The sequence below is a fragment of the Nodosilinea sp. LEGE 06152 genome, from assembly GCF_015207525.1.
Lineage (GTDB): Bacteria > Cyanobacteriota > Cyanobacteriia > Phormidesmidales > Phormidesmidaceae > Nodosilinea.
In genome coordinates this window covers 455,099-544,348 of the sequence record NZ_JADEWR010000003.1, presented here as the reverse complement: position 1 = coordinate 544,348, position 89,250 = coordinate 455,099, and the positions used below count along the sequence as shown (strand labels likewise).

Sequence of the window (89,250 nt, the reverse complement as noted above, 5' to 3'; positions counted from 1 at the left end):
GACCGCAGGCTACACAGATGTGGTTTTGTTTACCTTTCCGCTTGCCATTCTTACGGATGTGAGTGGCTCCACATTCTGGACATTGCATCGCAGATCACCCTAACTCATCTCTCAATTATGCAACGCCCCTTTTTTGAGGGTGGGTAAGGAATCCCAAAAACTTAGCCGCCCCAGACTTGTGCAGTTCGGGGCGGCCTGGGCAATAATAGCCCTAGCCTCCGAGACAGCCGTTTCTGTCGAGGGGGTCAGCCGCTGGTTGGTGGTACCAACACCTTCCAGTGGCGTCTGACTAAATTTTTGGGAAGCACAGCTGCACGCACACAGCCATCCAGCAAAAATACCCCATTCTTTAGCCGAGCGCAAGTTAAAAATGCTACAGGTTATGGCAAGCACACAATCGCGAACCCAACAGATTATCGACGTCTCTCAAAAGCCTGGAATTGCGAAGACTTTCCAAATGGACAACCCCAGACTTGAAAGCTAGGACATACTAATGGGCGTAGCTTCTGGTCTGCTCAACTAATGACCAACCGCCCCGGTCTTGCCGTCAAAAAGCCAATCTCGGTATGGAACAAGCCCCTCAAGGCAAACTTCAAAGACTTCTTCAAATCACTGGGTAAGGCAGGGGTCGATGCTGCTACAGGGCAGTGGATCGGTGTAGGCAAGGACGCTATCGATGCCCTCTCGGCTATTGGCCTGGAGAGCAACGAACCTGAGGAATTAGCCTGGGCACTAATCTATAACGCTTTGACCAAAGCCGTTGCCAGCATCATCAGTGACAGTCAGTTTTTAATTCAAGACATCCCCAATAGCGTGGAGGGGTTAAGTGACAGCCTTGATCTGTCGCTGGAATCGAGTGAGCTAGAAATTTCTAATCGTTTTTTCGAGCATCCTGAGCAGTTAGCGATTGTAAAAGCAATTCAAACTCCTCTGCGGCAGTGGCTAGAGGGGTTTGGCATTGAGCCATTTCAAGCGGAGGTGTTGAGCAATCGCCTGCCCGCTTATTTTGTGTTTGCGCTGAACCAGGAGTGGCGACAGCGATCGCAAACCTATGCCCGCATCACTGAAACGGTTCAAACGCCCTTTACCCAGGCGACTGAACGAGAGCATGGATGGCGACTCTATAACTCCTGGCTGCAAAAGCAAATTCAAGAGCCAATGCTGTTTGAAGCCTTTGGTCTGGAAGATATCTATGTACCGCTGCGAGCCTATTACCGTCGCAAAGTCGAAGGGCACAGAGATGACGGCGATGATCTTGACGTTAGACCTGCCCACGGAGATAAGGGGAACGTTGAACGGGTAGTAGTTGATCTAAGCGACTGTCTGCAAGCGTGGCTAAAAACGGCTGATAAAAATGATGCTATTCGCATCGTCAGCGGTGGCCCTGGCTCGGGTAAGTCGTCCTTTGCGAAGATCTTTGCTGCCCGCCAGGCAAAAACGGGGGCCTTTCCGGTGCTGTTTGTGCCGCTGCACCAGTTTGACCCCGCTGGCGACCTGATCAAATCCGTGGGCGAGTTTGTTCGCTACGACGAGTACCTCAAAGACAACCCACTCAACCCCGATGACGACAGTTTAAGGCTGCTGGTTGTTTTCGATGGTCTCGATGAGCTAGCGCTACAGGGCAAGCTGGCCAAAGAAGTTGCCCAAGAATTTGTGCGCGAAGTACAGGCTAAAGTCAGCCAGTTTAACCGTCGCAAGACTCGCGTGCAAGTACTCATCACCGGACGAGAAGTAGCGGTGCAAGAGTCATTCAAAGAGCCACAACAGGTGTTGCACGCTCTGCCTTACGTTGTTCCCGAAGAAGAGCGCAAGAAAGAACGGTACGAACCTTACTTGGATACTGCGAATCTGCTGACTAACGATCAGCGCAACGACTGGTGGCAAAAATATGGGGCTGCTACCCAAAAGCCCTACTCTGCCATGCCGGAGGAGCTAAACCGGGGCAACCTGACCGAGATTACAGCTCAACCCTTGTTGAACTACTTGGTAGCCCTCAGCTACATGCAGGGCAAGCTCACCCTCAACGAACAAACAAACCTCAATACGGTCTATGCTGACCTGTTGAACGCGGTCTATGACCGCAGCTACGAAGACAACCGTCGCCACGCCGCCATTGGCGACATGACCCGAGAGCAATTTATTCGAGTATTAGAAGAAATTGCCCTGGCCGCATGGCATGGGGATGGTCGTACAACAACGGTTGAAGAAATTGAGCGCCACTGTAGCAACAGCGGACTGCAAAGACTTTTAGAAATATTTGAAGAAGGTGCAAAGGCTGGGGTAACGCGCCTGTTAGCCGCCTTTTATTTTCGGCAAAGCGGTGTGCGGGGCAATGAGCGTACCTTTGAGTTTACCCATAAGAGTTTTGGCGAATATTTGACCGCTTGCCGTATTGTGCGAGCCATGGAGCGCATTCAAAAACAGCTAGACCGACGCCGTGAGGATATGGAAGAAGGCTGGGACGAACGCGATGCCTTGCTTCATTGGGCAGAAGTGTGCGGCCCCACCCGTATGGATACCTATTTGTTCAGTTTTTTACGGCACGAAGTTGCACTCAAACCTGTTGATCAGATCAACCAGTGGCAGCAAACCTTTGCTTACCTGATTGGCGTAATGTTGCGACAGGGGATGCCAATAGAAAAAATTGATCCTCCTCTAAAGTTTCAGCAGGCTAACCGGTGGGCCATTAATGCCGAAGAGGCGCTGTTAGCGGCCTTGAATAGCTGCTCTAGAGTGACACAAGATTTATCAAATGTAGATTGGCCAAGTAAAGAAGCTTTTGGCACTTGGGTAGGGCGACTACAAGGGCAGAGACTCGGTCCAGAAAACGTGGTAGCCCTGCAAAGCTTAAGTAATTTGAACTTAGACAACGCAATACTTTTTTGCAGAGATTTCTATGGAACCTTCCTAGAGGGGGCGAGTCTGAAGGGAGCAATCCTTAATCTGGCGCGCCTTGATCAAGCGAGTTTCAAGTGGGCGAGACTTGAGGGAGCGCGTTTCTTTGATGCAAGTCTTAAGAGGGCGAATTTTTGGGGGGCAAGACTTGAGAGGGCGAGTTTTGAGGGGGCAAGACTTGAGGGGGCGAGTTTTATTGATGCGAGCCTGGAGGGGGCACTTTTTGGATGGGCAAGTTTTGTGGATGTGAGTTTTGAGAATGCAAGTCTTGTGGATGTAAATTTTGAGAATGCAAGTCTTGTGAGAACGGATTTTACTACAGCTGATCTTCAAGCCATTAGCTGGAATGAAGATACCAATTGGGAGGACGTCATCGGTCTTGAGACAGCGATGAATATACCAGAAGCGCTGAAGCAGCAGTTGGGCCTGATGCAGCTTGGAGAAGCCAATGAGACATAACAGCAATTAAGCGTAGGAGGGGCAAAGCATCGCAACCTTCTGCTGACAACCTAAAAGCTGCGATCGCACCATCAAAATCCTCCACGCTCTTGGCTACGCCGACCCCACAAGCCAGACCTCCGAGGTTTTCAAAACCTCGGAGGTCTAGAGGCTAGAGGCTACTCATCAAACATGAGGGCTTTCAGGTTCGTCGCAAAATCTCTGCTCAGGGCCGGTAGATGCTGATCATCAGGCTTCAGAAACGTCTGATACGCGGCTTCAGACCTCAATTGCTGCCGTACAACATCCAGCTTCGGTAAGGTGCCCGATCGCAGCCCCGCATAGTCCAGATAACTGGAAAACTCCCAATCCTGGGGATGAGCCACTAGCCCAGCTTTCACCGGGTTTAGGTGGATGTACCGGGTCAGATGGTACAGATACTCGTCACTATCCACCGCGATCGCTTGAAACTGGCCCTGAAACAAAACCCCTACCCGGTTGTAGCGTCGATTCATCGCTTTGGTGTAGGCCACAGATAGCCGCATCATCGCTCCAGACACGGCACGGGTTTTACACTGCACCAGCAAATGATAGTGATTCGGCATCAGGCAATAGGCCACCACATCTAGAGCCTGCTCTGGTTGGAACGGGAGAGCTCGACGCGGCATGGAGAAGAACTAGATGCAACATTCTCTTAACGTTCCCAGAGACCTCCGAGTCCAGACCTCCGAGGTTTTGAAAACCTCGGAGGTCTCGCGAGAACCTTAAACCTTTCCTGGGCTAAACCTTCTCATAACCTAGCTCCCTTAAAGTAGCTGAAACCAGAAATCGCAAATTAAGCCATCTCTACGTTCTGCCCCTGTTCAGGAGTCCCCTATGGCCATTCCCCCCAACTGCCCCACGGTCGATATTGAGGACGACCGCACTGGCCTCAGCGTAGATACCCTGCGTCGGGCGCTGGCCGATAATTTGTTCTACATTCAGGGCAAGTGGCCTCAGGTAGCTAGCCGCAACGACTTTTACCTGGCGCTGGCCTATACCGTGCGCGATCGCATGATGCAGCGCTGGCTCAACTCCACCCGCACTTATCTCAAGCCTGAGGTGCGGGTGGTCACCTACCTATCGGCCGAGTTTTTGCTGGGGCCACACCTGGGCCGCAATTTGCTCAACCTGGGCATTACCGAGCCAGTCAAGCAGGCGATCGCAGAGTCGGGCCTCAATTTTGACGAGCTGATAGCTCAGGAAGAAGAACCGGGCTTGGGCAACGGCGGTCTGGGCCGTCTCGCCGCCTGCTATATGGAATCGCTGGCCAGCCTGCAAATTCCGGCTATTGGCTACGGCATTCGCTACGAGTTCGGCATTTTTGATCAAGATATTCGCGACGGCTGGCAGGTCGAAAGCACCGACAAGTGGCTCCAGTACGGCAACCCCTGGGAAATTCCTCACCCCGAATCGGCGGTAACGGTGGGCTTTGGTGGTCGCACCGAGGGCTACACCGACTCCGATGGCCGCTACCGCAAGCGCTGGCTTCCCGGCAAGCAGGTGAAGGGCATCCCCTACGACACGCCGATTCCGGGCTACAAGGTCAACACCATCAACACCCTGCGCCTGTGGAAGGCCGAGGCGGTAGAATCGTTTAACTTTCAGTCGTTCAACGTGGGCGACTACTACGGTGCCGTCAACAGCAAAGTCACCTCCGAGAATATCTCCAAGGTGCTCTACCCCAACGACGAGCAGATCGAAGGCAAGCAGCTGCGGCTAGAGCAGCAGTTTTTCTTTGTCTCCTGCGCCCTGCAGGATATGATTCGCATTCACCTGGCCTCGGGGCGGCGGTTAGAAGACTTTCACGAAAAGTTTGCCGCCCAGCTCAACGACACGCACCCCGCCGTCGGCGTCGCCGAACTGATGCGCCTGCTGCTCGACGAGCACGGCATCGAGTGGGATAAGGCCTGGCACATCACCCAGCACACCTTTGCCTTTACCAACCACACCCTGCTGCCCGAAGCGCTAGAGAAGTGGCCAATTTCGCTGTTTGGCGGCCTGCTGCCCCGCCACCTGGAAATCATCTTTGAAATCAACCAGCGGTTTATGGATCAGGTGCGGGTGCAGTACCTGAACGACCCCGCCAAGCTGGCCAGCCTGTCGCTAATTGACGAATCTGGCGATCGCTACGTGCGCATGGCCAACCTGGCCAGTCTGGGCAGCTACGCCATCAACGGGGTGGCCGCCCTGCACAGCGAGCTGGTCAAGCAGACCATTCTTAAAGACTTTCACGAGCTGTTCCCGAGCAAAATTCGCAACGTTACCAATGGCGTTACCCCCCGTCGCTGGCTGGCCCTCAGCAACCCTCGCCTGGCGGCGCTCTACACCGAAAAGCTGGGCGACGGCTGGCTGCAAAATATGGATCAGCTGCGGCAGCTAGAAGGCTACGCCGATGAGCCCGGCTTTCGGCAGTACTGGCGGCAGATCAAGCGCGACGTTAAGCAAGATTTGGCCAGCTACATCCACAGCCGCACCGGCATTGCCGTCAGCCCCGACTCGCTGTTTGACATTCAGGTCAAGCGCATTCACGAGTACAAGCGCCAGCACCTCAACGTGCTGCACATCATTACTCTCTACGAGCGGCTAAAGCAAAACCCCAGTTTGGATATCACCCCCCGCACCTTTATCTTTGGCGGTAAGGCGGCCCCCGGCTACCACATGGCCAAGCTGATGATTAAGTTCATCACCGCCGTCGGCGATGTGGTGAACAATGACAGCGCCATCGGCGATCGCCTCAAGGTAGTCTTTTTGCCCGACTACAACGTCACCTTTGGCCAGCGGGTGTACCCGGCCGCCGATCTGTCCGAGCAAATTTCGACCGCTGGTAAAGAGGCCTCCGGTACCGGCAACATGAAATTTTCGATGAACGGTGCCCTCACCATCGGCACCCTCGACGGCGCTAACGTCGAAATTCGTGAGCAGGTAGGTGACGAAAACTTCTTTCTCTTTGGCCTCACCACCAACGAGGTAATGGCCCTCAAAGCCAAGGGCTACAACCCCTGGGACTACTACAGCAGCAACCCCCAGCTCAAAGAGGTAATCGATCTGGTTAACTGCGGCTTTTTTGCTAAAGGCAACCCAGAGCTGTTTAAGCCCCTTACCGACAACCTGCTCTACAGCGACCCCTACCTACTGCTGGCCGACTACCAGGCCTACATTGACGCCCAAGACCAGGTCGGCATCGCCTACCAAAATCAGGAAAACTGGTCACGCATGTCAATTCTCAACGCCCTGCGCATGGGCAAGTTTTCGAGCGATCGCTCCATCCGCGACTACTGCAACGACATCTGGAACGTGTCGCCCGTGCCGGTAGAGTTGTTGGAGTACGACCAGGCGCAGGCGGGGTTGAATGTGTAGGCGGGTAGGTGGGTAGGCGGGTGGATGGGTGGATGGGTAAATGGGTAGATGGGTAGATGGGTTAGTCCAAACCCAAACTCGCCTGCCCTCCATACCCCTCACTTACCCCCCACCTACCCTCCCACCCATCCACTCTCCCACCCACCTACTCTCCCACCCACCTACTCTCCCACCCATCCACTCTCCCACCCATCCACTCCCCCACCCATCCACTCTCCCACCCATCCACCCTTCCCCCCCTATGTCCCTCCACCTCTACTTCCTCCGCCACGGCGAAACTGAATCGAGCCAGACCGGCACCTACTGCGGCTTTACTGACGTAGACCTGACCGAATCTGGTGCGGCTATGGCCCAGGCCTTTGCCGACAAGTACCAGCGCCTCGACTGGCAGGCGGTCTACGCCAGCCCGCTGAAGCGCACCGTGGCCACGGCAACGCCCCTCTGCGAAGCCACGGGCCAGACGATGCAGCTGCGCGACGGGCTAAAGGAAATGTACTTTGGCGAGTGGGAAGAAAAAACCCACGAGTACGTGCACGAACACTACAACGAAGACTACATTCGCTGGCTGACAGAACCGGCCTGGAACCCGCCTACTGGAGGCGAAACGGGGGTGCAGGTAGCCAGCCGCGCCTCTCTGGTGGTGGCTGAAATTGAAGCCAACCACACCGAAGGCAACGTGCTAATCGTGTCTCACAAGACCACGATTCGGCTGATTCTCTGCAATCTGTTGGGCATTGATAGCGGTCGGTACCGCGATCGCATTGCCCTCCCCGTCGCCTCAGTTAGCCTGGTGTGCTTTGACAAGCATGGCCCGATGCTGGTCAAACACGGCGATCGCTCCCATTTGCCCGAGGAGCTGGATTCGAGACCGGGAACCTAGTGCCGCTGCGCGGAGTTCAAAATGCAAAATTAAAAATGAAAAATTCTCGGGTGTCAGCTCAAGCTTTCTGAATAGCCAGCTTACTTCTGCCTTGCTGCCCCAGGAAATAGGGGGAATTCTTGAATTTTGAATTTTGAACTTTAAACCTTGAGTTGAAGACAGGGAAGAGGGGATGAAAATCTTCGTGCTCAATGCCGGGTCGAGCAGCCATAAAAGCTGCCTGTTTGATCTGGATAAGGATAATTCTGAAGTTCCGAATCCCCTGTGGCGGGCCGCCCTCGACTGGACCCATCAGCAGGGTCAGGTAGAACTCTCCGCCAGCGGTGCAGGAGAATCGATTCAGCAGGTGCTGCCCATTACCGACAAAGCCGAGGGCCTAGAGGCGATGGTAAATACTCTGGTCGACGGCCCTACCCAGGTGCTCGATAGTCTCTCAGATATCGACGCTGTGGGTCATCGGGTGGTGCACGGCGGGCGCGACTACATCGACAGCGTGCCCATTGACGAGGCGGTTAAAGCCGCCATTCAACGGCTGATTCCTTTGGCCCCGGCCCACAACCCGGCCAACCTGCAGGGCATTGAGGCGTTAGAGGGCATTTTGGGTGACGTGCCCCAGGTGGCGGTGTTCGACACCGCCTTCCATGCCCGCATGCCCGAGGCCGCTGCCACCTACCCTGGCCCCCACGCTTGGGTCGAGCAGGGCATTCGCCGCTACGGCTTCCACGGCATTAGCCACCAGTACGTCGCCCAGCGGGCTGCCGACATGATGGGGCGCGATCTGGCCGACCTCAAGATTCTTACCTGCCACCTGGGCAACGGCTGCTCGCTGGCAGCGGTCAAGGACGGCCTCAGCATTGACACCACCATGGGTTTTACGCCCCTAGACGGGCTGATGATGGGCAGTCGCTCGGGCAGCGTTGACCCCGGCATTCTGATTTACCTGATGCGCCAGGAGGGCTATACGGCTGATCAGCTCGACCAACTGCTGAATAAGGAGTCTGGACTGAAAGGGCTGTCTGGCATTGGCAACGACCTGCGATCGGTGGTGGAGGCGATGGAGGGGGGCAACGCCCAGGCCCAGCTGGCCTTTGATACTTTTATTCACCGTCTGCGCCGCAAAATGGGTGGCATGATCGCCAGCCTGGGCGGGCTGGATGCGGTGGTGTTTACCGCGGGTATTGGCGAAAATAGCCCGCTGGTGTGGCAGCAGGCCTGCGAGGGCTTTGAGTTTTTGGGGCTGCGGCTGAAGGCAGACCTGAGCCGGGCCGAGGAGGATCAAGATATTGCCAGGGAGGAGTCTAGGGTGCGATCGCTGGTCATTCACACCCAGGAAGAATGGGCGATCGCCCAGGCCTGCCTTGCTCTCCTCAATGACAGAGGCTGCTAACCACACAAAGCTCGAAAATGCTAGCTCTGCGGTAGGGGACAAGGATTGAAGGACTGCGGCTAGCTCAAAAACTGGCGAATCTCGTCTGCCATCTGGGTGCTGGCCTCATCTGCTGTCACCAGATCGATCTGGTCGGGGCGGGTGGCACCTAGGCCCAGGTCGGCGGCGCGGCGAATCTGGGCCTGCTGCCAAATTGACCCCCCAGACACATCAGGGGTGGTGCCCAGCTTTCGCAGCAGGGCAATGCCGATCGCATCAATGGCAATGCGATCGGTGCTGGCCAGCACAACGCCTGCCTGTACTCTTTGCCCCTGCTCGGGGCCGCCGCCCACAAAGGCGTCTACCCCGTCGATCACCACCAGGGCGGGGCGATAGGCGCGGTTGACTTCGGCAATCATTAGTCGCTGGTTGGCTGAGCGGTGCAGCTCGCGCATGTAGTCATGCCCGTCGCCCGGCACCCGGCGAGCTACCATGCCGATAGAATTTTTCAGCGACAGGGTAAAGTGGCCGCCAAAGCGGTGGGTCTTGAGGCAGCAGACGTTGACGATCGCATCGGCATTGAGCACCGGGCGGGCGATCGCAAACCCCTGCGACCAGTTGGTGCCCGCCGCCTCAAAGTACTGCCAGTCGTCGCGGCCCAAGTCGTCAAAGACCAGGGGCGTAAAGCCGTGGCGCTCGGCCAGGGCAAACACCCGCTGCTGGGTCATGGCGGCACGGGTGGCGGCCATCCCCGAGCGATCGCCCACCGTAATTGAGGTCGCACCAGCGCCCTGAATCTCCTGCACCAGGGTCTCTAGCACCACCGGGTCGGTGGAAGCCGGGGCCGGGTCGCCCGTGTTGTAGTTGGGTTTGATAAACACGCTTTTGCCGCTAAAGCTGGGGGGCTGCAGCAGGGCGATCGCCTGCCGTACACCCGCCGCGCGATCGGTCGTTTTGACCAGCGCCACCCGGTGAGGGCTGAGGCTAGTCGCCGCCAGGGGTGTAGCCTCAGCTATATCGACAGGCAGCGCCGACAGACCTGGCCCCAAGCGATTCGAAAAGCCCAGCTGGGCACCAACGGCCCGCAGTGAGGCAGGCAGCGCCGCACCCCCCGCCAGCAAACCAACATACTTGAGCACGTTGCGGCGCGACTCTGGCTTGGGTCGTTGGTCTGACATGGCAGCCCCTGGGGCAGAACGGCATGGGTTAATTATAGAAATCTCCCACGGGGGCCGTGGGCACAGCGGCAAGCCCATAGGTAGCGCTGGGCCTAAAGGGCGTAGCATGGTTGTGCCCCTACTTCTGCACCCGCGCCCCTGGCCGCGCCACACCCATGAGCAGCTATTTGATCTTTTGGCTGGTTGGATTTGCCACCCTCTGGACAGGGCTAAGGCTATTTGACGACGAGGTGCTGCTGATTGCGGCGCTAATTGTGGGCTCTGGGCTGGTGTTTATCGGTCTGCTCTCGGCCCCAACCGGGCTACAGATTGCGATTGAGGTGGCGCTGGTGGCGTCGTTGTTTCATCTCTGTATGGAGTGCATCAAGCGGGGCGATCGCGCTTAGATGCACCTGGCATGCCATAGAAGCTGTCAGGGCCTTCACCACGTATCCCCCCAGGAGCAGCGGTAGAGCGTCGATCGACCATCGCGGCCGGTGCCGTGGGGGCAGTACCCCTGCCCTGGAACGAACTCCTGCAAATCACGAACTCCATCAATGGTAGAGAGCAGCTGCAACAGCAAAGCCAGTCGAGGAGCCGCTTGGACGGGGTGCCTACAGACAGGGGGTGAGCTGTGGCGCTAAAGCTGGGCCAAGTTGTGAAAGCAAGCATTTGAGATAGATCTAGGCGATCGCCTCCTTCACAACACGTTACTAAACAGCGTAGGCACTTTACTAAACGGTTTAGTAAAGTATTGATAGATCAGCTCACCCTTTCCAGAAGGTAATCGCTATGACACCAGACTCATCAAGTATTCTCCACACAGACTGCTGCATTGTGGGCGGTGGCCCTGCGGGTGCCGTTCTGGCGCTGTTGCTAGCCAGGCAGGGCATCTCGGTCACACTACTAGAAGCCCACAAAGACTTCGATCGCGACTTTCGGGGAGACACGCTTCAGCCCTCGGTGCTGACCCTGATGGAAGAGTTGGGTTTAAGCGAGCAACTGCTGCAAATCCCCCACAGTCAGGCTCATCAACCGCACATGCACACTGAGCAGGGTGATTTCACGTTCATTGATTACAGTCGTCTCAAGACCCATTTTCCGTTTCTGACCGTCATGTCCCAGGTGCGTTTTCTAGAATTCATCATTGAGCAGGCTAAACAGTACCCAAACTTTCAGCTGCTCATGGGTGCAAATGTTCAAGAACTGGTTGAATCAGCAGGAACTATTCAGGGGGTGCGCTACCGAGGCCAGGGCGAATGGCATGAAGTTCGCGCAACATTAACGATCGGCGCAGACGGGCGACACTCTCGCGTTCGACAGATGGCCGGGTTGGCATTCCCTACATCCAATGCCTCCCCTCTAGATGTTTTGTGGTTCCGCTTACCCCGCCACCCTGATGAACCAGACGAACTTACGGCTTTGGTTGGGCACGGTCAGTTTATTGCGCTGCTGAACCGCGATACCGAGTGGCAAGTGGGCTGTGTGATCGCCAAAGGAGCCTATCAAACGTTGCGAAAACAAGGACTGGAGGCTTTTCGACAATCGGTTGTCAAGGCAGTGCCTCAGTTTAGCGATCGCATCGAACAGCTACAGAACTGGTCTCAAATTGCTTATCTCTCGGTAGAAACAGGCTGTCTCAAACGCTGGTATCGACCTGGACTGCTGCTGATTGGTGACGCGGCCCACGTCATGGCTCCCTTTGGCGGGGTTGGCATCAACTACGCGATCGCTGATGCCGTCGTTGCGGCCAACATTCTGACTGCACCCCTGAGAGCTAAACAAGTCACCCTTCAAGATCTGCTGAGGGTACAGCGGCGTCGAGCTCTGCCGACCCGACTCATCCAAACGTTTCAGTCCATCATTCAGCGGCAGCTATTTTTGCCGGGTTTAGATTCTACGCAGCCTTTTCAACCCCCTGCGCTGATGCGTCTGCCCTTTGTGCCGAGGCTACTAGCAAGATTTCTTGGCTTTGAACTCATCCCTGTTCACGTTGCGCCAGCAGCTCAACAACCTGCTTGCCCAACGTCCTAACAGTTCGAAGGGTTTGGCAACCTGTTCCCTAAGCCATCTGGCCCCCTTAAGTTATTAAATTATCTAGCGTTAAAGCCTTCGGCGTAAGATCGACAGTGCCGCTAACTTGGGGTGTTAACAGGAATGGTGTTGATGTCTCGCGGTTGCGATCGCGGGCATCAACACCATTCCTCCTACACTTAAGCCACCCAACTACCTGCGGCTACTGCTCTTGCATTAGGCGCAGGTAGTTTTGCTTCAGCTGCATGTGGCTCTCGCTGAGGCGATCGGACAGGTTCTTTTCAACCTCAGAGAGCTGCTCCCAAAACAACGAGGAGCGCTTCGAGCTGATGTACTCCTGCCACAGCTGCGCCAGGAGCACAGCGGCTTCAGGGCTTTGGGTTTCGAGTTCTTCCAGCACGTTTTGAAATGCCTCGTGGGCTTTGGGGTGCTGCTGAACGCTTTGAGCCAGGCTAATCGCGGTTTGCAAACGGCTCGACAGATCGGTGGCGTCGGTGGAAGGATTCATAGGGTTTAGTGAATACTGACGATTGCTACCCATAACGCTAAACAATTAAACCAATCCCGGCAAGGAAAGTCTGACCGTTGGTTCATTTCTGGCTACTGCGGCGGGCAGAGATTAGGGTAGATTCGTAAGGGGCTGCACCACCCGCTGGCGCTGCGCCAACCCCACCCTTTCCCTAGCCGCACCTTTTCTTGACCTATGGCCAAACAGCGCATTCTTTCAGGCATTCAGCCGACCGGCAACCTGCACCTGGGCAACTACCTGGGGGCGATTCGCAACTGGGTTGACCTGCAAGAAGAGTACGACGCCTTTCTGTTTATGGCCGACCTGCACGCCATTACGGTGCCCCACGACCCGACTCGGCTGGCCGAAGACACCTACAAGGTGGCGGCCACCTACATCGCCTGCGGCATTGACCCCGAAAAAGCCACCATTTTTGTGCAGTCGCACCTGTCGGCCCACTCGGAGCTGGCCTGGTTGTTTAACTGCATTACGCCGCTCAACTGGCTAGAGCGCATGATTCAGTTTAAAGAGAAAGCCATCAAGCAGGGGGAAAACGTCAGCATTGGCCTGCTCGACTACCCGGTGCTGCAGGCCGCCGATATTTTGCTCTACGAGCCTGACCTGGTGCCCGTGGGCGAAGACCAGAAGCAGCATTTAGAGCTGACCCGCGACATTGCCGCCCGGCTCAATTTTCAGTTTGGCAGTGAAGACAGCCCGGTGCTCAAGGTGCCCGAACCGATGATTCGCAAAGAGGGGGCGAGGGTGATGAGCCTGACCGACGGCAGCAAAAAAATGTCGAAGTCAGACCCCTCTGACCAGAGCCGCATTGACCTCACCGACCCACCGGAGGTAATGGTCAAAAAGTTTAAGCGGGCCAAAACCGACCCGGAGCGGGGGCTGTGGTTCGACGACCCAGCTCGGCCCGAGTGCCACAACCTACTGACCCTCTACATGCTGCTGTCGGGGCAAACGAAGGAAGCGGTGGCCGCCGAGTGCCGCGAGATGGGCTGGGGGCAGTTTAAGCCCCTGCTGGCGGAGACGGCGGTGGAAGCCTTGGCCCCGATTCAGAGTCGGTTTAATGAGCTGATGGGCGATCGCGCCTACCTAGAGAGCATTCTCAAAACCGGTGATGAAAAGGCCCGCGCCCTGGCCAATCAAACCCTGGATCGAGTAAAAACAGCCCTGGGCTACTCTAAGCCGCTGTAGCCATCGGGATATACTGATCAACTATTCCTGTCATATCACCCCGTATTATCACACCGAGTCCAATGCACGGATTCCTGAGGAGGACTTTTTGACTTCTGCACCGTTGGGTTATCGGCTGCGCACGGCGGCCCAGGCTGGCCAGTTTTTGGTGACAGCGGAGGTAATGCCGCCCAAGGGAGGCAACCCAGAGCACATGCTGGCGATGGGGCAGGTGCTCAAGGGCCGAGTGCACGCTGTCAACATTACCGACGGCAGCCGAGCGGTAATGCGCATGTCGTCGTGGGCGGCGGCGCTGCTGCTGCAACAGCAGGGGGTCGAAGCGGTGTGCCAGGTCGCCTGCCGCGATCGCAACCGCATTGCCCTGCAGGCCGACCTGATGGGGGCCTACGCCCTAGGGGTGCGCAACATTTTGGCCCTCACGGGCGACCCAATCAAGGCGGGCGACCACCCCGAGGCGCGGGGGGTGTTTGATCTAGAGTCGGTGCGGCTGCTAAAGCTGCTCGACAAACTCAACTGCGGGGTAGACAGCAACGACAAGCCCCTCACCGACGGGGCGCTCGACTTATTTGCCGGGGCCGCGATCGACCCTCAATTGAGCAGCTGGTCAGGCCTTCAGCGGCGGTTTGAGGCCAAGGTCAAGGCGGGGGCGCAGTTTTTTCAGAGCCAGCTAATTACCGATTTCGATCGCCTGGGCAAGTTTATGGATCAGGTGGCCTCGGGCTACGATCGCCCCGTAATGGCCGGGATATTTTTGCTCAAGTCGGCTAAAAACGCCAATTTCATCAACCGCAACGTGCCGGGGGTCACCATTCCCCAAACGATTGTCGATCGCCTGGCCGCCGCCGCCGATCCGCTGCAGGAGGGGGTGCAGATCGCCGCCGAACAGGTGCAGGCGGCCCGGCAGGTGTGCCAGGGCGTACACCTGATGGCGGTGCGTCGCGAAGATTTGATTCCCCAAATTTTAGACCAGGGGGGCGTTGCCCCGGTGGATGCGGCCCTAGCTCAGGGGTAGGGCCTGGACCTGGGGCACCCGCTGGCCGACCGGCACCAGCTTCAGGCTGCCCGGCGGGGCCAGGGTGAGCCCGCGCCGCACGGGGCGCAGCGGACGGCGATCGCGCGGGGCCAGCTCTAAATGCCAACGGCGCAGCACGGTGGCCAGCACCAGCTTCATTTCCATCAGCGCAAAGGCCATGCCAATGCAGCTGCGGTGACCACCCCCAAAGGGCAAAAATTCGGCGGGCGAGTACTGCCGCTCCAAAAATCGCTCTGGCCTGAAGCGATCGGGCTCGGGGTAGAGATCCTCCCGGTGGTGCACCAGGTAAATGTTGAGGAACAGCACGGCCCCGGCGGGGAACTCGTAGCCCGCCACCGTCAGCGGTCGACTGAGAATGCGAATGCCCGTGGTGGGTGCCACAGGGTAAATGCGCAGGGTTTCCTGGCAGAGGGCGGTGAGGTAGGGCAAATTGGCATAGGCTAGGGGATCGGAGCTTGGTCCCACCGCCGCTAGCTCCTGGGTCAAGCGCTTCGCAATGCGATCCGACTCGGAATCGCCCACCTCCGGCAGCCAGTGCACCCAGTACAGCGCCCAGGTCAGCGCTGAAGCGGTGGTTTCGTGGCCCGCTACCAGCAGCGTCATCAGCTCGTCGTGCAGCTCGCCGTCGCTGAGGGGCTGGCCCTGGTCATCGCGGGCGCTCATCATCAGCGACAAAATATCGGTGCGCTCAGGCTGCGGCTGCCGCTGCCGATCCTCAATTTCGGCGTAGATCAGGGCGTCAATCTCGGCCTTGATGCGCACAAACCGCCCCCAGGGGCTCAGCGGCCCCAGATCTTTTTGCAGACCGGGGAAGAAAATGAAAAAAGCGCTAAAGGGTGTGCCCAACCCCTCTAGCAGCGTGCTAAGCAGCTGGCGCAGGCGATCGTAGCGATCGCCATCGTCCAGCCCAAATACTGCCTTGAGAATTACCCTCAGGGTGATGTCCTGCATAGTGGCCCGCACGTTAAAGGCGGTGCCCGACTGCCAGTCGGCCATCGCTTGCTCGGTCAGAGCGCAGATCACGTCGCCGTAGGCCCGCATGCGATCGCCGTGAAAGGGCGGCATCAGCAGCCGACGGTGGCGGCGGTGGCGCTCGCCATCCAGCAGCAGCAGGGAGCGATCGCCCAGCAGAAACGTCAGGCCGCTGCCCGCGCTCTGAGGCGGCACGTGAAACTGGGCCGCATCGGCCTGAAAAATGCCTTGAATCACCGCCGGATCGGCCACGTAAATTGAAGGCGGTGGCCCTTTCCCCATCTGAAACACCGGGCCGTAGCGGCGATAGTTATCTTCAAAGTAATCAAGCGGGCGCAGAATTAGCCTGGGGGCGCGCTGCCAAAAGGGCGCTTTAGAGCCGGGAAGCGTAGATGTGCCTGTAGACATAGGGTAGACAAGTCCGAGCTACTGCCTAAATCCCTTCTATGCTAGACCACCCAAGGTTAGAACTACCGAAGCTAACCTGCCCCAGCTTAGCAGCGCCCATTCAGCTCTACCCTCAGTTACGACCCTCAGCTAAGCGTTGACAGGACTGGACTAGCCTTGAGCTGTTGCTGCTGATAAGAGCACTGCCCTAAGCTATGGCGAAACAAAAACTGACGGCTTTCTGGCGTATCGGTTATCCACTGCCCAATCAGGTTGTGCCACTTGACCGGCAGCTGTAGCCTAGTCCAAGCGTCCGCAGAGTTTAGGGACAATGTGCCGTAGATCTCCGCATCAGTCAGCAGGGTTTTAATGCAGCGAGCTAGGGCGACGGCGTCTTTCTCTGGAAACATCAGCACGTCTTTTCCCAGCTCAAATTTCTGCAAAAACATCGGGTGATCCGACAAGATCAGAGGCGTTCTGACGGTTAGAGCTTCGTATATAGTCAGGGGCAAGCCCTCTGGGTAGACATGGCGGCTAGGAACCACCACCACATCAGCCCAGCGCATCTTCTCTAAAACCTGATCGTTGGGCAATCCCCCCGTTAGAACCACCTGCTTATCTAACCCCAAGCGGTTAACTTCGGCCCGAAAAAGATCCAGTTCCCCTTTCCCAATTAAAGTTAGGTTTGGAGTTACACCAGCGTCTCTCAGTATGACCAGAGCGTTTAGGATGTCGCTGACCCCTTTAACCTCATGAATAGCACCCACATAAACAATATTTCGCTCATTAATACCTGTATTTCCCAAGCTTTTGGGAACAAAATCATTAGGCGTAGTTTCGTAAGGATAATCCCAGGGAATGATTTTGTCCGACTTGACGCCAATATCCTCTAGAGAATGGCACGAACTCAAGCCGTGATTGGCAATTAAATCAACCGCTTTATCATTCAGCAGACGTGATAGCCGCGCGTGGCGGAGTTTAGTAATAAGTCCACCCCCCTGAAATGAGTCGGCGAACAAACCCATCGCCTTGACCCGGTTGCGCTTAGCCCACTTAAATGCAGAGAACAGCGGAAAATGAACGATTAAATGGGTAGGCTTTTGCTGATCGAGCAGCTTGAACAGGGACTTAGTATCTTTATAAGGGTCAAGATTGCCGCCCACGGCACGCAGCCCAGGCTCTAAAACTTCGTCGTATTTAGAGCTTGTTCTGCAACAAACGAAGATGACCTCGTCGACTTGCTGGCGGATCGCAATGGTGCTTTCCAAAATATATTTATGGCCAAAGTACTGTTGCTTTCCAGATTGAGAGAGCAGTTGATAAGTCTCTCTCATATCACCGGCATACTGAAGGATCACCAGACGGATCCCAGCTTGATTAGACATAGTGATTAAATTTAGTGGATAACAGCTATAGCTTATAGTCTAAAGAAATTAACTGCCTAAGACAATGCCCAGACAATGCCCTATTAACGATAAAAAGTATCAAAGACTACCTGTTGATTGAAAATAACAGTCTGGATGTTATACACATATCTCCATTGCTCCCGATTCTACTACTTCCATTCTATGCGCAGGGAACAGACCTAGCGGTTAGGGGAATAGAATTGGGCCGTTGACTTTTAAGTAAGTAGGGCATCTTAATTACTCTCGTAGAATGGCTCATCGCCACGCCCCCTACACCGAAACTCATTCGGCACGTTCTATAGCATTGTTGGGCTTTCCAGCAAAAACGTTCCCTTGGTATGAAGGAACAGGGTTGAAAGCGTTGTAGTGCCGCCCCACCTCACTTTAGGCAAGTCACCGCTGATGGCGTCTTGGTGCTCTGCTGACGTGCGGCGAGAGCCCTGCTGCTGTGTTGATCGGTAGCCTAACACCACGTTCGAGTTCAAAGACTCTAGATCAAAACATCCCGCAGGGGCAAACGACTGTTTGCCTTTAACTAACCGAGGGTAGGCCACCAGGAGTTGCCTTGAACATAGCTGTTCCACCGGCTTCGCTTCAGGAAGCGGCTATGGCTGTTGGTCCTGCTGGGGGTGCCACGCCAGCAGCATGGGCGATTGGTGTAAGACCGCAGCACAACAATCCGAATCGGGAGAGGCGGGTGGGACGGGCAGCTTACCTGTGCAGGCGATAGGTTTGCCCTGCGGATTCTGGCGATTGACGCCGGACACGCAAGAACGGAATACCCGTGCTCATAGCTACCCAGCAGGGCTAAGGCAGCTGCCCCGAGGATGACAGCTCTAGCTCCTCTTTGAGCAAGTTGTCGTAGATGCGGGGCAGTCGGGTCGTCATGCTGTTGGACTCGATACCGTAGCCTAGGCTGGTCCAGGTGCCAGAGAGGCGGCGTAAAACTTCGTCTAGTCGACCGTCACGGAGGGCGGTGGGAATGTCGAAACTCCAGGCTGAGGAGTCTTTGAGCCAGTGATAGACGACTAAGTCTTGGGATTCGGCGTCAAAGCTGTAGTCGCCCCAGGTACCGAACCAGCTAGACGATTTGGGGTGGTACTGACGGGCTTTTTCTTGCCAAGTGCTAGTCAAAAACTGGTAGCGTCCGGCGGCGGTGGTGCAGTGCCCCTGGTTAGGCCCAGCTACGATCTCCACGCAAATATTGGGATGACGGTTGAGCTGGGGAACTAACTGCCCCCCGTAGAGCACGTTGTAGGGCTTGCTGATATTTGACTCGGCTGCCGAGATGGTTCGCATGAGCGCCCTGATGTAGGGGTCGCCCCCCGTCATGGCTAGCGGTTCGGGGTGGCTGACCCACACTGTTTTTTGAATTTGCCGCAGCGAGGTGCGGGGCAGCGATCGCACGCTCAGTACCCCCACCCCTAACAGCAGCAAAATAGCAATGGTCACGGCTCGCCGCCGTTTTGCCTGCTGGATACGGCGCTGTCGAGCAAGATGACGAGACGGACTTGAGGGCAGTGAGGTCACAGGCGAGGAAATGATCAGGAACAGGGCTCAGCAGCGGCGGCTAGCCTAGGCAAGCGACAGCCGCTTCACCTATTTCCCTAGGCAGAGCAGCCATCGCTATAGTAATTCATCAGCTCAAGAACCTGCGCTGGGGTGCGACCCCATTTAGCGGTCCACAGAGCCCATGATGATGTCGATGCTGCCTAAAATAGCCATGATGTCAGCCACTTTGACCCCCTTTAGCAGGTGGGGCAAAATTTGCAGGTTGTTGAAGTCGGCGGCGCGCACCTTAAAGCGCCAGGGAAAGATGGTGTCGTTGCCCATGATGAAGACGCCTAGCTCGCCTTTGCCGCTTTCTAGCCGCACGTAGTGCTCTCCAGCGGGAATCTTAAAGGTGGGGGCGATCTTTTTGCCAATGAACTGGTAGTCAAAGCTGTTCCACTCCGACTTTGGGCCTTCGGCCATGCGCTTGGCCTCCAGGTTTTCGAAGGGGCCGCCGGGTAAATTTTTACAGGCCTGCCGAATAATTTTTACGGACTCGCGCATTTCACGAATGCGCACCTGGTAGCGGGCCATACAGTCACCAGCGGTTTCGTACTGCACCTCCCAGTCAAAGTCGTCGTAGCACTCATAGTGGTCGACCTTGCGCAGGTCCCACTTGACGCCTGAGCCACGCAGCATGGGCCCAGACAGCCCCCAGGCGATCGCCTCATCGCGGGAGACCGTACCTATCCCTTCGATGCGGCGGCGAAAGATGGGGTTGTTGGTAATCAGCTTTTCGTACTCATCGACTTTGGGCAAGAAGTAGTCACAGAAGTCGAGGCACTTGTCGAGCCAGCCGTAGGGCAGGTCAGCGGCGACGCCGCCAATGCGGAAGTAGTTGTTGTTGACCATGCGATAGCCGGTCGCGGCTTCCCACAGGTCATAGATCATTTCCCGCTCACGGAAAATGTAGAAGAAGGGAGTTTGGGCACCGACATCGGCCAGGAAGGGGCCAAGCCACAGCAGGTGGTTGGCAATGCGGTTCAGCTCCAGCATGATGACGCGAATGTAGCTGGCCCGCTTGGGTACCTCAATGTTGGCCAGCTTTTCGGGGGCGTTGACCGTGATGGCCTCGTTGAACATGCCCGCCGCGTAGTCCCAACGGCTGACGTAGGGCACAAACATGAGGTTGGTGCGGCTTTCGGCAATTTTTTCCATACCCCGGTGCAGATAGCCAATCACCGGCTCGCAGTCGACAACGTCTTCGCCGTCGAGGGTGACGATGAGTCTCAGCACCCCGTGCATCGAGGGGTGGTGAGGCCCCATGTTGAGCACCATGGGTTCGGTCTTAGTTTCAATGATTGACATAGGGGCTACCCAATGGCCAAAGTACTGTTCTGCTATATCTTTGAGTATCTTAATGGGTATCGCCTCAGTTTGCGATACAGAGCAAGGATTGGGATTGCTGATGGCCGAGCCAGAGTTTCATCATGTGCCGGTGCTGCCTGATGCAGTGACGGAGGGGCTTAGCATTCAGCCCGGTGGCCGGTACTTAGATGCTACCGCCGGCGGGGGAGGCCACAGCCGACTGATTTTAGAGGCTGACCCTACGGTGAGCCTGGTCGCGGTAGACCAAGACGCAGCGGCGATCGCAGCTACCCAGGCCAATTTGGCCGAGTTTGCCGGTCGCGTGTCCTACTGGCACGGCAACTTTGCCGAGTTCAAGCCCTCGGGTGCGCCCTTTAGCGGCATTCTGGCCGACCTGGGGGTGAGTTCGGTGCAGCTCGATGTGGGCGATCGCGGCTTTAGCTTTCGCCAAAGCGCGCCCCTCGACATGCGTATGGATCTGCGCCAAGACCTCACCGCCGCCGACATCGTCAACCACTGGGATGAAACCGAGCTGGCCAATCTGATCTACACCTACGGCGAAGAGCGGCTGTCGCGCCGCATTGCCCGCAAAATTGTAGACCAGCGCCCCTGGCAGACCACGACTGATCTGGCCGAGGCCATTTCTTACTCTGTGCCCCGCAGCTACCGCTATGGCCGCATTCACCCGGCGACCCGCACCTTTCAGGCCCTGCGCATTGCGGTCAATCGAGAGCTGGAGGTGCTAGAAACCCTGCTTAAGGTCGCCCCAACCTGGCTGGCCCCTGGCGGACGACTGGTAATCATCAGTTTTCACAGCCTAGAAGATCGCCTGGTTAAGCACACGCTCAAAGACTCTCCCGACCTCAAAGTCATTACCAAAAAGCCGGTAATTGCGACCGAGGCCGAACTCAGCCAGAACCCGCGCTCGCGCTCAGCCAAGCTGCGTGTAGCTGAGCGTATTGTCGCGCTGTAGCCAATCGCTCAAAGCCGCAATTGTTATGTTTATTGATGAAGGAATGGCCGTAAACGTATTTGAAATAACAATTGCGAAACCTAAGGTAAAGATTAAAATTAATTCGCAAGAAATAGTTTTACCTCACAGTTCCTTCATATAAGATTGAGGAGCAGGGAAAATTTCCTGTCCCATCGAATTCCTTATTACAAACCACCATGAATACTCAAGACAACGGTAGCTACCGCTTTTCTGTGCTGCCTGGCACCCGAGATCACCGCGGCTTTTTTGTCCAAGAAACAACCTATGAACTGGTGGATGTCAGCGATGCTGGCTGGGCTCGAATCTGTTTAGACAGCGCCGCCTGCTACTACGTAGACCCCGCCAATATTAAGACCCTTTGATAGTTTGATAGGCCTCAAGCGATGGCCTTTAGTCTGCCCTCGATAGAGTATTTACCAGTAGCATCTGGGCTCCGTCCTGGGTTTGACCCTGCGTGTGAGGAATCGTTACTACAGTCAAATAGTTCTTAGCCAAGGTCGCGAAACCGATGAACGCTGCAACTCGAATCTTCTCTGTCTACGTGTCTGATTTAGTTGTTGAACTCCGCGATGACGGCAGTCGTTACTCGGGCGATGGACGTCTAGTGTGCAGCCAGCGTAATTACGACAGTCTGTTTAGATTTGCCAAAAACCTGGCTCTAAACCGCGCTATTCCCCTGCGGGACTACACGCGATCGGACGCTCAATATCAGTACTAAGCCAGCCGTAGACGAAGCGTTGCGGCAGTGCGGCATCGTCCGCTTTGGTCTCTTTAATCGACAAGCCCTCAGCCTAAGATCCTTCACAATGTGGGAGGGTTTAAGGTTGGGGGTTTGCTTGCTTCAGTTCTCTGGGGGGCTGTTCCGCCACAAATTCTCCAGCTATCTATAACTTTTAGAAGGTTTGGCCACTCCACGCAATGCTCTACATTGTTGGGTAGTGGTGGGGTAAGGCGCGACGGAGACGTTGCTGATGCCTGGGCTGCCAATCCCCAAGCCATTCAGCCTTTTGTACGATTGGGTATAACTCGCGTGACGACATTTTTAGACGTTATTGGTACTGGCAAAAGCAGCACGGCTGAAGCCCTAGAGATTTTCGACCGGCTCGACACGGTTGAGGTTAGCGAGCTGATTGGCTCATGGCGGGGGGAGAGCTTTTTCACTGGGCATCCCCTGGACGGCGCGCTTGAGGCTTACTACTGGCACGGCAAGCGGTTTGAGCATGCCGAGCATGTCCACCCGCTCGTTTTTGAAACAATGGGAGGCGGCACCGCGAGCGTTAATCCCCTCTGGGCACTGCCAATTGTTCAGTGGCTCGATCGGTTGCCAATTCCAAAGTCAAAGGCTGCGGGGCGTGTTTTTCAACTGGGTATTGGTTTAGTGTCTACTACCCAGTCCTGTGCGCGGCTGCGCTTGACCCACTATCGGGGCAAAGTGTCTGCAACTATGATCTACGACACCCTGCCGATTAGCGATATCTTTCGCAAGATAAATGACAATACAATGCTTGGTCTGATGGATCTCAAGGGAACAGAACAACCGTTCTTTTTTGTATTGCGCCGTGAGCAGCCACAGCCTGTAGAGTAATCGTAAAAGGCCCGCAAGCATTTTCTGTACGGATCTACAAATACTGATCAAAAAGGCCGAGTTGATGTTGCTAATTGGTTGGCATTAGGTTTGAGATGTCGGTAATTGTTACGGTCGAAAACTTGGGTGGTGAGCTGGTGTATGGCCATCGCTTCAGAAACTTTGGTGTGTTCTAATCACAATGGCGATCGCTGGATGTGGCTAGCGAGGGTTGCTTGCCCTAGCCACCTGGGGCCAAACAAGACCGTTCTGCCGGAGGGCCAACGTTACCCTTCGAGCTGCTACTGGTGGTGGTATTGCTGAAGATTTCTTGCGCCGATTGTGATAGCAATCCGGCGTGATTGTGTTGGCACAACTGTGTATATGTCACTATTTTTTCTCCCTCCTCGATCGCGGTAGCAGAGGGGCGGCAACCTAAACTCCACGAGAAATACCCTTACTGGGCAGGAATAATAAACACTACAATCGCTTACTAAAGACTGAGTGAGTTCCTGCGGTATGTCGTACGATTCTGCGCTGGTGGGCCAGGGGGAAAGGCCAAAAGAAATTTTAGTAGTGGATGATACTCCCAACAATCTACGGCTTCTGCTGCAAGCGCTGTCTTCGGAGGGCTACCTGGTGTGCTGCGCCAAAAGTGCTGCCCTGGCGCTGTCGCGGGTAGAAAGGGCGCTGCCCGACATGGTTCTGCTGGATATTCGCATGCCCCAGATGAACGGGTACGAACTGTGTCAATGGCTGAAGGCTAACGCCAGAACGCGCGAGATTCCGGTAATTTTTCTCAGTATTCTAGATGACGTTGAGGATAAGGTGAGAGCCTTTGGGCTGGGGGCCGTTGACTACATTGCCAAACCCTTTCAAATTGAGGAGGTGCTGGCGCGGGTGGAGTATCACTTTCAGACCCAACAGTTCCAGAGCCAGCTTCAGGATGAAAACCGTCGCCTGCACCAGGAAAATGCGGAGCAGCAGCGATCGCTGGCTCAGATGGGGCAGTCCTACAGCCTGCTGAGTCAGGTCTTAAACTCGCTGGCCGATGGCATTGCTGCTTTTAAGGCCGTTCGAAACCAGCAGGGAGAAATTGAGGATTTTCAGTGGCTGCTGGGCAATGCGGCCTGGGCCAGTCAGGTGGGGCGATCGCCCGCTGAGCTGGTCGGAGCCCCTCTGGCCGAGGCTTTGATAGACTGTCCTGGTGACGATCTGCTCAACCTGTTCATTCAGGTGGTGGAGCGGCATGAGTCGCTGCAGTACGAGCTGCTCTGCGAACCCAATGGCGAGATTCCGCTGTGGTTTGAGCTGATGGCCAGTCGTTTGGGCGATGGCCTGGTGGCCCGGCTCAAAGACATTACCCAGTACAAGCAGGTGGTGACCCAGATGCAAACCGCCATTGCTGAGCTGCAGATTTTAACCACCCAGGATGGGCTGACCCAGATCGCTAACCGCCGCGCCTTTGACCAGTATTTGCAGGCGGAATGGCTGCGATTGGCCCGTATGCAGGAGCCAATTTCGCTAATTATGGGCGATATTGACCGATTTAAGCGGTTCAACGACCTGTGCGGCCATACCACCGGAGACGAATGCCTGCGGCGGGTTGCCGAGGCGATTGCCTCGGTGGTCAAGCGCCCCGCCGATATGGTCGCCCGCTACGGCGGCGAGGAATTTGCCATTTTGCTGCCCCACACCGACATGCAGGGAGCCGCCCAGGTCGCTGAGCAAGTGCTGAGCGCCATTACTTGTCTGCGGCTAGAGGTACCGAGAGTGGATTGTGAGCGAGTCAGCCTCAGTCTGGGGGTCGCTAGCCAGGTTCCTAATCTGACGAGAACGGTAGAAACTTTGCTGACAGAGGCTGATATGGCGCTCTACTCCGCCAAGAGGCAGGGTGGCAATCGGGTTTGCCTAGCGGTCTCAGAAGGGGGCTTCGGCGAGGCCCCAGGCGGTGGGGCCGGGGCAGAGGCATTTGATATGACTGTTTACGATGAAGAAGACTAGCCTATCTGGGGGGCAGCACCCTATGGGGCGTATTCTGTTCCAAAGTTATGATTTTAGGATAGGCCCAGGGCTAGGGTGGGTAAGTATAAGTATTTATCTCTAGGGCATGGGCATAATGGCAGAGAGCCATTTTTGAGGGGTGCGATCGGCTCTGTACTGCTAAGTCTGTTTTGTCGGTCTTGTAATACAACCGTTTCAGTTCTCGGCACCCCTGCCCATGGCTACTCTTCTCTGTGTTGACGACAACCCGCTGACGCTACAGTTTGTCCAGGCTCAGCTAGTAGAGGCAGAACTAGACTACCGCATCGCTCTGGCTGCTACTGCCCTGGAGGCGATCGCTCAGATTCAAGCAATCGGCGGCGCTGATCTCGATCTACCCCTGGTGATTGCCGCTCAGGCTTTGATCTCCCCCGATTGGATCCAGCTTCTCTACAACCAGTTTCCACGGGCGCTGGTGGTAGTGGTGGACGTGGAGGACATGGGGGCGATCGCGGCGCTGCTGCCCCAGGGACAGCTCTACCGCTATATGACCAGGCCGTGGCATCCGATTGACCTGCGGCTGGCGATTACCGAGGCGCTGCGGCGCTACCGCTACGAGCAGGAACTGGTGCAGCTGCGGGCTGAGTTGGCGGCAGCCCAGCAGCACATTGCCAACCTGAGCGACCTCAACCGACAGCTAGCTACCCCTGAACTGGTTGACCATCCCGAGACGGCCAGGGCGCTGCGGGCTAGCGAGGCCCAGCGGCGGGCTATTCTTTTGGCGGTGCCCGACGTGATGGCGGTGCTGACGGAGCAGGGGCAGTACGTCGATTTTTCGTACAACCAGTTCGACGGCGAGCTAATTTTTGTTGAGGCGTCGCGAATTATTGGCTCCTACCTGAGCGATATTTTTCCAGCAGAACTGGCTCAGCAGTGGCTAGCGGCCATTCAGCGCACCCTAGCCACCGGCACTCCGGAGCGGTTTGAGCAGCAGCTGTGCTTTGGCGATCGCATTCAGTATGAGGAGGTGCGCATTGTTCCTTACCAGAACAACTGGGTACTGGCCATGGTGCGCAATGTCAGCGAGCGCAAAATGGCCGAGTTGGCCCAGCAGGAGAGCGAAATTTACTTTCGACAGCTGGCCGAGACGTTGCCTGGGGTGGTGTACCGCTACCTGCGCCGTGCCGATGGCACCGATGCGTTCACGTATATGAGCCAGGGGTGTCAAGCCCTTTACGGCATTACCGCCGCTGCCGCCGTGGCCAACTCCGGCAGCGTATGGGAGCTGGTTTACCCCGAGGATGTGCCTCTGCTGATCGCCCGTATGGAGGACTCAATTCACTATCCCGAGCGGGGTTTTCAGGTTGAGCACCGCATTCTTACCCCCAGCGGCGAGCTGAAGTGGTTGCAGGCAGAGGCCCTACACCCCTGGCGGCGGGAGAATGGCGACCTGGAGTGGAATGGCTTTGTGCGCGACATTACCGATCGCAAACAGGCTGAGCTAGACCTGCGCCGCAACCGCGAGCTGAGGGAGGCCATTTTTAACGAATCTGCCGATGCTCTGTTTGTTGTCGATCCTCAAACTGAGTTGATTATCGACTGCAACGACCGAGCGGTGGCGCTGTTTGAGGCCGAGACTAAGGCGGGGCTCATTGGCCTGGTCGGCAATACGCTGCAGTGTCAACCCTTTACCGAGGTAGAACTGGTTGAGATTCACCAAACTTTGGCTGAGCGAGGGTTTTGGGGGACTGAGGTGGAGTACACCAGCCTGAAGGGCCAGCGGTTTTGGGGTAACTTGGCCGCCAACCCGATTACCGTTGCCGATATGGCCCTATTTCTGGTACGACTTACCGACATCACCGAGCGCAAGGGAGCCGAACTGGCGCTGGCCCAGGCCGAAGACCGCTACCGTCAGGCTACCCAGGCCGCCAAAGCTGGCGTTTGGGAAATCAATTTGAAGACCAACAGCGGCTATATCGACCCCAGCAAAAAAGCCCTGGCTGGCTATAGCGACGCCGAAATTAGCAATGACATTGACCAGTGGAATCAGCTTGTTTACCCCGAAGACCGCGATCGCGTAGATGCCACTATTCAAGCCTATCTCAGTGGTAAAACTCCAGACTTTGTGGTCGAGTATCGAATTTGGCACAAGGACGGCTCCCTGCGCTGGATGCTGGGACGGGGGCAGCTGCGCCGCGACCACCAGGGCCAGCCCACCGTATTCTTTGGCACCACCACCGACATCACCGACCTAAAACAGGCCGAACTGGCCCTGCAGCAGCTCAACGGCGAACTCGAACAGCGGGTGCAGCAGCGCACTCAGGACATTCAAAAGCTGGCGGCTATCGTCGAAAACAGCACCGACCTGATTGGTATGACCAGCCTCAGCGGTGAGTTGCTCTACCTAAATCAGGCCGGGCAACAGCTGTTGAGCCTATCCCTTGAGGCAGGTGTTGCCCAACCCTGGACCGCTTTTCTCAGCCCAGCGGCGGTATCTCAGTTTGAGCAAGAGACCTTACCCGTTGTGATGAATCAGGGCTACTGGTGCGGCGAATCGACCTTTCTCCACAGCCAAACGGGGGAGGAGATTATGACCGAGCAGACGCTGTTTTTGGTGCGCGACCCCGGTACCCACGGTCCCCTCTGCATCGCCATGATTTGTCGAGATATTCGCGAGCGGGCGCGGCTGGATGCCGAACGCAAACAGGTCGAGCAGGCGCTGCAAGAATCGCGCAACATGATGCAGCTGGTGCTGGATACTATTCCCCAGCGGGTGTTTTGGAAGGATCGCGACTTCCGTTTTTTGGGCTGCAACCCGGCTTTTGCCAACGATTACCTGCTCACCCCCGACCAGGTAATTGGTAAAACCGATTCTGAATTGCCCTGGGCCGCCCATGCTGAGGAGTATCGGGCTGCCGATACCAGAATTATGGCTAGTCAAATACCCGAGTTGGGTTTTGAGGAACTCACCACCAGCATAACCGGCGAGCAAATTTGGATTCGGACCAGCAAGGTGCCGCTTACCGCTGCAGACGGCGTTGTGATCGGGGTGCTGGGCTGCTACGAAGACATCAGCGATCGCAAGCAGGCCGAAGACCATCTCAAAACCATGAACCAGGAGCTAGAGCAGCGGGTGCAAGACCGCACCATGGCCCTACAGCAGGCCATGGAAACCGCTCAGCTGGCGAGTCAGGCTAAAAGTACGTTTCTGGCCAATATGAGCCACGAGCTGCGCACACCCCTCAACGCGATTTTGGGATTTTCTCAGCTGATGGCCCGCGACTTTGCCCTCGGCAGCAGCACCCGCCAATCGCTGGAGATTATCAACCGCAGCGGTGAGCACCTGCTCGATTTAATCAACGACATTCTTGAAATGGCCAAAATTGAGTCTGGGCAGGTCAGCCTCAACCCTCTGTGTTTTGATCTAGACACTCTGCTGGGCACGCTGGGAGACATGTTTCACCTGCGTGCCAGGGGCAAAGGGCTGGAGTTTAGGATCGATCGCCATCCGGCTTTGCCCTGCTACCTGTGCAGCGATGAACCTAAGCTGCGCCAGGTGCTGATTAACTTGATTAGCAACGCCATCAAATTTACGTCCCGTGGGCAGGTTTGCCTGAAGGTGACTCCGGTTTGGGCTGCCTGTGATCGCCCCGCTGTCGGTGGTACCCTACCGATTGCCTTTGCCGTCAGCGACACCGGCATTGGCATTGCTGCCGAAAACCTCGATCGCCTGCTGGAGCCCTTTGTGCAGGTCAACCAGGGGGCTGGCGTGTATGAGGGAACGGGGCTGGGGCTGTCGATTAGCCGTCAGTTTGTGCAGCTGCTGGGCGGTACTCTCACCGTTGAGAGCCAGCTCGGCCTGGGGTCTACCTTTGCCTTCACCATCCCTGTGCAGGTGGTCGATGCCGTGGATGTTGCCGAGTCGGTGTCGCTGCCCGCCCAGATTACCGAGCTGGCGGCTGACCAACCCCGCTACCGCATTTTGGTCAGCGATGACGACGACATTCACCGGCAGCTTTTGACCCAGCTGTTGCAGACTACCGGGTTTGACGTCTGCGAAGCCAGGGACGGGCGGGAGGCGATCGCCCTCTGGGAGCGCTGGCGACCCCAGCTGATCTGGCTCGATATGCGCATGCCCGTCATGAGCGGCTACGAGGTCGCCCATTACATTCGCAGGCAGGAACAGGCCGCTGACCCACCCTCCACCAAAATTGTTGCCCTCACCGCCAACGCCTTTGAGGAAGACCGCGCCCTGGCGATCGCCTGCGGCTGCGATGACTTTGTGCGCAAACCCTTTCAGCTCAACTATGTGTTGGCCAAGCTGGCCGAGCACCTGGGGGTACAGTATGCCTACAGCCTGGAGCCGATGGCAGCGCCCGCCGACCCCATGACCGACGCCGACGCGATCGCTGCCCTGCGCGCCCTGGCCCCAGACCTCTTCGCTCAGCTCTACGAAGCCACCCTCAGCCTCGACAGCGAACTGCTCACCCAGCTGATTGCCCAACTCACCCCCAACCACCGCCCCCTGGCCGATCTGCTCGCGGTGCACCGCGACGACTTCGCCTTCGACCTCATCCACGATCTGCTTCAGCAGGCCACCGATTGCTGAGGACTGAGTTTTGCCAGTCAGGCAGAAAGCCTGGCTGTAGATAGCCGAGACGGCCATTTCACACCCAACCCAGAGAGCCGGCCCAGGGGCCGTAACCGCTAAATTTTGGGGCTATCGGCCGCGAATGGATGACACGCTAGGTGTGCCATATATTTTTCTTATGGTTACTGTATACATTGGTAAGACTGGGTTAAATCTTCTGGTTAACCAGCTGATTTAAAGTTATTCCGACCCTGAATGCATGGATTTTGATGCTCCCGTCTGTCAGGGCGACATTTTGCTCGTCGATGACCTGGCAGATAATATTCGCATTTTGGTCGATACCCTTTCTGGTCAGGGTTATCGAATTAGAGCGGTAAGAAACGGAGCGATGGCCTTAATTGGGGCAAAAGCTGCGCCGCCCGATGTCATTCTGCTCGACATTCGCATGCCGCTCATGGATGGGTTTGAGGTGTGTCGGCAGCTCAAGGCCGACGCCACAACTCGGCATATTCCCGTTATTTTTCTCAGCGCCCTCGACGAGGCCAGCGACAGAATTCGAGCGTTTGACGCGGGAGGGGCTGATTACATTAGCAAGCCTTTTCTGGCTGTGGAAGTGCGGGCTCGCGTGCAGCACCATCTCACGATTCGCCAACTGCGGCGGCAGGTGATGGCCCAGCAGGAAAGGCTAGCGAGTGTGGCCCAGCAAACCGCCGAACAAGCCACAGCTCAGGCCAGTGGTTCTGACCCCTCCTTGAGTACGGCTACCCGTGCCGCCTACGCCATACTGGCCTACGCCGATCGCCTCGCTCAAACCCCCGACCTTACCCCAGAGCGTGCCCTTCACCTGCAAAACCTGCGGCGGCAGGGGCAGGCCATCCTGCGTATTTTTGCCGCCCTGGGCGAGTAGGCGGTTTGCTGGCGCGTCGCCCGGCTAGCGTTTGGTCTGCAATCGTTTGGCTGAGCCTTTAAAGTGATCACAGGCTGATTTCATCTGGGGCTAAGGCTATGACCTCGTCAAACCAAAAGCCGGTCGCGATCGTGACTGGTGGCGCACAGGGCATTGGTTTAGGCATCACCAAACACCTGCTGCAGCAAGGGTGGCAGGTTGCCATCGCCGACAACAACGAAGCGTCGGGGGCTGCGGCCCAGGCTGCCCTGGCCCAGTTTCAAGACTCTTTTTGCTTTGTTCCCTGTGATGTGTCTAGCGAGGGCGATGTAGAGCATTTTGTTCAGGTCGTCATCAACCGATTTGGCGCTCTCAATGGTTTGGTCAACAACGCTGGCATTGCCAACCCCCACAGCGGCCCCGTTGAAACTTTGGCCCTGGCCGACTGGAACCAGTGGATTGGCACCAACCTGACCGGCTGCTTTCTTCTGGCTAAGCACACCGTCCCTCACCTGCGGCAGACCCAGGGCGCGATCGTCAACATTGCCTCTAGCCGTGCCTTTCAGTCGGAGCCCCACTCTGAGGCCTACGCCGTCTCTAAGGGAGGCATTGTGGCCCTGACCCATGCGCTGGCGATTAGCCTGGGGCCAGAGGTGCGGGCCAACTGCATTAGCCCCGGCTGGATTGATGTGACCGCCTGGCAGCACCCCCCGCAAGACGCTAACCTCCGCCCAATCGATCGGGCTCAGCACCCGGTTGGGCGAGTTGGTCAACCGGAGGATGTGGCCGAAATGACTCTGTTTTTGCTGTCCCAGGCTGCAGGCTTTATTACTGGGCAAACCATTGTCATCGACGGCGGCATGGCCCGAAAAATGATTTACGAAGAGTAAGCCGCCAGCACAGGATATTGGATAAGGCCACAAAAAAGCGGGACCGTAGATCCCGCCTGATGCTGTGTTAGTGAGAGTCGAGGAAAGGAGCGCGTTAGGCAAGCTAAAGCCTAGACGTCATAGGATCGGCATTCAGGAGCGTCAGGGTTAGCCGCACAGTAGAGAGCAAAGGATGAGGGTGCGGCGGTTTGTCGGCATCTTTGGACATTGCGCAGTTCTTCAACGGTTTCCCAGGCGATCGCAACGTCGACACTTCCGGCTTCGTGCATGGCCGTTAGCCGACGGGCGTGCTCGAAGGCGGCCTGCAGTTGGTTCGTCAGGGAAGGCCGACTGGTTTTGGCGGTGGGATACGTGGGATCGAAAGCAACTGTGGTTTGGCTCATGGGTGGTATATCTCCTTAGGCTGTGCTTGGGCTGTAACTGACTTAACCTCAGTTTATTGATAAGCTAAGCGAATAGCAATAGGTTTTGCATATAAGCTTTTTCTATGCCTAATCAGGTTTGCTTAACCTGGTGAGTCAGCCGTGCCGGGGCGGCCAGCACCTCAGTCAGGGCTAGAAACAGCCCTAATCGATCTGCAGAGGGGCGGTCAGGTCAGATGATGGCTGGCTGTAGGCCGGAGGTATACCCGACGACGGCAGATTGTAGGCCACGATCGCTACGGCTAGACCCAGTGCGGCACCGGCCGCAAAAGCCCAGCCGTGGGAGGGCTCAAGGGTACAGAGCAGACGGCGATCGCAGTTATAGACGTGAACGGACCAGCCTTCTTGGTTTGTGTGGTGAAGTTTGTACATGGGAATTAAGAGCGTGGGGCAGAAGGGATAGCTACGTTAATACAGGCCAGACTGGCGGTGACTGATCGCGGGGATGCCGCTGGGAGTCAGCAGGTCGCCGCGAGCAACGGTGGCGTAGATCAGGGTATGGTCACCAGTCGGCAGCGTTTCGACGACGATGCACTCGACGTAGGCCAGAGCGTCGGACAAGATGGCGCATTGGTTGGCCGCGAGCGTAAAGGGGAGGTGGTCGAAGGCGGTAGTCGTGCCCTGGCGGGTGGAGAAATGGCGACGCACCGATCGCCCCTCTTTGAGAATGTTGAGCCCAAAGCTGCTGCCCGGCGAGATTTGGGCCAGGTCGCCAGCCTCGTTGGGCAGGGCGATGATCAGGCCAGGGGGGCTAAAGCTGGCCTGGCTTACCCAGGCGGTCAAAATGCCCGAGTGAACGCCGTTTTGCTGGCGAGTCAAGACGCAGAGCGAGCCGACAATACGCCCCAGGGCCTGCCCGGTGCGATCGCTCTGAACCGCTGCGATCGCCGGTCGAGCCACCTGCTGCTTTTGCCGTTTGCGCAACTGCTGGGCAAACTCAGTGGCGGCGGCAACACAGGCCTCTAGCACCGCATTGTTGGGGCTAAAGCGCACCCGCAGGGGGGCAAAGCCGAAGGGATAGTTGGCATCCTTTAGCTTTTGCTCCAGCACATCGATCGCTTCGCCGCTCCAGCCGTAGGAGCCAAACACCCCAACCAGCTTAGTCTTGGGCACATTCGCCAAAATTAACCCCAGGGCGGTTTGAATTTGCACGGGGGCATGGCCGCCCAGGGTAGGAGAACCGATAATAATGCCGTCGCAGGTCCGCAGGGTATCGATTAGGGCCTGGGGGCTGGTCAATTCGCAGTTGATGGTCTCAACGGCAATGTGGTTGGCGGCGAGGGCTTGCGCGATCGCGTCGGCAAGCCGGGCGGTGCTGCCGTAGGCCGAGGCATAGATCAGCGCCACCCGCAGCGATTGCTGCTGCTGCTGACACCACTGGCGATAGTCGTGGGTCAACCGGCTAAGGCTGTAGCGCACCAGGGGGCCGTGGCCAGGGGCCAGGGTTTTAAGCGCTAGCGGGTCTAGGCGATCGAGCGCTGTTTCTACCTGCCTGGCCTGGGAGCTATGCAGGCAGTCGAAATAGTAGCGGCGATCGTCCTCTAGCTGTCGCCACTGCTCATCCCAAAGCGCATCGCCGCAGTAGTGCGCGCCAAACAGCTTATCGCTGTAAAGAATTTGGCTGGCCGAGTCGTAGGTGCACAGCCCGTCGGGCCACCGGGGCGTGGGCACCCCCACAAAATCGAGGATATGGCCCTGGCCCAGATCTAAGGTGTCCCCCGACCGCACCGGACGTAGGCGATCGCGGCGATCGCCCAGGGCCAGTTTGAGGGTGTTGGCCGCTGCCCTCGAACAGACAATCTGAGCCTGAGGGGCCAGCTCCAGCAGCCGGGTCAGGGTCGCCAGGCGATTGGCGTTGACGTGGCTGGTAATGATGTAGTCAAGCTGCGCCAGATGTACGTGGCGCTGTAGTTCCGTCAAAAAGAGGTCGGTAAACGATTCGCCTGGGGGGTCAATCAGCGCAACCCTGTCGGCCTGAATCAAGTAGGCATTGGCCGTGGTGCCCCGCTGGCGGCTGTATTCAACCTCGAACTTGAGGCGATCCCAGGTGCGCGATCGCAGCACCTGCGACTGAGGCCCAAGGGTCGCAACCTGCACATCGCGGGGCCGAAACGTGGTCGGCAGAGAGGCAGAGGGGGTAGTTAAGATCATAGGAAAAGCCTGGGTTAGGGGTTGTTGTACCAATGAATGGGAAGGAATTGGCCAGGGAGACGCTCACTCAATCGGCGGCTTGACCGCGCCCATTTCGGCAATGTCGTGGGCAAAACGAAGGCGGTGGCGGCGTGACACCTCCTGTTCTGGGTCAATGCCATCGAAGGTGGGCGGAATCCAGGCCCGCACCACTAGCAGCCCCCCCAGCACCACCAAGAACGAGCAGCTGGCGAGCACCTGAGTCCAGGGAGTATCGAGCACGCCGCGCACAATGATTTCCCGCAGCACCGACACGATCGACACCTCGACCGCCACCCCAATCGAAACCCGATGCTCTTGTAGGTAGATAATTAGCAGCCGAAACAGCTCCACCAAAATCAGCAAAAACAGAATGTCGGAGGTTACTTCGGGAAAATTGAGCGGCGGCAGCAGCGATAGAAACATCCCCCGCAGCTGCATCACCATGAAGCTAAACAGCCCAATGCAGAGCGAAATCACGATCAGGTCTTGAACCAACTCAAGCACGCGAACAACGTAGTTGCCATTGAGCCAGGTGACCCAGCGGGAGGAAGCGGGGAGGTTTTGCATAGGAATTACCGTTGGTGAGCGAGGAGGTGAGGAGTGAGGAGTCAAGGAGGGGGGAGATGAGGGCGAAAGGGGATGAGGGGAGAGACAGGCCGTAAAGTGCATTAGGCCGCAGATCTCTCCGCGAGGGTCGTTACCTTTGGCTAATGCACCATCTAGAGATTTCGCCAGTCCAAAATCCAAAATCAGTAGTGGTTACTCGCCTTCCGGTGGTGCACCGCCGTCAGCCCATCGGGCTTCGCCACCCGCCCGACCCTGGCAGTGGCGTAAATGACCCAGTGATCGCCTGCTTCCAGGCGGTGGGTGGCGGTGCATTCTAAATAGGCCAACGCTTCGGCCAAAATAGGAGAGCCGTTTTCGGCGGCGTAGGTAGCAATGCCCTCAAAGCGATCGCCGCCGGGTGGAAACCGCTTTAGAAAATGCTTCATGAGGTGCTGGTAGTGGCCTTCTTCTAGCACGTTGAGCACGAAGGTATCGCCCCCGTGCAGCAGCGACTCAATGGCGCGATCTTTAGAGACGGCTACGGCAATACCGGGGGGCTGCGCACTGGCCTGAATCACCCAGGACGCCAGCATAGCGCTGCTGACGGCTCCCTTTTTGGCGGTAACAATATAGAGTCCGGTGCTAAGGCGACCCAGCGCCTGGTCGAGACCGACGTTGAGCGCTGAGTTGGGCTTTTGGCTGCGATGGCTTAGAGGGCCATCGCGGTTGACCCACTGGCCCAGATCGGTGCCCGCTTCTTCGCAGAGCTTGTCGGTGGCCTCGGTGGGGGCAGACTTAATCAAAATGGGCTCAAAGGCAGTTTTGAGGCCCAGGTCTTGAAAGCGGTTGCGCAGGGGAAAGATGGGTTCATCTTGACCGCCGCCGGTTTCAAACAGGCCAATCGACTGCTTCGGGTGAGCCGCTGCGAGTATGGTGCTCAAAATGGGCTCTAGATCGGGGGCGGTTTGGGGCGGCATTCCCAGCACTAGCCCGGCAGCGGTCATGGTCAGTTCGCGCACGGCGTGCACATCAGTATTGAGCAAATCGACCAGCTCTACGGCGGTGCCGGTTTTGAGCAAGCCCTGCCCCAGGCTGTGAACAATGCGATCGCTGTGGCCATACTCCCCCACGTAAAACAAGGCGACGAAGGGTTCGGCCTGGGCCTGGGCCTGGCTCCAGCTTCGGTAGTGCTCTCGCCACTGAGTCAGGTGATGCCGCAGCAGAGGGCCGTGGCCGGTCGCAATCTGGTCTACCGTCAGTGGCTCAATGCGCTTGAGGGCCGCCAGCACCGAGCGGGCGTTTGGCCCCATCAGACAGTCGTAGTAGAGTCGAAAATCGGCCTCTAGTAACGACGGCGTTTCGTCGTAGAGGGTATCGTCGCAGTAGTGCAGGCCAAAGACATCGCAGGTGTAGAGCACCTGAGTACCGCTGTCGTAGGTAAGCATGGTGTCGGGCCAGTGCAGGTTGGGAGCCGAGACAAACTCCAAATCGTGACCGCCGCCTAAATCGAGGCGATCGCCGCTTTTTACCGTCCGGGTCGCGAAGGGACGATGGATCTGATTCTGCAAAAACTGAATAGCGACTTTAGACCCCACAACGGTTATTTGGGGAGCCAGGTCTAGCAAATCGCTAATCAGGCCGCTGTGGTCGGGTTCGGTGTGGTTAACGATTAGGTAATCAATCTGCGCCAGGTCTACCAGCGATCGCAGCTCTTCTAGATACAAAGTTCTAAATTTGCTGTGGCTGGTGTCGATAAGCGCTGTTTTTTCGCCGCGAATCAAAAACGAGTTGTAGGTCGTACCGTTTTGCAGCTCAAACTCAATGTCAAAGCGATCGCGGTCCCAGTCGAGGCAGCGAATCACTGTTGAATCGGGCGCGATCGCTGCCGTTTGTAGGGTCAGCCGCCCAGTGCATGGCGGCTCTTGACGCAAATCCGTAAGGACAACCATAGGGAATCTCTATCCTCATTGAGACTTGGCTAGACATGTCTCAATGATTAGTCACCCGGCAGGTTTTGTAAAATGTCAATCCTAAAACAGAGTTATAATTAATTTGTATAACTTTATGAATATTGCATTTGTCCTGCAAATGCATTGATTTGGGTCAGGGGTAATAATGCTGCTCTGTGGCGTGTGGCAGCAAATACTGCGATCGCCCCAATTCTTGCCTGTGGCGGCTCGACCGCAACCCTCCATTAAAAACCCGCCCCCTGGTATGCGCATACCGGGGGGCGGGGTGACTCAACTTTAGCTTTGCCAAGGAAGACTACACCCTAGGCGGCAGCCGTTCCGTAAAGAACATTTCTCTATTTTGGGCCTATGTTTTGGCCTAGAGTCTAGGCTCTGAACGAGGTCAGAGCTTGGTTCAGAACAGAAGCGGTATTCGGCTAGAGAGCATTGCCCTCGGAGAACTAGGCTTCGTTAGCTTTGTTGAGGTTTTCCTCGCGCAGCTGGTCGAAGTTGACGGCGTCTTTGTCGAGGTTGTCGTCACGCAGCTGGTCGAAGTCAACTTTGCTGAGGTTTTCCTCGCGCAGCCGGTCGAAGTTGACGGCGTCTTTGTCGAGGTTTTCGTCGCGTAGCTGGTCGAAGTCGACTTTGTTGAGGTTTTCCTCGCGTAGCCGGTCGAAGTTGACGGCGTCTTTGTCGAGGTTGTCGTCACGCAGCTGGTCGAAGTCGACTTTGTTGAGGTTTTCCTCGCGTAGCCGGTCGAAGTTGACGGCGTCTTTGTCGAGGTTGTCGTCACGCAGCTGGTCGAAGTCAACTTTGTTGAGGTTTTCCTCGCGCAGCTCGCGGAAGTTGGCGGCAAAGGCGGGAGAGACGGTGGCTGTAGCGATCGCAGCGGTCAGAATGAAGAGGACGGTGCGTTTCATGAGTTCAGCTCCTTTGAGAACGAAGGGGTGTGTTGAATGAATCAACTTGAGTTCTATAGTGCTGGGGGCACCTGAGCGGGAGCTGACCCCCATCTGAGTCAAGCTTAAGCGTTGCCTGAGAAACCTGAGTGCCGCTTGATGGCACCCTGAGAACGCGCCGCCAAAAAGCCAGCCTTAGGGCGTCAGCTGCGCCAACAGTGGCACCATCACCACCAGGTAGAGCGGTATCGCCACCGAAATAAAGCTGATTGCAAAGCGTGTATCGAGGCCATTTTCTTGGGTAAAAAACAGCGTCAGCAGGCTGGGTGGTAACGTTGCCCCCACCAGCACCGCCGCCCGTTCGACCCCCTCTAGCCCAAAGACCGTAACGGCTACCCAGCCAAACCCCAGGCCGCCGCCAATCTTTGCGATCGCCACCAGCAGGTACACCCAGCCGCCTGCCATCTGCACCTCAAACTCCATACCCACAACCAGCAGCACCAGCAGCAAAAAGCTGTTGGCCACAATATCCAGCAGGCTCAGCACAACCCCGTGATTAATACCCAGGGCGTTCATGATCAGCCCCAGCAGAATGGCCCAAAAGAACGGCGTCTGCGCTAGCTTGGTCGCCACCGCCCGCGCCGTTACCCCCGCCTGGCCAAACCAAGCTGAGAGGCAGTACACCACCGTCAGCAAATAGACGGCATGGGCCAGGTCAAACAGCACAAGGCGGCTCAGTCCCACCTCTCCAAAGGCCAGCAGCATCAGCGGGTAGCCCACCGCACCACCCTCCAAGCTAGGAAACGTGGTGATCAGCGCCCCAGCCTTGGCCCGCTCCCAGCCCAGCCAGCGCAGGCTAGCCAGGCCCATGAGCGTCAGGCCCAGCACCACCAGCAGGGCCGACAGGGGCAAGTAGATCAGCTCAGGGGACAGGGTCGCCGTCGCCAGGGCCTTGAGAATAACCGCAGGCAGCACCAAGTGGGTCAGCAATAGACCTATGGTTTTGGCGTCGCCCGGCCCCAGCACCCCCGCCCGCTTCAGCCCATAGCCAAGGCAGCAGACCAGGACCATCGGCAAAAGTTGAACCAGCATAATGATTTCTCAAACCGCCCTGGGGCGTGTCACCAATTGTGGCTAAAAGTCTGATACATCTAAGCCCTGCCACGCCCGACCCCAAAAACAGGCTAGGGGCTGTAAACCTTAGTTTTGGGCGTTTAGTAGCTAATTGATGACGGCTCCTAGGGCAGCCTTTGCATGTCTTGCTGAAGCTGCTCGGCTTGCTGCTCGATCGCTTCAGCGGCTTCGCTCTGCTGTTGCTCCATAATGGCAGCGGCATCGTTAGCTTTTTCGATCGCCTCCGTAGGGAGCGCCTGCTCGGCCTCTGGCGACGGCTTGAGTTGGTTAAAGACCAGCGCCCCGACCACCCCCAGCCCCACCAGTAGCCCGACCAAAGAGAGTCCGCGCATGGTTTCTACCTGTTTTTAATCGACAACTGCGATCGCATGTTCGCAGGCTTAAGATACCCCCATCAGTGGGTTTGTAGCCATTGCCAGTATGGCTAAGACGTTCCTTGAAACATTCTACAGAGGGTTATGCAACGGCAAGGGTCAATACGGTTTTGACGAGCAGTTCTACTTCAAAAGGCTTGCTCAGATGCCGCTGATAGCCGCTCGCCAACGCCTGCTGCTGGTCGGCCTCACGGGTGTAGGCCGTCAGGGCGATCGCAGGAACCTGCCCACCTCGTTCGGGCGGTAGGGCGCGAATCTGCTTGATTAACGTATAGCCATCCATATCGGGCATGCCAATGTCGCTGACGAGCACGCTGGGTTGAGCGGTTTCTAGGGTGGCTAAGGCTTCCGCCGCCGAGGCTGTCGACATCACCTCTGCCCCATACTGCGACAGCATGAAGGCCACTAGTTCGCGGGCATCGGGGTCGTCATCTACGACAAGCACGCGCACCCCGCCGAGGTCGAGCCGGGAGGGTACGGGCCGCTCGGCGGGCTTGGTTGGGGATGTAGTTTTTGCCGTCGGCAGCTGTACGGCAAAGGTTGCCCCAAGTCCCTCACCGGGGCTGCTGGCGCTGATCGTGCCGCCGTGGGCCTCAACCAGGTGGCGCACAATAGCGAGCCCCAGCCCCAGCCCGCCGTACTGGCGAGTAATCGAGACATCCTCCTGGCGGAACGACTGAAAGAGATGGGGCAGAAAGTCGGGATGAATGCCTTTGCCGGTGTCGGTTACGGTAATTTGGGCCTGGTCTTCGATCTGCTCTAGCCGCACCTCAACGCGCCCCCCCTGGGGCGTGAACTTGATGGCGTTAGACAACAGGTTCCAAACAACCTGCTGCAGCCGGGCCGCATCGCCGTAGACCTTGCCAACATCGACCAGAACCGGGTTCAGCACAATTGCCTTGGCTAGAGCGGCGGTCTTGACCGTCTCAAGGGCGGCATCGATTACCAGGGTGAGATCGATGGGGGAATGGTCTAGGTGCAGCTTGCCGCGCAGGATTTTGGCGATATCCAGCAGGTCGTCGATCAGCTGAGTCTGGAGCTTGGCATTGCGCTCAATGGTGCTCAGCGCTTCCTTGGTCTTGGTTTCGCTGAGTGTGTGGGTCTGCAACAGCTGAGACCAGCCCAAAATTGGGTTGAGTGGCGACCTGAGCTCGTGGGAGAGAATCGCCAAAAACTCGTCTTTGACGCGGTTGGCCCGTTCTGCTTCGGTGCGGGCCTGGCGCTCGGCTTCGTAGAGCTGGGCGCGCAAAATCGCCTGGGCGCACTGGCGGCTGACCGCCAAAATAAAGTCTTGATCGGTCTGGCTGAGCGGCCTTAGCAGCCTAAAGCTGAGGGATATGCCCCCCACCGCGCGGCCCTCGGCCTTCAGAGGCAGCGACAGCCAGCCGCTAAAGTCGTAGCGGTTGTAGTACTCGGCCAGGTGTGGGTAGCGCTCGGCCCGTTCGCTGGGGCTGCCCAACCACACCGGCTGCCCTGTGCGAACTGCTTCGGCTAGGGGTACTGGGGCATCGATCGCAAACTGCTGCCAGGCCGCCACCAGGTCTGCTCCCAGGTCATAGCCCTCGGCCTTGACGATCGCTAAGTGCTTCTGGTCGGGGGTGACCAGGGCCACCATCGCGGCATCGGCATCGAGCGCCGCCATGCTCTGTTCAACAATCACATCGGCCAGCTGCTGCGGGCTCAGCACCTCTGAGAGGGCAGCCGTCACGGTTTGGAGCCGGGCGGTGCGATCGGCGGCGGCCTCGGCCAGCTGCCGAGACTGCTGAGCCGCCTGGTACAGACCAGCATTGTCGATGGCGATGGCCACCCGCTGCGCCAGGTCGTGGGCTAAGGGCAAGTCTGCGGCGCTGTAGCGACGGTCGGACTCGGTAAACACAAACGAAATGCTGCCTAGCACGCGATCGCGGGCCTGCAGAGGCATAATGATGCAAGACCTGAGGCTAAACTGGCGCAGGGTCGCCAGGTAGTCAGGGTCTTTGACCGTCATGGTCAACATTTCATCGGTAATCTCAGCCACCAGCTGTGGCTGACCCGTCTGGATCACTCGAGAAATGCCAAAGTCTTGCTCCAGGCTGCGAGGGAACCGACGAGTTACCTCCCAAGCCCGCTCTACCTGGATTGGGTCGCAGTGGGCCACAGCCATTCGGCTAATGCTGTTGTCTGGGTTCAGCAGGTCAATGCTGCACCAGTCGGCAAAGTAGGGCACTGCCAGCTCAGCGGCTCGCTGCAGCGTCTGTTCATACTCCAGCGAAGACGACAGGGCCGCACTGACATCGGCTAAAAAGCTGGCCTGCTCTTGCTTAGCCTCCGCCACCGCGTGGGCCGACTGCGCCTGGAGCCGCTGCCGGTATTCTTCTTCAGCCTGCTTACGATCGGTAATTTCAAAAAAAGTAACCACTACCAAACCCGGCTGAGGCCCAGGGTGCTCAAACAGGGGTCGAGTATTGATTGAGATCCAGGTCAGGGTGTCATCGGGCTTGTAAATCCCCATGATCACGTTGCTCAGGGGCTGTCCGGTGCGCAGGGTAACCGTCGCCGGGTACTGCTCGGGCGGAAACGGCGTTCCGTCTTCTTGAATGGCTCGCCAGGTTGGGTTTAGGGCGCTGCGGCCCGTCATTTGATCCGCCGTTAGGCCCAACAGGTGCTCGGCATTGGCGTTGCAGGTGTAAATGTCGCCATTGGCCTTCTGTAGCACAATGCCCTCCGCCGCCGTTTCAATCACAGAACGGTAGAGCTGCTCCGACTGCCGCAGCGCCTGCTCAGCCTGCTGGCGCTCGGCCTCAATTTGCACGCGATCGGTGATCTCACAGAGGGCCGCCACCACGTGGGTAATCTGCCCGGCTGGGTCAAACAGTGGCGAGGCGTTGACAGAGAGAATGGCGCGAGTGCTATCGCTGAGGGTAATGGCGTGCTCTACCCCGTAGACGGGCTGCCCGGTACGCATTACCCGCACAAAAGGCAGCTCGTCCTCAGGAAAAGGCTGGCCATCAACGGTGCTAATCGCCCAGGTCAGGTCGTTGTAAGTGCGATCGGCCAGGTGGTCTTGATCGAGCCGCAGCAGTTGTTCGGCCGCTTTGTTGGCCGCCACAATTCGCCCCGTCACATCGAGAATGATAATCCCATCGGGGATGGTCTCAAACACGCTGCTCAGCTGGGCTTCACCCTGGCGTAGGGCGGCCTGTTTCTTGGCGGGGGAGAGCTCCAATGCCGGGCTTTGCGAATGCAGGTAGTCTGAGGGTGAGCTGTTCAGGTGAACGTTCCTTTTGGGTAATTCAGAACATGACCAACTCTGTGCCGCAGGGCAAAGCCCGTGCGTAAGGTTGGTCAAGGGTTAGCGACACCAAGCGGGCTACACCCGTTAGCCATTGGCTCAGACTGTATTTAAGTCAATGTCTACTGACGGTGCATCAATTAAAGAAGATTCAGCCACGGGCAGAATCTATCCCAGGGATGATGCACTAAAAACTCTAGCGCAGGAGAGGGTAGCCGCACCAGCGCCTCAGCCCATCAGCTAAAGACAAAATCGACGGCCAACAGATCTCTAAATGAAACAATCCTAGGCGACCTGACAATCGGCGCTGGTACCGCGCGATCGCCCCCGGTTTCCGCTTTCGCTAAAGCAGACGGTAAATAGTGCGCCACTACCAGTGACTCACGGTACAAAAACAGGGCGGATGATGGGAATCGAACCCACGAATGGTGGAACCACAATCCACTGCCTTAACCACTTGGCTACACCCGCCACAATTGCGTTTTTCAATATAGCACCGAAGATGTGCCTATAACCACGAAATGTTCAATTTTTTGATCGCTGTTGGGTCAGGGCGTCTGACCTTACAATCAAAGCGCGACAGTCTAAGCAAGTTGGCGGGCGATCGCCCGTCACACCCTACCCGTCACCCCGCCGCTGCCGTCCCATCCGCTGCGGTGAGTTAGGCCGTACTGCGGCTGTGAGTCTATGGTCTTCTGCCCATGCCGGTTTCGATCATCATTCCCACCTGGAACGAGGCCGCCTGTCTAGGCCGCACCCTGGGCGTGCTGCAAAGCCTCAACCCGCCGCCGCACGAGATTGTGCTGGTAGACGGCGGCAGCAGCGATCGCACGGTGGCGATCGCCCGCGCCTGGGGCGATCGCCTGCCCCTGACGGTGATTCAGTCTTCGGCAGCGGGGCGATCGGTGCAGATGAATCTGGGGGCGCAGGCGGCTAAGGGCAGTGTTTTGTGTTTTCTCCATGCCGATACCCTGGTGCCCGACGACCTGGTGACTGTAGTCGAGAGCACCTTGGCTAACCCCGCAGTGGCTGGGGGCGGCTTTATCTCGCTGATGGCGGGGCCAAAAGCGACCCGCTGGGGCATCTCGCTGCACAACGCGCTTAAAACCTACTACGCCCCGCTGCTGTTTCGGCCCCATCTATTCTTTGCGCGTGGGCTGCGACTGCTGTTTGGTGACCAGGTCATGTTTTGTCGCCGCGCCGATTTCATCGCCTGCGGCGGCTTCGACCCAGCCCTGCCGATTATGGAAGAAGCCGATCTGTGCCTCAAGCTGTGCCGTCGCGGTCGCCTGCGTCAGCTCAGCCGAGTGGTGCAATCCTCTGACCGGCGGGTGGCCGCCTGGGGTGCTCTCAAGGCCAACGCCATTTACTTAATGATTGGGCTGCTCTGGGGAGTGGGGGTGCCTGCTACGGCCTTGAAGCGGTTTTATGAAGAGGTGAGGTAGGGGTAGGTGGGTGGATGGGTGGATGGGTGGATGGGTAGATGGGTGGATGGGTAGATGGGTAGGTGGGTAGGCGAGTAGGTGGGTAGGCGTGTGCCCTCATTCCCTTATCCCCCTCATCCCCCTCATCCCCCTCATCCCCCTCATCCCCCTCATCCCCCTCATCCCCCTCATCCACCCGCCCCCTCATCCACCCGCCCACCCGCCCACTCACCCACCCGACTGCTGATTCAGGCTCCAGTCATAGGGGAGGTAGCGCACCTCGGTGAGGGCAGACGGCGGCGGGCTGAGGTTGAGGTAGGTGCCGATGTAGTCGGGTATTGAGGGGGCAACCCGCAAAAAGTCTTCGCCATACCACTTAAAGATTTTGCTGCAGTGGAGCACTCCGGCGGCGTTGTCGTAGCGCACCTTAGCGGGGTTATGAATGAAGCGGTGGGTGTCAGTTTCGAGCTGGGCCTCTACGATATCGGGCCAGTAGGCTTCGTTGCGCAGAATGGGGCAGCCTCCCGAGGCGCACACCAGGGCAAAATGAATGCGTGGCTCTTTAAACTGAGGCCGCAGCAGGTCGTGCTCCAAATTGTTCAAACTGACGGATTTGCCGTCGAGCGCATAGAGAGGGCGATTAAAAAAGCGCCAGAACGCCAGCCAGTTGGGCAGCCCCAGCACCTGCGGCAAAATTGAATCGATGGGGTAGCGCTTCAGCACCTGCTGAATGGTGAGGGCGTTGTAGAGGTTGATCAACAGCGCCAGGGAGTCTTCTGGAACCAAGCCATCGAGGGTGTTGGGCAGTGAGGCCAGCCAGGCATCCAGGTCAGGCTGGGCCTGCTGCTGCCAGCGGGCGTAGTCGACTCGGCCCTGGTCGTCGACGTAGGTCTGAAGCAAAGTATTCCAGGGGGTAAAATTTAGCATGGCCTGTCTCCTGCGCCTGGCGCATAGTGCCTATGTCCCCGATGCCGACCCCAATGCCGCTGCGAACCTTAGCGCGTCCTGTGGCCTGGTGGGTGGTAGACCACTGGGTAAAGTGGGCGTTTCCGGGGGTGGCTACCCTTTCTCCCCAAAGTCTCGCAAATTGGTTGAGCGAGGGCAAAGCCCCTTTACCCATTCTGCTTGATGTGCGCCGCGACGATGAATTTGCGGTTAGCCACCTGCCTGAAGCCCACGTTGCCCCCAATCTAGATGCGGCGCTGGCCCTAGGGCTAGACCCCAATCAGCCGATTGTGGCCTACTGCTCGGTGGGGTATCGCTCGGCTCGGCTGGTTGCGCAGCTGCAAGCGGCTGGTTATACCCAGGTGTATAACCTGGCTGGGTCGATATTTCAGTGGGCGAATGAGGGGCGATCGCTTGTCCAATCGGGTCAGCCCGCAGCGGTGGTGCACCCCTACGACCCGCGCTGGGGGCTGCTGCTCAAGCCTGGGCTGGCCTACCAGCCAGAGAACCCGGCATCTACCACCGAGGAGAAGGCGTAAAATCTACAGGCGGCAGCGAAACTTCAGCGAGAACCGGCCACAATCGCCTCCCACTGGGGCAGGTCCTCGGGGCGATCGATATCGGTGAGGGGGGGCAGCAGCTTTACGGTGAGGCCCTGGGCCTTGGCCGCAGTGAGGGTCTGGGCCAGTACCTGGTCGGTGCCCCAAGCGATCGCCTTAAAAAGAGCTGGTTCTAGCTGCCGCAGGCCAATCAGGTAGTAGCCGCCGTCGGTGGCGGGGCCAAGCACTACATCGACCTGGCTCAGAGCCTTTAGGGTAGCGGCCAGATGGTCAGCCCCTAGTGCGGGGCAGTCACTGCCAATGGCGATCGCCCCCGGCCGGCCCATCGCCAAACTTTGGCTGAAGGCGGCGATTAGGCGATCGCCCAAACCACCCTCGGCCTGGGGATAGTAGTCAACCGCATCCCCCAGCCAGGCCTGCATTTGCTCCTGGCTGCCGCCCGCAAAGTGCACCTCGATGGCCAGGGGCAACCGCTGCGCCGCGCCCTGCACCCGAGCCAGCACGTGCTCCGTCATTTGCCGCTGTAAGGCTGCTGCCCCCGCTGGCCCCAGGTGCGGAATCAGGCGGGTTTTCGTGCGGCCTGGTTCAGGAAATCGGGTAAACAGCATTAGGCCGAAGGGCTTGCCCTTGGGCTGATCGGTAGCCCCGGTCTCTAATTGGTTCATGCCGAGCCCATCTCTTGACGTAACTAAGGGAGTAGCTGGGGGTGTTCATGGTGTAGTCACTATCATGGGGGCTGCCGACTGAGAACACAACCGATTTACTTAGCCTGCTCAGGGCGGTGCAAACGTTTTTGCTGCCTAAAAAAATTAATTGCAGCTTCGGGGCATTTTTGGGGCACCCTAAGTCGCAACCAATTCATATTGTGGGCTGCACGGCTCGGAGTCAGACACGTGTACAGGGTTTTAGGTCTACCTGAGCCAATCTAGCCATGACACAGCCAGCATCTACTGACCCCATTCGGGTAGGTATTCTCCACTCTATGACAGGGCCAATGGCAGCTAGCGAAGCTCCGCTGGTGGAGGCTGCCCTGATGGCCGTCGACGAAATTAACCAGGCGGGGGGCGTGCTGGGTCGTCCGCTACTGCCCCTGATTGGAGATGGAGCCTCAGATCCAGGCGAGTTTGCGGCGGCGGCCCAGCGTCTGCTGAGCCTAGATCAGGTGGCTACAATTTTTGGCGGCTGGACCTCGATGAGCCGCAAGGCGGTGCTGCCAGCGCTGGAGGCCCACAACTGCCTGCTGTGGTATCCCGTGCACTACGAGGGGCTAGAACAGTCGCCCTGGGTGTTTTACACGGGGTCGTGCCTCAATCAGCAGGTCGAGCCAGCCCTCGACTGGCTGCTGGCTCAGGGCCACCGCCGCCTGTTTCTGCTAGGGTCTGACCACCTGTTTCCTCGAGTTACCAATAAGGTGGTGAAGGGGCAGCTCAAGCGCCGTCAGGGTACTGTCGTGGCCGAGGCCTACGTGCCCCTGGGGGCCACCGACTTTAGCGATCTCGGTCAGACAATTTTAGCTGCTCAGCCCGACGCGATATTTAGCACCCTCAATGGCCTCAGCAATGTGCCGTTCTATAAACAGTGTCAGGCCCTGGGCCTAAGCCCCGATCGCATCCCCATTTTGACCGTTAGCATTGGCGAGCTAGAGCTGCGGCAGATTGGTGCGGCGGCGGCCGGGCACTACGCCTGCTGGAGCTATTTTCAAAGTCTGGAGACGGCTGCTAACCAGAGTTTTGTGGCTCGCTTCAAACAACGCTATGGAAGCGATCGCGTCACCACCGACTCGATTGAGGCTGCTTACACCCAGGTCTACCTGTGGCGGGCCGCCGCCACCGCCGCCCAGACCGTCGCTACCGATCCGGTGCGCCAGGCCACCTACCACCAGCGCTGGCAGGCCCCCAGTGGCACCGTCTACTGCGAGCTTAACCACCACCTGCAAAAGCGTTGCCACGTCGGGCAGGCCCAGGCCAATGGCCAGTTTCGCATTGTCTACTCTAGCCCTGGCCCCATTCGCCCCCTCCCCTGGCTGGGCATGGAGAACCAGACCTTTCCGGCGGCAATGGTGGTGACCGAAATGCTGGGGGAAGTTTCGGCCTGTGTGCAGTCGAGTTGGGAGCTAGAGCAGCAGTCGCGGCGGCTAGAGCAGGCCCTGGCCCAGCTGCGCCAGGAGGTCGCCCAGCGGCAGCAGGCCGAGGCCGCTCTGCGCGCCGCCAATGCCGAAATTACCAACCTCAACCAAACCCTCCAGGCCGATAACAGCCGCATGAGCGCCGAACTGTCGGTGGCTCGTCAGATTCAACGCATGGTGCTGCCCCGCTCCGCCGAGCTAGAGGCCGTTGTCGACCTGGATGTGGCCGGGTTCATGGCGGCGGCGACCGAAGTTGGGGGCGACTACTACGATGTTCTACAGGGCGATGTCTTGCCGGGCGATGAAACTAACCGCAGCGTGACTCTAGCCATTGGCGATGTCACCGGCCACGGGCTCGAAAGCGGCGTGCTAATGATCATGGCCCAAACCGCCGTGCGCACTCTGCAGGCTTTAGGTGCCAACCAGGCGGGCATCGGCTCAGCGCAAGCTTTTCAAGCTATCAATACGGTGCTCTACCAAAACCGCCTGCGCATGGGCTCTCAGCGCCACCTCTCCCTGGCGCTGATTAACTACCACCGGGGTACTCTCACCATCAGCGGCCAGCACGAGGAAATCATTGTGGTTCGCAGCGGCACCGCCCAGCGCATCGATACTGTAGATCTGGGCTACCCAGTGGGTCTGGTGGCCAACATTGCTCCCTTTGTCGCCCAGCACCGGCTCAGCTTGGCGGTGGGCGATGGGGTTGTGCTCTACAGCGACGGCATTACGGAGGCCGAAAATAGTCAGCGAGACCTCTACGGTATCGATCGCTTGGTGGCGGCAGTGCAGCGAGCCTGGGGCGGTGCTGCCCAGGAGATTCAGGCTGCGGTAATTGACGACGTGCGATCGCATGTTCAAGATCACGCTATTTGCGATGACATGACTCTGGTTGTACTCAAGCGCCGCGTCTAGCCCTTCCCCCTTTTCCTGAGCTCGTTCTTGCTATGACCTGCCCTTCCCCTCCCCACTTCAATGCGTCTCCCGGCGAGCCTTCAGAGATCTCTCCAGAGGTACCCGTAAACCCGCCCCCAGAGGCACCTACAGAGGCATCTTCAGAGGCACTTACAGAGGCACCCTCAAATATCGACTTGAACCAACTGCTGCAGGACAATCAGCGGCTGCGCCAGGAAAACGCCGACCTGCGGATTGCCCTCTCGACCACAGCTGAGCACGGCGATCTGATCGAAGCCGACCTGCACAGCGCCAACCAGCGCCTTCAGGCCGAAATGGTCGAGCGGCTGCGGGCCGAGGCCACCCTTAAAACTCTGGTTGACCTAATCTCGCGCCAAAAGGCCGATCTGGAGATCATCATGCACACCATCATGGAGCACGGTGATACCCTCGATACCCAGTGGCACCAAAAGTTTTGCGCCGCTATGGTGCGAGCCGACATCGATGGGCTGACCCAAATTCCTAACCGCCGCCGCTTTGATGAGTACCTGGTGCAGCAGTGGCAAGACATGGCGCGAGAACAGAGCCCGCTGGCCATCATTCTCTGTGATCTAGACGCTTTCAAGGTTTATAACGACACCTACGGCCACCTGGCCGGAGATACCTGCCTGGTGCGGGTGGCCGCTGTGCTGCGCCACTGCCTGCACCACGCCAACGATATGGTGGCCCGCTACGGCGGCGAAGAGTTTGTGGCCATTTTGCCCCGCACCACCCTGGCCGACGCCCAGGTGGTAGCCCAGCGCATTCAGCGGGAAGTCTTAGGATTGCGCATTCCGCACCAGTATTCCACGGTGGCCTCGGTGGTTACGGTGAGCATTGGGGTGGCGGGCACTATTCCCCAGCCCCACGCCAGCGGGGCCGACCTGCTGCAGCGGGCGGATGAGCAGTTGTACCAGGCCAAGCGCCTGGGTAAAAACCAGATTTTTGCGACCAGTGTTTAGCCTGCCCAGGCTTAACGGGTTTAATCAAGCTTTTGCAGCTCACTGCGGGTGATGGTTACCATGTTTCCTACCTCTATGCCTAATCAGTTTGGCCGCTTCGCCACCTGCTTAGATAACAGCAAAGAATACCTCACCATTTGCTTTTCACCCTCGGCCTCGGCTCGCCAGCAGCGGTGGCGCAACTATGGGCTATCGGCGGATTTTTTGGGTGACTATTTCGCTACTTTTTTCCCGGGCAACCCGCAAAAAAACGGGGCGGCAGATGATGTAATGCAGCGCGATACCGTCAAGTCTGCCATCAGCTACATCGCCAATGAGCTGCTCGAAAACGCGATTAAATATCACACCGATCGCTCCCCAGAACCAATCAGTATTTCGCTGTTTTTGTATGAAGACTACATCGTTTTTCAGTCGCTTAACCTGGTTGAACTCCAGGCGGCAGAACAGTTTCAGGCATTCGTTCAAGATATTCTGACGACGACCGACCTCGACACCCTATTTGCCCAACAGCTAGAAAAAGCCGCTACCGGCCACGGCGAATCGCACATGGGCTTTTTGACGATGATGTGTGACTATGGCGTGGAATTTGGCTGGGGGTTTGGGCACAGCCCCCAGCTGCCGGAGTTTCTTCAGGTGGATGTGCAGGCTTATTTAAGCCTAAAGACGGCTTTTTGATCTAGCATCGCTATTTTGGGGTGAGGCGAGCGCACCCTAGCCTGTATGAGTCCTGCACTTAGTTCCTATCGCTTGCCTGCTATGCCCAACCCGATTCCGATCTCTGCCATGACGCCTGACCCCGCCATGCCTGATTCCGCCATGATTGAAACCGAAGACTATCGCGTGTACTACCAGGCAGAAACGGCCACCGTAGTGATGGAGGGATTCTTACGGCTAGACGGCATCGAAGCCTACCAGTCTGTAATGGATCTGCTGACGGCGGCGGCGGCCCATGACTCCTGCACCGTTGACCTGCACCAGCTGGAGTTTCTCAATAGCTCTGGCATCAGCATGCTGTCTATGTTTGTGGTGAAGGTGCGCGATCGCGGTACCACCCGCCTGAGCTTTCGCGGGTCTGAGGCGATTCTCTGGCAAACGCGATCGCTCAAAAACCTGAAGCGCCTGATGCCGGACCTGCACATCGAAATGCTGCGGCCCCAGAGCGACGCCGAGTAGGCTATTTCCATTCTCGCTAGCTCTATTTTGGGCTGAATTAAAGGCTCAAAGAAAATGGGGTTCAAAAGAAATGGGCGCAGCCGTCTGGCCACGCCCCTGCATCAGCACCCCTGCTGAGGGGCACCGGGTAGATGCATTACTGGTTGGGGAGGTTGCCGGGGCGTACCGTAACGGTCTGCTCTCGGCCATCTCGCTGCAGGGTGAGCGTGAGGTTTTGCCCCACTCGAGATTGCTCTACGGCCTGCTGAACAGCGACGCTTTCGGTGACGGGCCGCCCTTCGACGGCCACAATTACGTCGCCCTCTCGTAGACCGCTTTGGGCGGCCGGAGAGTTGGGCATGATGCCACCAATCAGCACCCCCGAATCGGCTTCAACCGAGAAAGGACGGTTGGGATCGCTGTTGATGTTTTGCTTTAGCTCCGGCGTCAGGTTCACCATTTGAATGCCTAGGTAGGCGTGCTCAACCCGGCCATTTTCGATTAGCTCAGCGCTGATGCGCTGCACGGTATTAATTGGAATGGCAAAGCCCAAACCCTGCGCTCCCTGAATGATGGCCGTGTTAACGCCAATTACCTCGCCGTTGAGGTTGAGCAGTGGCCCGCCCGAGTTGCCGGGGTTGATGGCGGCATCGGTTTGAATGAAGTTGACGCGCTTGTCGGGCACGCCCACCTGACGGCTAGAGCGACCCGTGGCACTGATAATGCCGGCTGTAACGGTGCTGTCGAGGCCCAGGGGATTGCCAATGGCGATCGCCCACTCGCCGGGCTGAATCTGGTCTGAGTTGCTGATGGCGACGGTGGGCAAGTTTTGGGCGTCGATTTTAATCACCGCAATATCGGTTACCGAGTCGGCCCCCATGACCTGGCCGCTAAAGCTGCGCCCGTCGGAGAGCGTGACCTGTACCTCGTCAGCCCCGGCGACCACGTGGGCATTGGTGACAATGCGGCCGTCGGCGGAGGTAATAAAGCCCGAGCCGACGCCCCGCTGCACCTGCTGCTGCTGGGGGGCAGGCATGTTGTTGCCAAAGAACTGGCGGAAAAACGGGTCTTGGAACATGGGCGGCAGGTTAGTCCGCACCGTGCGGGAAGCATCAATGCGCACCACAGAAGGCTCCACCTGGCGAACGATGTCGGCAATCAGGTTGGGGCTAGACATTGAAGGGGCCACAGCTAGGCCATTCTGAATGCCATTGGGCCGGGGCGCTTGGGCCTCGGCGTTAGGGGCGGGAGCGGCCTGCTCTTCGTTGTTCCAGAAGCCGTTGTTCCAAAACACATCGGTGGCGACGGGAGCATTGGCACTGGTAGGCTGTCTCAGGGCGTGCAGGGCCTGACCTCCAGCGGTGGCAATGCCTGCGCCCACAAGCACTAGGGCCAGCGATTTAGCAGCGGGTCGAAGATTGCGTCCAGAACCGCGCTCAGAGGTCTGCCTAGAGCCTTGCCCAGAACCATCCCTATTCATTGCTGTTACCTCGTTTGAATCTCGCATGATGTTTACAACAATAAAGTCATGGTATTGCGCAAGGGTGGCGGGTCCATGGCGAAGCTGTGACACTTTGCTGCCGTTGGCTGTGACAATTTGGCGGCGAGCGATGGGAGCGAAGGTCAGGGGAGAAGGCTCAGAGGTAGGTTGAAGGCCTACGGTGCAGGGTATACGGTTTACGGCAGGCTCTGTACCTTGTACCGTGAACCGGTTGCCTTTGCCCTGGCGGACTATCAGTACTTAATGCGATCGCGGTCTTTGTCGGGCGCCGCGTGTTTGACCACAAAGTCGATAATTTTGCCCGCCACATCGATATCGGTGGCCTTTTCGATGCCCTCTAACCCCGGTGACGAGTTGACCTCCATCACCACCGGGCCGTGGTTGGAGCGCAGCAGATCGACCCCGGCTACCCGCAGGCCCATCGCCTTGGCGGCCCGAATGGCCGTGCTGCGCTCCTCGGGGGTGAGGCGCACGCGGCTAGCCGAGCCGCCCCGGTGCAGGTTAGAGCGAAACTCACCGGGGGCACCCTGGCGCTTCATGGCGGCCACTACCTTGTCGCCAATCACAAAGCAGCGGATGTCCATGCCGCCCGCTTCTTTGATGAACTCCTGCACCAGAATGTTGGCGTCGAGGCCGCGAAAAGCCTCAATAACCGATTTGGCCGCCTGCTGGGTTTCGGCCAGCACCACCCCGATGCCCTGGGTGCCTTCGAGCAGCTTGATCACCAGGGGGGCACCGCCGACGATATCCACCAGGCCGTCGATGTCTTTAGTGGAGTGGGCAAAGCCTGTCACTGGCAGGCCAATGCCTCGGCGGGCCATGATCTGGAGCGACCTGAGTTTGTCGCGCGATCGCGAAATGGCCATCGACGTGTTGGCTGTAAACACCCCCATAATTTCAAACTGGCGCACCACCGCCGTGCCGTAGAACGTGTTCGATGCCCCAATGCGCGGGATCACCGCGTCAATATCAACGATCGGCTGGCTTTGGTACATCACCTTGGGCTGGTGGGAGGTGATATTCATATAGCAGCGCAGATGGTCGATCACCTGCATTTCATGGCCACGCTCTTCCCCCGCCTGCGTCAGCCGCCGGGTTGAGTAGAGGGTGGCATCCCTGGATAAAATCGCAATCTTCATGGCCTCAGGAGTCATCCTCGGGGGTTAGTTTAGCGGTAATCAGGGGTCAATCGGGCGGTTTGGGCAGGAGTTGCAGGTACGATCGCCCCGGATCCACCAGGTAGCGACGGCGCACCGCCTGCCGCCCCAGCAGCATGCGAAACCCCATTTCATCGCGGTTGGTTAAGGTCAGCTCAATGGCCCACACGGCACGGCCTACCTGCACCTGGGTTTCAATTACCGGGCGCAACTCCGCCTGCCCCCCCGAGTTGCGCACCTCGCGCTCCTCCAAGAGTACGGCTTCGGCGGTTACTACAAAGTCATCGTTGCGCTGAAGGGGATGGGCTCGAAAGCGCACCATCGCTCTACCGCCCTGCTCAAACCGTTCCACCGCGAAGGCGTGGAGCGCCGACGATCGCGCCCCGGTATCAATCTTAGCTTTGATGGCCTCAACCCCAAGCCCGGGCAGGGCGACCCATTCTCGCCAGCCAATGATGGCCGCCGATGCAGCACCAGAACGCATACTATTCTTGAGACTATAACCGGCTTTAAGACCATAGCAGGAGAGGAGTTCATCCCAGGGGAAAGGGCCTAGGGAGGAAGGGGCTCGCTGAGCCTGGCATCGACGGGAGTGGGCGTTGGCTCAGGCGCGGCATCAGGGGCAAAATCGGGGCTGATATCGACGCTGGGGGCGCTGAGCAGGCTCAGCAGGTAGGGGTCTACCCCCAGTGCGGCGGCAAAAGCGGGCTGCAGAGCGGGCTGAAACCGCTGGTCGCCCTCCAGCGTGAGCTTAAAGTAGGCCAACCCCAGCACCTGCATGTAGGTCCACACCAGCTCGGGGCGCAGCCCAATTAACTCTGGCGGAATGGGCAGAGGCTGATCGCCCGCTGAGATATCCCCGATGGCTGAAAAGTGAGTGCCCTGGCTGATCAGCAGCAGATAGCGATCGGGCGTGGTCAGCCAGGTAAAGGGCACGATCTGCTCCGGAAAGGCTGGGGCAACCGTGTCCGCCGTGCCCGCTACCATCATTACCGGCAGGTCAATCTGACCGTAGCCGATCGCCCCAAACAGAACGCTGCCCACCGGGTTCATGACAAAAACCGACTTCACCCGGCGATCGGCCAGGCTGCTGGGGTTGCCCAGGTTTAGCGCTTGGCACTGCAGCAGCAGCGATGGATTGAAGGACAAAGTACCAGGAGGGCACACCTCGCTCAGGCCCTCTAAATCAAAGCTTGCCCCCGCCAGGGCCAGGGCCGTGTAGCCGCCAAACGACTGGCCGATTACCCCCACTCGGTCTAAGTCGAGCTGCCTGCGCAGGGGCGAGGGGCTCTGATTGAGGCGATCGAGGGTGTTGAGAGTCAGGGAGACATCGCGGGGACGCCGCAAAAACTCCTCGGTTTGCACCACCGCATCCGACTGCCCCGTCAGCAGGGCATAAAGCTGCTGGTCGTTGCTGCCGGGGTGCTCTAGGGTGGCGACGGCAATGCCGCCGCTGGCCAGGTACTCGGCCAGGTAGGTATAGCTATCGCGGGTGCCCCCCAGCCCGTGGGAGATGACCACCAGCGGAAAGCCCTGAACGGGTCTTCCCTGCTGTCCGGGGCGCACCTGGGGCAGGTAGAGCTGTACCGGCCGCGGCAGCCCCGGTACTACCACCTGAATGAGATCGAGGCCGTACTGGCGCTCGCTCTGCACCAGCTGTAGCAGCGCCTCGACATCGACCGGGTTGGCCTCGGCCTCCTGCCGAGCCAGGGCCTGCACCTGCTCAAAGGCCGCCTCGGACTGCAGAATGGCCTGGTTGATCTCCCGGGCGATCGCCAGACCTTCGGCCAAATCGATGCGGATGGCGACGGTGGGATAGGTTTTGAGCACGTTGAGCAGCGTAAAGCCCGACTCAGGGTTGGCGGCGGCTAAGATCAGTGCTCCGCGCAGGGCTTGCACATTAGCCTGGCGCACCGGGGTTTGCACCACCCGACTAATCTGCTCTAGCAGCAGCACGCCCTGCTCAGTGTAGAGAAACTGGGCGACTCCCACCGGGCTAATGGAAGCCGGGGTAGTTAGCACCTCGCGCACCTGGCTGAGCTGCTCATTGGAGAGCCGCAGCTGCTGACTGTAGATCCTGAGCTGGGGGGTCAGCTCCCCGGTAGTCGCAAACCGCTCAAGATCGGCGATCGGAATCGATCGCTCTAGAATGCCGTAGGACACCAGCAGCATCTCGGCCGCCGATACTGGAGTCGCCGTCGCCAGGGCACCCAGCAACCCTAGCACCCAGGCCAAACCACGTCGCCGCCAGCGCCGAGGGGCCAGCGCTGAGGCGGGCATTAGGGGGTGCCTAGGGACAGGGCCGTTGGGGATCACAGGGTTACCAGGTGGCTAGCGGGATGTCGCTACGGGGTGTTCGAGAATATGGTCGAGAAACCCTTCACAGGCATCGAGCAGAAGCTCAATCACGTAGGTAAACCCTTCGGGACCACCGTAGTAGGGGTCGGGCACCTCGCGATCGGGGTGGGTGCGGCAAAAGTCGCACATCAGCCGTACCTTATCGGCGTGCTGACCGGCGGGGTCGAGGGCCAAAATGTCGCGATAGTTCTGGCGGTCCATAGCCAGAATGTAGTCGAACCGATCGAAGTCAACAACGTTAAACTGACGGGCTTGCCCAACTAAGTCAATGCCCTTAGCTTTGGCGGCCTGGGTCATGCGGCGATCGGGGCAACTTCCCACGTGGTAGCTGGCGGTCCCCGCCGAGTCGCACACTACCCGATTGCCTAGCTGCCGTTGCGCAATCAGGTGATTCATGATGTTTTCGGCCGAGGGCGACCGGCAGATGTTGCCCAGGCAGACAAACAAAAGGCGAGTGGTCATAGGGCTAGGCCTACATGCCGGGCAGGTTGAGGCCACCAGTGAGTACCTCCATGCGATCGCGCATGGTGGCCGTCGATTTTTCGTAGGCATCTTTCATCGCCGCCGTCACCAGGTCAGAGAGCACCTCAGCCCCTTCGTTGAGTGCCTCGGGGGCGATCGTCACGCCCTTGGGTTCCTGATTGCCGCTCATGGTTACTTTGACCAGACCACCACCCGACTCGCCTTCGATCTCCATCTGCTCCAGTTCTTCCTGCAGCTGCTTGGCCCCTTCTTGAATCTGCTGGGCTTTTTTGAAGGCTTCGGTCAGCTCCTTCATCTTGCCTAACCCAAACCCAAATCCTTGACCTTGTGACATGGAGTTTCTCTCGAACGTACAGCGTGCTGGTGGCGTCCAAGCGGGTGGCGTCAATCAGCTATACGATTCTAACGCCCAGCGACAAAATGGAAAGCTCAATCTCCCCATCGGCCTAGTCGGCACCCGACCCCCTGGCTGCTTCGAGGTGGGTTTGAAGGCCGCAGGGGCATTGGGTTGAGTTGATGGGCACAAGGTCTACTAAGTTCTAAATTGCAAGTTCTAACTTGAGTAGGGTTATCTACCCTTGGCCGGGAGCTGGGTTGAACCGTACGCTTTTAGTATTAGACGATTCGCTGCACCATCAGCTCCAACTTGCTCACTGGCTTGCTCACTGGAGCGTAGCGAGGTCAACCACCATAGCTCTCGGCATAAACCGCGTAAAACCATGGGATTTTTTGATTCAGAAATTGTCCAGCAAGAGGCCATGCAGCTGTTTCAGGATTATCAATCGCTGGTGCAGCTTGGGGGTAACTACGGCAAGTTCGACCGTGAGGGCAAGAAAATGTACATTGCCCAAATGGAAGCGATGATGGATCGCTACCACATCTTTATGAAGCGTTTTGAGCTGTCAGAAGACTTTCAGGCCCAAATGACTGTCGAGCAGCTCAAAACCCAGCTGGGCCAGTTTGGCATGACCCCCGATATGATGTTTCAGCAGATGCACCAGACCCTTGAGCGCATGAAAGCTGAAATCGAGGCGTAGAAACTTTGTCCATTGACAGCATGCCAGAGTTGACTGCCGCCCAGGGCGAAGTACAGCACTACCGCCAGCGCCTAGACGGTCTGTTGCTCTACGGGAGCGTGTTTCAGACCTCCGTAGGAGAGGCTTTTGGGGCTCTGCTAGAGGCTCTGCAGGCGGGCGATGTGGCGCTCAGCTTGAGACGTTACGCCACTTGGTTTCAGGCGCTGGCCCACACGGGCGAGAGCTGGGGTGCCCACCTGCTGCGGCAAGTTGCCTACGCAGACAATCCTTTTACGGCCCAGGCCCAGCGCTGGGAGTACAGTGATTTACCTCAAGCCCTGGTCGCTGCCGCCCGCCACGACTTAGAGCAGCTCCAGGCCCTGTACCAGCTCAGCGGTGCCCAGGTGGCTGGGTGGGTACAGGCGATTGCGCATCTCCCTGAGCCTCCGGTAGCCTGGGCCGTGGCTGAAGCCGCTCCCCTGGCGCTGCCCCTGTCTACAGAGACCGTCTGGGCTGAGGCTGTTGCCGCCCTAGCCGCGCACTACCGCCGCCACGGCGCCGGGCTGTTTGCCCAGTATCGCGCCTTTAGCTGGCGCGCGGGGGCACTCTGTGGCATTGCTGAGCCCGACCCAATTCGCCTCGATCAGCTCACGGCCTATGAGCATCCGCGGCAGCAGCTGGTGCAAAATACCCTGGCTCTGCTCAAAGGCTATCCGGCCCTCAATGTGCTGCTCTACGGCAGTCGGGGGTCGGGCAAATCGTCACTGGTAAAGGCGCTGGTAAATGAGTACGCGCCCCAGGGCCTGCGCCTGGTGGAGGTGGCTAAGGGCGACCTGCAGGCCCTGCCCGAAATTGTGGGAGATTTGCGATCGCGCCCCCAGCGGTTCATTATTTTTGTCGACGACCTTTCCTTTGAAGAGGACGACGACACGTTTAAAGCGCTCAAGGTGGTGCTGGAGGGCAGCACCACAGCCCGCCCCGCCAACGTAGTAGTCTACGCCACCTCTAACCGTCGCCACCTGGTGCGAGAGTTCTTTAGCGATCGCCCCCGCCCCAGTGATCAAGACGACGTGCAGGCCTGGGATACGCTGCAGGAAAAGCTGTCGTTTAGCGATCGCTTTGGCCTTACCCTCACCTTTGAACCCGCCGACCAGCCCACCTATCTGACTATCGTTAGGCACCTGGCCCAACAGGCCCATATTCCTCTAGCCGACGATGATCTCACTGCCCGCGCCCTGCAGTGGGCCACCCGCCACAACGGGCGATCGGGCCGTGCCGCGCGTCAGTTTATCGACTGGCTAACGGCAGAACTGGGCTTGGCCCCTGGCTGTCCATAACGTTTAGAACGCAGAGGTTAGAGGCAATTAAAAAAGCGATCGCAGCCCATGCGATCGCTTCAAAACACCACTACCAGTTAAGCTTCTAAGCGGCTAGAGCTTTAGCGTTTTTCAGTACCCTGGTTGGGAGCGCCCTCTACACCAGTATTGCTGCTGCCACCTTCGGGTTGGGCTTCGTCTTTGCCATCACCTGCTTCGTACATGCCGGTGTGGCGCTGCATCGGGTCGAGGGGGGTGTTATACCCATCTTGCTCTTCACTGCTGCTCTTAGCTTTGCTCTTATCCTCTGACATAATATTGACCTCTATTAAGGTTGCTTTTACTAGGCTAGGGCGATCGCTGGTTTTCTCAATCCATCTCTGGAAGGGAGTTGCCCTAACCCAAAAGGAAGACGTTGCCCTTCCGCCGCTACTCCATGCACCGAGGGCTGGGGCACCAGAACCAAGGCCCAGAGAGTCATCTGTAATCGCCAGAATCTCGCAAACGACCCCTGCTGGAAGCAGCATTACCGACGATAAAATCGCCGAATCCGTGCTTGAGGAAACCTCAGCTAGTTCTGTATTGGCGAGCAGATTACACAAATGGGGCAAAAACTAGTGATGTTTAAGTATTTCTGAGACTTAATGCCCTTTCTTGAGACTACCGCTATGCTTGTTTCCATTGGAAAAGCAACCTAAGTGCTTTCCCAAACTAGGGTTATCACCATGCCTAAATACACCGTTGACGATGTCCTTGAGATTATTTGCAGTCTGAGCGTTGAAGAAAAGGCAAGCCTCAAGGCTCAACTGAGCACTGTGCTGGAAGCGGCGACTTCAGCGGACCGTGTCACCCAGCAAAGCCGGTCTATGTCTGTGGGCGGCAATTTTCAGGTTAGCGGTAGCGGTGTGACGGTTGATATGAGCCAGCGGCAGACGGTTGGTAATAGTTCCACCGACGGAAATGCCGATACCACCCAAGCCCTGCTGCAAGCCCTCGCTGCTCTTCAACAGCAGGTAATTAATTCTGCCAACTTGAACTCCATTGAAAAGGCGACCGCTAAGGTGCCGATCACCACGCTAGCCACTGAGCTGGAGAAAGAAAAACCCGATAAAGATTTGATTGATCAGTCAGTAGAAGCTCTGCGCAAGGGGCTGGCCGGGGTAGAAACCCTGGCCGAACCGGTAATGCGGGTAGCGGGCCTGGTGGCTAAAGCTATGGTGCTTCTGTGAACAATCCTGAGGCCGAACCGGAGCGCAACCCAGCATCCTCGTCTCAGGCCCAAGATGTGGCAATTGGGGGGAATTTTCAGGTCGATGGTGCGGGCAACAGCGTCGATTTCTCGCAAACTACCATTGACCAGTCCCACGCTCAGATCACCCACATTACCCAGGTGGCCTTTGACCAAGTCAAAGCCCGGCCCCTGAACCCGCGATCGCCTTACATTGGTCTGCGCAAGTTTGAAGTGCGCGATCGCGATTTGTTCTTTGGCCGCGATCGCATCCTGGTCCATCTGCAGGAGCGTCTGCAAGACCACTTTTTGCTGGTGCTAGGGGCCTCGGGCAGCGGCAAATCCTCGCTGATTCGCGCTGGGCTGATTCCCCAGCTGGCTCAGCAGCGGGGAGGCGGCTTTCGAGAGCTGATCTGCACCCCCGATCGCAATCCTTTTGAGTCGTTTCGGGCCAGCCTGACCAGCGCCGGCTACCGCCAGTCGGAGACGGAGTTTTTGCTAGCCAACCAGCCCGACAGCCTGCTGAAAGCCGCTCAAACAGTTAAGGCCAACGATGACGAATGGCTAGTTTTTATTGACCAGTTCGAGGAACTGTTTACCCTCTGCCCCAATGGGCTCATCCGCCAGCACTTTATCGACGGCCTAGTGAACTTAGTAGCAGGCGGTCTGCCTTCGGTAGATCTCGTGGTGGCCATGCGGGCCGACTTTCTCGATCGCCTCAGCGCCTACCCCGATCTCAGCGGCATTCTGCAGCGATCGGAGCTAATTACTGACCTGGGCGACGACGAGCTGCGGCTGGCCATCGAGCAGCCCGCCGCCCGCCACGGAGTAGTCTTTGAGCCTGACCTGGTGGCAGAAATTATCCAGGGGTTAAAGGGCCGAAACGCAACTGGCGAAGCCGAGCGAATTTCGCTGCCGCTGTTGCAGTACACCCTCAAGCTGCTGTGGGAGAGCAGCGGCGATCTGGGCGATCGCATCCTCCGCACCAGCACCTACCGCCAGATCGGTGGCGTGCGCGGTGCCCTTCAGCGGCGAGTTGACGAAATCTACAACGGCTTTTCCGTCGATGAGCAACAGGTAGCCAAACACATCTTTTTACAACTAGTTGACACCACCACCGCCGATGTGGGCACTACCGCCGTGGGCAAAGCCGTCAGCCGCCGCGCCACCCTCACCGAGTTTCGCGACCCCACCGAGCAAAAGGTGCTGCAGCAGTTGATCAATGCGAGTCTGCTGGTGAGCGATCGCCCCAGCCCCGACAGCAGTGCCGTGGTCGAGCTAGCTCACGAAACCCTAATCGACTCCTGGGATACCCTCAAGCGCTGGATCGAAGAAAGCAAACCTCTCATTCGCCTGCGCAACCAGCTCAAGGACGATGCCATGCGCTGGCACGACCTGCACCAGCAAAACTCAGCCCAGGCAGAGGCCGAACTGTGGCAGGGCAGCAAACTGCAATGGTTGATGGCTCAAAAGCAGGAGTTGCGCGATCGCTTCGGCAACTTCTGCTCTGAAGAAACCGCCTTTGTCACCGCTAGCGAAGCCCTCGCCGACCGAGGTCACCGCCGCGAAGTGCAGCGCCTGCGCCGCACCATCGCCGGGGTTGGCATTGCCTTGGCTGCCGTCAGCGGCCTAGCCTTTCTTGCCCTTAATCAGTGGATTCGCGCCGAGCAGGGCCAGATCAAAGCCCTTACCCAAACCACCAACGCTGAGTTCACCGCCAACCGCGATACGCTAACTCCGCTTTTGACGGCTCTAGACGCAGGCACTCGCCTACAGCGCATACCTGCCTTTCTGCGCCCCCCCGAACTTCAGGCTGATGTCATGACCGCTCTAGCCCAGGGCGTTTACTGGGTGCGCGAAAAAAACCGTCTCGAAGGCCACACTGATGGCATTGTTGCCGTTGCCTTTAGCCCCGATGGTACAACCATTGCCACTGGCAGCTACGATACCTCCATAAAGCTATGGGGTCTGGAAGGACAACCGCTGCCTGTCACTCTGTCCCATGACATCGCTGTTCTAGACGTCGCCTTTAACCCCGATGGGCAAATCCTCGCCAGTGCAGATGAGAGCGGCATCATCAAACTCTGGTCAAACCAAGGAGACCTCTTAACCCCCCCAATTCAAGCTCACAACGACTATATCCACAGTGTTCAATTTTCCCCTCAAGGCGAAAGTCTAGCCAGCGCTAGCCAAGACGGCACCATCAAGCTATGGGATGTTCAGGGTAACTTTCAGCAAACCATCCCAGCCCACAGCCAGCCAGTCCGAGACTTGGCTTTTAGCCCTAATGGTCGTGTCCTGGCAAGCGCCAGTGCAGACGGCACTATCAAACTATGGGAACGCAATGGTACCCCCAAGCGTTCACCCCTCATGGGGCATCAGGGTCGAGTGATGAGTGTTCAGTTTAGCCCAGAGACCAATCCAAACTGGTTAGTCTCTGGAGATGACCAGGGAAGTATTCGAATTTGGAAAGCCACAGGAGAACCTGTTCGGCTACTCACCTCTGACGATACCAGTGCGGTGCGCCAGGTTGCCTTCAGTGCCGATGGCCGCACAATTAGTGCTGCCCGTCACAGTGGAGCAATTGAGGTTTGGGATATGCAAGGCAGGCTGCTCACCACGCTGCTGGGGCACTCCTTGCCGGCCAACGGCGTCGCGTTTGGTCCCGATAGCACAACCCTAGCTTCGGCCAGCAATGACCAACGGGTCATACTCTGGGCTCTTAGCACAACCCCAAGACTCACCGTTCTACCCTCGCCTACAGAAGAAAACAGCCCAGTCTTTGGCCTAAATTTTAATCAGCAACAACCCCAGTTGGCCACTACTCAACAAGATGGACAAGCGGTGCTTTGGTCACTTGAAGACGGGCAAATGCCTCAGCCTCGGCTGCTACCCGATCCGGGTAAAGAAGGATGGAAAATTCAATTCAGCTTTCAGGGCGATCGCATTGTCAGTTGCGATTTAGATGGAACTATTCGCGTGTGGACAGCCAAAGGCGATCTCATCCGCACAATTTCTAAAGCCCATATCGGTGGTGCCTATGCAGTAAGCTTTAGCCCTCAAGGTAAGTATATTGCTTCCGGAGGTTACGACAAATTAGTTAAACTTTGGGATATTAATGGCAACCCACTTTTCTCATTGCCAGGGCATCAGGGCTTTGTCAGCTCACTAGCCTTTAATGCCCAAGGCACTCATTTAGTCAGCGCTAGCATCGATAACACCGCCAGACTTTGGGATCTGCAGACTCAAACACAGATTGCCACCTTAGAAGGACATCTAGCTCCCATTTGGAGCGTAGCTTTCAGCCCAGACAACAGCCTGATTGCTACCGCCAGTTCTGATAAAACCATCGGCTTGTGGGATCTCAACGGTCAACCAATCAGAACCCTTCGAGGACATACTGACACCATCAATAGCGTAAAGTTTAGTGAAAATGGCCAGCTACTTTACAGTGCCAGCAATGATAAATCCATTAAGGTTTGGCAAGCTAATGGTGAATTGGTCATGACCCTGCTTGGCCATGACAAAGCCGTCAACGCTCTCGACACCAAGGAGAATGTTTTGTCTTCTGGTAGCACTGATGGCCTTACAATTCTCTGGAGGCAGGAACCCAATTATCTCAGCCTAGATGATCTAATTCAGGAAGGTTGCGATTGGGCAAAAGACTACTTAGATAATCAAGCTAACACAGCCAAAAAGCTCTGTAGTAGATAATTCTATTAAAGACTCCATAAGAAGGAATCAAAATGGCTCAATCTAGCTCAAGTGCTCACTGGCAGAAAAAAGGATTTGGCTGGATTCCTGATTTGCCGGATATTGCCGATCCCAATCTAGGAATTGCTTTAGATAAAAAAACCCGCATTTTAACCCGTGAAGATATTGAAAATCTCGAGGATGTCGCTCAAAATTTGATCGAACTCCTGCATGAAAAAAATATAGCAGGCTCTGAAAAACTTAAAGGAATATCTAATAAGATTCTTGGAGAGACTCGCTTTCCGGAGGTCAAGGTCTACAAAGTCCTTAAAAAAGGGTACCCCTTTCAAGAGAAAGAAGTCAGTCAACTCAAACAGGCACTCTGCTGGCTCTACGAAGACAAGCTGAATGACTCTCCTACTCCAAATTCAAAGAGTAAAGGCAAGGAAAAAACGGCTAAAAAATCTAGCAGCGAATACATTTTTGAAAAACTAAGAGACAAAGAAACACGTTTCAAATGGCTTCAGAATCCTACCTTTGATGATCAGCTCGAAAAAATTGTTCAGCATTTTCAAGGTCAGAATAACCTGATTCAAGATGGAGTTGTTGGCTTAATTACCCATAAGGCACTCGAAGAAAGAATTGAAAAAGCTTCGACCAGCTATCAAAGAGTTGATTTGTTGTGCCCGTCTTCTATAGTTCCTCATGAGGTTCTAGGAGAAATCTTTCAGCATCTTACCTATATCTGGCTGCACTCAAGGTTTGATAACTGCATCTCTAATATATTCAAAGGCTTCTTCGAGAACTATGAGGTGAATTCAAATAGAAGTAAAAATGTCAACAAGATTAAGACGGAGCTTAAATTCATTGCAAAAGAGAAAATTCAACATCTTGGTCTTGAATTTCGACGAGAAATAGAGGAGTTGCCTCAACAGTCCGAGATGGATTTTTCTGCACCACTTGCAAGCTTACTAGAAAATCTTGATCTACTAAAAGATATGTTGGTCTTAAGGTCTGGGGAACTGACCCAGATCCAAACAGCCAATAATTCGGAGATCGGACATTCAAACGCTGAGGTGCCAGATCCTAGCATAGCCATCGCCCCTGCGGTAAACGAGCCAAATCCTGGTAATTATCTATCTATACTTCAAAATCTTCAGACAGAATTGGAATGGGCTCTTAATGATTGTTTAGGCAGTCTAAAAAAAACTGAAGAAATAGAATCCAGTATATTGCCTGACAAACCAATTTTGGGGATCGAAGACAGCTTTATTTGCTACAGAGCAAGCGATTTTGCGACGCAGTTTAATCGCTGGTTTCATGTTATTGAACCTTTTATCTCAGCCATCTTTCAAATTCTTTCTCCCCTGGCTAACTTCGATAACTATAAGCAAGCTGTTAATGCTGGATTTGATAGGCTAGATAGCTGCCTTCAGCTCTACCAATTAGAATATGCTTCAACATTGACAACCTACAAAGAACTACTGCTTGAGTCAACTTCACCGCAAACTCAGGATCAAATTGAAGAACTTCAATCAATCCGAAAAACTATTGTTGACCTATTTCAAGAAACCTTAGCAAAAATTGATCGAGTTCAAAATGAAAATCTTAAATTTAGGCCCTTAATCCTGGAGTCGTTACAAGATTCTCTGAAGTATGATGTAGAGAGTTGTGCGGGAATGGGGATGGCAGATCAGAACGATGATTTGGCAACCCTTCTCAGTAAACGATGGTTAGGGTATACGAAAGAAGACCCTAACGCAGATGACTCTTGGTTTAATAAGACGCTAAGGCAGTTAGAAGGCAAATTAGAAAACCTAAAGCTGGGATCTGACGCCAAAAATATTCTGAGACCCCTAGCTCTAAACTTTTATCAGTCAAAGCTGTTTTCTCTGTCGGATGAACTTCCCTACCTGAATAAAAAAGATGGATCAGCGATAAGTGACTTTTTAGATAAAATCTTCGCTGCGAATAGAAAAGACATCGAAACCTATGATTGTTTTTTTAGGTTTTTGAAGGATATTATTCAAGCTAAGTATAAAGTTAATCCAGTAAAATCTGATGCCCAAGCAGCTAGCGATCGCAAGGTCAAAGCTGGTGAAGCCAGGCAAATAAACAAATCCCAATTGGCAGAGTTAGTTTCTTTTTTAAGTACTAAGAAGGAAATGTTCGAAATTCAGGATGGCAGTTTTACTGCTGCCAAATCTTCGGCTTCTGAGCAGGAGGTGAAGCCTTCTCTCCTTGACCCGACGATTTTGCAATTGCCCATAAGTTCGAGCTTAATGAGGAAATCTAATCGAAAACCTCAAGCAAAAAAATCAGCGGAGATTCGCGAATCTCGAATTTCGTATTATTTCTTCTTGCCCAGTTTAGTTGATCTGAGCTACTGGTTTTCACCAGTTGAAGATCAGGGCACTGTTAACGCCTGTACTGCTTTTTCGGGGGTTGCTCTTTTAGAGTATTTTGCCCAAAGACGCTACGGGAAGTACACAAATTTGTCTGCTAAGTTTGTGTACAAGACAGCACGAAATCTAATGAATCGTATTGATGATACTGGTGCATCAGTACGACAAACAATGAAAGCGCTCGTTTTATTTGGAGTTCCCCCTGAAGAAGCTTGGCCCTGGCATCCTGAAGATTTTAACGAGGAGCCACCGGCTTTTTGCTATGCCTACGCTCAAAGCTATCAGGCTCTTAAATACTTTCGATTAGATGCAGCTAATACTGGTGCAAACGAGAATCTAATTGCCTCCCGTGAATTATTACTATTTCAAATTAAGGCAGTATTAGCAGCGGGATTACCCTGTATTTTTGGTTTCACTGTTTATAGTTCTTTCTACAGGGATAAAAATCTTCGACGCGGTTATATTCCCTATCCCAGCGGTCGAGACCAGGTTGTGGGAGGACATGCGGCAGTAGCTGTTGGTTATAACGACTACAAGCATATTGATCGCACAGATGGCGAACCGGCAAAGCCAGGGGCCATTTTAATCCGCAACTCCTGGGGGCCAAACTGGGGAAACAGCGGCTATGGTTGGATGCCTTACGACTATATTCTGGATGGTTTAACCGCAGACTGGTGGTCTTTGCTCAAATCAGAGTGGTTTGATGGAGGTGCGTTTGGTCTAGGAGCCATTGATCCAGGCACTTCGGGGGGAACACGAGGTTCTGGTTAGCTCGTCTTATTGCTTTTCTGGCTCGCCAAGCCTATCTCCTGATTAGCCCTGTCAACCTGCAGAATGTCGGTTTTGTACTTAGGGTTTCTTCATTGCCAGGGTGAGGCCATCTGCGATGGGTATCAAGCTGGCGACAACACGATCGTCGTTGTGGATCGCGTTGTTGAGGCGGCGCAGCGTATTGGTGCGGCTGTCGGTTACGGCGGGGTCGGCTACCTGCCCCGACCATAGTACGTTGTCTAGAGCAATCAATCCCCCTGGTCTAACCAATTGCAGCGCCAGTTCGTAGTAGGTGGGGTAACCGCTTTTGTCGGCATCGATAAAGGCGAAGTCAAAGCTGTTGGCTTCGCCAGCTTCAATTAGCTGGGTCAGGGTGTCGGTGGCGGGGGCAATGCGTAGGTCGATTTTGTCGGCAACTCCGGCTTTTTTCCAGTAGCGGCGGGCGATCGCCGTATATTCCTCACTCACATCGCAGGCCACAAGTTTGCCTTCAGGCGGCATGGCTAGCGCCACTCGCAGGGCGCTATAGCCCGTAAACACACCCACCTCCAACGCCTTGGTCACCCCCAACAGCCGCACCAGCAGCGCCATAAACTGCCCTTGCTCGGGGGCAATCTGCATTTGGGCCATGGGGTGCTGGGCGGTTTCGTGGCGTAGGGCGGTCAGTACCTCAGGTTCGTGTACCGAGTGCTCAACTAAGTAGCGGTAGAGGCGATCGTCAAGGTTGAGGGTTTGGTTGCTCATTGCCGCAGGAATAGGTAGAGGGCCGGGGCAAATAGGAAGAAAGTCAGCGGTTTTGCCGGGGCTAGCCCAGATCTGCTTTACCATAGCACCGCAGGCGTTAAACCTGACTCGGCCACTTGACTCAGTCAGCTTGGGGGGCCTGGGTGAGGCTAAGTCTTAGGCCTAGGGGAGAATACGGCCATGGACACAGACTCAGTGGTGCAAATCTCGGCCATGACCGGATGGATTATTGGCGTCAGCCACAGTAAAGATCGCGGTTACCAGTGTTGGATTGTCAACCCTGATTTGGACGTGTTGAGCGATGGCACGTTCTACACTACCAGCAGCGCCGCTATGTCGGCGGGGCGGGCTTTTGTTGAGCGCTACAGCTAATAGCTCAGTTGGGCAGCCAGTTCTGGGGCGACCGCAAGATTTTGAAATAGACCAGGCTCGCTGCGATCGCGGTATAGGCCCTAGAGTTAGTCAAGTCAATTAGCCAATCGCGCCGCTCGTTCGACTCGCGATCGCAAGTCGCCGCCTCTGTTATGCCACACCATACCGCGCGCACAACACCTGTCTCATCTGCTTCATATTGCCGGGCAGGTCAGTTTTCATTGCCTGCTCGATGAGAAAAGACGGGACTGGAATGGTGGGGGCAGCCTGCACCGAGTAGCTCAGCAGGGTGCCCTGGCTGAAGTCTTGCAGGTGCAGATCGGCCGCAAAATGAGAAAAGGTGCCCTGCTCTAGGCGAAACTGAATTGCCTCGCAGGTGGTCTCGACCACCTTGAGGTAGATCTCGACCTGGGCGGTGAGCAGCATAAACCCCTTGCGCCCGACCTGGTAGAGGCGGCGGTAGCGCTGGGTAGCCGTTTTTACGGTCTCGAGCACTTCGCTATGAACAATATTAGGAAAATACTGGGTCCAGCAGCTGTAGTTGGTCACCTGGGGCCAAATTTGCGGCCGCGCTAGGGGCACGTACATGTGGGCTGTTACTGCCCCGCCATCCCGGTTAGTCTGAGATTTGAGCAACACATCTCCCCGCAGTAGGGCGATCTGGTCGCCGGGAGAAAACTGGGCTAAAAAACCGTTGGCGGGTCTAAACTCGTGGATTACCCGTGCTTTGCTAACTACCACCGCTCTACTCCTCCTAAGGACGCGACCTGATCCCGATGCTGGGGACCGTGACGACCAGTCTATTGAAGACAAGAGTCACAGATGGGTTCCCCCAAGCGATCGCAGAACCCAGCACCATCGGCCGCCTAACTTGCTACCGTGGTAACGCTGGGTTAGTGGGCCAATGCTACCGCTGTGCCGCTGGTTTTTCTATTAAATGCCAGACAGTTCTGAGGCGGGGAGAAGCGGTAGTATCATTACGGTGCTTTTACCAAGGGCCATCCGTATTCCCCCGTAACCCATTGAAAGCTTTATAAATGGAGACATTGCTGCTATGGGTCGTCGTCGCTACCCGCTGCAACCGCTGACCAAAGTATTTTTGGCTGCCCTAGGGCTAACGGCCATTTTGTGGGTCTTGCGCGGTCTGTCGGTGCTGGCCTTTTTGCCGGGTCTAGTGATCTGGCTGCTAATTTTGGTTTGCTTTGGTTTGGGCATCGTCAGCAGCCTACAGCGGATTCGCTAGCAGATGGTCGGCGGGCCAGCGCCAGCCCCCATTCACGTCTAGACTCAGCCCCCAACGGCCCCCTCAGTCGCGGCGATTAATTTTGAACGATTCGAATGACGGGGGCGATGGAGGCGATGGTGGCATTCCCCAGGGGCGGCTAGCTATGCCCCGGTGGCGCAGGGCGCTGAGATTGACCTGCGCCCCCACGGGCACAAGCAAAATTAGCCCATAGAGCGCCCCCAAGTTGAGGCCGAGGGCCAGCAGTAACCCGTAGGCTAGCTCTTGGCCAGCCAGCCAGGCTAACCCCCAGTGCCGCAGCCCCAGCCCAACTAGCCCCAGCAGCAGCACCAGTCTAACGCCGGGCCACAGGGGTAGACCCGGTGCCCAGCGTCGGGGGGCTAGGCGATAGACCACGGCCAACCCCAAGGCGATACTGGCTAGGGCGATCGCCCATCGACCCAGCCGCCCGACTTGTGCGGCTAGTCCAGGTTGAGGCCCAGCCGCTCCTTTGGTCAGGCTAAAGACCAGCCCCGCTAGCGCCAAGCCCAGAAGCGTCACCCCCCAGGGCAAGAGTCGGGTGCGCCAGTTTACAGGCCGAGGCGAGCCGCCGTCGTAGGCAATGGCCACCAGCTGAATTAGCTTTTGACTACCGGCTACCAGGCACAGCCATGCTCCCAGACCCAGCAGGCCGAGCCCCCAGCGGCCGAGCAGGTTGACATTGGCGTCTACAGGGGCGATCGCAGGGCTGGTTTGCAGCCCCTGGGCCAGGTGCTCCGCCCCCAAGGGCAGTGGCAGGGCCTGATGTTGCTCCAGGTGCAGCAGCACAAAGCTGAGCCCCAGTAGCCCCAGCAGCCAAAGAAATGCGATCGCCGCCGCCACCTCAGCCCAGCGCGATCGCGCCGCCTGTAGCCACACCTCTCGCCAGAGCCGACCGTTGCCGTAGAGGGCCACCGTACTGGCCCAAACGGCCGGACTAAGGTAATTCAAAAACCGCTTAATCATGGCCCCTATCTTGCCATAGGCAAGGGCTTTAGGTGATGGCTCCTAGGCGCGACAAACCAGGCGCGACAAACTAGGCGCGATAAACCGGGAGAGTAAAATAGAAAGAGCTGCCTTCGCCTGGGGACGAGTCAACCCAGATTTGGCCATAGTGAGCGCGAACAATGCGCTGACAGAGAGCCAGCCCCAGCCCGTAGCCCTCCTGGGTAACGTCGCGCTGGAGGCGATAGCTTTCCTCAAAAATTTTGTCGCGGTTCTCGGCCGGAATGCCAGGCCCAGTGTCGGTTACTGAGACCTGCACTTTCTGCGTTGTGCGGTGGAGCGCCACAATGGCGACTTTGCCCTGCTGGGGTGTGTACTTAATCGCATTGTCGAGCAGGTTGGTAATCACCCGCTTGACCTGGGTGCCGTCGGCATAAACCGTCGGCAAATCTTGCGGAATTTCAGTAGTGATCACTTGCTGCTTCTCGCGCAGCCGATTTTGAAACGCGTCTACCACCTCCAGACAGAGTGCGGATAGATTGAGCTCCTGGGGCACAAGCTGAAGCTCCATTGAAGCCCCGCGAGCGGCCTTGAGAATGTCAGTAATCATGCGGTTGATAGCTCGAATTTGAGTCTTCGCATGCTTGAGCAACTGGCCAGTAAGCTCGGGCTTGAGGGTGAGGGTGCGGGCCTGGTTAGGGGCGTAGCCCAGCTCCAGGGTTTCGATCGCGATAGAGGCAGCGGTCAGCGGGTTGCGCAGGTCGTGGGCCATCATGGCGATGATGCGGTCTTTGAAGCGCAGCTGGGCCTCAAGTTCTTCGCGGGTTTGGTTGAGCCGAAAGATTTCATCGGAGAGCTTCATCAGCTCAGCAGAATAGCTGAGGGGGTTCTCCTGCTCGGTCAGCAGATCGGCCGACTGATTGGGGGCAGCGTCGGCCAGCTTGATGGCGTCGAGATGCTCCTGCTGCCACTTGGGCCACCATCGCTCCAGCTGGTTGACGATGTCGCTACCGGCCAGCATTTGCTGCGGGGCCGGAGCAATTTTGATCAGCGCAGGACTGGCCACTAGCTTGTAGTGCTCGGCCAGGTAGGGCTGCTCGCCAATGTCAACCACATCTAGGTTGAACTCAAAGTGATCTTCCAGGGTTTTCAGATACTGCCTGATCTGGCGCATCTGCCGGGCCAGGCTGGGCCGCTTATCGATAAACAGCAGCAGCTTGAGGGGCACCCGAACATCGTCGAAGGAAGTGGAGGAACCCTCCATTACTATCTCCTAAAAGTCTGAAAACCAGTTTCCGTTCATTGATTTTACCTTGACTACCAGGCTCTCTACAGCCCAATCTAAACCCGTTTTCGGGGTTAGGGAAGAACCAGCGCGATCGCAACCAGTTGCCAAGCTGGCCCATAGGAGGATGTCCTTTTTGGGCATTGGCCTGAAACTAGACCCAGCGGCAAAACATTGCGCAGTAAGCGTAATCACCTACGGGATGAGCGCAAAACTGCGGTTAAACCGACCTGTTAGTAAACTGCCTAGTAAACTACGTCCTACCACTAAAAAGAGTTGTTACGGTTCGCGCCAAAGCAATAGGCCAGGTTACCGAGGTCTACTACATTTAAAAAGTAGGGTGAAATCCTTGAAAAGCCTGTGGAGCAAGCCTTTAGAGGGTTGAGGTTGAAGGGTTGAACGAGGGTCAGGAGAACGCTAAAGAGCATTGAGTTGCCGCCGCCGCGTAGTTTTCTCCGCAACTGTTTAGTAAGTCAAAAGCATTGGATGAAAGGGGGTAAGGAATGGGTATCAAAATGTTGCAATCCAAACTATTTTCCTGCCTGGTAAAACCATTTTTAAGCCAGGGGCAGCACCGCGATCGCCATTCCCTGTCATACCTGTTTGTTGGTGCGGCAGCGGCAGCGGCCCTAGGGGCTATTGTCCCCGCTCAGGCCCAAAGCGTCGCTCCAGAATCGGCGTCGGAGACGACGGTGGCGCAAACCGCTGCCGCACTGCCCGAGGCGGGTCGCTACCTGTTTGGCCAGGTGCCTGAGCCCGACCAAATTGGCCAGGGCTACGTGGTACTTGAGCGCACAGGCGATCGCGTCTATGGCGCTTTGTATTACCCCAGCTCATCCTTCGACTGCTTCTATGGCGAGGTAGAAGGCACCGAGTTGGCCATGACCATCATCAATAGCTACGACCAGCAATCCTATCCCTACAGCCTGGCTCTGGCCGACGGACCTGCTGTGGCCTCCAGTAGCGCAGTGGGAGATATAGCTCCCTTTGGGCTAGACGGCTTCTTTGCCATCGATACCGTTAGTGATAACGACCATCGCATGCTCGAAACCTGCCGCGCAGCTGTGGCTCCAGAGTAAACCCAGAGCAACTTGGGTTAGGCGTTACCCAGTTGACGGTTCAGCCAGGAGCGCTAGTCTATGCTTATAGCTCCTTTATTACCGTTGCAGGTCGCGTGAACGCAGCAGAACAGGCTAACAGTATCGAGTTCGCCAGCAAAATAGCCGCCGTGGTGGGCCTTTTCAAAGCAGAGTTGCCCGACCTGCGGGCCGATCTCAAGCCCTGGGCTAACGATCCCGATACTCGTGATCTAGTTGATCCTGACTCGATCGATCTGGGGTTTCACTTCCCTGGAGTCAGTCGGTTGTTTCAGTGCCGCAGCCTGCTGGTGCAGATTCGCCTGTACACCGACCCCGATGCAGGGGATAGCCAAACTTGCCAAAGGGGTGATTCCCGAAGGGAGCCCTCCGCCAATTGTCGCGTCATTGGCCTTGACCTAGCTGGCTTCGACCACCGTGGCAAACGCTGGACACTGTCCACTATCGACAACTGGGCCTTCTCCGGCGATGTTACCCCCGACCCGACCGGTCGAGAACGGCTGCGCCGCTGCTGCCGCCAGGTATTCGCCTTGTTCAACATGCCTTCAGAAATGGGCTAGACTTTAGCCTGGAGTTGCCTACGTCCTGTAGCTCTCACAACAAATTCAAATCACATCACCCTGATTCCAACCAAGTGGTCTGCCTGGGGGCATACGGTGTTTGCCCAGCCCAACCGGGTCTAGAAGGCGGATTCAGGAGCAGTTGTAATGACCGCCGCCAAACTTGGGGATCAGTTCTAGCCATCGCCAGGAGGGTTAGGACATGCCGGAGTTTCTGAAGCGATGGCTATACGCCAGGTCGCTGCCCGAGCTTTCGCCATTGGCGGTTACCGTTGTCCCGAGCGACCTAGCCACCGCTATAGTACCCCACTGCTACCAGCCGGTTCTGAGTCCCTGAAGCCTCATCGTCTCCTGCAACACTCCCATATAGCCGCTGGGGATCACCTCCGCTGGGTCGCTAACGGGGGTATTGGGAGACACCAGCCAGCCAGCCGTTACCCCTGCTGCAGCCCCCGCCTGCCACTCACCGTAGTGAACGCGGGTGGACGCATTGGCAATGTGGGTCGTGGCCATGGCCTTACCACCCATGAGCACGTTGTCGACGCCCTGGGGAATCAGGCTCTCTAACGGAATTTGCACCGGTTTGACGCGAGGCTCCTGGGCCGGAGCGCTTACCGATTCTCCCGAGGGCAACCAGTTGCGGTAGCGACAGCCGTGAATATCGATCGCGTAGTGGGTGAGACCCACGGCGGTAGGACTAAAGTTCCGCTGGCCAGGAAAGTCGTAGCGGAGATCGTTCTCACGAATCATAAACTCGTCTTGGCCGTAGGCCGCGCGGCCCACGATTCGGCGGCCTTCGCGAAAATAAGGCACCATACTGAGCCCTGAGCGCGTGCCCATGGGGCTTTCGTCTCCGTAGAGATAGGCTAAGGGATAGTCTGGACCAGACTGAGTTTCAAGTAGCCAGCGAGCAAAGGTGAGGGCGTTTTCTTCGCCAAATTTAAGGGCCGACTGCGACAGGCCCCCCATCCAGTTTTGGTGTTGCCCAGAGGCTTCTAAGGCGGCGGCGTTGAGCACCAGGGGTGTGTCCACCCAGTTCCAGTCGTTGCCCCGGTTCCAGTTGATCATGGAGATATCGCCGGGGGCCGGGGCGCTGGTGTAGGGGTTGCCGCGCGTCTGGCTGACGATGCGCCGGTAGTTAAACACGCTCTTGCCCGCAAAAAACGGAAACCCTTCTAGGTCAAAGGTGGACTCGTATTCGTGGAGGGCGTAGGTGGGCTGGAGCCGCGACAGCGCCGCTAGGCTATCGCCGCCGTCGTTGTGAATGCCGATCGCAAACGGGTAGGTAAAGGCCTGGGTACAGTCGGGGTTGTCGAAGGCGGCGGCATTGGGCTCGCCAGTGGTCGCCTTTGACTCAGACCCTAGGCGGTAGGGCACCTTGGCCCAGGCCACCAGCTCCCCGGTATCGGTAGCGTCAATCACAATCATGCGCTGACCGGGAGGGGCCTGCAGCTTAACAGACACGCGGTCAAACTGGGCCGTAGGTGACCAGCTGTACCAGTCGGCTAGCTCCTCAGACAGCCGCCCCTTGGGTTTATAGGCAGGATCTTTGGGAATCCGTCGCACCCCGTATACCGCTGTGATGCGGCGACCTGTGGAGTCGAACTCAGCTCCTTTAAAGGCGGTCATGGCAGCCCATCGGCTGGCCGGAGCGCTGGGCTTGGTATCGGCTAAAAACTGCTCAGCGGCCTTGGCCCCTACCTCGGGTGGAAAACACAGGGTACCAACCCAACAGCTGTTGATGTCGGCAACCGATCGCGAGGTACCGCTGGGGCTCCAGCTGGGTAGCGCGGCCACCTGCTGTTTGATAATCTGGCGAAACCGCTGCCAGCTGGGGGAAAGGTTGTTGGCCTGGCGCATTCTCAGCGACTCGTCTAGCGCTGATACCCCCTGGGAGCTGACCTGGCCCCCCAGCCACGGAGCAACTTCAATCAGGCAGGTGGTAGCGCCATTGGCCATGGCGTGGGCCGCGGCGGCTACGCCCCCCAGCGAGCCTCCTACCACGGCTACCTGGCATTCCCAGACTTCCTCGAACTGGGGCAGAGGGTCGATCTGAGGACGGCCGTTAAAGGCCAGGGGCTGGGGCACACGCCGCAGCTTGAGGGCGGGTGTAATTTCACCGCCTGCCCCAGGCGAGGGGGTGGGCGACCAGCGAGAGGCGCTGAGCCCGGCGACGGCCCCCACGCCAAACATGGCGGCGGCCAGCCCCGATAGATAACGCCACCTGTAGCGCCGTTGCCCTCGACTGTGTCGCTGAATTTGTCTGCGATCGCCCTTCACACCAAGTCCTACCCAAATCTAGTTGACACTGCCAAGGTTTTAGCACACCTTCTCTACCTGCGATCGCCCTTTGGCATGCTCTGTTACAGGCCGCACCAGGTTAAATGAACCTGGTAGAGTAGCCACAGATTTGCTATGGCCTGGCCCTATGATTCCCGACCCGACCTTTGCTCCTCCCCCCTCCACGGCCGATTCGGTGCCCTATGCCTCCTCCGGTAGCGCAGCTGCGGCAGAGACAACGTCGCTCTTATCGGTAGAAGCGGTGCAAAAATACCTCAATCGATCGCGGGCCTCGGTGTACCGCTACGCCAACACCGACCCCGACGTTCTCAACCCCCCTTACGACCAAACCAAGCTCAACCCGGAAGTGCGCCGCGACAAAGACGCCCCCCTGGAGTTTCGTCCCCAAGAGGTACGTCGGTTTGCCGAAGAAGTGCTAGGCCTGCACCCCACCATTCAGGTACAGCCGCCCGAAGAAACCCTCACCCACGACCTGATGCGGCAGATGCTGCAAGAACTGCGAGCAATCCGCGAGCTGCTGGAGCGGCAGGGGAAGCAGGGGTGAGGCGCTAGGAGGATGATTCGACGAGGAGATAGGGAATGAGGAGCGATTTAGGCTGTTTCTGACGGTTCACCCGTCAAAACCTCATATTTCTCACCTTTCTTATCCTTCCCCTCCTCCTCCCCTATGTCCCTTCTGCGGCGTAATATCCGTAACTCCTGCAAACGGTCGGGAATGCTAAAGTCAGAAGTGGTTTAAACCTGTAGGCTAAATTTAGCCATAAGTTAAGCCCTGGGGGTGATCAACGTCATGGATTGATTGCTATAACCTTGCATTATGGTCGTGATGGAACTATTTTCCGCCTCATTGTCGTCGATAATCTCGTCCATGAAGAGCGCACGATAGCGGTAGCCTCAGCCGAGGCCTACCGATGACGGTTGGATATGCGGGATTGTTTGGGCTTTTGTGGCTCTGCCTCAACCTCAAACTGCGATCCCTTGTTGATTTCTGTAACTGCATGTATGGATTCTGCTAGTCAACCTGACACCCCTGCGGGGGAACCTCCTAGTCCTTCATCGAGCGTATTGGGTGTGTTAATCGCGGTATTGACGCTAACGTTGCCGCTGTTTATAGTCGCCCATTTTTCATCGGCCACAGCCAATCTCGAACAGCCCCCGGCCTTTGCGGTACCTGCTTCGGCGGGGCGTTAAGCCACCTAACCCATTGGAAACCCAGTGATCGAGCCATTGACCTAAAGCAGAGCTCAAGCGCGGGCACAGCTTCAGCCTCTTCTCCGCGATCGCCTAACCCCCAGGGCTGTGGCCTAAACCTTGCGGAAAATGAGTCATCGCCCCGTAGAATACTATGTCGGAAGGGCACTTGCTAGAGCCTGGCCGCTGTTTCTCGCGGTGTAAGGCTCCAAGCGGGCTGCCGTCTCTGTGATGTGTATTTGTTATCCATTGGAGTATCGTTGTGGACTTATCCCGTATTCCAGCTCAGCCCGAGCCTGGACTGATTAACGTGCTGGTGGAGATTACCGGCGGCAGCAAAAATAAGTATGAATTCGATAAAGATCTAAACGCCTTTATTCTCGACCGGGTGCTATTTTCGTCGGTGAAATATCCCTACGACTACGGCTTTGTGCCCAACACCCTGGCCGACGATGGCGATCCCCTAGACGGCATGGTGCTGATGGATGAGCCGACTTTTCCGGGCTGCGTGATTGCAGCGCGGCCCATCGGCATGTTGGAAATGATCGACGGTGGCGATCGCGACGAGAAAATTCTCTGTGTGCCCGCCGAAGACCCTCGCTATACTAACGTGAAGTCGCTGGATGATGTGGCCCCCCACCGGCTAGATGAGATCGCTGAATTCTTCCGCTCGTACAAAAATTTGGAGAAGAAGGTAACCGAAATTTTGGGCTGGCAGAATGTGGATAAAGTCGCGGCACTGGTAGAGCAGTGCGTGGCCGCAGCTAAGTAACGCTGCATTTCATAAAAGCTAAAGAAGGCGCGGCTTAGAACTCTAAGCCGCGCCTTCTTGTCGATTAAAAACTCAGCTGAAGGGCTATCCCCACCGCCTAAAACAGCAGGAATAAGCCGATCAGGTTTAGTAGAGTTCTTCTTCTTGGTGGGTCAGGATGGTGCAGTCAGAGGTGGGGTAGGCAACGCAGGTCAACACATACCCAGCGCCAATCTGGTCATCATCCAGGAAGGACTGATCGGATTGATCGACGCTACCAGCGGTAATTTTACCGGCGCAGGTGGAGCAAGCCCCAGCCCGGCAGGAGTAGGGCAGATCTAGGCCCTGCTCTTCAGCGGCATCAAGAATATAGGTATCGTCGTCAACGTCGATGGTTTGGTTGAGCCCTTCAGCTTCGTTGATCAGCGTAACCTTGAAGGTTGCCATGGTGCTATCCTCTCGTCAAATACAGATTCCACGTCGATCTATAAACTACAGAACAGCCTTGGGATAAGGTTTCCAGGATTTGCTCTGAGTAGATCTAACACAATCTTGATACTACGGGAAAACCTGAAGCCTGTCTTGCCTTTTTGCGGCTTGGCTGAACGGGATTCGTAATCAAACCGATTAGTAATGGATTGGTTTGCTTATGGGTTTCAGGATCCTAAACGATAGGTAGTGGCCATAAGCCTAACCAATGCCCAGTAATTGGTCTCCAGTAATTGATCTAAAGGGCCTAATAAAATTGGGGCAGACTGACCGTCAACCTGCCCCAATCGTAGGTGAAAAAAACAACCTACATCGACTGGTTGCGCGTAACGCCTTGGTAGGTCACTTCAACCTGATGACAATGACCCTGCTGACGGTGCATCTGCCGTCCCACTCGTCTGTTTTCTTAGGGCTAAGACTTACGGCTGTTTTCGGCCATTTGCAGGTTGAACTCGGCCTGAGTTAGCAGGGCCGCGACCTGGCAGGCGGCATCGGGAGAAAGGGCAGGCTGGCTTTCAGATAAAAAATCAAGGTAGCCATTGAAGGTGCGCATGATGATTTGCTTGTTTTGCAGCATGGTTGATCTCCTCAAAAAGGCTGGGCTTGCGGACCGAATCTGCCCCATGATAGAAGCTGCCCAACCCCAATTGCTAATGTCGTTATACTGAATATTCGCTGATTGAAGCCGTTTGGAGAGGACGTTAGGGCTGCATCTATGGCCGATTTAGTGTTGTTTTGGCACCGCCGCGACCTGCGATTGGGCGACAACGTGGGCTTGAGTGCGGCGCGCGATCGCACCCCCCAGGTGGTAGGCGTCTTTTGCCTTGACCCCGGCATTCTTCAAAACGGCGACGTAGCCCCGGCGCGGGTGGCCTACATGATTGGCTGCCTGGAGGCGCTACAAACAGCCTATACCCAAGCGGGCGGGCAGCTGTTAATTCTTCAGGGCGACCCGGGCCAGAAGATTCCGGCGCTCGCTCAAGCCCTAGAGGTCGATGCGATCTACTGGAACCGCGATGTAGAACCCTACTCGCGTCAGCGCGATACCAGTGTGGCCCAGGCGCTTAAGGAAGCTGGTATCGAATTTCACACCACCTTTTGGGATCAGCTGCTGCACGCCCCAGGGGAGGTTCGCACCGGGGCGGGAGAGCCCTACAGTGTTTACACCCCCTTCTGGCGCAACTGGATTCAGCAAGCTAAAGCCGCGCCCCTGCCCACGCCCGAGGGGCTGACCCCCCTGAGTGCCGAGCAGCAGCAGGCGGCGGAGAAGGTGGGCTGCATTGCGCTACCCAGCGCCGCTGATTTGGGCTTCAGCTGGCAAAATGGATTCCCCGTAGACCCTGGAGAGCAGGGGGCACTGGAGCGACTAGAGGCATTCTGCGACGATGACCGCGCCGTAGCTGCCTACGACGAGCAGCGCGACTTTCCCTTTGTAGATGGCACCTCGCGCCTGAGTGCAGCGCTGAAGTTTGGGGCCGTGGGCATTCGCACCGTGTGGGCTGCCGCCGATGCCGCCTACAGCCGCAGCCGCAGTGACGAAACCCGCGATAACGTGCGCACCTGGCAACAGGAGCTGGCCTGGCGCGAGTTTTATCAGCACGTGATGTACTTTTTCCCGGAGCTAGCCGATGGCCCCTACCGGGCTCCGCTAAAAAACTTTCCCTGGGTCAACAATGAAGACCACTTTGCTGCCTGGTGTGAAGGGCGCACCGGCTACCCCATTGTCGATGCCGCCATGCGCCAGCTCAACGAGATTGGCTGGATGCACAACCGCTGCCGCATGATCGTGGCCAGCTTTCTGACCAAAGACCTGATTGTCAACTGGCAGTGGGGCGAGAGGTACTTTATGCAGCACTTAGTGGATGGCGATCTGTCGGCCAACAACGGCGGCTGGCAGTGGAGTGCCTCCAGCGGCATGGACCCCAAACCGCTGCGGATTTTTAACCCCGCCAGCCAGGCCCAAAAGTATGACGCGGAGGCCGAATACATTCGCCAGTGGGTACCCGAACTCAGGTCGCTGGATACCGGAGCCCTAGTGACTGGGAAGATCGCGGCGGGCGATCGCGGCGATTACCCCGCCCCCATTGTCGACCATAAAATACAGCAGGCCCTGTTCAAGGACAAGTACAAAGCCCAAAGAGCCTGATCGGATTTTGTTTTGGGGCGATCGCTATCGCCGCCGCCGGGGGCGCACAATGCCAAACAGCAGCCACAGGCCAAAGAAGCTGGCTGCTGCAAACAAAACAATGCTGAGAATCTGCCCCTGGGGCGACTGACGGCCCGTGGCGACGATCGCCGCTCCCACAATCAGCGCGGCCACCACAATGCTAAACGACTGGCGGGTAGAGGCCTCGTCGAGGCTGCGGCGCAGGTCATCAACCCCCTGGATATTGAGGTTAAAGGTTAGCTGCTCAGAGCTGAGGCGATCGAGCAAAAAGCCTACCTGGCGCGGCGAGCTCAGCGACAGGTTGCGAAACTCCAGCCCCGTGCGCAGCAGCGCCAGCAGTGGATCGTCTCCCACCAGCTGCTGACGGAACAGATCGGCCATCAGTGGACGCACTTCATCAAGCAGATTGACGCCGGGGTTGAACTGGCGGGTCGCCCCCTCCAGGTTGGCCAGCGATTTGGTAAACAGCCCTACATTGGCGGGCCAGCGCAGGTTGTTGCGAATGCCCGCCGCTAAGATTTCACCAAAAATTTCGGCGGTGTTGATCTGCTCCAGGCTAAGGCCGTAGTAGCGACCCAGCAGGCGGGTGTAGTCACTCTCCAGCCGGGCTAGGTTAACTGGCTTCAGGGGCTCGGCCAGCTGTAGGGTGAGCTGGGCGCAGCGCTGGGCATCACAGTTGGCAATAGCCAGCACCATTTCGGTCATCGTGGTGCGGGTGCGCGGGTCCATGTGGCCCATCATGCCGCAGTCGAGCAGGGCCAGGCGGCCGTCGTCTAGATAAAAGATGTTGCCGGGGTGAGGGTCGGCATGAAAGAAGCCGTCGACAAAATACTGCTTAAAGAAGGCTCGAAACAGCAGGGTAGTAGCCTGCGACCTTAGCCCAACGCTGTCGCTATGGACGTCTTCGGCCCGCAGGTCGGCCTGAAGCAGGGGGGTACCCTCCAGCCACTCCATGGCCATGATCTTAGAATTGGTCAGATCCCAGTAGATTTCTGGCACGATCAGCTGGCTGGCGTTGTACCAGGCGCTTTTGGAGAGGTTGCGGCGCAACTGATCGGTGTAAGCTGCCTCGGTAGTGAAGTCGAGTTCGGCGTTGAGGGCGTCGGCAAATTCTTCAGCCAGTTCAACCACGTTGTAGCGCTGGCCAAACTGGGTCGCTGACACCAGACGAGCAATGTCGCGAATTAGGGTCATGTCGCGCTCGACCTGGCGTTCGATGCCGGGGCGCTGCACCTTGAGGGCCACCTGTCGGCCATCCTTAAGCACGGCCTTGTGGGTTTGGGCGATGGAACCCGCCGCGATCGCGCCATACTCCAGCCGTTCAAACAACTCCTCGGGGGGCTGGCCCAAGTGGAGGCGAATGTGGGTTTCGATCTCCCTGGGGTCTACGGGGGGAACCGTGCTTTGCAGGGCACTCAGCTCTTCAATGTAGGCGGGGGGCATGAGGTCGGGGCGGGTGCTCAACAGCTGCCCCAGCTTCACGTATACCGGCCCTAGTTCGGTCAAAATATTGCGCAGCACGGCGGGGGGCGGTAGCTCGGGCTCGTCGGCCTGCCCACCCATTAACAGTCGCCGCATGTAGTCCCAGCCGTGGCCCAGTACGACTTCGACGATTTCTTTTTGTCGGGCTAAACGAGACGATGAAACCATTGCCAACTGAGATACAGATGGATCGATGCTAACGCAATCACATTAAGGCCTTGTCGCTGGCGATGGTTTCAGGGCCGACCGACCTGAGTGACTATTGATAAACCTGCGGCAGGACGGCCCGTACCCGGTGCTATGATGCTTGGGCGCTGTCGGTTCCGGTGGGGATCAGCCACTGGAGATAACGGGGAAAGTGCAGTGTAAGTCTGCCGCTGTCCCGCAGCTGTGAAGCTTTTTAATGTTCAACCCAATACTGGTTTGAACATTAAAAGAGCTAAGCCAGAACGCCCGCCGATCGCCGCTGCTGTTCTTTTTTCGTCTGCGAGGTACGGATGAATTATTGCTTTTCTGTCCTGAGGTCTATCGGGGCTAATGGGTTGTCGAATCGGCTGGGGCGCGGGGCGGTGGGGGCGATTCGCGGAGCGTTCGGGAACCGACTCGGAACGAGTATCCCTGCGGGAATCGCGGCCCTACTGCTGCTGCCGCTCCCCAGTCTGGCCCACCATCCGCTGGGGGGGCGAGTGCCCGCCACCTTTGCCGAGGGCTTTTTGTCGGGCCTGGGGCACCCTGTGATTGGGCTTGACCATCTGGCCTTTGTGGTGGCGGCAGGACTGCTGGCGGCGGTCAGCGCCTGGGGCATTGCGATCCCCGTGGTCTTTGTGCTAACCGCAATGGTCGGCACGGGGCTACACCTGGCTGAGGTCACGCTGCCAATGGCTGAGCTGGTGATCGCCGGTTCGGTGCTGGGGTTTGGTGTGCTGCTGGCGTGCAAAGATCGACCCCAAAGTGCAGTCGTTGCCGGGCTGGCGGCGATCGCAGGGCTCTTTCACGGGTTTGCCTACGGAGAGGCGATTTTTGGGGCTCAAACCATGCCGCTGGTGGCCTACTTAGCCGGTTTTACGGCGATGCAGATGGCGATCGCGATCGCAGCCTTTTGGATCGGGCGACAGCTGAGCCAGCGGCTAAATGCGGTCTACATACAGCGCACCGGGCTGGTGATTTGCGGCGTTGGCGCTACCTTTTTGGCGACGGCGCTGCTGGGAGCCTTGCTGCCTGCTTAGACCAAATTCTTGTGGATTTTTCCCTAAAGCTGAGTAGGGGCAAACACCGTTTGCCCCTACTTCCTTGCTCTCTAAAACGCTTCTAGCTGCGCAGGGTGACCCCAAACTGCTTTTCTAGGGCGGCGCGCACCTTCTGGTGGACTGGGTCGACGCTGTCGTCAGTTAAGGTTTGCTCTGGGGAGCGATAGACCAGGCGAAAGGCAAGGCTGCGCTGGCCCTCAGGCACGGTTTTGCCCCGGTATTCGTCAAATAGGGCCACCGATTCCAGCAGTTTGCCCCCGGCTTTGGTCATGGCAGTGGTCAGGTCGGCCACCGATACCTCTAGGGGGGCGTAGAAGGCCAGGTCGCGATCGCTGGCCGGGAAGGTCGAGTAGGCCGCAAACTTGACCGACTTTTGCAGCACCGGCACCAGGCAGGTCGCCAGCGCCGACCAGTCGAGCTGAAACACATACACCTCGGCGGGCAGCTGACGCTGCTGACGCAGTTGGGGGTGGAGCTGGCCAAAGCGACCCAGCTCTAGCCGCCCCCGCACCCACAGCGATGCCGTGCGACCGGGGTGAAAGCGCGGATCGGTGCTGTCGGCACGGTAGTCGACCGCCAGCCCCAGGCGATGGAACACGCTGTCTAAAATGCCCTTGGCTTCGTACCAGGTAAGGGGCTGGTCTTGACCACTGGTCACCCACTGACTCGACCGCCCGTCGCCGCCAACAATGCCGCCTACCGCCTCGGCCTCGTGGATGCCCTCCTCGTCCTGCCAGAAAATATGGCCGATCTCAAAGCCGTTGAGAGGGCCGTTGCTCTGGTTGAGGTTAAAGGCGTAGGCCTCGATCAGACCGTCAACCAAATCCTGCCGCAGGGCCGAATATTCAGGAAACAGGGGGTTGGCCAAAGTGACCTGGCGATCGCTGGTGGGCTTGGTCAGCGAGTAGTGCAGCAGCTCGGTCAGCCCCGCCGCCCGAAAGGCCTCTCGCAGCCGTCGGCGCAGGGCTGCCTCCACCGAGAGGTAGCCGCCTACCGCCTTTTGGGGCAGAGTGTCGGCAAAGTGGTTATAGCCGTAGAGGCGGGCCACTTCTTCAATCAAATCGACCTCGCGCTCCAGGTCGCGGTAGCGGTAGGCGGGCACCGTCACGGCCCACACCCCTGCGTCGTCGGTGGGCGCTACCCGGCAGCCCAGGGTTTCGAGCAGCTGCTGAATGGTTTCAGGCGGCAACGCTTGAGGCGTATTGCCCAGATTGACCACCTTCCCCAGCAGCTGAGTCACCCGGTTTAGCCGTAGGGTCAGCACCCGTTCAGGAATCGTGGCTCCGAAGGCTGTCGTGCCCACGGTTTGGGCCACCACGGTAGCCCCGGCCAGCTCCTGAAGTAGCTGGAGGGCGCGATCGCAGGCCAGCCCCAGCTCGGCCGGGTTGACGCCGCGCTCGTAGCGAGCTGAGGCCTCAGTGCGCAACCCCTGGCTGCGGGCCGACTTGCGAATCGCCGCCGCGTCAAAAAAGGCGGCCTCTAGCAGAATAGCCTGGGTGCCATCGTGCACTTCGGTGGCTTCACCACCCATCACCCCGGCCAGGGCCACGGGCTGATCGTTAGCGGTAATCAGCAGCGTTTCGGGCTGCAGCTGGCGCTTCTGGCTGTCGAGGGTGACCAGAGTTTCGCCGGGCTGGGCGTAGCGGACGCCCAGGGTTAGGCCATCGTCGGTCATGGGCAGGCGATCGCGATCAAAGGCGTGCAGTGGCTGCCCCCACTCCAGCAGCACGTAGTTGGTAATATCCACCACATTATTAATGGGGCGCGTGCCCGCCGCCACTAGGCGCTGCTGCAGCCACTGGGGAGACGGTCCCAGCTGAATATTCTTCAGCACCGTACCGATGTAGATCGGGCAGGCTTTCTCATCGGTAAGGGAAATAACCGGAGCCGCCGTACCCTTGGGCACCGTTGGCCGTTGAATAACGGGCAGGCGCAGCTCCGCTCCGGTAATGGCTGCCACCTCACGGGCAATGCCGACCATACTCAGGGCATCAGCCCGGTTAGCGGTAGAGGTGACATCTAAAATAACGTCGTCGAGACCCAGCAGGGGGCGCACGTCCTGCCCCAGTTCTAGCTCATCGGCCTCAAAAATGTGAATGCCCTCCGAATCCTTCGCCAGCCCCAGCTCGGCTAGGGAGCAAATCATGCCCTCGGAGGGCACGCCGCGCAGCTTGCGAGGTTTAATGGTGAGATCAACTACTGGTAAATGCGTATCTACCGTCGCCACCGCCACATAGATATCGGCGCGCACATTGGCGGCTCCGCACACTATAGTTGACCTATCGGCCTGGCCAATATCCACCACACAAACGCTGAGCTTGTCAGCATCGGGGTGCGGGGTGCGATCTACCACTCGACCCACCACCACGCCATCGGCCCAGGTGCGTCTATCTTCAATGTCTTCTACCTCAAAGCCCGCCATCGTCAGGGCATCGGCTAACTCTTGAGGAGAAAGCTGGACAGTGACGTATTCGTTGAGCCAGTTGAGAGATATGCGCATGGTAGGGCTAGTTTGACCGCTAAAAAAAGCTGAAACGCTGTGGTTTAAATCTCATTCAAGTCCAGAAGTGGAGTTCTGTCGGTGGAAAAACTACAGACCCCAAGCTGGACTTGGTATATTGCCCAAACATTCTACCCCGTGGGCATTGCATCTATCCAAGGGCAATTCTGGCCCAGCAGAGTGCTGACGCATAAGGAAGCATGGGGATCAAGGGTTCATCGATTTTTCACATTTCACCGCGATTTCGGGCGGAAGTATATATCCCTGTGGGTGAATGCTATAACCCCTCTCTGAAAGAGGGAACAATTGGGGTAATGTGGCATTACCGTATGGGACCGGCCCTCACAACTCCCGCATCGTCGGCGTTGTGGCTTCCCATCTAAATTGCCCCGCTGCTGGTTAACTCAACCCCAGGCGTGGTCTTCGGGCCTCGTCTAGATATCCACCATCCTGGGCCGCATGAGCTACTGCATTCAACCCGACTGTTCAAAGCCAAAAAATCCCCCCACGCTCAGCCATTGTCAAAGTTGTGGGGCCGAGCTGCTGCTGCGGGGCCGTTACCGAATGATTCGCGCCCTGGGCCGGGGCGGCTTTGGTGCCACCTTTCTGGCCCGCGATGAGCTGCTGCCGGGCAAACCTCCCTGCGTGATCAAACAGCTGCGTCCGTCGGCTGAGGCTCCCCACATCCTTGAGATGGCCCGCGAGTTATTCAAGCGGGAAGCCAAAATTTTGGGCATGATTGGCAACCATCCCCAGCTGCCCCGTCTGCTTGACTATTTTGAAAGCGGGCAAGAGTTCTTTTTAGTGCAGGAATACATCAACGGCCTCACCCTGCAGCAGGAGGTCAAGCGCGGTGGCCCCTTCACCGAAGCGGGGGTGAAGCAGTTTTTGAGCGAAATTCTGTCGATGGTGCAGTACGTTCACGACAACCACGTCATTCACCGCGACATCAAACCAGCCAATATCATTCGCCGCGACCAGGATAAAAAACTGGTGCTCATTGACTTTGGTGCGGTAAAAGACAAAGTCAACCCCGCCCAGGCCGCCAACTCTGACCAGACGGCCCTCACCGCCTACGCCATTGGCACCCCCGGCTACGCACCGCCCGAGCAGATGGCCATGCGCCCGGTATACGCCAGCGATATCTACGCCCTGGGGGTTACCTGCATCTACCTGCTGTCGGGCAAGGCTCCTAAAGATCTCAATTATGACCCCAACACAGGGGAACTGCTGTGGCGCGAGCAGATCCACATCAGCGACCACTTTGCTGGGGTGCTGCAAAAAATGCTGGAGATTTCGGTGAAGCACCGCTACCAGAGCGTAGAGGCTATTCACCGGGACCTAGATTTAGAGCCTTACATGGAAAGTTTGGCTCAAAATATGGCCTTCCCCTCGGCAGTGGGGCCTGCGAGCAACGGGTTTACTAACGGCAGTGGGCCAGTCAGCGGTGCTTCGGGCCATGCCGCTATCAGCAATTCTGGCGGGTCTCCCTCGTCGCGCATGGCGGCAGCCATTCGGGCACGCCGCGAGCGATCGCACTCGGGGGCCAAGAGTGTCGCCCCCCTGATCCCTAGCCGCAACGGTACACCTTCTCCGCGGCCAAAGGTGGCCCCCGCCACCCTGCTCACCTCCGAGGACGTCAAGCAAAAATACACCAAGGGGCGGCGCGACTTCTCGCTGCAAACCTTCAAAGACCTCGACTTGCAACGTACGCTGCTGGTCGAGGCCAACTTCAACCAGTCCAAGTTGCCCAGCGCCAACTTTCAGGGGGCCGATTTGAGCAACGCCAACTTTGGCCGCGCCAACCTCAGCCGCGCCAACCTCCGCAACGCCAAGTTGATCAAGGCCTACTTCCACTACGCCAATTTAGAAGGAGCCGACCTGCGGGGGGCCAATCTGGCTCACGCCTGCCTTTCTAACGCCAACCTGCGGGGGGCAAACCTCTGCGGGGCCGACCTCACAGGCGCGCTGATCTCAGACGATCAGCTGGCTATGGCCCGCACCAACTGGTCTACAGTCATGCCCAACGGTCGTCGAGGTGTGCTCTAGGTAGTTCTTCCGACTGAATTTACTGGGGCAGGGCGGCGGCTTTTGGCGGCGGGGAACTGGCCTTAGCACCTTCAGCGATTTCAGTCTCTATCACGGGGTGGGAGGCGTTGCGCAGGGCTACCAGCGCCTCTTTAATAATGACCGCAGCCGGGACGGCCACGATTACTCCCAGCAGGCCGCCCACTCTGGCCCCCGACAAAATGGCGATGAAGACCCAGAACGGGTTGAGGCCGGTGACGCTGCCCAGCACCCGAGGGGCAATGCCGTTTTCGACCAGCTGCTGCACGATGACGGCAGAGACCAGCATGGGGATGGCAATTTTAATGTCGCGCAGGGCCACCAGCAGGGTTACGACGATGACGCCGACGGTGCCGCCAAAGGGCACCAGGGCCAGCAGCCCCACGGTGAGGCCAAACAGCGACCCAAAGGGCACGTTGAGCAGGCCAAAGATAATTGTCAGGGCGGTGCCAAAGCAGCTGGCGACTATGAACTGCCCTAGAAAGTAGTTGCGAAAGCTCTGCCTCAGGGTCTCTGAAAAGGGCTGCTGTAGGCGAGACGGCAGCAGGCCCACAACTCCCCCCCAAACCTCTTCGCCGTGCTGGAGCAGGTAGAAGGTCAGCACTACGGTTAGCACCACGTCGAGCAGCTTGTTGGCGGTAAACACCGCTACGTTAATGGTGAGGTTGAGGGCTTCGCCTGCGATCGACTGAATTTCGCGCTTGAGGCGATCGCTGGTGAGGGTAATAATGCCGTCGAAGTTGATCGGCAGGCCCCATTCGGCCAGCTTACCGTCGAGCATCATGAGCTGGGTTTTGCCCGAGTCGAACCAGTCGGGCAGGCGCATTACCAACTGCTGGCCCTGGTCGATGACAAAGGGCAGCACGATAATCGCCAACCCCGAAAACCCCACCAGCGCCAGCACCAGCACCAGGGTAGCCGCCAGCCCGCGCTTGAGCCCGAGGGTTTCGAGGCGACCCATGGGGTAGCTGAGCAAAAAGGCGAGCAGGCCTGCAATCAGCACCGTCACCAAAATGGAGCGAAAGTAGCCAAAGATAATGGACGCTGCCCACACGTTGAGCACCACCAGGGGGGTGGCCAGCAGCACCAGCAGCGACTGAGCTATGGGGCTGAGCTTTTCCCACCAGCGGGCTAACCAGCTGGTAGCGATGGGCTCGTTGCCTGGTGTTATACCGTACTCCATAAAATTGCGTAATGTTGGCTTGGGTCAAGGGGGGGCGGCCTCTGTGGCCATCTACAGCCTACGGCAAAGTAGCGGATTTCAGGCTCAGGCGATCGCTCTTTTTTGAAGCGGGCGTCAAGGTTTCTACTGGCACTAGGCACCCTAGGCGGTAATATGTAAACGATTTAAAACAAACTCTCGCCCAGCTACACTACGTCCAGCTTGGAAGCTGTGGTTTTCCCCCCGGTAAAACCGCTTCTGGCGTTGGATTTGGCTCAGTAGCTGAGTTCAATATCAGTTCAGATTATTCTTTACGCTAGTCACCCTATGCTCGCTTCCCACCCCCGCCCCACTACGGGCATCACCCTCAAACAGCCCCATCCCCAAAAGGTGCTGGTGCTGGGCGACAGCCTGGTATACGGCTTTGGTGATCCTGAGGGGGGTGGCTGGGTCGAGCGCCTGCGCCGCCTGACAATGGCCCCAGGGCGCGAGGGAGCCGTGTTTTACAACCTGGGAGTGCGGGGCGACGGCGTCAGCCAGGTAAAACAGCGCCTTGACCACGAGTTTCGCTACCGGGGTGAAATTCGCAATCGAGTACCCGACCTAATTGTGCTGTCGGTGGGCCTCAACGACTCGGCTCGGGTTGGCAGCACCCTGGGGCGCAACCGCACCGATTTTGATCAGTTTCAGGGGCAAATAGATGACCTACTCTCCCAGGCGCGGCGACTGTGCCCAGTGCTTTTTGTAGGTATGACGCCGGTAAACGAGCAGGCCATGCCCTTCTCGGAGGTGCTCTACTACACCCACAGCGATCAGTGGCGCTACCGCGAGGCTACTCGCCTGGCCTGCATGAGCCACAGCATTCCCTACCTAGACGTGCTGAACCTGTGGCTGGGTCGGGGTGAACCCTGGTGGCTGCCGCTGCTCTCGGCGGATGGACTGCACCCCAACGTGGCGGGCTACCGGGCGCTGCTGCACGATATCTTGAGCTGGGATGCGTTTCAAGCTGCGGTGGATTTACCCGCTGGTCTTGCTTAGACCCCTAGTCGAGGCAGCCTTCATCTAGCTCCGGGGCGGTTACGGGCGGTAGGGTAGCCGGTTGAATGGGGCGACCCAAAATCATGCCTTGGGGGCGAGTTTGGGAGCGATTTTGAGGTTGGCTTTGCACGCGGGCCGCGAGCGGCTTTTGCGGTGGGGTGTCTTCACACAGGGCCTCGACCTCGACCTCGACCAGCATGTCGGGGTTCATAAGAGCCGGGATTTCGACGGTAGTATTGACCGGAGGGTGAGCGACAAACAGCTCGTGGTGGGCACGGGCTACCTCTGGCCAATGGTTCATGTTGGTGATGTAAATGCGGGTTCGCACCACATCGCTGAGGTTGGCCCCT

The 89,250-nt window shown here is 57.3% G+C and carries 75 protein-coding genes, 1 tRNA gene, 1 pseudogene and 1 riboswitch (1 of these 78 running past the window's edge); of the genes and pseudogenes, 38 read left to right on the top strand and 39 right to left on the bottom strand.

The features are described from left to right. Nucleotides 1-88, bottom strand: a pseudogene (locus tag IQ265_RS07235) (IS1 family transposase); the annotation flags it as partial. Between the two features lie 434 nt (nucleotides 89-522). Here IQ265_RS07235 and IQ265_RS07230 point away from each other — a divergent pair. After that, nucleotides 523-3,354: a pentapeptide repeat-containing protein gene (locus IQ265_RS07230; RefSeq protein ID WP_194051935.1), complete on the top strand. Its 2,832-nt coding sequence runs from the start codon at nucleotides 523-525 to the stop codon at nucleotides 3,352-3,354. Nucleotides 3,355-3,512: 158 nt separating this feature from the next. Here the strand turns inward: IQ265_RS07230 and IQ265_RS07225 are convergent, their stop codons facing one another. Further along, entirely contained in the window at nucleotides 3,513-4,001 is a 489-nt protein-coding gene (locus tag IQ265_RS07225) for a transposase (protein WP_194051934.1), read from the bottom strand. Between the two features lie 208 nt (nucleotides 4,002-4,209). Between IQ265_RS07225 and IQ265_RS07220 the strand changes: the two genes are divergently transcribed. The 3 genes from IQ265_RS07220 (at nucleotide 4,210) to IQ265_RS07210 (ending at nucleotide 8,999) form a co-directional block, all read left to right on the top strand. Next, a complete protein-coding gene (locus IQ265_RS07220; RefSeq protein WP_194051933.1) occupies nucleotides 4,210-6,732 on the top strand; it encodes a glycogen/starch/alpha-glucan phosphorylase in 2,523 nt (840 codons plus the stop codon). Between the two features lie 241 nt (nucleotides 6,733-6,973). Continuing rightward, nucleotides 6,974-7,612 (top strand): histidine phosphatase family protein, encoded by a 639-nt coding sequence (locus tag IQ265_RS07215; protein WP_194051932.1) that lies wholly within the window; start codon nucleotides 6,974-6,976, stop codon nucleotides 7,610-7,612. Nucleotides 7,613-7,784: 172 nt separating this feature from the next. After that, nucleotides 7,785-8,999, top strand: coding sequence for an acetate kinase (locus IQ265_RS07210; RefSeq protein WP_194051931.1), 1,215 nt, complete (start codon nucleotides 7,785-7,787; stop codon nucleotides 8,997-8,999). Nucleotides 9,000-9,058: 59 nt separating this feature from the next. On the opposite strand, the gene IQ265_RS07205 is transcribed toward IQ265_RS07210, so the two are convergent. Then, nucleotides 9,059-10,156 carry a DUF362 domain-containing protein gene (locus IQ265_RS07205; RefSeq protein WP_194051930.1) on the bottom strand — a complete coding sequence of 366 codons (1,098 nt, stop codon included), beginning with the start codon at nucleotides 10,154-10,156 and terminating at the stop codon, nucleotides 9,059-9,061. Nucleotides 10,157-10,311: 155 nt separating this feature from the next. On the opposite strand from IQ265_RS07205, the gene IQ265_RS07200 reads away from it, so the two are divergent. Beyond that, entirely contained in the window at nucleotides 10,312-10,542 is a 231-nt protein-coding gene (locus IQ265_RS07200) for a hypothetical protein (protein WP_194051928.1), read from the top strand. Nucleotides 10,543-10,927: 385 nt separating this feature from the next. Next, complete coding sequence (locus tag IQ265_RS07195) at nucleotides 10,928-12,169, top strand: FAD-dependent oxidoreductase (RefSeq protein WP_194051926.1); 1,242 nt, start codon at nucleotides 10,928-10,930, stop codon at nucleotides 12,167-12,169. 202 nt (nucleotides 12,170-12,371) lie between these two features. Here IQ265_RS07195 and IQ265_RS07190 read toward each other — a convergent pair whose 3' ends face one another. After that, on the bottom strand, nucleotides 12,372-12,677 hold the full coding sequence (locus tag IQ265_RS07190) for a hypothetical protein (RefSeq protein ID WP_194051924.1): 306 nt from the start codon (nucleotides 12,675-12,677) through the stop codon (nucleotides 12,372-12,374). 195 nt (nucleotides 12,678-12,872) lie between these two features. On the opposite strand from IQ265_RS07190, the gene trpS reads away from it, so the two are divergent. Both trpS and IQ265_RS07180 read left to right on the top strand, forming a co-directional pair. Further along, on the top strand, nucleotides 12,873-13,883 hold the full coding sequence (gene trpS, locus IQ265_RS07185; protein WP_194051922.1) for a tryptophan--tRNA ligase: 1,011 nt from the start codon (nucleotides 12,873-12,875) through the stop codon (nucleotides 13,881-13,883). 88 nt (nucleotides 13,884-13,971) lie between these two features. Further along, entirely contained in the window at nucleotides 13,972-14,895 is a 924-nt protein-coding gene (locus tag IQ265_RS07180; RefSeq protein ID WP_278002730.1) for a methylenetetrahydrofolate reductase, read from the top strand. Here the strand turns inward: IQ265_RS07180 and IQ265_RS07175 are convergent. The 4 genes from IQ265_RS07175 to IQ265_RS07160 all read right to left on the bottom strand — a co-directional run bounded on the left by IQ265_RS07175 (nucleotide 14,881) and on the right by IQ265_RS07160 (nucleotide 20,540). Beyond that, complete coding sequence (locus IQ265_RS07175) at nucleotides 14,881-16,296, bottom strand: cytochrome P450 (protein ID WP_194051920.1); 1,416 nt, start codon at nucleotides 16,294-16,296, stop codon at nucleotides 14,881-14,883. The two genes, IQ265_RS07180 and IQ265_RS07175, sit on opposite strands and share 15 nt — an antisense overlap. 125 nt (nucleotides 16,297-16,421) lie before the next feature. Next, nucleotides 16,422-17,660 carry a glycosyltransferase gene (locus IQ265_RS07170; RefSeq protein ID WP_194051918.1) on the bottom strand — a complete coding sequence of 413 codons (1,239 nt, stop codon included), beginning with the start codon at nucleotides 17,658-17,660 and terminating at the stop codon, nucleotides 16,422-16,424. Between the two features lie 828 nt (nucleotides 17,661-18,488). After that, nucleotides 18,489-19,211, bottom strand: a complete 723-nt coding sequence (locus IQ265_RS07165; protein WP_347404923.1) for a glycoside hydrolase family protein — start codon at nucleotides 19,209-19,211, stop codon at nucleotides 18,489-18,491. A 144-nt stretch (nucleotides 19,212-19,355) separates the two neighbouring features. After that, nucleotides 19,356-20,540: an NAD(P)H-quinone oxidoreductase subunit H gene (locus IQ265_RS07160; RefSeq protein WP_194051916.1), complete on the bottom strand. Its 1,185-nt coding sequence runs from the start codon at nucleotides 20,538-20,540 to the stop codon at nucleotides 19,356-19,358. Between the two features lie 100 nt (nucleotides 20,541-20,640). Between IQ265_RS07160 and rsmH the strand changes: the two genes are divergently transcribed. The 8 genes from rsmH to IQ265_RS07120 all read left to right on the top strand — a co-directional run bounded on the left by rsmH (nucleotide 20,641) and on the right by IQ265_RS07120 (nucleotide 31,448). Beyond that, nucleotides 20,641-21,513: a 16S rRNA (cytosine(1402)-N(4))-methyltransferase RsmH gene (gene rsmH, locus IQ265_RS07155; protein WP_194051999.1), complete on the top strand. Its 873-nt coding sequence runs from the start codon at nucleotides 20,641-20,643 to the stop codon at nucleotides 21,511-21,513. Between the two features lie 197 nt (nucleotides 21,514-21,710). Then, nucleotides 21,711-21,896, top strand: a complete 186-nt coding sequence (locus IQ265_RS07150; RefSeq protein ID WP_194051914.1) for a hypothetical protein — start codon at nucleotides 21,711-21,713, stop codon at nucleotides 21,894-21,896. Nucleotides 21,897-22,042: 146 nt separating this feature from the next. Then, a complete protein-coding gene (locus tag IQ265_RS07145; protein WP_194051912.1) occupies nucleotides 22,043-22,252 on the top strand; it encodes a hypothetical protein in 210 nt (69 codons plus the stop codon). Nucleotides 22,253-22,564: 312 nt separating this feature from the next. Next, on the top strand, nucleotides 22,565-23,119 hold the full coding sequence (locus tag IQ265_RS07140) for a DUF4334 domain-containing protein (RefSeq protein ID WP_194051910.1): 555 nt from the start codon (nucleotides 22,565-22,567) through the stop codon (nucleotides 23,117-23,119). Between the two features lie 498 nt (nucleotides 23,120-23,617). Then, nucleotides 23,618-25,102 (top strand): diguanylate cyclase, encoded by a 1,485-nt coding sequence (locus tag IQ265_RS07135; RefSeq protein ID WP_194051908.1) that lies wholly within the window; start codon nucleotides 23,618-23,620, stop codon nucleotides 25,100-25,102. 217 nt (nucleotides 25,103-25,319) lie between these two features. Further along, nucleotides 25,320-29,690, top strand: coding sequence for a PAS domain S-box protein (locus IQ265_RS07130; RefSeq protein ID WP_194051906.1), 4,371 nt, complete (start codon nucleotides 25,320-25,322; stop codon nucleotides 29,688-29,690). 241 nt (nucleotides 29,691-29,931) lie between these two features. Continuing rightward, a complete protein-coding gene (locus tag IQ265_RS07125) occupies nucleotides 29,932-30,579 on the top strand; it encodes a response regulator (RefSeq protein ID WP_194051904.1) in 648 nt (215 codons plus the stop codon). Nucleotides 30,580-30,677: 98 nt separating this feature from the next. Then, nucleotides 30,678-31,448 carry an SDR family oxidoreductase gene (locus IQ265_RS07120; protein WP_194051902.1) on the top strand — a complete coding sequence of 257 codons (771 nt, stop codon included), beginning with the start codon at nucleotides 30,678-30,680 and terminating at the stop codon, nucleotides 31,446-31,448. Between the two features lie 110 nt (nucleotides 31,449-31,558). Here IQ265_RS07120 and IQ265_RS07115 read toward each other — a convergent pair whose 3' ends face one another. The 5 genes from IQ265_RS07115 to IQ265_RS07095 form a co-directional block, all read right to left on the bottom strand. Further along, complete coding sequence (locus IQ265_RS07115) at nucleotides 31,559-31,831, bottom strand: CP12 domain-containing protein (RefSeq protein ID WP_194051900.1); 273 nt, start codon at nucleotides 31,829-31,831, stop codon at nucleotides 31,559-31,561. Between the two features lie 183 nt (nucleotides 31,832-32,014). Further along, nucleotides 32,015-32,242 (bottom strand): hypothetical protein, encoded by a 228-nt coding sequence (locus IQ265_RS07110; protein WP_194051898.1) that lies wholly within the window; start codon nucleotides 32,240-32,242, stop codon nucleotides 32,015-32,017. A 36-nt stretch (nucleotides 32,243-32,278) separates the two neighbouring features. After that, a complete protein-coding gene (locus IQ265_RS07105) occupies nucleotides 32,279-34,021 on the bottom strand; it encodes a diflavin flavoprotein (protein ID WP_194051896.1) in 1,743 nt (580 codons plus the stop codon). A gap of 63 nt (nucleotides 34,022-34,084) precedes the next feature. Beyond that, entirely contained in the window at nucleotides 34,085-34,609 is a 525-nt protein-coding gene (locus IQ265_RS07100) for a phosphate-starvation-inducible PsiE family protein (RefSeq protein WP_194051894.1), read from the bottom strand. Between the two features lie 182 nt (nucleotides 34,610-34,791). Further along, nucleotides 34,792-36,537 (bottom strand): diflavin flavoprotein, encoded by a 1,746-nt coding sequence (locus IQ265_RS07095; RefSeq protein ID WP_194051892.1) that lies wholly within the window; start codon nucleotides 36,535-36,537, stop codon nucleotides 34,792-34,794. Between the two features lie 166 nt (nucleotides 36,538-36,703). On the opposite strand from IQ265_RS07095, the gene IQ265_RS29290 reads away from it, so the two are divergent. Then, entirely contained in the window at nucleotides 36,704-36,838 is a 135-nt protein-coding gene (locus tag IQ265_RS29290; protein ID WP_255523507.1) for a hypothetical protein, read from the top strand. A gap of 160 nt (nucleotides 36,839-36,998) precedes the next feature. Here the strand turns inward: IQ265_RS29290 and IQ265_RS07090 are convergent, their stop codons facing one another. The 5 genes from IQ265_RS07090 to IQ265_RS07070 form a co-directional block, all read right to left on the bottom strand. Continuing rightward, complete coding sequence (locus tag IQ265_RS07090; protein WP_194051890.1) at nucleotides 36,999-37,457, bottom strand: hypothetical protein; 459 nt, start codon at nucleotides 37,455-37,457, stop codon at nucleotides 36,999-37,001. A 174-nt stretch (nucleotides 37,458-37,631) separates the two neighbouring features. Beyond that, nucleotides 37,632-38,528, bottom strand: coding sequence for an AEC family transporter (locus IQ265_RS07085; RefSeq protein WP_194051888.1), 897 nt, complete (start codon nucleotides 38,526-38,528; stop codon nucleotides 37,632-37,634). Nucleotides 38,529-38,674: 146 nt separating this feature from the next. Beyond that, on the bottom strand, nucleotides 38,675-38,902 hold the full coding sequence (locus IQ265_RS07080; protein ID WP_194051886.1) for a hypothetical protein: 228 nt from the start codon (nucleotides 38,900-38,902) through the stop codon (nucleotides 38,675-38,677). Nucleotides 38,903-39,026: 124 nt separating this feature from the next. Beyond that, nucleotides 39,027-42,149, bottom strand: coding sequence for an ATP-binding protein (locus IQ265_RS07075; protein ID WP_228037653.1), 3,123 nt, complete (start codon nucleotides 42,147-42,149; stop codon nucleotides 39,027-39,029). A gap of 464 nt (nucleotides 42,150-42,613) precedes the next feature. Beyond that, a tRNA-His gene (locus IQ265_RS07070) sits at nucleotides 42,614-42,686 on the bottom strand. A gap of 230 nt (nucleotides 42,687-42,916) precedes the next feature. Here IQ265_RS07070 and IQ265_RS07065 point away from each other — a divergent pair. Next, the gene (locus IQ265_RS07065) at nucleotides 42,917-43,660 is read left to right on the top strand and encodes a TIGR04283 family arsenosugar biosynthesis glycosyltransferase (protein ID WP_194051884.1); all 744 of its coding nucleotides are present in this window, start codon (nucleotides 42,917-42,919) and stop codon (nucleotides 43,658-43,660) included. 207 nt (nucleotides 43,661-43,867) lie between these two features. Here the strand turns inward: IQ265_RS07065 and IQ265_RS07060 are convergent, their stop codons facing one another. Then, a complete protein-coding gene (locus IQ265_RS07060) occupies nucleotides 43,868-44,566 on the bottom strand; it encodes a DUF547 domain-containing protein (protein ID WP_194051882.1) in 699 nt (232 codons plus the stop codon). A gap of 32 nt (nucleotides 44,567-44,598) precedes the next feature. On the opposite strand from IQ265_RS07060, the gene IQ265_RS07055 reads away from it, so the two are divergent. Continuing rightward, a complete protein-coding gene (locus IQ265_RS07055) occupies nucleotides 44,599-45,123 on the top strand; it encodes a rhodanese-like domain-containing protein (RefSeq protein WP_228037652.1) in 525 nt (174 codons plus the stop codon). 23 nt (nucleotides 45,124-45,146) lie between these two features. Here IQ265_RS07055 and IQ265_RS07050 read toward each other — a convergent pair whose 3' ends face one another. Further along, nucleotides 45,147-45,809: a TIGR04282 family arsenosugar biosynthesis glycosyltransferase gene (locus IQ265_RS07050; RefSeq protein WP_194051880.1), complete on the bottom strand. Its 663-nt coding sequence runs from the start codon at nucleotides 45,807-45,809 to the stop codon at nucleotides 45,147-45,149. A 266-nt stretch (nucleotides 45,810-46,075) separates the two neighbouring features. On the opposite strand from IQ265_RS07050, the gene IQ265_RS07045 reads away from it, so the two are divergent. The 4 genes from IQ265_RS07045 to IQ265_RS07030 all read left to right on the top strand — a co-directional run bounded on the left by IQ265_RS07045 (nucleotide 46,076) and on the right by IQ265_RS07030 (nucleotide 50,334). Then, nucleotides 46,076-48,181 carry a transporter substrate-binding protein gene (locus IQ265_RS07045; RefSeq protein ID WP_194051878.1) on the top strand — a complete coding sequence of 702 codons (2,106 nt, stop codon included), beginning with the start codon at nucleotides 46,076-46,078 and terminating at the stop codon, nucleotides 48,179-48,181. 32 nt (nucleotides 48,182-48,213) lie between these two features. Continuing rightward, the gene (locus IQ265_RS07040; protein WP_194051876.1) at nucleotides 48,214-49,161 is read left to right on the top strand and encodes a diguanylate cyclase; all 948 of its coding nucleotides are present in this window, start codon (nucleotides 48,214-48,216) and stop codon (nucleotides 49,159-49,161) included. 75 nt (nucleotides 49,162-49,236) lie between these two features. Beyond that, nucleotides 49,237-49,836 carry an ATP-binding protein gene (locus tag IQ265_RS07035; RefSeq protein WP_228037651.1) on the top strand — a complete coding sequence of 200 codons (600 nt, stop codon included), beginning with the start codon at nucleotides 49,237-49,239 and terminating at the stop codon, nucleotides 49,834-49,836. Between the two features lie 81 nt (nucleotides 49,837-49,917). Then, complete coding sequence (locus IQ265_RS07030) at nucleotides 49,918-50,334, top strand: hypothetical protein (RefSeq protein WP_228037650.1); 417 nt, start codon at nucleotides 49,918-49,920, stop codon at nucleotides 50,332-50,334. A 136-nt stretch (nucleotides 50,335-50,470) separates the two neighbouring features. Here IQ265_RS07030 and IQ265_RS07025 read toward each other — a convergent pair whose 3' ends face one another. From IQ265_RS07025 to IQ265_RS07000, 6 genes are all read right to left on the bottom strand, one after another. Further along, nucleotides 50,471-51,820, bottom strand: coding sequence for an HhoA/HhoB/HtrA family serine endopeptidase (locus tag IQ265_RS07025; RefSeq protein WP_228037649.1), 1,350 nt, complete (start codon nucleotides 51,818-51,820; stop codon nucleotides 50,471-50,473). 227 nt (nucleotides 51,821-52,047) lie between these two features. Further along, entirely contained in the window at nucleotides 52,048-52,953 is a 906-nt protein-coding gene (gene rimK, locus IQ265_RS07020; protein WP_194051872.1) for a 30S ribosomal protein S6--L-glutamate ligase, read from the bottom strand. A gap of 46 nt (nucleotides 52,954-52,999) precedes the next feature. Beyond that, the gene (locus IQ265_RS07015; protein WP_194051870.1) at nucleotides 53,000-53,455 is read right to left on the bottom strand and encodes an ATP-dependent zinc protease; all 456 of its coding nucleotides are present in this window, start codon (nucleotides 53,453-53,455) and stop codon (nucleotides 53,000-53,002) included. 68 nt (nucleotides 53,456-53,523) lie between these two features. Then, nucleotides 53,524-55,251 (bottom strand): alpha/beta hydrolase, encoded by a 1,728-nt coding sequence (locus IQ265_RS07010; protein WP_194051868.1) that lies wholly within the window; start codon nucleotides 55,249-55,251, stop codon nucleotides 53,524-53,526. A gap of 51 nt (nucleotides 55,252-55,302) precedes the next feature. After that, nucleotides 55,303-55,791 carry a low molecular weight protein-tyrosine-phosphatase gene (locus IQ265_RS07005; RefSeq protein ID WP_194051866.1) on the bottom strand — a complete coding sequence of 163 codons (489 nt, stop codon included), beginning with the start codon at nucleotides 55,789-55,791 and terminating at the stop codon, nucleotides 55,303-55,305. A 10-nt stretch (nucleotides 55,792-55,801) separates the two neighbouring features. Further along, a complete protein-coding gene (locus IQ265_RS07000) occupies nucleotides 55,802-56,146 on the bottom strand; it encodes a YbaB/EbfC family nucleoid-associated protein (protein ID WP_194051864.1) in 345 nt (114 codons plus the stop codon). 385 nt (nucleotides 56,147-56,531) lie between these two features. Here IQ265_RS07000 and IQ265_RS06995 point away from each other — a divergent pair, with 385 nt between their 5' ends. Both IQ265_RS06995 and IQ265_RS06990 read left to right on the top strand, forming a co-directional pair. Continuing rightward, entirely contained in the window at nucleotides 56,532-56,849 is a 318-nt protein-coding gene (locus IQ265_RS06995) for a DUF1825 family protein (protein ID WP_106869193.1), read from the top strand. A 20-nt stretch (nucleotides 56,850-56,869) separates the two neighbouring features. Then, entirely contained in the window at nucleotides 56,870-58,165 is a 1,296-nt protein-coding gene (locus IQ265_RS06990) for an ATP-binding protein (RefSeq protein WP_194051989.1), read from the top strand. A 101-nt stretch (nucleotides 58,166-58,266) separates the two neighbouring features. Here IQ265_RS06990 and IQ265_RS06985 read toward each other — a convergent pair whose 3' ends face one another. Then, nucleotides 58,267-58,458 (bottom strand): hypothetical protein, encoded by a 192-nt coding sequence (locus IQ265_RS06985; RefSeq protein WP_194051862.1) that lies wholly within the window; start codon nucleotides 58,456-58,458, stop codon nucleotides 58,267-58,269. A 411-nt stretch (nucleotides 58,459-58,869) separates the two neighbouring features. On the opposite strand from IQ265_RS06985, the gene IQ265_RS06980 reads away from it, so the two are divergent. Genes IQ265_RS06980 through IQ265_RS28545 form a run of 3 tightly spaced genes read left to right on the top strand, consistent with a single transcriptional unit; the run spans nucleotide 58,870 to nucleotide 66,241 of the window. Continuing rightward, nucleotides 58,870-59,373 (top strand): hypothetical protein, encoded by a 504-nt coding sequence (locus IQ265_RS06980; RefSeq protein WP_194051860.1) that lies wholly within the window; start codon nucleotides 58,870-58,872, stop codon nucleotides 59,371-59,373. Next, nucleotides 59,370-63,086, top strand: coding sequence for a WD40 repeat domain-containing protein (locus tag IQ265_RS30480; protein ID WP_194051858.1), 3,717 nt, complete (start codon nucleotides 59,370-59,372; stop codon nucleotides 63,084-63,086). Before IQ265_RS06980 ends, IQ265_RS30480 begins: the two co-directional genes overlap by 4 nt. A gap of 32 nt (nucleotides 63,087-63,118) precedes the next feature. Next, on the top strand, nucleotides 63,119-66,241 hold the full coding sequence (locus IQ265_RS28545) for a C1 family peptidase (protein ID WP_228037648.1): 3,123 nt from the start codon (nucleotides 63,119-63,121) through the stop codon (nucleotides 66,239-66,241). A 78-nt stretch (nucleotides 66,242-66,319) separates the two neighbouring features. On the opposite strand, the gene IQ265_RS06965 is transcribed toward IQ265_RS28545, so the two are convergent. Then, nucleotides 66,320-66,985 carry a class I SAM-dependent methyltransferase gene (locus tag IQ265_RS06965; protein WP_194051985.1) on the bottom strand — a complete coding sequence of 222 codons (666 nt, stop codon included), beginning with the start codon at nucleotides 66,983-66,985 and terminating at the stop codon, nucleotides 66,320-66,322. 180 nt (nucleotides 66,986-67,165) lie between these two features. Between IQ265_RS06965 and IQ265_RS06960 the strand changes: the two genes are divergently transcribed. Beyond that, complete coding sequence (locus IQ265_RS06960) at nucleotides 67,166-67,357, top strand: hypothetical protein (protein WP_035993818.1); 192 nt, start codon at nucleotides 67,166-67,168, stop codon at nucleotides 67,355-67,357. Nucleotides 67,358-67,361: 4 nt separating this feature from the next. Here the strand turns inward: IQ265_RS06960 and IQ265_RS06955 are convergent, their stop codons facing one another. Both IQ265_RS06955 and IQ265_RS06950 read right to left on the bottom strand, forming a co-directional pair. Continuing rightward, the gene (locus tag IQ265_RS06955) at nucleotides 67,362-67,532 is read right to left on the bottom strand and encodes a hypothetical protein (RefSeq protein WP_194051856.1); all 171 of its coding nucleotides are present in this window, start codon (nucleotides 67,530-67,532) and stop codon (nucleotides 67,362-67,364) included. After that, complete coding sequence (locus tag IQ265_RS06950; protein ID WP_347404922.1) at nucleotides 67,508-68,098, bottom strand: SRPBCC family protein; 591 nt, start codon at nucleotides 68,096-68,098, stop codon at nucleotides 67,508-67,510. The genes IQ265_RS06955 and IQ265_RS06950 overlap by 25 nt, the downstream gene beginning before the upstream one ends. A gap of 313 nt (nucleotides 68,099-68,411) precedes the next feature. On the opposite strand from IQ265_RS06950, the gene IQ265_RS06945 reads away from it, so the two are divergent. Further along, complete coding sequence (locus IQ265_RS06945) at nucleotides 68,412-68,600, top strand: hypothetical protein (protein ID WP_194051854.1); 189 nt, start codon at nucleotides 68,412-68,414, stop codon at nucleotides 68,598-68,600. 63 nt (nucleotides 68,601-68,663) lie between these two features. Here IQ265_RS06945 and IQ265_RS06940 read toward each other — a convergent pair whose 3' ends face one another. Both IQ265_RS06940 and IQ265_RS06935 read right to left on the bottom strand, forming a co-directional pair. Beyond that, on the bottom strand, nucleotides 68,664-69,584 hold the full coding sequence (locus tag IQ265_RS06940) for a YihY/virulence factor BrkB family protein (protein ID WP_194051852.1): 921 nt from the start codon (nucleotides 69,582-69,584) through the stop codon (nucleotides 68,664-68,666). 70 nt (nucleotides 69,585-69,654) lie between these two features. Next, the gene (locus tag IQ265_RS06935; RefSeq protein WP_194051850.1) at nucleotides 69,655-70,827 is read right to left on the bottom strand and encodes a histidine kinase; all 1,173 of its coding nucleotides are present in this window, start codon (nucleotides 70,825-70,827) and stop codon (nucleotides 69,655-69,657) included. A 536-nt stretch (nucleotides 70,828-71,363) separates the two neighbouring features. Here IQ265_RS06935 and IQ265_RS06930 point away from each other — a divergent pair. Beyond that, entirely contained in the window at nucleotides 71,364-71,927 is a 564-nt protein-coding gene (locus IQ265_RS06930; protein ID WP_194051848.1) for a hypothetical protein, read from the top strand. A 95-nt stretch (nucleotides 71,928-72,022) separates the two neighbouring features. Further along, a complete protein-coding gene (locus tag IQ265_RS06925) occupies nucleotides 72,023-72,505 on the top strand; it encodes a hypothetical protein (protein WP_194051981.1) in 483 nt (160 codons plus the stop codon). 312 nt (nucleotides 72,506-72,817) lie between these two features. Here the strand turns inward: IQ265_RS06925 and IQ265_RS06920 are convergent, their stop codons facing one another. Beyond that, a complete protein-coding gene (locus IQ265_RS06920) occupies nucleotides 72,818-74,785 on the bottom strand; it encodes an FAD-dependent oxidoreductase (RefSeq protein WP_194051846.1) in 1,968 nt (655 codons plus the stop codon). Between the two features lie 148 nt (nucleotides 74,786-74,933). On the opposite strand from IQ265_RS06920, the gene IQ265_RS06915 reads away from it, so the two are divergent. Both IQ265_RS06915 and IQ265_RS06910 read left to right on the top strand, forming a co-directional pair. Then, the gene (locus IQ265_RS06915) at nucleotides 74,934-75,350 is read left to right on the top strand and encodes a resolvase (protein WP_228037646.1); all 417 of its coding nucleotides are present in this window, start codon (nucleotides 74,934-74,936) and stop codon (nucleotides 75,348-75,350) included. A 909-nt stretch (nucleotides 75,351-76,259) separates the two neighbouring features. Continuing rightward, on the top strand, nucleotides 76,260-76,769 hold the full coding sequence (locus IQ265_RS06910) for an inorganic diphosphatase (RefSeq protein WP_194051844.1): 510 nt from the start codon (nucleotides 76,260-76,262) through the stop codon (nucleotides 76,767-76,769). A 126-nt stretch (nucleotides 76,770-76,895) separates the two neighbouring features. On the opposite strand, the gene IQ265_RS06905 is transcribed toward IQ265_RS06910, so the two are convergent. Beyond that, nucleotides 76,896-77,195 carry a ferredoxin gene (locus tag IQ265_RS06905; RefSeq protein ID WP_194051842.1) on the bottom strand — a complete coding sequence of 100 codons (300 nt, stop codon included), beginning with the start codon at nucleotides 77,193-77,195 and terminating at the stop codon, nucleotides 76,896-76,898. Between the two features lie 454 nt (nucleotides 77,196-77,649). Continuing rightward, on the bottom strand, nucleotides 77,650-77,814 hold the full coding sequence (locus IQ265_RS06900) for a hypothetical protein (protein ID WP_194051840.1): 165 nt from the start codon (nucleotides 77,812-77,814) through the stop codon (nucleotides 77,650-77,652). Nucleotides 77,815-77,952: 138 nt separating this feature from the next. Here IQ265_RS06900 and IQ265_RS06895 point away from each other — a divergent pair, with 138 nt between their 5' ends. Next, entirely contained in the window at nucleotides 77,953-79,383 is a 1,431-nt protein-coding gene (locus IQ265_RS06895; RefSeq protein ID WP_194051838.1) for an FAD-binding domain-containing protein, read from the top strand. Nucleotides 79,384-79,407: 24 nt separating this feature from the next. On the opposite strand, the gene IQ265_RS06890 is transcribed toward IQ265_RS06895, so the two are convergent. Then, entirely contained in the window at nucleotides 79,408-81,054 is a 1,647-nt protein-coding gene (locus IQ265_RS06890) for an AarF/ABC1/UbiB kinase family protein (protein WP_194051836.1), read from the bottom strand. A gap of 133 nt (nucleotides 81,055-81,187) precedes the next feature. Beyond that, nucleotides 81,188-81,362: riboswitch (cobalamin riboswitch) on the top strand. 66 nt (nucleotides 81,363-81,428) lie between these two features. Here IQ265_RS06890 and IQ265_RS06885 point away from each other — a divergent pair. Next, nucleotides 81,429-82,112 carry a HupE/UreJ family protein gene (locus tag IQ265_RS06885; protein WP_228037645.1) on the top strand — a complete coding sequence of 228 codons (684 nt, stop codon included), beginning with the start codon at nucleotides 81,429-81,431 and terminating at the stop codon, nucleotides 82,110-82,112. An 82-nt stretch (nucleotides 82,113-82,194) separates the two neighbouring features. On the opposite strand, the gene pheT is transcribed toward IQ265_RS06885, so the two are convergent. After that, complete coding sequence (gene pheT / locus IQ265_RS06880) at nucleotides 82,195-84,633, bottom strand: phenylalanine--tRNA ligase subunit beta (protein ID WP_194051832.1); 2,439 nt, start codon at nucleotides 84,631-84,633, stop codon at nucleotides 82,195-82,197. A 459-nt stretch (nucleotides 84,634-85,092) separates the two neighbouring features. Between pheT and IQ265_RS06875 the strand changes: the two genes are divergently transcribed. After that, nucleotides 85,093-86,682 carry a serine/threonine-protein kinase gene (locus IQ265_RS06875; protein WP_194051831.1) on the top strand — a complete coding sequence of 530 codons (1,590 nt, stop codon included), beginning with the start codon at nucleotides 85,093-85,095 and terminating at the stop codon, nucleotides 86,680-86,682. A 19-nt stretch (nucleotides 86,683-86,701) separates the two neighbouring features. Here the strand turns inward: IQ265_RS06875 and IQ265_RS06870 are convergent, their stop codons facing one another. After that, nucleotides 86,702-87,883, bottom strand: a complete 1,182-nt coding sequence (locus IQ265_RS06870) for an AI-2E family transporter (RefSeq protein WP_228037644.1) — start codon at nucleotides 87,881-87,883, stop codon at nucleotides 86,702-86,704. 306 nt (nucleotides 87,884-88,189) lie between these two features. Here IQ265_RS06870 and IQ265_RS06865 point away from each other — a divergent pair, with 306 nt between their 5' ends. Next, nucleotides 88,190-88,900: a GDSL-type esterase/lipase family protein gene (locus IQ265_RS06865; RefSeq protein WP_194051829.1), complete on the top strand. Its 711-nt coding sequence runs from the start codon at nucleotides 88,190-88,192 to the stop codon at nucleotides 88,898-88,900. 4 nt (nucleotides 88,901-88,904) lie between these two features. On the opposite strand, the gene IQ265_RS06860 is transcribed toward IQ265_RS06865, so the two are convergent. Then, a protein-coding gene (locus IQ265_RS06860) for a RidA family protein (protein WP_194051827.1) crosses the window boundary here: on the bottom strand, nucleotides 88,905-89,250 show its 3' portion. The gene runs 197 nt beyond the window's last position; 346 of the gene's 543 nt are visible here — the last part of the coding sequence; its start codon lies off the right edge, out of view — the gene reads right to left on this strand; it ends in the stop codon at nucleotides 88,905-88,907.

Coding starts and splice junctions, on each gene's coding strand:
- IQ265_RS07230 (WP_194051935.1), top strand. CDS start 523: ATGACCAACCGCCCCGGTCTTGCCGTCAAAAAGCCAATCTCGGTATGG.
- IQ265_RS07225 (WP_194051934.1), bottom strand. CDS start 4,001: ATGCCGCGTCGAGCTCTCCCGTTCCAACCAGAGCAGGCTCTAGATGTG.
- IQ265_RS07220 (WP_194051933.1), top strand. CDS start 4,210: ATGGCCATTCCCCCCAACTGCCCCACGGTCGATATTGAGGACGACCGC.
- IQ265_RS07215 (WP_194051932.1), top strand. CDS start 6,974: ATGTCCCTCCACCTCTACTTCCTCCGCCACGGCGAAACTGAATCGAGC.
- IQ265_RS07210 (WP_194051931.1), top strand. CDS start 7,785: ATGAAAATCTTCGTGCTCAATGCCGGGTCGAGCAGCCATAAAAGCTGC.
- IQ265_RS07205 (WP_194051930.1), bottom strand. CDS start 10,156: ATGTCAGACCAACGACCCAAGCCAGAGTCGCGCCGCAACGTGCTCAAG.
- IQ265_RS07200 (WP_194051928.1), top strand. CDS start 10,312: ATGAGCAGCTATTTGATCTTTTGGCTGGTTGGATTTGCCACCCTCTGG.
- IQ265_RS07195 (WP_194051926.1), top strand. CDS start 10,928: ATGACACCAGACTCATCAAGTATTCTCCACACAGACTGCTGCATTGTG.
- IQ265_RS07190 (WP_194051924.1), bottom strand. CDS start 12,677: ATGAATCCTTCCACCGACGCCACCGATCTGTCGAGCCGTTTGCAAACC.
- trpS (WP_194051922.1), top strand. CDS start 12,873: ATGGCCAAACAGCGCATTCTTTCAGGCATTCAGCCGACCGGCAACCTG.
- IQ265_RS07175 (WP_194051920.1), bottom strand. CDS start 16,296: ATGTCTACAGGCACATCTACGCTTCCCGGCTCTAAAGCGCCCTTTTGG.
- IQ265_RS07170 (WP_194051918.1), bottom strand. CDS start 17,660: ATGTCTAATCAAGCTGGGATCCGTCTGGTGATCCTTCAGTATGCCGGT.
- IQ265_RS07160 (WP_194051916.1), bottom strand. CDS start 20,540: ATGTCAATCATTGAAACTAAGACCGAACCCATGGTGCTCAACATGGGG.
- rsmH (WP_194051999.1), top strand. CDS start 20,641: ATGGCCGAGCCAGAGTTTCATCATGTGCCGGTGCTGCCTGATGCAGTG.
- IQ265_RS07150 (WP_194051914.1), top strand. CDS start 21,711: ATGAATACTCAAGACAACGGTAGCTACCGCTTTTCTGTGCTGCCTGGC.
- IQ265_RS07145 (WP_194051912.1), top strand. CDS start 22,043: ATGAACGCTGCAACTCGAATCTTCTCTGTCTACGTGTCTGATTTAGTT.
- IQ265_RS07135 (WP_194051908.1), top strand. CDS start 23,618: ATGTCGTACGATTCTGCGCTGGTGGGCCAGGGGGAAAGGCCAAAAGAA.
- IQ265_RS07130 (WP_194051906.1), top strand. CDS start 25,320: ATGGCTACTCTTCTCTGTGTTGACGACAACCCGCTGACGCTACAGTTT.
- IQ265_RS07125 (WP_194051904.1), top strand. CDS start 29,932: ATGGATTTTGATGCTCCCGTCTGTCAGGGCGACATTTTGCTCGTCGAT.
- IQ265_RS07120 (WP_194051902.1), top strand. CDS start 30,678: ATGACCTCGTCAAACCAAAAGCCGGTCGCGATCGTGACTGGTGGCGCA.
- IQ265_RS07115 (WP_194051900.1), bottom strand. CDS start 31,831: ATGAGCCAAACCACAGTTGCTTTCGATCCCACGTATCCCACCGCCAAA.
- IQ265_RS07110 (WP_194051898.1), bottom strand. CDS start 32,242: ATGTACAAACTTCACCACACAAACCAAGAAGGCTGGTCCGTTCACGTC.
- IQ265_RS07105 (WP_194051896.1), bottom strand. CDS start 34,021: ATGATCTTAACTACCCCCTCTGCCTCTCTGCCGACCACGTTTCGGCCC.
- IQ265_RS07100 (WP_194051894.1), bottom strand. CDS start 34,609: ATGCAAAACCTCCCCGCTTCCTCCCGCTGGGTCACCTGGCTCAATGGC.
- IQ265_RS07095 (WP_194051892.1), bottom strand. CDS start 36,537: ATGGTTGTCCTTACGGATTTGCGTCAAGAGCCGCCATGCACTGGGCGG.
- IQ265_RS29290 (WP_255523507.1), top strand. CDS start 36,704: ATGCTGCTCTGTGGCGTGTGGCAGCAAATACTGCGATCGCCCCAATTC.
- IQ265_RS07090 (WP_194051890.1), bottom strand. CDS start 37,457: ATGAAACGCACCGTCCTCTTCATTCTGACCGCTGCGATCGCTACAGCC.
- IQ265_RS07085 (WP_194051888.1), bottom strand. CDS start 38,528: ATGCTGGTTCAACTTTTGCCGATGGTCCTGGTCTGCTGCCTTGGCTAT.
- IQ265_RS07080 (WP_194051886.1), bottom strand. CDS start 38,902: ATGCGCGGACTCTCTTTGGTCGGGCTACTGGTGGGGCTGGGGGTGGTC.
- IQ265_RS07065 (WP_194051884.1), top strand. CDS start 42,917: ATGCCGGTTTCGATCATCATTCCCACCTGGAACGAGGCCGCCTGTCTA.
- IQ265_RS07060 (WP_194051882.1), bottom strand. CDS start 44,566: ATGCTAAATTTTACCCCCTGGAATACTTTGCTTCAGACCTACGTCGAC.
- IQ265_RS07055 (WP_228037652.1), top strand. CDS start 44,599: ATGTCCCCGATGCCGACCCCAATGCCGCTGCGAACCTTAGCGCGTCCT.
- IQ265_RS07050 (WP_194051880.1), bottom strand. CDS start 45,809: ATGAACCAATTAGAGACCGGGGCTACCGATCAGCCCAAGGGCAAGCCC.
- IQ265_RS07045 (WP_194051878.1), top strand. CDS start 46,076: ATGACACAGCCAGCATCTACTGACCCCATTCGGGTAGGTATTCTCCAC.
- IQ265_RS07040 (WP_194051876.1), top strand. CDS start 48,214: ATGACCTGCCCTTCCCCTCCCCACTTCAATGCGTCTCCCGGCGAGCCT.
- IQ265_RS07035 (WP_228037651.1), top strand. CDS start 49,237: ATGCCTAATCAGTTTGGCCGCTTCGCCACCTGCTTAGATAACAGCAAA.
- IQ265_RS07030 (WP_228037650.1), top strand. CDS start 49,918: ATGCCCAACCCGATTCCGATCTCTGCCATGACGCCTGACCCCGCCATG.
- IQ265_RS07025 (WP_228037649.1), bottom strand. CDS start 51,820: ATGCGAGATTCAAACGAGGTAACAGCAATGAATAGGGATGGTTCTGGG.
- rimK (WP_194051872.1), bottom strand. CDS start 52,953: ATGAAGATTGCGATTTTATCCAGGGATGCCACCCTCTACTCAACCCGG.
- IQ265_RS07015 (WP_194051870.1), bottom strand. CDS start 53,455: ATGCGTTCTGGTGCTGCATCGGCGGCCATCATTGGCTGGCGAGAATGG.
- IQ265_RS07010 (WP_194051868.1), bottom strand. CDS start 55,251: ATGCCCGCCTCAGCGCTGGCCCCTCGGCGCTGGCGGCGACGTGGTTTG.
- IQ265_RS07005 (WP_194051866.1), bottom strand. CDS start 55,791: ATGACCACTCGCCTTTTGTTTGTCTGCCTGGGCAACATCTGCCGGTCG.
- IQ265_RS07000 (WP_194051864.1), bottom strand. CDS start 56,146: ATGTCACAAGGTCAAGGATTTGGGTTTGGGTTAGGCAAGATGAAGGAG.
- IQ265_RS06995 (WP_106869193.1), top strand. CDS start 56,532: ATGGGATTTTTTGATTCAGAAATTGTCCAGCAAGAGGCCATGCAGCTG.
- IQ265_RS06990 (WP_194051989.1), top strand. CDS start 56,870: ATGCCAGAGTTGACTGCCGCCCAGGGCGAAGTACAGCACTACCGCCAG.
- IQ265_RS06985 (WP_194051862.1), bottom strand. CDS start 58,458: ATGTCAGAGGATAAGAGCAAAGCTAAGAGCAGCAGTGAAGAGCAAGAT.
- IQ265_RS06980 (WP_194051860.1), top strand. CDS start 58,870: ATGCCTAAATACACCGTTGACGATGTCCTTGAGATTATTTGCAGTCTG.
- IQ265_RS28545 (WP_228037648.1), top strand. CDS start 63,119: ATGGCTCAATCTAGCTCAAGTGCTCACTGGCAGAAAAAAGGATTTGGC.
- IQ265_RS06965 (WP_194051985.1), bottom strand. CDS start 66,985: ATGAGCAACCAAACCCTCAACCTTGACGATCGCCTCTACCGCTACTTA.
- IQ265_RS06960 (WP_035993818.1), top strand. CDS start 67,166: ATGGACACAGACTCAGTGGTGCAAATCTCGGCCATGACCGGATGGATT.
- IQ265_RS06945 (WP_194051854.1), top strand. CDS start 68,412: ATGGGTCGTCGTCGCTACCCGCTGCAACCGCTGACCAAAGTATTTTTG.
- IQ265_RS06940 (WP_194051852.1), bottom strand. CDS start 69,584: ATGATTAAGCGGTTTTTGAATTACCTTAGTCCGGCCGTTTGGGCCAGT.
- IQ265_RS06935 (WP_194051850.1), bottom strand. CDS start 70,827: ATGGAGGGTTCCTCCACTTCCTTCGACGATGTTCGGGTGCCCCTCAAG.
- IQ265_RS06930 (WP_194051848.1), top strand. CDS start 71,364: ATGTTGCAATCCAAACTATTTTCCTGCCTGGTAAAACCATTTTTAAGC.
- IQ265_RS06915 (WP_228037646.1), top strand. CDS start 74,934: ATGATTCCCGACCCGACCTTTGCTCCTCCCCCCTCCACGGCCGATTCG.
- IQ265_RS06905 (WP_194051842.1), bottom strand. CDS start 77,195: ATGGCAACCTTCAAGGTTACGCTGATCAACGAAGCTGAAGGGCTCAAC.
- IQ265_RS06900 (WP_194051840.1), bottom strand. CDS start 77,814: ATGCTGCAAAACAAGCAAATCATCATGCGCACCTTCAATGGCTACCTT.
- IQ265_RS06895 (WP_194051838.1), top strand. CDS start 77,953: ATGGCCGATTTAGTGTTGTTTTGGCACCGCCGCGACCTGCGATTGGGC.
- IQ265_RS06890 (WP_194051836.1), bottom strand. CDS start 81,054: ATGGTTTCATCGTCTCGTTTAGCCCGACAAAAAGAAATCGTCGAAGTC.
- pheT (WP_194051832.1), bottom strand. CDS start 84,633: ATGCGCATATCTCTCAACTGGCTCAACGAATACGTCACTGTCCAGCTT.
- IQ265_RS06875 (WP_194051831.1), top strand. CDS start 85,093: ATGAGCTACTGCATTCAACCCGACTGTTCAAAGCCAAAAAATCCCCCC.
- IQ265_RS06870 (WP_228037644.1), bottom strand. CDS start 87,883: ATGGAGTACGGTATAACACCAGGCAACGAGCCCATCGCTACCAGCTGG.
- IQ265_RS06865 (WP_194051829.1), top strand. CDS start 88,190: ATGCTCGCTTCCCACCCCCGCCCCACTACGGGCATCACCCTCAAACAG.